Consider the following 115,343-nt stretch of genomic DNA (forward strand, 5'->3'; position numbering starts at 1 on the left):
CCAACTTCTCATCGGTGGAAGGCATTTCTTCCGTGTTCAGTAATTTTTGGGCGGGCATTAACTGTAGCACATGGGCATAGCTGTAAACCGCCAGGCGATCGGGACTAAGCTGCAGCACATCGTCCATCGTTTGGCGAAAGGTGTCTAGCGTCTGCCGGGGCAGGCCATATATTAAATCAAAGTTAATGGAATTGATGCCCTCCTCCCGCAACCATTGGGTAACCTGCCGGGTCTGTTTAAAAGGCTGAATCCGGTGAATTGCTTCCTGGACTTTTGGATTGGTATCCTGTACGCCGAGGGAACCGCGGTTGCATCCAATTTTTCTGAGTGCCTGAATCTGTTCCCTTGTACAACGACGTGGATCTATCTCCACTCCGAATTCGGTTTGGGAAGTCAAGTTAAAACGCTGCCGGATGGAGGCCCCCAAGCGAATAAGCTGATCTGCTTTCAAAAAAGTAGGCGTCCCGCCCCCAAAATGTATCTGAATAACGTTCGGGTCCGGATGCACCATTTCTGCAACCTGGTCCATCTCTTTTTCCAGGTAATCCAGGTAGAGGTCACCGCGATCCTGGTTCTTTGTGATAATTTTTGTGCAGCCACAGTACCAGCAGAGAGAGAAGCAAAAGGGAATGTGGAAATAGAGCGAAATCTGCCGAGGCTTGTTATTGCGTTCATAAAGGTAGTTCTGAAGCTCCTCTACCTCCTGCTCATCTGCTTCCTGAAATTGTACCGCCGTCGGATACGAGGTATAGCGCGGGCCCTGTACGTTGTATTTTTTGATCAGGCTTATATCCATAGTTCCGTTCATTAGAAATCCTTTTTATTGAACAGATTCAGTCCTCTCCAGGCGGGTACCGCGATCCAGAGTACCAGGCAACTCAGTGCAATTACGAACCCGAGGTAACTACCAAAGAAGCGGTTAAATACAGCGCCTGTATACCCCATTAAGGCAGAGATGTCGAATTCCAGGAGCACCCCGATACGGGCCAGATCAATGGGATTCAAGACCGACAATCCGATCATTGCTTTCTCAAGCGGATACGCACTGAAGGTGCTTACTAACAACAGGACAAGCCCGTCGTACAAGACCGCCAGAAACAGCCAGCTTACAAGTGCAAAACCGAATCCTTTCACCCGTTCATCAAAATATTTCAACCCAAACAGGAACCCTACTCCTACAAAAATGAGAGACAGGGCTATGCCCAGGCCGAAAACTGTGGCCACTGTCCCAAATCCCGTCTGTATCCAAACCCCGGTGTAGAACAGGGGCAAGCCTGCTCCGACCACGAAAGCCAGCGACAAGGGAATGGTCAAACCGCCATACAGACCAGCAAAGAGGCTCTTGCGATCCAGCGGCTGGGCCAGCAGTAGTTCTACGAACTCGCGAGACTGGTACAGGTAAAGCACCCCGTAGATAAGGCTGACCAGCGGGACGAACAATAACATTATGTTCGACAGGCTCAGCAGTGCTTTGGGGCCACCCCCTCCGAATCGAATCAATGCATCCGTCAGCACCAGATATATCAGGGCGTAACCGATCAGCCACTTGTCCCGGAATAGGTCTTTCCACTGGTAGGAAACAATCGTTAAGGCTTTCATACTGATACCTCCTGTAAAATTTTTGCCACAGCACCTTCCAGGCGCTGTTCTTCGTTGCTTTTGATGAAATCACTCTGTCTGCCGTGATATCGGACCTGCCCTTCCACCAGTAATATGAGGTGGTCAGCAAGCTCCTCGATCTCACTCATGATATGCGTCGTTAACAGAATGGTCTTCCCGCGATCCTTCTCTCGCTTAATCCACTGCTTGAACTGGTAGCTTGACCTGGGATCCAGCCCGGCCGTGGGTTCGTCCAGAATTAAGATCCGAGGGTCAAACATCAGTGCCAACAGAGCTCCTGCTTTCTGTTTGGTTCCGCCTGAAAGGACACGAAGCGGCTTCTGCATCTCTTTTTCCAGCTCGAACAATGCGATAAGCTCTTCTTCAAATACCGGTTCCTCTTCCCGCATCTGGATAATAAAGTCGATAAGCTCTCGCACCTTCATATTTTCGGGATATTGCGCCATCTGGGGCATATACCCGATGTGGCGGCGGTATTCGTACGAGCCATTCAGGTGAACACCGTTGACCTCAATGCAACCTGCATCCGGCTTTACCAGCCCGAGCAAATGTTTAATCAGTGTGGTCTTTCCCGATCCGTTGGGACCTACAATACCTGTGGCCTGTCCGGCGGGAATTTGTAGCGTCAGGTCATTTAAAACCTGCAGGCTGCCAAACTTTTTTCTCAATCCTTGTATAGTAATCATTGTATTCTCGCCATTTGTGGTTTTTTATCAATCAGCTCTTCGGGAGTCAGCACCGGCATAATGCGTTCTGCAGTATCGAGCATGCCAATGAGCAGGCTGCGCATAAGTATCAGCATTTCAGGCTGTTTTTCGATCAACACTGAAAAAAGCCGTACAGGATGATGCGGCACGTCCCCGACTCCATCTCGATCCAGATCATAGCCCATATACCGGCTCCAGTAGTTTCCGGTGAAAATGTTAAAGTTCTGACGGCTATTAGTGGATACTTCAAAACTGTTCTCGATGAAGTTGTTTTGAACAAACTGGTTATCCATCGAATTGGCCATCACCTTCAGTGCCCAGCCGTTATTGATAAAATCATTATGCTTAACTCTATTTCGGCTGGACGCTTCCATATACATTCCAACCGAATTATTTTCAAAAGTGTTGTTATATACTTTGCTTTCCCGTATCTCTTTCATCAGCAATCCATACGCTGCCGATCCCCAGTTGTGCTCAAATCGATTCCCGGTCATGGTAACATGGTCCGTATACATCACAGCAACCCCCGCACCATTATTCTTAAAGGTATTTCCAGTAAAAGTGCAGTGGTCTGAAAACATAAAGTGCTGACCGTATCGCAGGTTTTCTTCGCTCAGATTATCCGTGATGGCGATACCTTCCACAAATTCAAAGTAAATACCATCCCGGTGTCCTTTTATGGTGTTGTTGTGGATCGTGATATTCTTGCTATACCAGAGGTGGATGCCATTGCCGGACTGCGTTTCTCTTTCTCCCGAAGCGATCAGCGTATTGTTACGGATGGTCGAATCGGAGGCCTTCGAGAGATAAATGCCGAAGAAGTTATCCGTGAGGGTCAGGTTTTCAATCAGCACGCCTTTGGCTTCTTCAACTAAAATACCGGCATTGTCATCCATGAAGCTGATGCCTGCATTTTGCACTTCAAAATTACGGAGCGTCACATTATCGGCCCGTACGATCAATACAAACCCCTCTCCTTCAGCATCAACAACAGCATTTCTCTCGCCCTCAATAGTGACCGGTTTGTCGATGACAATATTACGCTCCAAATAACGTCCCTCTTGTAATCGTATGACATCATTTGAATCAGCCAGTGCCAATGCCTGCTCAAGCGTATTGACAGTACCATCAGGAGAAACCCTTATGGATTGTCCTTTTGCAGCCTGCACGGCCGTCATCATTAACACTAGAAAAAATATTTGTCTAAATCGTGTCCACATAACTTAAATTCTTTTTTTACCTGCTCTGCGGTTCTACTTTACAATCTGCTGCCAATCAGTGACTTCCCCTGGATACTCTTTAAGATGTTCCTCGGCGGCTTCAGGGGAATCAACGGCAAGCAGTGCTCCCCCCATTGGACTCTTGATAACCTGACTTTCTATAATCTTTGCATCTTCTAGATTCATCCATTCCCCTGGACTGCTGAAATCACTGACCCATAGTTTGGCTGAATGCATTTCTGATTTATGATCACTGGCATAGGCAGCCATACATTCTATGGCATCGAACTTTATGGTTTTCCCGGTTTCAGTGACCATCTGCGAAGCAAAGCGATCATCGGTAATCATCATCCGGCAGTGTGCACATTCATCGCTTCCGTAATAAATCTCAGCCGGCTTTTGGCTGCAACTACTCACCAAAATTATTAGAAGGACTACTGTTGATATGGATAGATATTTCCTCATATTATGCAACTGATTTTAACTTGTGATTCAATTTTGTCCCTGTAACTTTAGATTTCTCATTCCCATTATTCCACCACGTCCATGCCGCCAACCCCATCGATAACAGGGCGAAATAAAAGCCGATATGTGGCATGGAAGTCGTTCTCATATTCAGCAATTGTTTGGTACCGATCAGCGGGGGTTGATAACTCATCCCCGGTATTTTGATGGCAGCATTGGGGTTCAGATTATGACCGTAATCATACTCCCATAGGTAGAAATCAACCAAGCCTGTAATTGCCAGCAGTACGAATGCTCCCAGCCAAACCAGCACCCATTTTCTATTTCCAAAAACAGATATTACAATACCTGTTATTATTAACCCTGCAAACAGATACGGCATGATTGTCAACTCCTGAATGGAGTCCGGCTGGATTTCCTTCATTCCTATGTAATGATTCAGTCCGTTAATATTTTGCAAATCATGGGGGGACTTACCCTCAATGGTATCCACCCAAATATTAAGTCCGATGCCTTCCGGATATTGAGGGGCGTTCAAACTGATACTCCAGATAGGAAAAAGGTACACCCCTAATAAAATTATTGCTGCTGCTCCCATCCATATTCTGCTCTGTTTTTTCATAATCATCTCATGTTAAATCATACTTTTATTTAAAAGAAGAGGGGAACTTTCACCTTCCCCTCCACAGAAGAATTGAGGATCAAGTTATTAACCTGTACCGTAGGCTATCTCTACATCTGAATCTGCTGGTGAAACCCTGATATAGCCCTGCATTTCTTGGTGAAGAGCTGAGCAGAAGTCAGTACAGTAAAATGGTGTTACTCCTACGCGCTTGGGTTCCCAAACCATTGTCCGGGTTTCGCCCGGCATTAAGAGTAATTCGGAGGTATTAGCTCCCTTCACTGTGAACCCGTGGGGCACATCCCAGTCCTGCTCCAGGTTAGTTAGGTGGAAGTACACCTTGTCTCCAACTTTTATACCTTCGATGTTGTCCGGGGCGAAGTGGGTACGAATAGTAGTCATGTAGACATGTACCTCATTGCCGTCACGCACGACCTTCGTTTCTTCTTCACTTTTAACCGCATAGGGATTGTTGTTTTCTTCCAGTTTATAGAATTTAACCTGGTCTTTCATTACGATATCAGCGGCTATCCCCTGCGCGTAGTGCGGTTCTCCCTCGGTTGGGAAATCAAGCAGCAGCTTCATTTTATCACCGGAAATATCAATCAATTGGGCCGAGTGGAATAATTCTGGTCCCGTAGGCAAGTAACGATCTTTGGTAATCTTGTTGAGCGCAACAAGGTATTTACCCCATGGCTTCTGGCTGTCACCACCCGGAATCATAAGGTGACCGGGAGAATAGTACGTCTCGATACGGTCGAGCACTTCAAAGGTATCCAGACTCCATTTAACCACTTCAGAAGAAATAAATGCTGTTGTATAAGCATTGCCCTGGCCGTCGAATTCTGTGTGCAACGGACCAAGTCCGGGATTTTCCACTTCACCAGCCAAAATAGAATCGTATTTTAACACGGGAATACCGTCTATCTCTCCTTCGTACTCTTCATTCTCGATGGCCTGAGTCATCTTCTCGAACGAGTGGACCGGAATGACGGTTGAAAGCTTACCGCCGGCTATAATGAGTTCCCCGTCCGGAGAGACATCTACACCGTGAGGTGATTTAGGGGTCGGCAGGTAGTAAATCATGCCTTCCAGCTCGCGTGGATCAAGTACCCGCACTTCACTATTACGCTCGGTTTTGGCAATGTGATCTTCTTTGTCAATATAGTTGCGTACGTACTCACCGGGCATGATTTTACCCTTGCCCTGTGCGGCATACTCAGCAGCTTTCTTCCAGTTCACAGCAGCAATAAAGTCCTTATCATTTTTAGAAGCATTAACTTCCAACAAGGTGTTTGCCTCTTCACTGTTGTAGCTGGTAAAGAAGGACCAACCGTGGGAAGGCCCCTTACCGGCATGCGATAAATCGTAGTCGAAACCGGGTACGAGAATCTGGAAATCCAGTTTCATACTGCCATCATCCTGCATTTTAATGAATGAAAGCGTTCCCTTGAAGTTCTCTTCATAAGAATCAATTGCTACATCTTTATCACCGTCCTCTCCCATAGGCACACTAAATCGTGTTGCTGCAGAGATATATTCCGTATTCTGGGTTACAAAGGGTGAAGCGTGGTTCCCTCCGGAATTAGGTATTTCAAGTATCTCTGTCGTCTGGAAGCTCTTGAGATCAATTTTTGCTACACGGGGCGTATTATTCTCATTGATAAAAATGTAACGTCCGTCGGGAACGCCATTTGTCTGAGACAGCTCTGGGTGGTGAGCGTCACCCCAAGGCACGAAACCATAAGAGGTCTCCAGCATCGCTTTCGTCTCTTCATTATATCCGTAACCGTTGGTGGCCAATTGAGAAAAGACCGGGATGGTATAAATATGTCTCCCCGAAGGAATCCCATATACGCTCATTTGTCCACTGTATCCACCGGACATAAATCCGTAGAACTCGTCGTATTCACCGGGAGCCACATAGACCTTTTGAGCGGCCTCTTCATTAGATGCCAGGTTTTGTTGCGATGGACAGCCGTAAAGTATAAGGCTTAGAATAACCACCGCAGGCAAACCCCATAGTACTGATTTATAGATAGGTAGTTTCATAACGTATCTTGCTTTGATTAGTAGTTTATTGAGGATTATTTGGCAGTATCATTTTGCACGGAAGACAGGTACTCAACAATGGCCCGGGCTTCTTCACGCTCTAAGTTCTGATTCGGCATTGGCGATAAGAATTCCTGCAGCATCTTTTTGGCTTCAGGATGCTCTTTAACCATACCATCGGGATTCAATATCATATTCATTACATAAGTGGGGGTTCTGTCATCAAATACGTCTCCCAGTTTCGGTCCTATATACCGTTCCCCAATCTTGTGACAGGCGGAACATTTTATCTTAAAGAGTTCTTTTCCCTTTTTAACTTTTTTCATATCAATTTGGTCGACTGTTATAACCTCAGTTACCGGGCCGATACCGTGTTTCTGTTCAAAGGCAGTAAGCCCTTCTGTTCCACCTGAAGTCGAAGCCTTTTGAGCAGACTGAGTATTGCCTTGTTCAGCACCTCCGCCGCAGCCAGCCAGGATGAGCATCGTCACAAGAAGTAAGCCGACTATATTCTTTATTGTGTTTTCCATAACTATACCGGATCGTATTTAATATTTAAGAGTATTTTGTCTTATTTATATTTAGATTTGCAAACCGTATTCCATTTATCAAATTTTTTCTTCTTTTTTCTAAAAAAGGTACTTAGAGGCAGGAAACGGATAACTAAAACTAAAGTTCCTAAAAAGCACGGGGCTAGTATTGCAAGATTGCAATACTAGTTATTAAGCGTCTTGTAAATTTGCAATACCTGAATTTTCTAATCCCATTTGTATTTGCCATCAGGTGTGATACGCAGGTGTCCTTCTTTCCCCTCTTTGGCCATTTCAGCTAAACTGCGAGTTTCGAGCATACGTTTTATATCATCTCGCTTATGTAACCAAATTTCATGAAAGGGACACGGTTTTTCCATGCCACAACCCGGCAGCCCCAACACACATTCCTGGAAAAGCTCATCCCCATCGATAGCAAGCACAATATCCAGAAGGGTAATCTGTTTGCCGGGTTTAGATAAACGAACCCCGCCATTAGGACCTTTGAGCGATTCTAAAAGATCATTCGCTGTTAATTGTTGTAGAATTTTAGTCAGAAAATGAAAGGAGATATCAAGCTTGTCGCTTAATTTCCCGATGGAAATATATTCCCCATTTTGATTCGAGGCTAAATACAGGGAAGCCCGTAATCCGTATATACACGATTTTGAGAAGAGCATAGAACTTTGATTAAGTATTAAGACAACTTTATCTTAATTGTAGTTATTTACAACATAATTTCCAATTTCCCTGACTGGCTCATTTCATTCATCAGAAAACCGGTTGCATAATATTACACAGTACAACTTGACTTATCTTCCTTCCATGATTGGTTCATGATCTTCCACGACATAGCGATATTTGGAAACCATCAGCACCTGTTTGGTGTGTTGTATTCCTATGAGCAAGAAATGAGCCTCGTTTATTATTCCCTTATTGACTTAAAATTATGAGTGTTATTACAGCTTAAATCGTAAATATTGGCGAAATAGCTTTGCGACAGAAGCCATAAAAAGGCTACTCAACTGCGCCTTCAACGTTTTAAACCTAACTGAAATTCGGGCCTATATGAGTCCTGACAACCCCAACAGCTCAAAAGGTGCTGAAAAATAGGGACGCAATATGTGGGAATAAAAGTACAGCTAATATTTGGAAATAAGGGAAAGATGTATAAAATCGAGAATAGCTAATTATGTGAGCAGCCAACTGCTACTTCCCGCTTTCGCCGAAACGTAACCCTCCCTTTTAATCCAAAATCGCACTCTACATCTTGATTGCTTTTTCGTATCTTCCCCATCCAAAAGAAAATCAAATTTAAACACCTAAGAGCTTTAACTAATTTTGGATAAATCGACGGCCCTTCAGGACATTCCCAAACATTTTGATCCCGCCAGCATAGAAGATAAATGGTATGCTTTCTGGGAGGATAATGGCTTTTTTCATTCCGAACCAGACGACCGCGAGTCGTATACGGTGGTCATCCCTCCTCCCAACGTGACGGGCGTGCTCCATATGGGTCACATGCTCAATAATACCATCCAGGATGTGCTGGTGCGCCGGGCCCGTATGCTCGGCAAAAATGCCTGCTGGGTGCCCGGCACCGACCACGCTTCTATCGCCACAGAAGCCAAAGTCGTCCAGAAGTTGCGCAAAGAAGGCATTACCAAAGCGGATCTGACGCGCGAGGAATTTTTAGAACATGCTTGGGAATGGACCGATGAGCACGGCGGTATTATCCTGCAGCAGCTGCGCAAGCTGGGCGCCTCCTGCGACTGGGAGCGCACGCGCTTCACCCTCGAAGATGACCTGTATGATTCCGTCATCGACTGCTTTATTGAGCTTTATGAACGGGGCTATATCTACCGCGGCAAGCGGATGATCAACTGGGATCCCGAAGCCCAAACGGCCCTCTCGGATGAAGAGGTCATCCACCGCGAGGAGCAGTCGAAGCTCTACCATGTGCGCTATAAGATTAAAGGCAACGACCAGTTTGTGACCATCGCTACCACGCGACCGGAAACGATCTTGGCCGATACGGCCGTCTGTGTCCACCCGGACGATGAGCGGTACCAGGATTTGATCGGACAAACGGCCATCATTCCGATTGTGGAGCGTGAGGTGCCCATTATCGCGGATGAATATGTGGATAAAGAATATGGGACAGGCTGCCTGAAGATCACGCCGGCCCATGATGAGAATGACTATCAAATCGGCCAAAAGCATGATCTTGAAATCATTGACATGCTCAATGCGGACGGCACGCTTAGCCAAGCTGCCCAATTTTATGTAGGCAAAGATCGCTTTGAAGCCCGCGACCTCATCCTGAACGATCTGAAGGAGGCCGACCAGCTCGTGGATACCGAGGAGATGACGAATAAGATCGGCTACTCAGAGCGGACGGATGCCATCATCGAACCGCGTCTTTCCTTGCAGTGGTTCTGCAAGATGGATGAGCTTGCCAAGCCTGCCCAAGAGAATGTAATGAACGACAATGTGCAGTTTCATCCATCCAAATTTAAGAACGAGTACAACCACTGGATGGAAAACATCCGTGACTGGTGTATCTCACGCCAGCTATGGTGGGGACAACGCATTCCGGCCTGGTATTTTGGTGAAGGTAAAGACGAATATGTGATTGCCAAGACCGAAGACGAAGCACTAAAGAAAGCCCGGACCAAAGCGGATAATGCTTCCCTGGCTAAAGAGGACATCAAGCAGGAAGAAGATGTGCTGGATACCTGGTTCTCTTCCTGGCTCTGGCCGATCACGGTCTTCGACGGATTTAAAAATCCGGACAATGAAGAGATTAACTATTACTACCCTACCGATGATTTGGTCACCGCGCCCGAAATTATGTTCTTCTGGGTAGCCCGGATGATCATTGCAGGCTACGAATTTCGTGACGAAAAGCCGTTCAGCAATGTCTACTTTACGGGTATTGTTCGTGATGACCAGCGTCGCAAAATGTCGAAGTCGCTGGGCAACTCGCCCGACCCCATCAAGCTGATGGAAAAGTACGGTACGGATGGCGTTCGGGCCGGCATGCTGTTTTCCTCACCCGCTGGTAATGACCTGTTGTTTGAAGAGCAGCTCTGTGAACAGGGACGGAATTTCTCCAATAAAATCTGGAATGCCTTCCGCTTCCTCACCATGAATCGTAACGAGGAAACAACACTTACCGACAAACTGGAGATTGATGAAGATAACCTCGTCGACCGTTGGATGCTCTCTCGCCTGCACGAGACTATTGATGCTATCAATCAGGATATGGAAAACTTCCGTATCAACGATGCGCTGCACAAAATTTATTCCCTGATCTGGGACGATTTCTGTGACTGGTACATTGAACTCATCAAGGCAGATGAGCCCGGGGCCAACATTCCGGAAAAGCCTCTTTCCAGAGGATTTAACTTCTTTGAGGCACTGATGAAGCTGCTGCATCCGTTTATGCCGTTCATCACGGAAGAAATATGGCAGCATGTTCGTCCCCGAGAGACGGAGGAAGCTATGATTGTCGCCTCGTGGCCTGAATTTGACCAAGGATTGGTATCCAAAGACGACCAGAAGTTATTTACCAATATACAACGGATGATTTCCGCGATTCGTAACATCCGGGCAGAATTTAAGCTCAGTCCCAATGACGAAATCGAGCTGTTTATTAAGGCCAAAGATCCGGAAACGGCCGAAGCATTGCGCCAGAATGAATGGATCTTCCGCAAGCTGCAGTCTATCGACACTTTTGAAGTTGAAGCTGAGCTGACCAAGCCCGAAACTGCGGCCTCTGCCGTGGTTGATGGCACCGAAATCTTTGTTCCGCTGGAAGGATTTATTGACCTGGATAAGGAACGCGAACGCATCCAGAAAGAGATTGATCGACTGGAAGGCTTTCTCAAGTCAATTGAAGGAAAATTAAGCAACGATGGCTTCGTTAACAATGCGCCCGAGGAGGTTGTACAGCGCGAACGCGACAAAAAGGCCGATACGGAGACGAACCTCCGGAAATTAAGAACTATTTTAAAAGAATTGGATTAATGACATCCCCCGCCCCGAATTCTCGGGGCACCCCCTTCGAAGGGGATTCTTAAATCCCTCTTTAAGGAGGGTGGCTCTGCGATTAGCGGAGACGGGAAGTGTAAGAATTTGAATAGTCCGTGGATAGCGGGGATAACATCCGTGTCATCAGTGTTCTAAAGAATTTTTAAATCTATTTTATGCCACAAGAACCAAGTTTTATACACGATCTTAACGAACAGCAGCAACGAGCTGTACGACACACCGACGGTCCCCTGCTTATTGTTGCCGGGGCCGGCAGTGGCAAGACGCGTGTACTTACGTATCGCATTGCGTATCTCATCCAGCAACAAAAAGCAGATCCGAACGAGATCCTGGCGCTCACCTTTACCAATAAGGCTGCCAAGGAGATGCAAGAACGTATCCAACAGTTGATTGGTGATGAAGCCCGCCGCCTCTGGATGGGGACCTTCCACTCGGTATTCTCCAAAATTCTTCGTTTTGAAGCCGATAAAATTGGTTTCACGTCAAACTATTCGATCTATGACACCGAAGATTCCAAGAATGCCATAAAACAGCTGCTGAAGGAGAATAACTATGATCCCAAGGAAATTCGTCCTCGTACCATCCAGCGGCTGATCAGCGATGCCAAAAATGAGCTGATTCATCCGGATCATTATCAAGAAAAATTTGTGCACAGTACGCTCGATGATATTACCGCAAAGATTTATCGTCTGTATGTGGAGCGGCTAAAGCATAATAATGCCATGGACTTCGACGACCTGCTGGTCAAACCGATTGAGCTTTTTGGCGAGCATGATGATGTGCTCGAAAAGTATCAGGATCGATTTAAGTATATCCTGATTGATGAGTACCAGGATACCAACCATGCCCAGTATAAGGTCACTAACCTGCTGGCCAATAAGTATAAAAACTTGTGTGTTGTTGGAGACGATGCCCAGAGTATCTATTCCTTCCGCGGCGCTGACATCCGTAACATCCTGGATTTTAAAAATGACTACGAAGGAGCCGTTGAAATTCCATTGGAGCAAAACTATCGCTCCACCAAGGCCATCCTGAAAGCGGCTGATTCCATCATCAAAAGAAATGACAGCCAGCTCGATAAAACGCTCTGGACGGACAACGATATGGGCGATACCATCACGGTGCTCGATAACTATGACGAGCGCGATGAGGCCAACCGGGTCGCTAACTACATCAAAGAGTTAAAGGCCCGCAAGGGATACGGATACAATGATTTTGCGGTACTATACCGAACGAATTACCAAAGCCGGGTCTATGAGGAAACCTTCCGCCGCAAGGGCGTGCCCTATCAGCTGGTGGGCGGTCTCTCCTTTTATCAGCGCAAAGAGATTAAGGATATCCTGGCGTATTTAACGCTGCTTATTAACCCGGATGATGATACTAACCTGATTCGTATTATCAATGAACCTTCGCGGGGTATCGGTAACAAGTCGCTGAATGACCTGTTGGCACAGTCACGAGCCCAGAACAAGTCGCTCTGGAGAATCCTGGAGAATGTTGACCAAATCGATCTGTATAAACCGGCGGAAAACAGCGTTAAAAAGTTTGTGAGCATGATTGACGAACTAAAACGCGACCTCGATAATGGCAAACGCCTGATTGACGTCACCAAGAAACTGTTGGATAAATCCGGATATATGAAATCGCTGGTGGAAGAAAATTCTCCCAAAGCGATGAGCCGCCGGGAAAACATCCTGGAACTGCAGAATGCCATCTCCTATTTTGAGAAAAATAATAACAGCCCCTCGCTCAGCTCCTTTCTGCAGGAGATCAGCTTAATTACCGATACTGACAAGTATGATGAAGATAAACCCGCTGTTACCATGATGACCGTCCATGCGGCCAAGGGGCTCGAGTTTCCGGGAGTGTTTGTTGTCGGTTTGGAAGAAGAGCTCTTCCCCGTGGGGAGCCGTAATAACGAAGATGTTAATATCGAAGAAGAACGACGCCTCTTCTATGTGGCCATCACGCGGGCGGAAGAAGTACTATTTTTCAGTCACTGCCGAAGCCGCTACAAGTACGGCGAGGAACAACGCAAGAAACGATCTCGCTTCCTGGATGAGGTCAGCCCTGATGTGGTGCGAACAGAAACAGGGGCTTCCATTAAGCAGAGTAATAATAACTTCCAGGAGAATAAAAAAGACACTAAGACTACTAATAACAACACAACGGTAGAGTACGACTGGAAGCAGCCGCTTTATCAGAAGAAGAACCGTTCTTCGAATAATACCCAAATCCATTATGACAATCCTGATGAAGATCCTTTTCAGGTGGGGGCCAAAGTGGAACATAATATCTTCGGTCCGGGTAAAATTATTAGTCGAAGCGGCAAAGGTGAACGAACGAAGGTTGTCGTCTATTTTAATGAACGGAAACAACGGAAGACGTTAATGCTCAGGGTTGCTAAATTAAGCGTCATCGGTTAGATACATTTTTTTATTGCTTCACTAATGATTTCCAAACGTACAACTATTAAAAAACAATTTGGGGCAGCCTTAATCGGCTTGCTCTTTATGGGATGGCTAAGCCCGGCGGTCTCTTCTGCGCAACCCGTCATTACAGCTGAAGGTACGGCCATGGGTGGCAGTGGCACTGCTTATTATAATGGATTTGAGGCCACCTTTTGGAATCCCGCCAACCTGATGATTCAAGACCGGCCGGGGCAGTTCCATATCGGGGTTGGGTCAGGGGGCGGACATTACGAGCCGATCCTGGCTGGATCATCTATAAGGCATCAGGCCTCGAATTTTCTGGATGGTTATTTCCCTTACAAACGCAAGACGGTCACCATCACAGAAAAAGAGCGAGCCACCATCCTGGATACCCACTTTCAGAATCAGAAGCTGCAAGCAGAAAACCAGCAACAGTCGGAATTAATTTTAGGAGGAGCCTTATGGCAACGAAAAGACTATGCCTTTTCGATCGTAGCCAGGGCCCGTTATGCTTCCCGTGTTACGGTCGGGCGGGGATGGTATGATGATGCTTTTGTCAATCAAAATAGCCAACAGTTACGGGATTTTTCGCTCAGCCAGCAACGCAGTGAGTACTATGAGCTTGCCATTGGCTATGCCCAGGAGTTTGCTTTTATCAATGGACTACTGCCCCAGCTCAACAAACTTTATATCGGTATTTCCCCAAAAATTATTGTCGCCGGACCCTCTTTTAATGCCAGCTATGATGCCCGGTATATTCGTAACAATAGCAGTATTCGCAACCCGCTGGTCACAGCATTTTCACTACAAAGCTCCGGCTCTTTTAGCGATGCAACTGTCGAATACCTGGAATCGCGCAATCCCCGACAGGCAATAGACCAAAACTTTAGCGACCGGTATAAATTTCAGCCAACGGGTTATGGGATTGGCTTCGATTTTGGCCTCAATTATATTATCCCGCTGACGAAAGGCACCTCTGATTTGTCGGAAGAAGGTTCTTTAGCTCCTCAAAAATCGTTTCGAATTGCCTTTTCGCTGAATGATATTGGGGGCATACGATACAACGAGCAACCACTGAGTCTCACTTCCACAAAAGATACCCTGCAGGCCGGACAACCCGCTTCTGTGGATGAAATGTTTATCGGTTCTGGCGGGCAGTATCTCAGCTACCTTCATCAACGTCCTTTTCATCCGAATCCATTGCTAACGGCAGATGAAGAGTCCTCAGAAAAATATTCGGTCCTTCTTCCTACTTCGATTAATGCGGGTATCCTGCTCGACCTGTCTGGTTTTAAATTCACAGGAGATTTATCAGTGGGGCTCAATAAAACCGCTTTTACCAACACCAACCTGTCGTTAAAGGCAGGCATTGAGGTTCGGCCTGTCGAACAAATTCCGATACGCCTGGGAACTCGTCTGGCCAAAGAACAGCCTTTCCAGTTAGGCTTTGGCACCGGTATCGAGACCCGGTACTGGGACCTCATGATCAGTGCGCAAGCCCTATTTCAGGCACCACATCAACCAAATACCCTTTCCGGTGGAGCATTCGGCGGCATGCAGTTCCACTTCTGATGGCCAATCTCTGCCAAGCTGTCAATTAAATCAATAAATATTCTTACAAATTGTTATTTTGCCAGTAAGCATGACTAATTGGTAGGGACTATAAACTTGGCTCCTTATTTGCACTTTACCTTTTTCAAATACTGAAATTTTGATATAAATTATTGCTAAATGAAGGATATGTTCAAAAATATGGTCAATTTTGAGGATATTGATGATCAGTTCGATGATTTTGAGCAGGCTATACCTCTTATGTCTGAAGAAGAGGAAAAAGCACTTACTGAATCGGAGGTGCCTGAAGAGCTGCCCATCCTGCCCCTCAAAAATACCGTTTTATTTCCCGGTGTTGTCGTTCCTATTACCGTAGGCCGTGACCGCTCGCTTGAATTAGTCAAAGAAGCGTATGAATCGGATAAAACGATTGGTGTCGTAAGCCAAAAGAATGAAGAAGACGAAGATCCCAATGGCAAGGATCTTTATAAGATAGGCACCGTCGCACAAATCCTGAAGCTCATTAAAATGCCCGACGGCAGTAAGAGCATTGTCATCCAGGGTAAAACGACCTTCAAGGTCACAGAATTTACACAGAAGGACCCCTATTTTAGAGCACAGGTTGAGCCCTATCGTCAACAAATGGATCTTGATGGTGTTGAGCTGGATGCTTCTATCCGTTCCGTTAAGGAGACCGCTTCCAAGATTGTCAATCTCTCGCCTAACATTCCGTCGGAGGCGTCTATAGCAATTAACAATATCAACAGTCCTAATTTTCTGTTGAACTTTATCTCCTCTAACCTGAATGTCTCTACCTCAGACAAGCAAGAGGTACTGGAGATACGGACGTTTTCGACCCGAATGGAACGGGTGATGGAGTTTCTGAATAAGGAGCTGCAGGTCCTTAACTTGAGCGAAGAGATTCGTACAAAGGTAAAATCAGATATTGATGACCAACAGCGCGACTTTTATCTGCGTCAACAGATGAAGGCTATCCAAGAGGCTCTTGGCGAAGACGGCGAACACCAGGAAGTTGAGAAGCTTCGAAAACGAGCCAAAGAGAAAAATCTTCCCGAAGAGGCTCAGGAAACCGTCGATAAGGAAATTACCCGCTTGGATCGCACCCCAAATTCTTCGCCGAATTACGGAGTCATCCACAGTTATATCGAATGGATATTGGATCTGCCATGGGATACCTTCTCCGACGATAACCTTGATCTAAGCCATGCCCAAGAGGTACTGGATGAAGATCACTATGGGTTAGATAAAGTCAAGAAACGTATCATTGAGTACTTGGCGGTCCTGAAACTGAAGAGCGACATGAAGGCACCGATCCTCTGTTTCTATGGCCCTCCGGGAGTGGGTAAAACCTCACTGGGTAAATCAATCGCGCGAGCGTTGAACCGAAAGTTCGAACGTTTTAGCCTTGGTGGCATCCACGATGAAGCTGAAATTCGAGGCCACCGCCGCACTTATATTGGGGCGCTTCCCGGACGTATCTTGCGGTCCATGAAAAAGGCGGAGACCAGTAATCCGGTCATCATGCTGGATGAAATTGATAAGGTTGGATCTGACTATCGTGGAGACCCTACCTCTGCCCTCTTAGAGGTACTGGATCCTGAGCAAAATGATAGCTTTGCTGATAACTACCTGGAGCTGGAATATGACCTCTCCAAAGTGCTCTTTATTGCTACGGCAAACTCTCTGGATACCATTCCTGCCCCGCTTCGCGATCGAATGGAGATCATCAACATCAGCGGCTACACCCTGCAGGAGAAAACCGAGATCGCTAAGGCTCACCTGATTCCCAAGCAAATTAAGGAAAACGGCCTTACCGAAGATCAGATTAAGATTACTCACCAGGGCATCGGTAAGATTATTGAAAAGTACACGCGTGAATCGGGTGTACGTTCCCTGGAACGACAAATCGGATCTGTATGCCGTGGCGTAGCAGCTAAAATTGCCAAAGGCGAAGAAGGTCCGCACAAAGTGGGCGTCAATGAGCTGCAAGAGTATCTTGGCAAACGTAAATACTTCTCTGAAGTTGCCGAACGCACCAAAGTTCCGGGCGTTGCTACCGGACTCGCATGGACCCCCTATGGTGGAGATATCCTCTTTATTGAAGCCAGCGTCTCCAAAGGGAGTGGTAAATTGCACATCACCGGGCAGTTGGGCGATGTGATGAAAGAATCCGCAATGCTCGCGATGTCTTACCTGAAAGCACACTCTGAGGAGCTCAATATTCCGGAAGAGGCCTTTAAGTATTGGGATCTGCATATTCACGTTCCCAAAGGCGCGGTTCCCAAGGATGGTCCTTCGGCTGGTGTATCTATCTTCTCGGCCGTTTCTTCTATATTTACCCAACGTAAGGTGAAAGGAACACTGGCTATGACGGGCGAAATTACGCTGCGCGGCCTTGTCTTGCCGGTCGGCGGCATCAAAGAGAAAGTACTCGCTGCTAAACGATCTGGCATTGAGAAGGTGCTGCTGCCCAAGAAGAATGAAAAAGATGTGGCCGAAATTGAGAAGGATGTTCTTGGTGATCTCGACGTTCAATATTTAGAGCGTATGGATCCGCTGCTCGATATCGTCCTTGAAGACGAAGTCGTGGTCCCTCCCAAAGAGCGGTTTAAGGTGAGCGATGAATATAAATCCAAAAATGGTAAATCGCCCAAAAGTAGCGACTCTTCGGAAGAAACCGTAGTGATGGATTAGCATCCATACTCTATTATTATTTATTAACTTATTCGAAAGAGCCCGTACTACTCATTACGGGCTCTTTTTTGTTAAGATTATAAAAAGAAGCACAAAGTTATGGCTCCAATTAGCGTGAGTCCAACATAGTTTTGACTTTAAAACCATAATGATAGATTCAAACCTTTTATTATAGCTATCAAAGACATGGATTCTGTTGTTACGTCACTATTTTTTGAACGATCAAATCCCGATGACTTTCGGGACCAGCAAAGCTGGAACCCAAAAAATCGCCGGCTGAAATCCTGAAGCCGCGCCGCTACTACGGGCGGGACCAAATCGATGGTCCGTCTCGTTGGGTACTTGCTTCAATCGTTGAGCCGGTACGATTTGCTCCTGAACGCCCTCCGGCTCCGCACAGGATATTATGCCGGTGGGATTTGACTCCTCACCAAGGCAATATTCTTATCCCCCTTGTGGCAGATTAGTGGAAATTGGTATTTGGAGTCATCGAAGGGGGCCAGGGGGATGACGTAGCAACCCTTGATTAAAAATAAATATCCAGACAAATAAACATTTGCAAACCGATATGAGTTCTTAAATTGGATTATTATCCCGTATTCTTGCCAAATTAGTCAAAATGCGGGTCTTTTATTTTTATCAAAAGTCACCTCGATTTATCGGGGTGACTTTTTTATGTTACTATTCCCTTTAATTAAAACCAAGATACAACCATTTGGCACACCGAGGACGCGTCGTAGAATCAACAGGCAGCTGGTATGAAATTGCCTATGAAAAAAATGATCACACGGCTACTATTAAATGCCGGTTGCCCGGGCGATTCCGATTAGAAGACCACCATCTTACTAATCCCATTGCCGTAGGAGATGTCGTTCAATTTGAAATTAATGAGGATCAGTCCGGGAGTATCGAAGTCATTGAGGATAGGGAAAACTATCTCATACGCAAGTCGACCCATCACCAGGAAGGAAATCAAATTCTTGTGGCTAATATCGATCGGGCCTATGTGGTCCAATCCCTCAAGAAACCCCGGATAAAGCCCGGCTTTCTGGATCGTTTTCTTGTTACCTGCGAAGCCTACCAGGTGCCTGTCCACATTATCTTAAACAAGCTTGACCTGGCTAATGAATCGGATCAGGGAACTATAGATAAATTTAGAAACCTTTACAGTTCATTGGGGTATAAGGTATTACTGACAAGCATTAAAAATGAGGCCGCTCTTGAAAAACTCAAGCAGGATCTAAAAGACAATACGTCTGTCTTCATAGGTCCTTCAGGAGTGGGTAAAACCAGTTTGATGAATTACATTGAGCCCTCAATTAATCGAAAAGTTGGGGCTATATCCAGTTATAATGAAAAAGGAAAGCATACCACTACATTTGCGAAACTTTTACCCCTGCATTTTGGGGGATACCTTGTGGATACGCCGGGAATCCGCGAATTTGGCCTTGTTAATATTGAACCCTGGGAACTTTCGCTTTTTTTCCCGGAAATGCTCGAATACCGTCAGCAGTGTAAGTTTAATAATTGCACTCATAGCCATGAGCCCGGTTGCGGTGTTATGCAGGCCTTTGAAGAAGGTTATATCCACCCCGACCGATATGACTCTTATCTCAATATCCTGGATTCGCTTGAAAATAAGTAATTATTAATATATCACTCAAAGGTTGTAATCTAATACTCGGACTCATACTTTTATATTACTATCTACGGACATTACTCTCAACTATTCCACTGTTATGATGAAAAAGATACTGCCCTTACTTTTTGGATTGATGTTGTTCTTCGGTTCCTCACCCGCTACTGCACAATTTAGCGATATAGGAGACGCCCTGCGCGCCGGTGCTGAAGATGCTGAAACGATTATGCGCGCTTATCTAAAGCCTATTCCCTCGGGTTTAGGAGCCGATATTAATTCTGGCTGGACCAACAGAGCCAAACCACATGGCACCTTGGGGTTTGATATTCAGGTTCGGGCTGCCCTTTCCTTCATCCCAAAATCCGACCAGACTTTTGACCTCAACGACCTGGATTTACAAAAAGTGCGGCCGGCTGACCCAAATCAAACCATTGCTCCTACCGTTGGCGGTGACAGTGAAATAGGTCCCAAAGTAATTGTAGAGGAAGATGGTGAACAAGTTGCTGATTTTAACCTGCCGGAAGGATCCGGCTACTCGTTCGTGCCTGCCCCGATGGTACAAGCAGGGTTGGGGACGGTTAAGGACACCGATCTGATTGTCCGCTATATGCCAGAGGTCACTATCGATGAAACCAAATTCAATATGTATGGCTTTGGTCTGAAGCATGGTATTAACCAGTGGCTTCCCGGCGGTAATTTGCTCCCGGTAAACATCTCAATCATGGGGGGCTTTACCAAGATCGACCTCGATTCCAATTTTGATCTCAGGCCAGAGCAAGGGGCTATCCCCAATCCAGAAAACCCTGACGCTGCACAAGCTGACTTTGACGATCAGGAAGCAGACATTTCATTAAATACCTTTACGCTTAAAGCTCTGGTAGGTAAAAACCTGCCGTTTATTTCGGTCTATGGGGGCGTTGGGTACGAATCCTCAACCATGGATGTCAATGTTGAAGGTCAATATCCGGTGAGCGGCCGTTTCAATGGCATTGAAGTGTACGATGTTGTTGAGGATCCATTTACTTATAACGCTGACGGGCAGAACAAGTTCAGCCTGCTTGGTGGCGTTACCCTTAAGATGGCGGTCTTCCATATTTTCGGTGAATTTAGTCTCTCCAAATATTCTACTGCTAACGCAGGTATTGGGTTCAGTTTCCGATAATATTACTTCATGAGCTGGGAAGAACTTCAACTGTTATACTGGCTTGACCTATTCGGGGTGGCTGTTTTTGCCATTTCGGGGGTCTTGGCAGCAGGTAAAAAAAGCCTGGATTTATTGGGCGTTGTCATCATTGCCGTTGTTACAGCTGTTGGCGGCGGTACCACACGTGACCTATTATTAAATCGTCATCCGGTATTCTGGATTTCCGACCCCAGCTATCTTTCCGTTATCATCATCGCAACATTGGCGACCATCTGGTATACGCGCCATATGGAGCCTCCGCAAAAGGCCCTGCTCTTTGCCGATGCCCTTGGGCTTGCCGTCTTCACTATTACCGGGGCACAAATAACGCAGGGCATCGTATCCAGTGATGTCATCATTGTCATAATGGCTGCGATTACAGGTACTGTCGGTGGACTCATTCGTGATGTCCTGACCAATAAGATTCCCATGATTTTGCAACGGGATATTTATGCCACTGCAGCCCTGGCCGGGGCAACCGTTTATTTGCTGCTATTCCAGCTTACCAGACTCCCCTCGTCGGTAAGTATCATAACGGGCATGTTTGTCGTCATAGGCCTGCGCCTGGCGGCTATCCAGTGGGAGCTTCACCTGCCCCGCTTTAAGCTGGAAGAGTAGAATCTATACCCTCCCCGGATACAGATAGATATAAGACGACCGGCCAGAAGCATCTCCCCCTACCCTTCGTATAGATCATACGTAGTACTACGTGTAGACTATACGAGGCCTACGTAAAGATAATACGAGCACTACGTACAGCCTTTACGAGCCCTTGACACAGGGTATCTCAGGGTGCTAACACAAGGTCTGCGCGATCCTGACAAAAATGGATGGAGGCTGTTATTACGTACCAGGCACTTCCGAAATGTCTGGCACGTTTGTCATTATTTAGCTCCGAGGGAGTTATACTCCCGATCTTCGGTAGCGTTTTTTAACTCATAGAACGGGAGTGCAACTCCCTTCGAGCCCGGAAAACGGTCCAAAAGGGAACAAAGCTCACACCATCAAATGGATAGTTCCCCCCGGGATGGGCTGGCACCTCATCTCTACTGCTAATGCGCCTCTAACCAGTTATCAGCCAGTCCCATTTCCACTTCGAGCGGAACCGCCAGCTCATAGGCTGTTTCCATCAGTTCCTTCAACCTTTCAGGCACCTCATCAGCCTCCTCATCCGGAATACTGAAAATAAGTTCATCATGAACCTGCAGTAGCATCCGCGTGCCGAGTGATTCTTCTTCGATATATCGCTGGATGTCAATCATCGCTTTTTTGATGATATCAGCAGCTGTTCCCTGGATGGGCATATTAATAGCCGTTCGCTCGGCGAAGGCCCGCACATTCCAATTACCGGAATTGATTTGTGGAATATACCGGCGGCGCCCCATCAGGGTTTTAACATATCCATTTTCTTTGGCAAAGGCTTTGGTATCATTAATGTAATCCTGAATGGCCGGGAAGCGCTCGAAGTACTGATCGATCATCTCTTTCCCTTCATTATTGCTGACCCCCAACCGGTTGGCCAACCCATAGGCACTCACACCATAGGGTATGCCGAAGTTGACCTCTTTGGCTTTGCGGCGCTGGTTGCCCGTCACATCATCCAGGGAATCCAGATCAAAAATCTCTTTGGCCGTTCGTGCGTGGATATCTTCTCCACCCTTGAAGGCCTGGATCATATTTTCGTCCTCAGCCATGGATGCGATAACTCGCAGCTCTACCTGAGAGTAGTCGGCCGACAACAGCTGATGTCCTTCCTCCGCTATAAAGGCTTTGCGGATTTCCCGCCCTCGCTCAGTTCGAATAGGGATATTTTGCAGGTTGGGATTGGATGAGGAGAGCCGTCCTGTTGCAGCGACGCTCTGGTTGAAATCGGTATGGATACGCCCGGTCTCCTCATTGATAAGCTTTGGCAGTGCATCCACATAAGTAGATTTAAGTTTACTAAGCGCCCGATATTCCAGGATGAGTTCAGGCATCTCATAATCAGCAGCCAACTTTTTAAGTACTGATTCGGCCGTAGAATATTGACCCGTTTTGGTCTTTTTACCGGCAGGCAGCCCCATCTTGTCAAACATGATCTCGCCCAGCTGTTTGGGTGAATTCAGGTTAAACTCTGTTCCCGCCTTTTCATAGACCTTTTCTTGGAGAGCCCGTAAATCATCACCCAGAGTAGCTGAAAACTCTTCCAGCATAGCGCGATCTACCAGTACCCCTTCCATCTCCATCTTGGCCAGCACTTCCATCAGTGGAAATTCCAGCGTCTCAGCAATCTCCTGTAGTTCATCCTCTTCAAGTTCATCGATCAGTACTTCATAAAGCCGGAGCGTGATGTCGGCATCTTCACAGGCATATACGGTTATCTTTTCCGGGGGAATTTCATCCATAGTTTTCTTCTTACGCCCGGAACCAATCAGCTCTTCGATAGGAACGGGCTCGTATTTCAGATACTTCTGTGCCATCGTATCCATCTTCAGCTTCTGGTCAGCATCGATCAGGTAACCTGCAATCATGGTATCAAAAGCCGGTCCCTCAATCTCAAGACCTGCCCGTTGCAGCATCATGTAATCGAACTTGTAGTTGTGGGCAATCTTCAGGCTTTGCTCTTCAGCAAACAGTGGTTGAAGGGTTTTGATAGCCTTATCCTCGGCCATGCCTCCATCCACATTCACCGGTATGTAGTAGGCTTCTTCTACCATAGTCGATAAAGAGATACCAACCAATCGATTTTCCATCGGGTCCACTCCGTCAGTCTCCGTATCGAAACAGAGGGTCTCAGAGTCCTTTAGCTTTTCAACTAAAGTTGCCAGAGACTCTGCTTCATTAACCAGTTCATACGTTACAGTTTCCTCCTCATAGGACTGTAGCTCGTTCTCTTCAACCGGCTCCTCACCTTCCCCAAACAGGTCGCCCTGGTTCTTATTCGACTTTTGCGTCTTCTTTTTTGACGAACGCGTAATTTCTTCGCCCAGGTATTTCTTCGTCAATGTGCGAAATTCCATGCGCTTAAAGAACGAACCGAGTTCTTCATTTTTGGCGCCTTCCCAGTCCAGTTCTTCCCACTTTTCGGTCCCCGGCACATCGGTTTTGATGGTGACCATCTCTTTCGCATGCAGGGCCTCCTCTTCATATTTTTGTAAGCCCTCGCGGTGACGTTTGGAAGACATGTTGGGGGCATCCTCAATCGCAGCCTCCAAGGTTCCATATTTATTAATAAGTTTGGGGGCTCCTTTCTTGCCAATGCCCTTAACACCCGGTATGTTATCCGAGGTGTCGCCCAAAATGGCCAGTACATCGATTACTTTCTCCGGATAGACCCCGAAATAATCCTTTACCCCTTCCCGGTCGATGAGGTTAAACCCACCATTTTGATTATCCGGCTTATACATCATAATGTGATCGTGCACCAGCTGCATAAAATCTTTATCCGGGGTCACCATATAGACATCAACATCCTCGGCGTTGGCATCACTGGCAATGGTACCAATCAGATCATCTGCCTCAAAACGATCTTTTTCAATATTCTTTATTCCATAGCCCTTGATCATCTCCTTGATGAGTGGAATCCCTACCGTCAATTCTTCGGGCTGCGGAGGACGGTTGGCCTTATATTCTTCATCCATTTCGTGGCGGAACGTAGGTACATTCGTATCCCAGGCGACGGCAATGTGGGTGGGTTTATGTTCATCCAGCAGCTTTTCGAGCGTATTGGCAAAACCCAAAATCGGCCCCGTGGGAATCCCCTCGGAGTTTTTTAAATTACTTCGGATGAAGGCGTAGTGCGAGCGATAGGCTAACGCCATACCGTCTAACAAAAAAAGGAGGCTTTTAGACATTCTTTATCTTATTATTAACTTCTGTTTTAAATCTAATTTCGTTGCAGTAGCAATATAACTGACCATCGATTGGCCAATTACAGGAAAGGTAAAACTTTTTAGTTTTGTTTTCGAATAAGGATATTGATATCAATTAATAACCATTTTTTACATGGGTTTAAAGAACGAAGCTCAATCGGCATTTCAAAATACAAAATCGGTTTATAAGGAGTATATTTCCGGCATGACCCGGGAACGTATTGGCAAAGAATTCTACAAAGATACCGATCGGCTTAAGCAGTTATATGAGGAAGCCATTGGGGAAGAGCTTCAACAAAAAGAAAGCGAAGAGATCCCCGGACATCTTAAGTTTTTGCGTCTTTTTTCTGCTCTAACCCAGCGTTTAAATCCAACACGGCGGCTGCTATTCGGATTATCTATCATTGCTTTTTTATTCTACTACTTGTTCCAATTTCTACAGATAACCGGCTATGTGCTGTTTTATGACCTGCTGATTCCGTTTGCCTTTGGATCCATGCTGATGCTGCTGCTGGTAGAATTGTTGGAAAAATCAGATGTGAAGCGAGAAATTGACCTTGCGCGTGAAATCCAGTTAAGCCTGCTTCCCAACACCCAACAGCGCTGCCACCGCCTTGAGGTTTCCTCTTTTGCCAATACCGCCAAAGAAGTCGGTGGCGACTATGTTGATATCATAGAAACAGCCCAAGGCACCTATATCATCATTGCTGATGTTTCGGGCAAAGGGTTAACGGCTGCCCTTTATATGGTACGGATGCAGGCCCTTGTTCATCTGATCATCGAAAAGAATCAGCCCACACCCAAGGAACTTTTCCTGGAGCTCAATAATTATGTAAAATCTGATATCGCCGATAAAACGTTCGTTACGGCCTGTGCAGCCTTCTTTCCCAAGGATGAAAATCATTTTACCTTTGCGCGCGCCGGGCATAACCCGCCGATCCTGTTCAATAAAGAACGCGATGCCACTTTTAACCTCCGTTCCGATGGTTTTGCCCTTGGGATGACGTCTTCCCAAAATTTAGAACTCCACCTTCAGGAAAAGAAATTTCAGTTTCATCCGGGGGATAGCGTACTCTTTTATACCGACGGACTTACGGAGGCCCGCAATGCAATGGGCGAAGAATATGGCCAGGATCGCCTGGATGCCCTTCTCAGTATCTACGGCTCTCTCCATGCCCAAACCATTATACAGAAGGTTCAATCTTCTCTTGAGAATTTTATTGGTCAGGAAAAACCGGCCGATGATATTACTTTTACCTGCGTGCATCACGGGGGAGAATGACTCTTTTTCTTATGCATCCGATATTATTGGATGCCCGGCCCTGTTGTACATTTGAGAACTATTGGGCCTGGCATTAAATAGCGTTAAAAATAAAAATGGCACAAACGCAACAAACGCTTGTGCCATTTCGAATATAATAGGGACTTAAGATACTATCCTACCAATTGTTCGGCTTCTTTAACGATACGATCAACGGTAAGGTCATATTTTTCAAAGATTTTTTTGTATGGAGCTGAAGCGCCAAATCGATCCACACCGATAGCCACTCCTGCATCCCCGACCCACTCTTTCCAGCCAAAGGTAGCTGCCGCTTCAACAGAAACGCGTGCTGTTACTTCTTTGGGCAGTACTTTTTGCTTGTAGGCCTCATCCTGCGCTCTAAAGAGCTCCCAAGAAGGCATACTGACAACACGAGCGTCTATTCCTTGTTCACTAAGTTCACGTTTAGCTTTCATCGCAAGATGTACTTCAGAGCCTGTTCCAAGTAAAATAGCATCGGGCTGCTCTTTATCCGAGTCAGCTAATATATACGCTCCTTTTGATGTGTTGGAGGCTGCATTTTCTTCATTCCGTTCAAACGTCGGCACGCTCTGACGAGTTAATGCCAATAAGGCCGGGCCATCCGTATATTCAACAGCTGCTTTCCAGGCCCAAGCTACTTCGTTGGCATCGGCCGGACGCAGTACGAGGGCATTTGGCATGGCGCGCAGCGATGCTAAGTGCTCAATCGGTTGATGGGTAGGTCCATCGCCCCCTAATCCAATGCTATCGTGTGTAAAGACAAATATGGATGGAATATGAGACAGCGCAGCAATACGGATAGCCGGGCGACAGTAATCAGAAAAAATCAAGAAGGTTCCGCCAAAAGGAATCACCCCTTTGTGCAAAGCCATACCATTGAGAGCGGCTCCCATTGCATGCTCACGTACACCAAAGTGGATATTTCTTCCGGCATAATTACTTTCTCCAAAGATGCCCTTATCATCCATCCAGGTTTTATTACTGCCCGTAAGGTCGGCTGAACCGCCAACCAGCTGTGGAATGTGGTCTGCTAAGGTCTTTAAGACTGAGCCAGAAGATGCACGTGTGGCCAATCCTTCTTTATCGGACTCAAATTCCGGTAATAGCGAATCGAAATCCGCTGGCAACTGTCGTTCTACCGAAGACGTAAATTGAGCAGCCTCATCTTCAAATGCTTCCTGATATTCCTCAAAAAGAGTTTCCCATTTTTGATGTGCTGCTGCTCCATCGTCTTTTGCTTTCCGGAAATGGGCTAAGGCTTCTTCCGGAATGTGGAATTTCTCTTCATACTCCCATCCTAGGTTTTCCTTGGTCTTCAGGATCTCCTCTTCGCCAAGTGCGGCACCGTGAGAGGCAGAAGTGTCCTGCTTATTCGGACTTCCATATCCAATATGCGTCCTACAAATAACCAATGAGGGCTTGTCCTCAACCGACTGGGCCTCCTTAATAGCTTCTTCTACGGCTTGCTGATCGTGTCCATCAACTTTTATCGTATGCCATTGATTTGCTTTGAACCGCTGTTCTACATCTTCAGTAAAGGCTATATCGGTGCTTCCATCAATAGAAATACCATTGTCATCATACAAGTAAATAAGTTTACCCAGTTTCATATGGCCCGCCATAGAAGCAGCTTCCTGCGATATTCCTTCCATCAAATCGCCATCACTGACAATGCCATAGGTATAATGATCGGTAATGGAATAACGCTCTTTATTAAACTTAGCTGCCAGATGGGCCTCGGCCATTGCCATACCAACACCGGTGGCAAAGCCTTGTCCCAGTGGACCCGTTGTTGTTTCCACACCTGGTGTTAGATGAACTTCTGGGTGACCCGGAGTTAAACTATCAAGCTGGCGAAGGTTCTTTAATTCTTCCAGCGGAAGATCATAGCCTGTAAGATGAAGTAAGCTATATAGTAAAATAGAACCATGCCCTGCCGACAAGATAAATCGATCACGGTTATACCAATCAGGATTATCAGGATCGTGTTTCAAAAATTTTGTCCATAGAACATATGCAGCATCGGCCATTCCCATCGGCATGCCCGGATGGCCCGAGCCAGCCCGTTGAACGGCATCCATTGATAATGTTCGGATAGTGTTAGCACAAAGCTCATCAAGAGCACTTACAGTAGTAGTAGGACTCATTGGTTGTTGGTACCCAAGGGTATTTTGGAGGTTAAAATCAGATTTTGAAACAGAAAATAGCCAAAGCTAAGCTTACATAAAAGAGAAATCGAGACCTTATCCTATCCCATAAAAAAAGGCCTCCGAAATCGGAAGCCTTTTGAAAAATCTAAAATGGCATTGAGTTATGAACCACACTTCAGTTCATATTCCATTTTATGTTCAGCTGACGATTTAAACGTTCCATAAGCTGCATTCGTAAAAGCATCACATGCATCCGAGGACTGGCCTAAACCTTGGTAGGCTGTGCCTAAAGCAAAATAAGTCTTAGCTTTATCAGTACGTCCTCCATTACTTAATTCAAGTGCTTTATTCGCTGCACTAACGGCTTGTTGCCAATTTTGCTGACCGTTATAGGCCTCTGCAAGGCGAAAGTAAGCATCAGAAGAAGCATCATCATACTCCAAGGCACGATTCAGCAAAGTAATAGCTTCGCTGTAACTATTGTTCTGATTGGCTTGAGAACCGCGGTAAACCAGCTCGTCGGCGGCAGCAGATTGCGCCCGTGCTACAATCTGGTTGTTATTATTCTGTGTCCCAAGCTCGATTGCTTTATCAAAGAAGCCAAGTGCATCGTCCAGGCTTCCACTGTCCATCTTTTTGGTGATAATCCCTTTCTGATAATATGCTTTGGCATAGTTAGGATTATCTTCAATTACCTGGTCCAGGGTAGCCAGAGCCTGGTCAAAACTTTGCTGCTGGTATTGCAGTAATGATTTGGTGTAGGTAAGCTGCGTAAGGATATTCGGTACTTTATCAGCAATCTGAGAATTTCCGTACTCATCAGCTACTTCACCTGCTTCACCAAAGGCATCAATAGTAGCTTCCAGACTACTCATCGACTTTGCACTTTGGAAATTACGGTATTCTTGTTTTGCCATGCTGAAGTAGACGCCGGGTAGCTGACCTTGCGACCGTTCCACTATATCATTCCCTTCTTCACCTAATTCTTCTGCCTGAGCTATTGCCTGAGTGAACATATTGGCCGCCTGCTCAAACTCGTTAGCCTTCATCAATTCTAACGCTTGATTATAGGTTTTTATGGCCTCACGTTTATCCTGTGCCTTAACATTTGTTGTTAAGCCAACGATAAAAAGACCCACTAACAATGTTGTAAGGCTATTTTTAAAAAACTTCATGGTACGTTCGGTTTTGATTGAATGTTAAAAGCAACTAATGTAATGAATTAAACCATTTATTTAAAAGTAAAACTATTCTGTGCCCTTATTTATTGCATTGTTTATTATTTAGGGTGTTAAGCTATTAATTTCAAACAATCTGTTTGCGGTTAAATAGCCACCTATTTAAATCCATTTAAATGTATTTTGTTTCCATTAAAACAAGCTAAATATGCAACAAACTTCAATTAAAAATTTGGTCCCAGTGTATGCTGCTGATAAAACTTGCAGATAATCTCTACGGCCTCTTCAGGATCGTCCGTCAGTTGAAAAAGATTCACATCTTCTTCCGAAATTGTCCCATTGTTCACCATTGTTGTTTTAATCCAGTCTACTAAGCCACCCCAGTAGTCGCTTCCTATTAATACAATGGGGAAAGCCGTAACTTTAGTAGTCTGGATGAGTGTTAAAGCCTCAAAGAATTCATCCATGGTACCAAATCCTCCCGGGAAGACAATAAATCCCTGCGCATATTTTACAAACATAACTTTCCGGGCAAAGAAATAATTAAAATTGATCACATAATCTTCATCCACAAAAGAATTTAAGCCCTGTTCATGGGGCAGAGTAATCCCCAATCCAACCGATTTTCCCTCCCCTTCCTGGGCACCTTGATTGGCAGCCTCCATAATTCCGGGCCCGCCTCCTGTTATAACTCCAAAGCCCTGTTCTGTTATCTTTTTTGCGGTATAACGGGCCATTTCGTAATACTTATCGCCCTCAGTTGTCCGTGCCGAACCAAATATTGACACACAAGGGCCAATTTTAAAGAGCTTGTCGTACCCCTCCACAAATTCACCCATTATTTTAAAGATACTCCAGACATCACTGTCATGACTTTCATCAAAATTTTTGGGAACCGTTAATTTTTTGTTGTTCTGCTCATCCATAGTCTCTGCTATTTTGTAATTAAATCTATTGACAGGGTAAATCCCGGAGTAGCCTGGGCCATCACAGATGGTTTAATGCGTGTTTTCATACTTAGGTCCTCTGACACGTCAAAAGAGCGCATATGTGCAAATACATAAGCATCGATAACATTTAGTCCATAAGCCAGGCCTATTCCTATATATACCATGTCCCGGCGATTTCGATAAGTGTTCCGAATCGATTTAAGCTCTTGCAGATTGGCACTTTCTGGAATATAGTCTGGAGTAGGACCAAATCTCATATCGTCATCAGTTTCACTATTGAGATTATAATAAGCGGCTCGATAATCATGGTATCTTTTGGTCAGATCCATACTATACCAAGCGAGTCCGCCCAGCAGCCCATAAACGATAGGTACCTTCCATATTTGACGATTGGTTATCTGCCCCCACCCCGGAATTATCATCGACTTGTACATTACGCTTTTGGGAGAGGGAAATGAATCTGAAGATGAGTTCTCTACAGAATCTTGGTTTAACTGGAAGGAAGGGTTAAGGAAAACCACATTGTTTTTCTGATGCGCATATCCCCTCTTTTGATGTAACTGGGCATTGCTCAGCGTTTGGCTATAACTGCATATCGAACATCCCAGAAGCAACATGCCCAGGCTAAGAAAGCTCTTCAAACAACTCCAGCAGGCGGTCCAGCTCTTCATTCGAATAATATTCGATACGTATTTCGCCACCATTCTTTTTGGACTTAATATTAACTTTGGTACTTAACTTGCTTCTTAGCCGGTTTGAGATTTCTTTTAAAAAAGCACTTTGACGATCTTCGGACTTACTTTTTTGCGGCTTGTCTTTGTCTTCAGCTAACGCTTTAACAGCCTTTTCTGTTTGACGAACAGAGTATCCCTTTTTTATGATTTTCTTAAAAATTGCTTTTTGGTCATCGGGGTTCTCTACCGATATAAGAGCCCGGGCGTGTCCCATTGAAATTTGCTCATCACGAAGAGCTGCCTGGATAAAAGGCGGCAAGTTTAAAAGTCGCAGCATATTGGTCACTGTAGACCGGTTTTTACCAACCCGTTCTGCTACTTCCGCCTGCGTATAATCCGCTTCTTCAATCAATCGTTGATAGCCCAAAGCTACCTCCATGGGATTCAAATCCTCGCGCTGAATATTTTCAATAAGCGCATAGGAGATAATATCCTCATCATTGACCTCCCGGATGTAAGCAGGCAACTTTTCTATACCCGCAATCTTCGCCGCTCGCAGCCGTCGTTCTCCACTAATCAGTTCAAAACGCTTCTCACCTATGTAGCGTACTGTTATCGGCTGGATCAAGCCATGCTCCTCAATGGAATGCGATAATTCCTTCAGCCGTTCTTCTTCAAACTCTTTGCGTGGCTGATGCGGATTAGGTCGTATGTTATCTACCGGAACCTCCAATACGATGTTAACTCTCTTCTGAGGTTCAATAGGAGTCTGGGCCGTTTTCTCTTTCTTCGACGATTTAGATTTCTTTTTCCCTTCCGATTCTTCATCGTCATACTCTGGGAAAAAAGCGCCGAGACCTCGACCTAAAACCTTTTTTGATGCCATAATATTCTACTATTTCTTAACTACCTGCAAAAACAGGACTATCTTTAAAGAGATCTTTATTGCGATGAATAATTTCACGTGCCAGTGCTAAATAATTTTTAGCTCCCCGACTGGTGGAATCATAGAGCAAAGCAGGTTTTCCAAAACTGGGGGCTTCCGCCAACCGTATATTCCGCGCAATAATGGACTCGAAAACCCGATCCTCAAAATATTTTCGGACCTCATCAGCCACTTGATCAGACAGTCGGGTTCGGGTATCAAACATAGTTAATAGCACGCCTTCAATTTCTAAATCGGTATTTAAGTGCTGGCGTACAATCTTAATCGTATTTAACAATTGGCCAAGCCCTTCAAGCGCAAAATATTCGCACTGTACCGGAATAATAACCGAATCTGAAACCGTAAGAGCGTTAATGGTAAGTAAACCAAGAGAAGGAGGACAATCAATGATGACAAAATCGTACTGTTCTCGCAGATCACCAACGGCTTTCTCCAAGATGCGTTCGCGCTCTTCGCGATCAATCATCTCAATTTCGGCCCCCACCAAATTGATATGGGAAGGTATTATTTCCAAGAATGGAAGCTCTGTCTCGCGAATTGCATCAGAAGCATCAACCCCTCCTACCATAACTTCATATATGGAATTCGACACCGTCTTCGATTCAATGCCCAATCCACTGGTCGTATTGCTCTGTGGGTCAATATCGATAACAAGAGTGGTATGCTCAATCGCTGCAAGACTGGCAGCAAGATTAATGGCCGTTGTTGTCTTACCAACCCCTCCTTTTTGATTCGCTATGGAAATTACTTTGCCCATATAAAAAATCCTGTTACAACGATTACCTATCTAATGTTCCGAAAATATAATGGGATGTCTTATGGTAAACAAAAATACTTATTAACAAGTTGTTAACCAATTGTACATATACCTATTAACTTGTATAGCAATATTTTATAACCTCTCATTTAAGAGATTATTTTATATGATTAACATTTTCTTATGTCCGTACTTCATTTAGTATCCTTTTTCTTATAAAAAACCGGGTTCTCCATTTTTTAGAGACCCGGCTTTATATTGTAAAGCTAAAGATTTAAAGTGCACTGTCGATTGCTGAGTATTCCAAACCAAAAGCATCAGCAACTGGTTCATATACAATTTCGCCACCAGTAATATTAAGGCCTTTTTGCAATTCAGCATCTTCCTTCACCGCCTTTTTCCATCCCTTATTGGCAAGGTCAATGGCATAAGGTAAGGTTACATTTGTGAGTCCCAGCGTTGAGGTATAGGGAACAGCACCGGGCATGTTGGTTACGCAGTAGTGGACAACCCCATCAACCTTGTAAATAGGATTATCATGGGTAGTGGGCTTAGAAGTTTCAAAACATCCTCCCTGATCAATAGCTACGTCAACCAGTACCGCACCATCCTGCATGTCGGAAAGCATTTCTTTGGTCACCAGGTGGGGGGCCTTGGCTCCCGGCTTAAGCACCGCTCCAATTATCATATCAACATCGGGCAGCAAACTTCGAATGTTGGCCTCTGAAGAGAAAACAGTATCCACATTTTTTGACATTACATCGTCAAGGTAGCGCAGTCGAGGCATGCTGATATCCATGATCGTTACATTTGCCCCCATTCCTGCGGCTATTTTAGCAGCATTAACTCCGACAATACCACCCCCCAGTACCATAACATTGGCTGGTTTAACTCCGGGAATGCCCCCTAATAATAGCCCACGGCCACCCAGGGGTTTCTCCAGATACTTTGCTCCTTCCTGCGAGGCCATTCGCCCGGCAACCTCACTCATCGGAATCAGCAATGGAAGTGAGCCGTCTTGCTTTTCCACGGTCTCATAAGCAATGGCTGTAGCCTTAGATTCAATGACGGCCTCAGTAAGGGCCTCACTTGCTGCAAAGTGGAAATAAGTAAATATCACCTGCCCCTCTTTCATCCGGGAGTATTCAACTTCAATAGGCTCCTTGACTTTCATGATCATCTCTGACTGCTCCCAGAGCTTTTCAATATCTTCCAGAATGGTTGCACCGGCTTCTACATACTTTTCGTCCGAAAAACCACTGCCCTCGCCGGCCCCTTTTTCTACAAGCACTTGGTGCCCGTTTCGTTTCAACCTTGTGACGCCACCGGGTAACAGTGATACGCGATTTTCGTGGGTCTTAATTTCTTTAGGTACGCCTATGATCATGTATCCAAGTTTTTAGTTAGAAAGTACATCGATGAAGGGTTTGCCGTCATTTCCTGGTTAACTCCAGTGCAAACAACAAGCAGGATAAAATACAGAATACTCTCGGGTTACTCTACATGCTTGTATGGCTGCAAGGATGATAAAACAGTCTGTCAGCAAATCCTCCGGAATAAAATCCGTGACAAAGGTAGGTAATTTTTGGGAAAAAATTTAGGACTGGAAATGATAAAAGAAGTAACAATTTACGCTACAACAACGCTCTCGGTTATAGCATTGCTTATCGAGCCACTATTTATGATAATTTATTGTACTTATTCAACCCGGCAGCCGTTATGGTTATGTGTCCATACAGAAAGGGGCCACCGATAGTTTCAATATTGATAAAACCGAGTTCCTGAAGATATTCAAGGGCATTTTTAATTTCAGTACGATCTAAATGTACGTGGTCATTGACTTTCTTAACTGAAATCTTTTGGCCGGTATTTCCTTCGGAGAGATCTCCAATTTTTTGTAAAAACTGATGATACTTTTTACTGAATTTGCTACCAATCATCATATGCTAATCAGGCCATTTATATTGGCTTTTTCATTCACATATAAGACAAAAAACTATTCTCAACATAACGTTACCTCAATGTTATCAAATTATTAATTCCGGGTTTGATGCATCACATACAATGTGAGCTATTTTTCCCTTTCAACTGCTCTCGATTTCTCTTATTCTTTCGCTACCCGATAAGCCAAATATGTAGATATGATTTCAAAGGAAATCCTTAAGAAAGTCCGTAAAATTGAAATTCGCACCAAAGGAATGGTCAACAACATCTTTGGAGGTGAATATCAATCTGCGTTTAAAGGGCGCGGCATGGAATTTTCAGAAGTTCGACAGTACACTTTTGGAGATGACATTCGCCAGATTGACTGGAATGTTACCGCTCGTTCGGGCGACCCATTTATTAAGCAGTTTGAAGAAGAGCGCGAACAGACCCTGATGCTCTGTGTTGACATTTCACCCAGCGGGGTTTTCGGCAGTAAAGGCCAAAGTAAAATGGAACTGGCTATCGAAATTTGTGCTGTGCTCGCATTTAGCGCTATCAAAAATGGAGATAAAGTTGGGTTAGTTCTTTTTACGGATACCATTGAAAAAGTCATCCCCCCAAAAAAAGGACGAATTCATGTTCTCCGGCTTATTCGTGAGCTCCTCACAACCGAACCCAAGGGAAAAGGAACAGATCTCAGCGAAGCACTCTCCTATGTGAACAGACTGCTGAATCGACGAGCGATTATTGTCATGGCCAGCGACTTCCAAGATGCCTCTTACGACCGGCAACTTAAAATAACCAATCGTAAACACGACCTCGTTAATATCTTTATCAATGATCAGTTAGAAGATGAGTTGCCTAATCTGGGATTACTACCCCTTAAAGATGCCGAAACAGGCCAGGAAATTATGGTAGACACCTCCAGTTCGACTGTACGGCAGGAATATCGGAAAAGGCGTCATCAACAGAAAGAGAAACTCCGCGATAAGTTCCTCCGCATGAAAATAGATATGATTGAGCTGGAGACCAATGCCTCCTACATACGACCCCTAATCTCTTTCTTCCGTCGCCGAATGCACCGTTATTAGCTATTAGAGCGTAGCGTTATCGGTATAGGTGAGAACCGGATTTTCCTGTTCCTGCTCGTTCTCCTTTTCATTTAGTTGTTCATCCAGTGTATCCCGAACCTGCTCGAAATCAGCCATCAGACTGTCGGGAATGGACTCTGAGGAAGGTAAGTCCATTGTCAAGGGATTGATAGCCTTTCGGTTCCGGCTTACCTCGTAATGTAAATGGGGGCCCGTTGATCGGCCGGTCGTTCCCACATACCCAATCACTTGTCCCTGTTCTACATGCGCGCCCGGATGTACCCCGTCAGCAAACGCCCGCATGTGCATGTAAGTTGTTTCATAGGTCTTATTATGCTTTATTTCCACCATATTTCCAGCGCCGCCATAATATCCGGCCCGTTGTACCACGCCCTGTCCTGTTGACAAGATAGGCGTGCCAGAGGGCGCCGCATAATCAACACCGTTATGTGGGCGGCGGCGGTTAAGGGTTGGATGCATCCTGTTTTTTGAGAAAGGAGAACTAATGCGGTGATCATATTCAAACGGAGCTTTCAACAGGGCCCGTTGAACACTTTCCCCTTCTTCAGTATAGTAACCCTCAAAATCTCCTTTGGAAAAATAGTACGCCCGGAACATTTTGCCCCTGTGCTTAATTTGTGCAGCCAACAGATCTCCTACCCCAAAAAACTGGTCATCTACATATCGTTCTTCGTACAACGTTTTAAAAGTATCTCCGCTGCGGATGCTAAAAAAGTCTATCTGCCAGGCAAAGACCGTCGATAATTTATGAGCTAACATCGGACTCCCCCCATTGTGGCTGATCGTTTGATACAGAGAATTTTCAATCTCACCAGTTGTCACGGCTGTTTGGGTAAAGAGGGGGCGTGCCGCCTTATAGATCTCTAAAGAATCCTGCTGCCAGTCGAAAACAACATATTCCATACTATTTGGTTGCCACACTAAATGAGCTAGAGCGGCACTGCTATCACTTCCCCCCTTCGAATAGGTGTAGTACGGCTGACCCGGTTTCATCTTCTTGGGATCTATAATATTTTTGGCTTCCTCACTGATCGAATAAATCTCTTGTGGACTAAAATCCAGGTTATCCAGGATAAGGTACAAACTCTCATTCCGCTGGATGGTATACTCATCCACCTCAAATTTATCTACTTCTAACCCAAAAGCATCCAGCGAATCTAACGGTTCGGTGGCCGTCGTGTCTTTGGATACCGGAGTTGGCTTGGCTGTAAGAGATTGTGATTTCTGTTGGCTGGAATTGTGGGTGCAGGAAATCAGAGCACAGAGGGCAAATGCTCCCAATAGTAATGTCCTTGGCATACCTTTATTTTGGATTCGGAGTTATCAGCCTGTAAACATACTATTTTCCTGACCTTAATGCACATACAATTTTCATTTTTTGACTCCAATCTGACTTTATTTTTTCCGAAAGGAGAGATTTTTTCTATTTTGAGCGCCGACATTGTGAGATCTTCTACAATATTTTTTTTGTGGCTCTGTTTTAAGTACTAATTAACGACTAACGGTGGCAGTGATCCGATCAAATTTTTCCTACATTATTTTGGGACTGGTGCTCTCAATATTCCCGATCACCAGTCAGGCTCAAACCATCAATGAGTATTCTACTGTTGACTCGCTTCGGGTGGGCGATACGTTCGACTTTTCGATCACTCTTAATAGAGACCGGGAATATGATGATATCATATTTCCGGACAGCAGTGACCTGCCCTCAAATTTTGAAGTGCGGTCCCAATCCCAATTCAAGGTTACTTCTTTCAAAGACAGCGTTCATTATAAACTTCAGTTTTTTGCTACGGCCGATACCGTTCTCCCCAAACTGCCGGTATCATTAGTGCAGGGGCAGGATACCACAACCTTATACACCAACTTGGTGCCTGTTGGATTCCAAAGCGTATTGGCGAGCCAAGATGAAAGCTTGCGTCCCCTGAAACCTATTTTTGACTTTGCTGCTGCATGGTGGCCCTATATTTTAGCATTCCTTCTTCTTTGTATAGCAGGCTACTTTCTGTACACCTATTTTACCAAACCAGCTCCGCCCAAGGCCAAAGAGCCCGAACCTTTTGTCCCTACGCCTTTTGTAGATCCACTTCAAAATTTACAGCAACACATTGCTCATCTGGAACAGATGAAACCGAGTACACACGAGGAGTTCAAAGAATTCTATATCGAGTTGGGAGATGCCATCCGGCAGTATTTTGAAGACCTCCACCATATTCCTGCCCTGGAATCAACCAGCAGCGAAATTTTGCAGAACCTAAAAAATCAGTCTATTGACAAGCAATTGGTTGACGATACCCGGGCAGTCTTACAGGAAGCCGATATGGTAAAATTTGCCAAATTTACGCCTACTACCGAACAAGCAGGCAGAGCCCTGGAAAAAGCACATAACTTTTTGGAACAAGCCAGAAATATTGATGCTCCCCGGGTTGAACAGCTCCGCAGAGAGCACCAGTCCAATATGGAAACCTTACGCGAACGCCATGAACAACAAAATGCAGAAGAGGTTACCGCATGAGTTGGGCAAATCCGCAATGGCTTTGGCTATTGCTGCTTTTAATTCCCCTGGCCGGCTATCACCTTTGGAATCACTGGCAGTCCAGGCATCCAAACTTAACTTTCTCGGATACATCACATGCCGTAAACCTGTCTGGAAACTGGAAAAGGTACGGCATCCATCTGGGGCCGCTCTTGCAGTGGATCGCCTTCGCCCTGGTTGTTTGTGCTATGGCTCGTCCGCAGTATCAAAACACCACCGTAGAGCGTAATGCCGAAGGTATCGACATCGTGATAACGCTGGATATTTCGACGTCGATGAAAGCCGAGGATTTGAAACCCAATCGATTGGAGGCTGCCAAGACCGTTGCTGCAGACTTTATTGATGACCGCATATCCGACCGAATTGGCTTAGTACTTTTCGCCCGCAAAAGTTTTACGGCGGTCCCCCCTACCCTCGACTATGAACTCCTGAACCGTTTGTTGGGCGAAGTGGAAATGGGCGTTGTTGAAGATGGTACTGCTATTGGGATGGGCATTGCAACCGCTGTAAACCGACTTAAAGAAAGTGAGGCCGAAAGTAAGGTCATTATCCTGCTTACCGATGGGCAAAATAATTCCGGCGAAATTGATCCTGTTACGGCAGCTGATTTAGCGGTCTCGCACGACATTAAGATCTATACAATCGGCGCTGGAACTCGCGGAACGGCCCCCTACCCGGTTCAGGACCCCATCTTTGGCAACCGCTACCAAAATGTTGAAGTTAATATTGATGAAGAAATGCTTACTGAGATAGCCAATATGACCGGCGGAAATTATTTCAGGGCAATCGACACCGAACAGCTCAAAGAGATTTATAATCAAATTAATGAGCTGGAAACAACAGAAATTGAAGAAGTTATTTACACTGACTATCAAGATCTCTATCCCCGATTTCTGCTGCCGGGTATTCTGCTGTTAATTTTAGGTATTATCTCTGATCGTTTTGTTTTTCGTAATGCGATGGAATAACTACGCTTGATGCGAGATGCCAGTTTTCAGGATAACAGGATAAAAGATGCAGGATTATTGTATGTGCCAGACACTTCCAAAGTGCCTGGCACATTGGTTCGTGCAACCCTCTACTCGCACCAAGATTGGACACATAATCTTAGCTTTAACTGGCTTCATGAGGCTTCTGAAGTTTTATAAAGCTTTCTGTATGATGGGCTACCGAATTATTGGCGCAGCAATTAATTCCGCGCGAGAAACAGGACTTTATGGTCAAAGTTCACGCTTATCCTTCAAAACCCCCTCCAAAAAGAACGAAAAAATCCTTATCTTTGGTGTTTGAATTTATTGATTCAATAATCGAGATCTCATCTTAGTATTTTCTATGGCGCTACAGTCTGTGTTAAAAACATTTTCCGGCCAAATTCCCTGGCAAGACCTGAATGACCATATTGGCGAGCATAATAAAGTTCTACTCGATCATTTTATTGGCTCGACCCCCGCACTGTTAGCAGCAAAACTGGCCGAAAAGTACAATAAGCTGGTCATCATTCATCCGGAGGCCGAAGCCGCCCAATTTATGAAGGATGATCTTGAAGCACTGGATGTAGCACATGCAAGCTACTTTCCGGCAACAGGTCAAAAACCCTATGACGACCAGCAAATTACAGACAGCTCTATTGTCGTTCAGCGTTCGGAAGTACTGGAAAATATCAAACACTATGAACAAGCCGTATTAGTCAGTTCTGCTGCAGCTCTTTTCGATAAACTTGTTGCCCCGGAAGTATTTACGGATGCCTCAATTACTATCAACAATGGGGATTCTGTCAATTTTGAAAAACTTCGGAAAGAATTAGTCGACCAGGAATATGAGCCGGTCAAGTTTGTAAACCAACCGGGAGAGTTTGCCCACCGTGGGGGCATCCTGGATGTGTTTCCTTATACTGGCGAGTATCCCATCCGGCTGGAATTCTTCGGAGATGAAGTAGATTCCATCCGTGAGTTTGACCCTGACTCACAGCGTTCCATTGCCTTTCTCGAGACCGTCCGCTTTGTGCCCGATGCCTCCAACTTAAATCAAGGCGAAAAACGAGGGCTTCTCTCCTATTTTGACGAAGATACCCTCATACTTATCGCTAATCAGTCGCTGGTACAGGCAGAACTCGAGGATCGCTATGAGCAGGCTATCGATCGTTTTGAACAGATTGAAGATGAAGATATATTGCCGCCTGAAGATTTATATGTCGGCCCTAATCAGTTTACACAATCCATACAGAAATGCGCACAGTTACACCTTGGCGGGTTTTCTAAAGAACAAAAGGCCGACTGGACCTACCGACTGGAGGCCAGCCCTCAACCCGATTTTAATGGCAACATTAAGCTACTTCGTGAAGATATTGAAAGCCTGAGCAAGCAAGGCTATGACACCTACATTTTATGCGATAATGAAGGCCAGCGCGACCGATTTGAAGAACTCCTGGGGGAACCATCCAAAAACTTACGGTACCACTTATCGGTAGAAACTATCCATCAAGGCTTTCTGCTGAATGAAAAGGGATTGGCTGTTTATACAGACCATCAAATTTTCAATCGCTATCACCGACCGAAAGTCCGCAGAAAACGTCATACCAACAGTATCTCCTTCAAGGAACTACGCGATCTTAATATTGGAGATTATGTTGTACATGTTGACTATGGCATCGGTAAGTTTGCAGGCTTCAAGACTATTGAGGTTCGGGATGTAGAACAGGAATCAGTTGTGCTTCGCTATAAAGAAGATTCTGTACTTTACGTCAATGTCTCCAGCCTGCATAAAATCCAGAAATACTCTGGAAAAGAAGGTACGCAGCCCCGTATCGATAAATTAGGTTCGGGGCGGTGGGCCCGCAAAAAGGCCGAGACCAAGACAAAAGTTAAGGATATCGCCCGTGACCTTATTAAGCTGTATGCCAAACGTAAATCTCAGGATGCCTTTGATTTTGCTGCCGACAATTCCTGGCAAACAGAAATGGAAGCCCGCTTTGAGTTTGAAGAAACACCCGATCAGCGCAAGGCCATCAAAGCCGTCAAACAAGATATGCAGAGTGATACTCCGATGGATCGCCTTATCTGTGGAGATGTTGGTTTTGGTAAGACAGAGGTAGCTGTACGCGCCGCATTTAAGGCCGTTATGGATCATAAGCAAGTAGCCGTTCTGGTGCCTACGACCATTTTAGCCGACCAGCACTATAAGACCTTCAAAAAACGGATGAAGGATTTCCCCGTTTCTATTGATGTCATCTCCCGCTTCCGCAGCCGCAAAGAACAGAAAGAAACACTGCAACGCCTCGAAGAAGGAAAGGTGGATATCATTGTCGGGACTCACAGGTTGACATCCAAGGATGTTAAGTTTGATGACCTCGGTTTGCTGGTTGTGGATGAAGAGCAACGATTTGGGGTTTCCGCGAAAGAAAAACTTAAAAAGTACCGTGCTACCGTTGATGTACTCACGCTTACCGCCACGCCCATCCCGCGTACACTGCAATTTTCGTTAATGGGCGCCCGCGATCTGAGTATCATCCATACTCCACCACCCAATCGCCAGCCCGTTGAGACCGAGATTCACAGCTTCAATGAGGATCTTATTCGTGATGCCATCACGCAAGAAATATCTCGTGGGGGACAAGTGTTCTTTATCCATAACCGGGTTAAAAATATTGAGGCTGTGGCTAATATGGTCCGTAAGCTGGTTCCCAATATTAGAATCCGGCATGCACACGGGCAGATGAGCTCCAAAAAGTTGGAGACCATTATTGAAGACTTCTATGATCACAAATTTGATGTGCTGCTCTCGACTAATATCGTTGAAAACGGCATCGATATATCCAATGCCAACACCATGATTATTAACCGGGCCGATCGATTTGGGCTGGCAGAACTCCATCAGTTGCGGGGACGCGTAGGCCGCTCCAATCGCAAAGCCTTCTGTTATTTAATTACTCCGGATATAAAATCCCTTACCGATGAAGCACGCAAACGACTGTTAGCACTTGAAGAATTCTCTGATTTAGGATCCGGATTTAACATCGCAATGCGCGACCTCGATATACGTGGTGCCGGTGACATCCTGGGAGCCGAACAAAGTGGCTTTATCAATGACCTTGGCTTTGACTTATATCAAAAAATTCTAAATGACGCCGTTAAAGAGCTGAAAGAGAATGAATTCAGTGATGTATTCGACGATGTAGAGGTACAACCAGACTTGCCCGAAACGCAGGTTGAGTTTGATCTTCCAGCGTTGCTCCCGAGCAATTATGTAGCGGATAATGTGGAACGATTAAACTTATATCGCAAACTGTCTGGGGCTGATGAACTGGAAGAAATAAAAGACTGGAAAGAAGAAGTCCAGGATCGCTTTGGTCCCGTGCCCAATGCCACTCAAAACATTATTACATCTACCGTCATCAAGCTCTTCGCTTCGCGCCTGTTTATGACCAAAGCACGTATCCGGTCAAACCGGATGTGGTTATCCTGCCCCAAACATGATTCTGAGCTGGGGGAAGAGTTCTATGGTAACCGGTTCCAAAAATTGCTTAAAACACTTCAGGAAGAAGCGGAAGATCGGTTTAAAGTGATCCAAAAAGATGACCGGGTACGGTTTGTAATCCATGATATTTCCGACCTGCAGGCAGCCGCATCATTCCTGAAAGAACTTTCATCCGTATATAATCGAGAGGTCAGTTTTGCTTGATCGATATATTCAGCTGCTTAAAAATGGACAAATTGTTGCATTCCCTACGGAGACGGTCTATGGATTGGGAGCTGATGCATGGAACCCCACCGCCATCCAAAAGGTGTTCGACCAGAAAGGGCGGCCCTCAGATAATCCACTGATTGTGCATGTTTCTTCAGTAGCTATGGTAGAAGATTTTGCTCAGCACATCCCTGACGATGCCCGAACTTTGATGCAAGCTTTCTGGCCGGGTCCGCTGACCCTCATCTTTAAAAAGAAGACCGAGGTTCTGGATCTTGTTACTGCCGGACTGGATACGGTAGCTGTTCGCTGGCCCAGTCATCCGCTTTCACAGGATCTTATTGCCAATGTGGGGCCATTAGTAGCCCCAAGTGCGAATTCCTCCGGCCGGCCCAGCCCTACACATCCAGATCACATCCGGGAAGATTTTGGCGATGACTTCCCTATTATTGATGCCGGGAGAACAGCCATTGGCCTGGAATCTACGGTACTGGATGTTTCTCAGAAACCCTATCAAATTTATCGTCCCGGGGCCATCTCAGCCAAAGACATTGAGCAACGGATCGACAAGGAAGTGCTACTCAAAAGCGATCAGAGCGAAAGTACTGCAGCCAAAAGTCCGGGTACCAAGTACAGCCATTATGCACCGGATGCCACCGTGCAATGGCTGAACGCTAATGAGGATCCCGACCAATCCAAGACCCTCTACTTGCTACATACGAATGTGGAATATCAGCCTTCCAAAAATATTATCCACTTCAAAGGCGACTTCAAAAAAATGGGCCGAGAGCTCTATGACCGGTTTCGCCAGGCCGACCATCAAGGCTATGACAACATTGTTGTTGAACCCTTCTCAAACTCGATTTTAAAAGCTACCCCCTTTACAGAAGCTCTTAAAAACAGGATTAGCAAAGCGGTAAGTTAGATCATTTTTTATGCAACTACACTTTGCAGTAATTAGAGCGCATGCCTGCGTTATCTGGCCATAGGGCAGTAAATAAGGATTTTGCAGGAGCCGTAGGTTCATTTCTTAAAAAATCGCCCAAATATATTTCAAAAAAAATAAATATAGAGTAGTCATTGCCCTCTTTTTTCGTGTATAACCATCTACAATAAGAACATAATTGTGTATGGGTTCCCGGGAACAAGAACAAATTACGGTGTGGGCACGAAGGATAAAAGCGTCTGACGAAGGTGCTTTTTCTGAGCTATTTCACCATCTGTATGCGCGGTTGGTAAAATTTGCGTGGCGCTACACAAAGTCAAAGGCACTGGCTAAAGATATTGTTCAGGAGTCTTTTGTGAAGCTATGGAAAAAGCGACAAGCTATCGATCCTGATCAGTCATTATTGGCGTATGTGTTCCAGATTGTACGAAACAGCGCATTGAATTATCTCCGGGATCATCCTACCGAAAGCATTGCACTGGATGATCTGTCCCCGGGATCCCTGAGCTCAAGCGATCATATACCAGAAGTGATATCATCCGACGATGAGACCGGCAAACAGATGATCAAGCTGATTAATCAACTGCCCAATCGCCAGCGTGAAGCCATACGGTTAAGCCGGTTTGAAGGATTAGACCACGAAGAAATTGCTTATGTGATGGATATTTCTTCCCGAACAGTAAATAATCATATTGTGAAAGCAATTAAAACGCTTAAAAAAGAATGGAGCCAGCATAAGCAGAATCAAAGTAGCAACATTTATTATGACTGACCCCCAAAAATACCTCCATCCTGATCAGCCGGACAAAAAAATAGATGCTCTTCTGAATGAGGCCGCACGTGTGGATAGGAAACACAGTGTAACGGTTTCCAATTCCGAAACAACCGCTGCTTTTCAGCAAGTCAGTGAACGAACAGGCCTTGCTTCGAAACCATCCAAAACCAAGACGCCTCTGTGGAACTGGAAGTTTGCCGCAGCAGCGGTCATACTGCTTGGGGCTATAGGCATCGGTTACCTTTCGATTCCTAATCATATAGCGGTGCCTCATGGAGAGACTAAAACCATTACGTTATCTGATCAGACCACCATTACACTAAACAGCGGTTCCACTTTAAGCTATCCAAAATGGTTCAATATCTGGGAGCGGACGGTTGCACTCAATGGAGAAGCTTTTTTTGAAGTTACCACTACAGGAATGCCCTTTCAAGTGGAAGCCGGACGAGGCCTGATTACAGTGATGGGTACTAAGTTCAATGTCCGTTCTTGGCCCGATGATAAAAATGCCACCTCGGTTTTTCTAGAAGAAGGACGGGTTTCTTTCTCATCAGCGGATCGGGAATCAAAAGAGGTTGTACTTGAGCCCGGTCAGTTTAGTCAGCTTACTCCCAAGAGTGAACGTCCATCACCACCTACAGCCGCTGATCCTTCAAAAGCTACGGTCTGGATGCAACAGGGATTGGCTTTTGAAAATCAGCCTCTGTCAGACATTTTTAATGAGTTGAGCCGAAGGTTTAATATCAAAATAAAAGCAGAGTCCGAAAGCTTACTCCAAGAAAAACTGACGCTTTACCTCTCAAAGGTTAAAAATGCCGAACAGACCCTGGGTGATATTTGTCGTGTCAAAGGACTAACTTATTCGAAGTCTGGCGATACCTTTGTGGTTTCTGAATCATTCTAACCCTTTTTTATGCGGACCGTAATTATATATTTTGGGGTAATCATTGCGCTTTCTCTTGGAATAGCCCTCCCTTTATCGGCGCAACAGACTGAGAATAATTCAAAATCCGAAACCCATACTTTTATCTACCGGGGTGAGCCTATTGCTTACGCGCTGCAGCAGCTTGTTCAGCAAACGGATCTCGACCTTATTTACGATCCGGCCATCCTTCCGGACCATGCAGTATTTGTAACAGCAAAACAGAAGTCCCCGGAAGACATCCTTCGGCTTATTCTTAAAGATAGCGGCCTGGACTTTATCCAGCTTTCTTCAGGCACCTATGTGCTAACCACAGCCCCGGGCGATCGCAATCTCAAAGGAAATTTGACCGGCAAAGTAACCGACAGACGCACAGGCGAGCCCCTGGTTGGCGCCAATGTGATGCTTGCAGACGCCAGCGGTGGAACAGCAACCAGCCCAACAGGTGTCTTTAAGATACCACAGCTTGAAAAAGGATATCACGAGGTCACCATCAATTATGTGGGCTATAGACCGGTTAAAGATACGGTCTGGATTCCAGCCAACTCCACTACATCACTCAACTTTTCAATGACTGCTGAGCCGGTTCTAGTTGAGCCCATCGTGGTCAAGGGCATTCAAAAACGTATTCCGGCCTCACGCTCATTTACATCTGAGCTCTCGGCAACCCAAATTAGCCGTCGACAGTCACTGGGTGCTGCCGATGCTCTCAAAAGTATGGATGCTATTTCAGGAATCGATTTTAGTCTTCCCCTCGCCGACTTCAGCATTCAGGGCGGCGGCAGCGGTGACCATCAACTCCGACTTGATGGGGTTCCTATTTACAATCCGGTGAGCATGGGACGCATGATTGGCGCCTTTAGCCCATGGTCGATTAAAAAAATTGAGATTAATAAAGCAGGCTTTTCTGCTCCGGTCGGAAGCCAGCTGGCCGGCATCGTCAATATTGTACAGGATGTGAGCCATGCGCCCGGCAGCCAGTTTTTACTACAGGCAAATTCCACCGATATCAATGGCCGTTTTGATCATCATCTTGATTTCGATGATGGCCCTTCCATCAATCTGATGCTTGCCGCTCGCACCAATATCTGGCAATTATATCAGGAACCAAACCTAAAGCAGATGTTTCAAAACTGGGATCGGCTTGACCCGCTGCTTACACTTCATCTTTTCCAGAGAGATTCCTCTAATACTATTTTCAAAGCACGAGATCATTCCTACGACATCACCTATTACGATTTACATGCTGCTGCACAAATTGAGCATACCCCCTTTCATCAGACCCGTATTTCCGCCTATCATGGAAAAAATAGACTCAAGACTAATTTATTCTCAAAGAATGTAGCTCTGACTACTCAGCCTACCGACCTTTACTACTCCATTGACGACTACGACTGGAGCAATAGTATGGTTAAAGTTGAACATCAATGGTTAGTCAACGCCCGCCTCGATGCTAACCTAAGTGGATATATTACAAGCCACTCTTTCGATCACCATTACTTTCTTACCAATAATCAGCGGGCGAACATTTTTCCCTTCACCTATACTTCCACCGCTCGGCAAGAGCTACAGGAATTTGCGGCACAAGCCATGGAAACCGGGGACCGTAATGCTATGGTCCAGTCATCAGCAAAAATGAGCCTTAACTACAGTGCCACCAAAGACTACACGCTCAGCGGCGGTCTTAGTGTCACTCATCTTGACTACCGATTTAGCCTTTCTGATCAGTATTACAACCAGGCCCGTTCAGATGCCGACAGTTTTCTGATTGCGGGGTATATTCAAAATGATTTCCTGCTGAGCCCAAAAACCAGCCTCTCGGCGGGCAGCCGCCTGACCTTTATTCCCAGCCGTGATTTGGTTTTTGCCGAACCCCGGCTCTCATTCAAATACGAAGAGCCCAACACCTCAATAGGATATCTCTCCGCTAAATTATCGGGCGGTATTTACCGCCAATTTATTAACCAGTTCGATGTGTCCAATGTTGGTCCTTCTTCACTGGTGCCCTCCCTTCGGTTCTGGGTACCGGTAGACTATACTACCGATGTGCCCAAGGCGTATCACCTTGCCCTTGATGGACTTTGGGAGCCCTCCCAAAACTGGAAGTTTCAAATTGAATCCTATTACAAGTGGATTCCTTCTCGCCTTACCCTCAATTACCATAAACTTTCTGCCTTTCCTATGCTCAACAGGACATCCGCATTTTCGAAACAGCAGGAGTTTATAAACACTACCCGGGGATATGCTTATGGGGCGGGCTTATCGATCCAGCGGACTATTCCTTCACTAAATATGGAGCTTAAAGGAAGTTATCAATCCAGTATCGCCCGTCAAATATATCCCTCCCGCTTTGGAAAAGGCTATCAGCCTCTGCCCTCCAGCCAACCGCACCAGCTTGATGCTTCAGTTAACTGGAAAGTTGTTACCAATTTAACATTCCTATTGCAGTGGCAGGGAGTCTGGGGGCGCAGTTGGGGCTTTCGGAAAGCATATTACGATTATTTATCCATTCGTGAAGCACGTACCTACGACGCATACTCCTTCAATGATCCCGGTAATGATACCCTCCCCCGTTATTCCCAACTCAATACAAGCCTTAGTTATCGATTTAGTATTGGAGCATCAAACCTCCAACTGCGAATGGACGTTTTTAACTTGCTCGACAACCAAAACGTCATCAATCGCTGGCTCTCGCCTTATAAAGATGAAACCGGAGATATCTCATATGAACTGAGAGAACGAACAATGCCGGGCCTGCGGCCCTCACTAAGTATCAAGCTGAGTTATTAAATAGTGTATGAAAAAATAAGCAGTAGCTTTGTCCCTCTTCAATCTTTTTTAAAAAATCTGATTTAAAAGTAGTCATTCCTTCCCTGAGCTGTGTAATACCCTGTTAACTATTTACCAACCAAAATTAATCTACATTTATGCTAAACGTTATACCAAAATCATTGAAATTGTGCTTAGCACTGGTATTAGGTGTCACTTTATTCACTGCCTGTGATGACGATAATGGATCCGGGCCAGACAATGATATGAATATATCCGAGACCTTGGAGCTTGAAGATAATCTCTCTTCAGCCTACGGTCTCATTGATGACCAAGGATTAGCCGATACCCTCTCTTCAGACGGCCCCATAACGGTATTCATCCCAACAGACACCGCATTGGATGAGGAAGACCTGGGCGATATGAGCGATGAAGAGATCCAAACGCTGCTCAAATATCATATTGTTTGGGAAAATCTAACCTTTGATAACCTGAAGGATACCGAATCCGTAGAATCTTTCAACGGCGATTCTTTATACTTCAGTGCCGACAGCGATACCGTAACTATTAACGAAGATCAGACCATTATTACAGATGAGGGTATTGAAGCAACCAATGGTATAATTTTCAAAGTTGATACTGTGTTAACGGCTCCCGAATAAACATCGGGTTCCCCTCATAATAATAGAGTCCGCCTATCCCTGAATGGGGCGGACTCTTTTTTTGTTTTTATGGGAACCAATCAATGAATTTGCTATCAAAACTATTGTATTAATGATAACACAATTCATATTTTCTGTTTCTGAGATAAGTTATTATTACCTTTGCCTAAATCATGAAACTTGAAAATTTCCCGATATATATTTTAGGCAAAAAATAGTTCCTAATACTAATCCCATTTAATATTTAATTATGCAATCTCTTATTTCCAAATATTCATTCCTCCCCCTACTCCTACTGTTTTGCCCTTTTGTGTTAACCTCTTGCCTGGATAGCAGTACTAACAGTGGTCAGCAGCGGCAAAACATCCTTGAAACCGCCAAAGAGGTTACGCAGGGACAAGGTGGTGACCAAGTATTAACGACCTTTGTTGGTTTACTGGAAGATGCCGACCTCGATTCTACGGTCGCCAACAATGGCCCCCTAACGGTTATTGCCCCTACCAATGATGCCTTTTCCAATTTGCCTGAAGGGCTTCTTGACTCATTGGAAACCCCTGATTTAGTCAATATCTTGCGGTACCATGTGGTCGAAGAAATTGTCAATTACACCCAAATTAGTGGCGAAGAAGAGATTCAAAGCATGCTGGGAGAAAACCTGTTCTTTGAAAGGGTCCAAGGAGCTACTCAAGACAGTTTATTTATTAATAACAGCTACTTTCTTGGTGGCCTCCAAGCGACGAACGGACTCATTTTCGTAGTTGACGAGGTGCTCTTCCCCGATACCTATCTCAACGCTGCAGGATTGATTGCCAAGCGCCCCCAGCTCAATTCCCTGGAAAGTGCCATTGAAGGAGCTAACCTGACAACTACGCTTAGCGATACTACTGCGGCCTATACCGTCTTTGCTCCCACTAATGAAGCTCTTGAAAATACGGACCTGTCTGGTGATGAAATCCAATATCATGTACTCCCTGAAAAAGTCTTTTCTAATGGACTAAGTTCCGGAACGTATACAACCTTGAGCGGTGAGGATATTACCGTAGAAGTGAGTGGAGGTACCATTACTCTTAACGGTGAAGCAACTATTACCGAAGCAAATATCGAAGGTACCAATGGCGTGGTTCACATTATTGATATGGCCCTCTCCCCTCCTTCTGAGTAAGATCTGATATAGCGTTTTTATACACAAAAAGCCTGTCCTTTTCGGACAGGCTTTTTGTTTTACAAGACTTTTGCAAAACCTGACTTGTCATCTTGAATTTAGTTCAGGATCTCCTTTCTAAGGCTCTCAAAAATATCTGAGATTCTGAAACGAGTTCAGAATGACAAGATGTGATAGTTTTTTTCTATCAATGTTGCTAAAGAACCTGGAATGTTTGGTCAGGATTGAGCTCCAGCACTGACTTTGTCATAAGATCAACAAGAGCTTCAAGGTCGCTTAATGAAGTGGTCTCCACCGGCGAATGCATATACCGAAGCGGCAGTGAAATAAGAGCACTGGGTATGCCTGTTTTCTGATAATAAATGCTATCCGTATCGGTCCCTGTTCGAATACTGGTCGCTTCATGCTGGATAGCAATATCGTGCTGGTCGCTAACCTCTTCCAGGTATTCCACAATTTTAGGGTGATTAGCGCCCCCATGCTGCAGGGATGGACCTTCGCCCAGCTTTACCCGACCATGCTGTTTTTGATTAATGCCCGGCGTATCGGTGGCATGCGTCACATCGGTCACCAGTGCTAAATCAGGTTCTATGCGATAACTCATCATCCGGGCTCCGTAGCCCCCAATCTCTTCTTGTACCGAATTCAAGGCCACCACATTTACATTGAGCTTATCACGGCGCTCGTTCAACCGACGTAGTACCTGGGCAATCATAAATCCTCCGATGCGGTTATCCAATGCTCTTCCGGACAGGATATCATCCGACAGGTAGTCAAATTCATCGGCATAGGTTATCGGATCTCCCACCTGCACCATCTTAAGTGCTTCCTCACGGCTACTGGCTCCTATATCCACATATATATCTTTCCAGGCCGGCTGCTTGCCTTTTCCGTTACGCTTATCCTGCAAGTGTATAGCCGTATTCCCGGTTACTCCTGCAACGACTCCATCTCTCGTATGAATATTCACTCGTTTGGCCTTTGCTATCGTAGAATCACTGCCCCCGAGCTTGTTGACAAAAATAAATCCATTCTCCGTGATGTGTTGCACAATCATGCCAATTTCATCGCAATGCGCCTCCAACATTACCGTGACAACATCAAAGCTGGTGTTAAGTCGTGCGCAAGCAGATCCATATGCATCGACTTCAACATCGTCGGCGAAATCGGTTACATAATCTTTCCATACTTTTTGTCCCTGCGATTCAAAACCCGTTGGACTTGGGGTAATAAGTAATTCTTCTAAAAACTTTTTCTCGTTAGATTCCATCATATTTTCGGTCTCATCTGTTGGAGTTAAGCGGTTGAATATAAGCATTCAACAAGCATCCGTTAAGTGAAATTTCAACCTTTTTGGCAGGTAGTCTAATATTTCAACGATAGCATTATGCAAATTTTGAAATTACTTAATTTTATCTAACTTCATTTTCTAATGATTTATTCATGTGGATAGATGCTAATATTAATTTTGAGATCATAAAAGATTACGATCTTAGTAACAGGACAATCAGATGAGTAAAAAATTCAGAGAACAGATCGATCAGGGATACACTTTTGAAGGCGATTCCATCCCACTCGGTGGGGCTATGCTGAATGGAGAATGCCAAACCAACTGTTTCATTAAACTACCCCTGATGACCTTAAACCGTCATGGCTTAATCAGCGGAGCCACTGGAACCGGAAAATCCAAAACATTGCAGATTATTGCAGAACAACTTTCAAAAAATGGCGTGCCTGTTCTGTTGATGGATGTTAAGGGTGATCTTTCGGGCATTGCCAAGGCTTCGCCCGGCCATCCCAAAATTGATGAAAGGCATAAGCAAATTGGAATGGATTTCACCCCACATGGAAGTCCGGTAGAATTTTTAAGTATCTCTGAAGAACCGGGCGTTCGTCTCAGGGCCACTGCCACTGAATTTGGCCCCATCCTGCTTGCAAAAATATTGGGACTTAATGACTTACAGCGAGGTGTTCTTGCCGTGGTCTTCAAATACTGCGATGATAACCAGATTCCGCTTGTGGATCTTGACGACCTTAAAGATGTACTTCAATACCTCTCGGATGAAGGTAAGGAAGAAGTAGAAGACGAATACGGTCGTATCTCTACCGCCTCAGTCGGGGCGATCATCCGTCGGCTTGTAGAACTTGAACAGCAGGGCAGTGAACAGTTTTTTGGCGAACCTTCTTTTAACGTAAAAGACCTGTTGCGCAAAACAGAAGCGGGAGAAGGTATGATCAATATTTTGCGGGTAACCGACATCCAGGCTAAACCGAAGCTTTTCTCGACCTTTATGCTGCAGATGTTAGCTGAAATTTATGATAAAATGCCCGAAGAAGGCGACCTCCCGAAACCCAAATTCGTGATGTTTATCGACGAAGCGCACCTGCTTTTTGAGGAAGCCTCCGATGTGTTGCTGGACCAGATTAAAGCCACCATAAAACTGATCCGGTCTAAAGGAATCGGGATATTTTTCGTAACTCAAAATCCCACGGATATACCGGAAGAAGTACTGTCTCAACTGGGGCTCAAAGTTCAGCATGCCTTGCGGGCCTTTACGGCTAAAGATCGCAAAGCCATTCGGATGGTAGCCCAGAACTATCCCCTCACAGAATACTACGACATTGAACAAGAAATTACTGATTTGGGGATTGGTGAAGCCCTGGTTACGGTACTTAATGAAGATGGCCGCCCTACTCCGTTGGCACGTACCTTGCTGCGGGCGCCGGAATCGAGAATGGACATCCTTAGTGAACAAGAAATTTCGGAGATCATCAGTCGCTCTGCTCTTATTCCGCAATATCAGGAAGCTATTGACAAAAAAAGTGCCGAAGAAATCCTGCAATCCAAAATATCAACGGCTCAATCGGATGAAAAACAGCAGGAGCTACAGACTGCGAACCAGAAAGCCAAAGAAGAAACGGATGGCGCCGGTTTTTCATGGTTAGACACCTTCAAAGATGCCATGGATTCGACCGCCGGTCGCCAGGTGAGTCGAACGATAGCGCGCGAGGTAACCCGCGGACTGATGGGCATTCTGGGCGGCAAAAAATAAATCGCTAAGAACAATTTCTGATTTTCACCCTAAACTATGATCAAACCTTCCTACCAACAGAATCTTTTTCCCCATTGGGCCACCATCCCGATTCGTTTTCGGGATCTTGATCCCCTAAACCATGTAAACAATGCGCTATTTAGCACCTATTACGAGGAAGCCCGAATTAAGTTTATCCAGAAAATCCCGGAATTTTCGAAACAGGTGCAACAGGGATTTAGTTTTGTTCTGGCCAATATTCAAATTAATTTCATCAGGCCGGCCGAATACCCTGGAAACTTACTCATTGGATCCGGCATTAAATCTACAGGTAATACCAGCATTTCCAGCTTTCAGGCAATTTATACAGCATCTGACCATACGTTGATTTCAGTAGCCGAAGCCCATGGCGTCTGGTTTGACCTGGGGAAACAACAGCCCAGCCGTCTGCCTGAGATAGCCCGCCGGGACGAGTTTCTACTTCCCGGTTCTCTTTTTGAATCGTAATTATTAGCAACAACGTTCTACCTTAGCAGTTTATGGATAAAAGCACGCAATATAAAATTTTCAATGATCCCATCCATGGATTTATTACCGTCCCAAAAGGCGTTATCCTGGATCTGATTGACCATCCATATGTGCAGCGATTGCGGCGTATCAAACAAATGGGGCTTGGGTACCTGGTTTTTCCGGCGGCTGAACATTCCCGGTTTTCTCACGCCCTGGGCGCCATGGAACTAGCCCAACGCACGCTCAATAACCTCCGGGAAAAGGATACCACCATCAGTCCCGCGGAATATGAAGGCACACTGATTGCTGTCTTACTTCATGATATCGGTCATGGCCCCTTTTCTCATACCCTTGAATTCAGCCTGATTGAAGATTTCCACCACGAGATGATGACGCTGGCTATAATGCGTCAGCTTAATCAGAAAATGAACGGCGCCCTGGATACCGCCATCAAAATTTTTACTGATCAATATCCTAAGAAGCCCTTTTTAAATCAGCTGATATCTTCTCAACTCGATATCGACCGCTTAGATTACCTAAAACGGGATAGTGTCTTTACCTCTGTTTATGAGGGATCCGTCGGCATTGAACGTATCCTAAAGACGATGCGCGTCTACAAAGGAAATATCGTCATCGAAAAGAAAGGCATCTATTCTATCGAAAATTACATCCTGGCCCGGCGTCTGATGTACATGCAGGTTTACCTGCATAAAACCGTTTTAAGTGCCGACAAACTGCTCCACAAGATCTTCCATCGGGTACGGGTGCTTATCGAGGATGGCTATAACCTGTATCAGGCTTCTCCGGCCCTGCAATTTTTTATGGAAAACAATCCCAGTGCCAAACGAGGGGTCAGTACAGAGGTTATGCAGAAATACCTTCAATTAGATGACAATGATGTGTACCAAAGCATTAAGTATTGGCAGCACACGGATGATCTTATCCTCTCTGATCTCTGCAGGAGGTTTCAATCCCGGTCGTTGTTTCGTACTACTTTTTTGGATGGCCAACCCACCAAAGAGCTTCAGGAAAAGGTTAGCATCAAAACGCAGAAAGTTCTCAAGGAACGAGGACTGCCCCACGATGAGACGACAGCTCAGTATTATTATTCGTTTGATGAGAGCTACAGCGAAGCCTACCGTTATGAAAATGAAGGTATCTGGATTTTAGAAGAGAAAGACAAAGCCGTGGAGTTCTCCAAAGCGGCAGATACGCAAAATATTATTGCCTTAACGCAGCCTGTAGTAAAGCCGTATGTGGTTCACCTTAAAACTATTGATGTAAAAGAATAAGTGTACCTGCTTATCTATTTCTTAACGCGTTCATAAACAACAAAACTAAATTCTGGATGCCGGTCTCTCTTGATCTCTTTCCAAACGGAACTGATTTGATCGCGATATTCAGGGAAATAGGTATCCCCATCATGTGATTTATGAATCTCGGTCACAAACAGTTTATCCACCTGGGGCAAAAGTTGTTTATAAATCTCAGCTCCTCCGATGACAAAAGCTATCTCTTCGCCTTCAACGTGGTCCAAAGCCTTATCTATAGACGAAAAAGTAGGTACATGGTCGTAATCCCTGGATCGACTGAGAACAACATTTTCGCGCCCCGGCAGTGGTTTCTCATTGATCTCTTCAAAAACCACACGCCCCATAATAATCGGATGTCCCGTGGTTATTTTCTTAAAGTATTTAAGATCCTCCGAATAATGCCAGGGCAACTCACCATCCTTTCCAATCACCAAATTAGGATCATGTGCCACAATTGCGGCTAATGTCATACTGCTACCTCAAATTTTATAGAGGGATCCGGATCGTATCCTTTTAGGGTGAAATCATCAAACTCAAGCTCATCAATAGGTTTATCCGCAATAGATAGCTGGGGAAGTTCTTTAGGCTCTCGATTCAACTGTTCTTTAAGTCCTTCAACATGATTTTCGTAAATATGAGCATCAACAATGGTATGGGCGAAGGTGCCGTAGTCGAGCCCTACCTCGTTGGCGATGGCCATCGTTAAAGCCGAATAGCAGGCCAGATTAAAGGGAATGCCCAAGGCGATATCGCCGGATCGCTGCGTGAGATGACAGTTTAGCTTACCATCGGAGACATTAAAAATATACATCAGATGACAGGGCGGCAGTGCCATTTGCTCAAGCAGACCCGGATGCCAGGCGCTGACTACAATACGGCGGCTGTTGGGATTTTCTTTCAGCATGTCGATGGCTCTCTGCACCTGGTCAAATTCTTTTTTAATCCAAACCGTCTTACAGATATGCGAGGCATCGCCTTCAAACCGAATCTCTTCTTCCTCGTGATAGGGAAACCGGCGCCACAGTACGGGGTAAATCGGTCCCACATGACCATCTTCATCCGCCCATGCATCCCAGATATGGCAATCATTCTCGTCTCGCAACCAGCGGATATGGTCCTCCCCTCTCAGATACCAAAGCAGTTCCAAAATGACAGACCGAAAGTATACCTTTTTGGTTGTCAACAAGGGGAATCCTTCTGATAAATCTACTTTATAAAATTCAGAAAAATTAGAAATGGTATCGGTTCCGGTACGGTTCTCTTTCCTTACCCCATTCTCTAATACGTTTTTAACCAGGTCAAGATATTGCTTCATGAGATTCTGCCCTTTTATACAATTTATGAATTACAGTACGATGCCTTCAAGTAAGGCAATTGCGATGGAAAAATAAATGATAATTCCGGTAACATCACTTAAAGTGGATACAAATGGAGCCGATGTTACAGCCGGATCCAGCCCCATTTTTGAAAGAATAAACGGAAGCATGGAGCCACTCAGGTTGCCCCAAAGTACAACCCCTATTAAGCTTAGGCCGACGACTGCAGCACTCAGCACCAGCTCCTGGGTAAAAGCATCGCTCACCAGATAGCCCCAGCCCAAAATTACTATAAAACCGATCCCCGCCATAATCAGGCCCAGCATAAGCCCGGATAACAGTTCACGTCCCAATACCTTCATCCACTCGTTCATATCAATATCATCGGTAGAGAGGGCGCGGATAATAAGAGTAGCCGCCTGCGTGCCCGAGTTACCCCCGCTGGAAATAATCATGGGGATAAACAACGACAAAAATACCGCATTGGCTATTACACTCTCATAGGCGCCCATTGCTGTTGTCGTAAAAAGCTGTCCTACAAAGAGAAAAGCCAGCCATCCAATACGTTTTTTAACCATCTCAAAGACGGTTGTCTGCGAGTAATAGTCATCCAGTACATCCATACCAGCCATCAGCTGCATATCCTCGGTGGTTTCTTCTTCTGCAACATCGATGACGTCGTCCACCGTAACAATGCCGACCAAAATTCCATCCGAATCGACCACCGGCATAGCCACACGGTCGTACTTACTGAGCATCTTCACCGCATCTTCTTGGTCATCGAAAGCGCTGAGAGCCTCAAAACTTTCGTCCATTAAAGATGAAATGGGAGCTTCAGGGTCAGCCAGAATAAGCTGGTTAAGCCGGAGATCATCAATCAGGTGTTCTTGGTCATCGACCACATAAATGACGTTCACTGTTTCCGCACTGTGACCAAATTTGCGGATGTGGTTCATCGCTTTTTGGATAGTCCAGCCCTGGCGGACCTTCACATACCGAGGCGTCATCAACCGCCCTACACTTTCATCCGGGTAGCCCAAAAGCTTTTGCACCTGTCGGCGATCTTCGGTATCCATGGAGTTCATGACTCGCTGGGTGAGGCGGCCGGGCAGTTCCTCCATCAGCGTTACCCGCTCATCGGGCTCCAGGTTAGACATAACCTCACTGAGCTGCTGAACGGTAAACAGATCGAGCAGTTCCATCCCCTTTCCGGAGCTGAGATATGTAAATACATCGGCGGCTTTCTGCTTCTTAAGAAGCCTGAAAATTACAATAGCCACTTCATTTTCGAGTTCTTCCAAAAGCTCAGCCACATCCACGGCAGGAACATCGTTGAGAATATCCTTCAACGCCACCCAATCCTTGGCCTCAATCAATTCATCAAACTCGGGTTTTAAAAGGTCAACGATCATGAAGAATGTTACTCATTTGAAATTATCGTTGGCTGGATATGCGCCTAAGAATCGCACTAATTACACAAAAAAACAAGCTCTCTTTCCAGAAGTAATGGTAATTTTAAATTCAAAACCCCTTCCTTAGATCTATGGCTATGCTAATGAGGGCCTGAATGAATATAACGTCTTTGTTGCGTTTGTGATTTCACTTTTCGACTTTTAGCTTACTTCTGAACAAAATAGGAGTTACTACTTTGAAGATTGTTATTATTGGAGCTGGCGAGATTGGATATGATTTGGCCAGTGTTTTGTCACAGGAAAAGCACGACGTTATTGTTCTTGACAGGGACAAGCAAGCACTTGAACGGGTGGTAGCTAACCTGGATGTACTCTGTTTCGAAGGCAACGCCACGTCGGCTAAAGATCTGGTCGATGCCGGGGTTAAAGATGCGGATATTCTTATTGCCGTAACCAGTATTGACGAAGTAAATATGATTGCATCGATGATGAGCAATCGTCTGGGAGCCGAGATGGTCATTGCTCGTGTGCGCAGTGATGAGCTCTCACGGCCTAATGCTCCGCTTAAGTCAACCGACCTTGGCATTGATGTTCTCATCCATCCCGAGCGTAGTGCGGCCCTTGAGATCGTACGCCTGATTAAGCGTGCGTCTGCCAGTGACCTTGTCAACCTTGCAGATGGACGGATGCAGATGATTGGTCTCCGTATTGGCAAAGATTCGCCCTTGGTGGGCAAAACACTTGTAGAATACGCCGAGGATTTTTCCGACATCACATTCCGGGTGGTTGCTATTTCGCGCAAAGGTCTGACTATTATCCCCAGCGGTTCGGTCCGTATCCAGGCCTATGACCAGCTCTTCCTCATGGCCAAGACGGAAACCATACCAGCTGTTATTAAAACAACGGGCAAGCCGGATGTTGAAATCAATCGTATCATGATTGCCGGCGGCACTCCCATTGGAGCCATGATTGCCCGTATTTTGTGCCAAGAAGAGAAAAAATGGAATATTAAGCTTATTGAACCGGATCAAGATACGGCCATAGAGCTTGCCGAAGAACTCAAGGATGTACTTGTTCTTAATGGCAATCCTACCAATCCCGATTTATTGGCTACCGAGGGGATCACCGATACTGATGCCTTTATTTCAGTAACAGACGATGAAGAATCGAATATTATTTCATGCCTGATGGCCAAGCATCTCGAAGTACAGAAGACGGTGGCGCTGGTCTCGAAGTCGGATTATATCCCTCTCAGCCAAACCATTGGTCTCGATGCAGCCGTCAATAAGAAATCAGCAGCTTCTAATGAAATTCATCGCCACGTCCGAGGTGGACGTGTGATATCCGTGACGGCCCTTCAGGGAATCAAAGCAGAAGTAATAGAACTTCAGGCCGCTCCAAAATCTAAAGTTGTTAAAAAGCCTATTCAAAAAATTCGATTCCCAGACGGCTGTGTGGTCGGAGGGATATTAAGTAATGGTTCAACCGATATTGCCACGGGGCAGTCCCAGATTAAACCTAACGATCGTGTCATCATTTTCTGCCTGCCGGAAGCTGTAGATAAAGTAACTTCACTGTTCAACTAATGCAGAATACATCCATAAAAAGCTTTAAACGCCCTCAAATTGATTTTCTGACGGTATTGGGAATTCTGGGAGCATTCGTCTTTTTCCTGGGCTTTGCCTTACTCATTCCTATGGGCATTGCTTTTATCTATGACGAAGCAGTGTGGCATACCTTTTTGTACTCAGCGTCAATCGCTTTTGTGGTAGGTGGCGCACTCTATTACCTCTTTAAGCCTGAAGAAGAAGTACGTATTCGGGAAGGGTTTTTGGTTGTCAGCCTTACCTGGCTTTTTCTTTCCCTTGTGGGAGCCCTTCCATTTGTCATTTCAGGTATCCTGCCCAGCTATACGGATGCTGTTTTTGAAACCATGAGCGGACTGACTACCACCGGGGCAACCATCTTTGGGGGCGAGACCAGCTCGGGTTTTATGAACCCCCAAATTGAGTCCCTGCCCAACAGTATGCTCTTTTGGCGTTCTCTGGCTCACTGGCTGGGTGGTATGGGGATTATCGTGTTAACGCTGGCTATTCTTCCACTTTTAGGCGTTGGGGGTATGCAGCTTTTCCAGGCCGAATCACCGGGACCTACCACCGACAAGCTTACTCCCCGTGTTCAAGAGACAGCCAAACTTCTCTGGGGCGTCTATGTAGCGTTTACAGGTGTCGAATTCTTGCTGCTCTGGCTACACCCCTCCATGGATTGGTTCGAGGCTATAAACCATGCTTTTGCTACTCTGGCTACCGGTGGATTTTCTACAAGGAATGCCAGTATACAAGCCTTTGATTCGGTCTACATCGATAGCGTGATTACGTTATTCATGTTCCTGGCTGGCATTAACTTTGCCATGCATTTTCGGCTCCTCAAGGGCGATAAGGAATCATTTTTTAATAATCGGGAAACACGGTTCTACGCCCTTATAACCGGTATTAGCATTGTCGTTATTAGTGCTTCACTCTGGATATTCGATGAATACTCCTTTGGTAACGCAATTCGCTACGGGGCTTTTCAGGTGGTCTCCATTATAACCACCACAGGATTTGGCACCGATAACTATGAACTTTGGTATTCGTTTGGAGGATTTTTTCTTTTTCTGCTCTTTTTTACAGGAGGCTGTGCTGGCTCTACCGGCGGTGGACCTAAAATGATTCGGTGGATGATTATCATCCGAAACTCATTCCGGGAATTCAAACAGATTGTTCATCCCAAAGCAGTACTGCCCATCCGAATTGGGAATAAGACGATCGATTACCAGATACAGCGAACGGTCCTGAGCTTTTTCGTGCTCTATCTCGTTGTTTTTGGAGTTGGTGCCCTGGTTATGGCGACTATGGGGTTTGATCTCGAATCTTCTATCGGGGCCAGCATCGCCTGCCTCGGCAACATTGGCCCGGGATGGGGAGCGTTTGGCCCTACCGACAACTTTGCCCAAATTCCCTATATTGGAAAATGGGTCCTTATCTTTCTGATGATGGTTGGCCGGCTTGAAATTTTTACGGTACTTCTCCTTTTCACTCCTACCTTCTGGAAGCAGTAGAAATAGTTGAATTATTGATTTGTTGAATGAATGACTGAGTGATTGATAATTTAACCATTCAATAATTCTACAATTCAACCATTTCAAAACCGTATCCACTCACGATCTTCAAGGCGCTCAATCAGTGCGGGCAAAAAGGTAAGGGCTGCGACCAACGTCATACCAATTCCAATCACAGCCATTTGTCCCAGTGACTGCAGCCCCGGATGGTTGGTAAACAGCAAACCTGAGAAGCCCAGCATTGTTGTTAGCGAACCAATGGTAACATGCTGGCCTGTACTCGACAGTACATCCCACATACTACGCTCTCCTTCCTCACGATAGCGATGCGCCAGATGCACACCATTGTCTTCACCAATCCCAAGTATGGCCGGCAAGACGACCAGGTTATAAAAATTAAACATCATACCTGTCAGCATCATGATTCCAAATAACCACAGTAAGCCTACCAGAAGCGGAAGCATAGCAATAATGGCCCAACGCAGAGAACGGAACGAAATAAGCATCAACAGAAATACTACCAAAAATGTAGCTCCTACCATATAAGGACTTTCCGTACGCATTAAATCCAGCATCTCTGCAGCAATAATAGAGGTACTGGCAGCATAGAATGTTTCACCGCTGTCGAGCTGTATTTCGCCAATATCATTTTTAAAGGCGATTGATTTCTCCCCGTCAGATAATCCCACGCTGGGATATACAATCACAAAATTACCTATTTCTCCCTGCTTGGTCACGAACTGGCTTTTGAAATAGTCCGGTATTTGATCAATAGCAAGCTGGGTTTTGGTCTGGGCTGCTCGTCTTAGCTTATCCAACTGGGAGTCGTCCTGTCCCTTAATAAATGGATCATTCAATAACTCCCGGATGCGAGAAATTTCTTTAAGTTTTTCGTTAGCGCCCGCTTCGGTAGGTGGAAATCGTTCCGGCAAGGCCTCAACATCCAGGATAGTCGGACTTGTGGTATCCGTTTTCATCTTATACCGGATTTTTTCGAGGATCTGAATCACCTGCTCTTGGTTGTCAGCCAGAATATAGGCCGGGTTTCGCTTATCTGAATGAGAGACCTGACCGGCAAATTTATTAAAGGATCGATATTCTGGAAACTCTGGTTCTAACTCCCCAAAATCATACTGGAAATCCAGCTTTTGGTAATTCATCCCTACAAAAACAGCAATCAACAAGCCGACGACTACTACCGAACGCGCCATCGGGAATCGGTTGAACGTTGAAGCCCCCTGATCGTGGGTGCTGCGATTGGTATTTAACAGAATCCAGTTTCGGCGCTCTGAGATAACCAACAACGAAGGCAAGACGAAAAGCATACAGCTTAAAGCCAAAATAATACCTGAACCTGCAATAAAGCCGAACTCTGAAAACCCTCTGAATTTTGCAATAATCAGCACAAAGAGCGAAAAGGCCGTCGTCAATCCACTTACGACAATGGCAGAACCGGTATTATCATAAGTCTCATAAAGCGCTTCTAAGATTGGTTTGCCTTTAGAACGGAACTCTATATAGCGCGCATAGTAATGGAGCCCGTAGTCAATACCCATCCCGAACAGGATAACAAAAAGCACGGAGGTCATGGTATTTAGCGTACCTAAGACAAAATAAGTTACGCCAAACGTCCACGATAGACTAATTAACAAAGGCAGCCCTATCACCAATACGGGTACCGGCATGCGGATAAGGTGCTCCCAAAAACGGTGCTCTTTTTCCTGTTCATTGCCCTTTCGATAATTGATGTACTTTTTGATAAAGAAATAAAGCATCACCAAAATGATGACACTGGATATACCGGAGGCAAAACTGCTAAAAACGTCGTTCATAATCGAATCGATCTCAGCCAGGTGACGCTTTAACCGGCCGCCGTATCGCACTTCCATTGCGCTATTGTATGACTGAGGATTGGCAGCTACCAGCAGCGAATCATAGGATGAAAACATACTCCGCAGATAGTCAAGGTCACTCTTAGAGCCGGTAGGATAGAGCTTGAAGACCATGACGGTGCTGTCAGCATTCACGGGGTATTCCGATGGAATCAAATCCTCATAGGTCTGTTCAAAATCGGCTAACTCCTTGTTATTTCCGGTTTCTTCCTCTTCTTCACTTCCGAAATCTACTAAAAAAGGATTGGCATCTTCTTTAGCTGACTGTATTTCATCCTGCAAATACGTCTTAATATCCCCCAGTTCACCGGGGGTAGCAAAGTAAAGAGCATTATCTCGCAGAAACGTTGTTTCTTTGTGGAATTCGGCCCGCTCAAAAAATGGCCGGCTGCCCTGCTCATCATACAGCTCCAGACTTTTGTCGATTAAGTCTTCGGCAAACCGTTTGTTGTCCTCAAAGCTGGGCGACTTGATAGCCACCTCCATAGCCGTTTCGCCTCCTACCGTTTGTTGTAGCTCTTCCAAGGCTTTGACATGGGGATTTTTCTTCGGCAAAAGATTTGCTAAATCTGTATCAATTTTAAGCTGTACAGCAAAGCTCCCCAGTATGACTGCTGCCAACACCGTAATACCGACTACCCAGAACGGATGGTTATAATTGAATTTAACAAGAGGCCGAAAAAAACGTAGAATTTTCTCCATTAACTGTGGGTCAAGATATTTTTTGAATAGCCGTGAAGTTAACCATTTTAGCAGAACTTATTTAGTCACTATTTTGATGATCTCTCGGGCTTTAACATAATATCATCATAATCCGCTTTGACCCACGACCCTGTGCTATCTCCGTCGCTAAGAATTAAGATTGCAAGAGGAGTTTTAGGTGGGGGATCTCCAAAAAGTCGTTTATAATCTTCCACAATATTTCTTTGAAACGTCATCCATTCTCCTTTCTTCTCTGGCCCTGATTCTATGACAACAATTTTTTGGTTGCCAAAAAATTTAGAAAGCTCCGTGCCCTTTTCAAGCGTACTACTCCAGGTATATCGTATGGTTTTAGGCACCTTTTTGAACAAGGCCACCCTGCCCATATCAAAAGCTACATAAATACTTGCTACCGAATCATTGCGGTCATCATCATCTTCACTGGCATTCATTGGCAATTTATGAGCCCGAACTTTCCACGATAAAATCGGAGTTTCATAAATATCGATACCATAGATATTATCCTTATCCTCATTGACTAATGGCAGGCTAATATGTTTAGCCGCTTTCCCTTCGAATCGCAAGAAGTTGTTACGACCACGATTTTTGACCTTGTACAAATAATCTTGTAGAAAGCTTTCACTGTGGTTGACCAGCTTTTTGTTGCCGTCACGGTCATACCATTTATGAGGGTAGTTATGCTTTGTATCATTTTCAAAGTTTTCCAATAAGACTGCATTATTATCCAAATGCACCGGTTGCTGTGCCCTGGCATGCAGCGGTAAACAACCCACTAAAAATGCCATAACAAAGCAACGTAACGTCTTCTCTTCCAAATGACTATCAAATAAATTCATTTAATCGATTGATTTATATGATGCTTTAAATTGTATTCTTAACGCTGTAGATACTGTCTGTGAGATATTATAATACACCTTTTGCTGTCATAACGTTTACTGGTCCTCTTTATTTGCATTCTTTTGAGATTTCTTGACCAAGAAGCACTTATAAAAATGAAAAATAAGTACTTTTTACTACCTAAATGGATTGAAAAAGTATAAATTTGTGTTAGTTATTCATCAACAAAATATACCGACTAAACATCAGTTATAAATTTTTCGCGTGTAAAAGCAATGCAAAAGTATAAACATATCATTTATACGGTATTGTTGATCAATATCGTATTGGTAAGTACGCACGAAGGCGAGTTTTGGCCTTTTAGTATTTTTCCCATGTTCTCACAAGCCGGCATTCCCTGGTCACGGGGAGTTGTTGAAAATGTGCAAGATACCACACGCGCAGACTTGTGGGACAGCAAGCCCATTACTGCTATTGACAACCGTATTTTACCCTTGGAAAAGCATGGTATCCACTCCATCGATTATGCCAATTATATTTCCAAAACCAAAGACTGGAACACCAAAAAAATTAATGGCTTGCGATCTACTTTTGGCATCGATAACCATCCCGGCCAAATGTGGATGGCGACTCGCGTTGTAGGTTCTATAAACGAACAAGATTCTGTAGTTATCCAAGCGATACCGATGTTTTTATTTACGGCAGATAGTACTTATAAAAATCCCAGGCTCTTTTCGGAATAAATACTTCATCAACATGGACCGTCTATTTCATAATCTATTCAACTTTGAGGCTCCGGAATCTGCAGGCACAAAAATACAGCTCCGGGCATTCGAATTATTTACCGTTGTTTATACCCTCATATACACTTGGGAGTGGGCTTTCTATGTTCCCCGGCTCAGCAATGTGGTCCTTCCACTCGGCCTGGCAAATTATATTAACGTTGAATTCTTTTTCGGCGAATGGGCAACCGTCAATGCTATTATAATTACGCTTTGCTGTATCATTCCTTTTCTTTTCAAGCGATTGCGATGGCTCTATGCCCTGGCCTTTATTTTATTTCACCTCCAGTATGTTGTTCGGTTTTCGCAAGGCGAAATTCCCCATAGTGCCAACTTAGTGGGATTTAGCCTTATGGGGCTCGCTCTTGCGGGACTCTTTATCAGGGACATTAAAAAATCGCTCCCCTTTGCCTTTGGGTTTACTCTTTTTTATATCGGTCTGGGATATACTTCTGCCGGCATTTCAAAATTGGTAGCCACCGGTGTTACCTGGGTCGATGGCCATCACCTTTGGCTGTGGATTGGAGAAAAAGGCATTGATATCCTATCCTTAACTGGTTCATTTGAACTAAACTGGCTTCAAGAATTAGCGTTGAGCAGTCGTTTTATTGCCACTCTTATTCTCACTTTTGGTTTAGTAACTGAACTATCCGGTTTACTCATTTGGTGGAAACGATGGCGCCCTTATATCACTGTTTTTCTCATTGGAATGCATATAGGCATAGACCTAACCATGAATATCTTTTTTAAGACATTCACCATCCAACTTATCATAATGGGTTTCCCCTGGAATAAACTGATGAACAAGCTCAGGAACTCTGTCTACTTTTCTCGGTTGAAACCGTTGAAACATATTCTCCTATATTGATTCCGGCTTCTTCACCTTTACTACCCGGTTATGGGTTAAAAATACTTATGAGCTTGCCAAATATTTCATTAATATTAGTGCTCTTTTTAAGAATTTTATCTACCAGTTCTTTCTATGTCAGATTCTTTGCAGACCAACCAAAATAATGATCAGCCTAAAGTTAGCTGTCTAACGGTTACCGCTAATCGAAAGCACCTGATGAAGCGAGCCATTCAATGCTTCCAAAATCAGACCTATCCCAATAAGGAATTGGTTATTATTGATGATGGCGAACAGGATCTGGATGATCTGCTAAGCCCCCTCCCCTCGAACCAAGTGAAATATGTGAAGTTAGAAAACACCCCTGATAATACGCTTGGGAAACTGCGCAATCGATCGCTGGAAGAAGCTAATGGTGATTTTTTAGTACAGTGGGATGACGATGACTGGTACCATCCGGAGCGTATCTCAATTCAAGCTCAAACCCTGCTGGATGGCTATGATGCCTGCTGCCTTTCAGGGGCTCTTATGCATCTGGATGAAGAACCCTATATGCAGCACCCCTATGTAGGCTATCTACCGGATGGTATTCCCGGAAGTATTATGCACCGATCGGATGACAATATCCGCTACCCACATACGCGTCGGGCCGAAGATACCGTCTATTTAAAGGAATGGATGGCCCAACGCTATCTTCAGCTCCCCAACCATTATTCCCACCTGTTTATTCGGTGTTATCATGGTTCTAACACTTGGGAAAAAGACCATTTCCTTCGAAGAGTTCGAAACAACCCTAAAGATGCCGTGCTCTATGTCTGGCACAAAATTGTAAAGGGAAAGCTTTTTGAACATCCACGGTTTGACTTAACTGAAAAGCAAAAAAAGGCCTTCACGATGTACCTTGATGATTCCCGACAGTTAGATTTATTCGCCTCTTCAAACTAATATACCGTGGATACAAAACGAGCTTTTATAGTCGGATGTCCCCGGTCGGGTACGACCCTGTTACAGAGCATGATCGCCAGTCATCCCCGGGTTATCTCCTTTCCTGAGACCCATTTTTTCTCTTCTACCCTACCCATAAATACTTTCTTGCGAAGACTTAAACTCCATGGCAAGAGAAGTCGAAAAATAGTAGACCAGTTTCTCAGACAAAATGGTTACAGCAACCTGCACCCTTTTGAAAAGGTCTCACCTTATAAGCTTTTTAGCTGTAAGGAATGGTGCCAACTGTTGCTTAAAGTAATTGACCAGATGACCGTACATGATGCCAAAGGGCTCGGAGGAGATGAACCCATAATCGGGCTTGAAAAAACGCCCCGCCACGTGCACTATATTTCATCTATTGAGCAAACAGATACATCCAACAAATTTATCCATATTTTGCGCAATGGCAGCGATGTTGTGGCCAGCTTACATCTTGCTACCAAACAGTATCCTGAACACTGGGGCGGGGAGCGCTCCATAAAAAAATGTATCAGCTGGTGGAATAAAAGCATCGAACAATCGCTGCAATACCAACATCAATCGAATCACTTTTTTGTTGTCTATGAGCAGCTCATTGCCAGTCCCGAACGGGTGTTGGAAGCTCTCTGTTGCTTCCTGAAGCTTGATTACAAACAATCAATGACGCAAAATTTTCACCAGGTTGCCGGCTCGCTGACCCAGAAAGAGGAGGCCTGGAAAGATCAAAATACTCGCCAGTCTTTGGATAAAAGTAATAAACTTACCGAGCATTTTGATGCCTCAACTGTTGCTTATATCCGAGCTGAAACCAAAGAGATAAACCTTAAACAGTTCTTCCATTAACACTTATTTTTACTATTCCTCTTCAAAGGACTCAGCTTGTTCCAACTCATCCGAGTCAACGGACTTTGGGTTAACTGGGAGCTGGTTCTGAGTAAAGGATGATACGAGAAATGAAATGGCTCCGATTAGCTTCTTCAGCATTAAGTTAGCCGTTAAAACCCCTACCAGCTGTGTTTCGGGTACGTTAAGCGCTACCGACATTTCAATGGCCACGCTTACGTACAGTACATCCCGGCTCGGCAGAAATGGAATCCGCGTGGACATGATTTGTACCGCCATCAGGCTAAACCATACCGCCCAGGGTACGGTTGGCTCCGCAATTTTGTACTGAATGATCTGTATCAGGTTGGTCAGGATGAGCCGTCCGGTATAGATCCCCGCTATTTTAGAGGCATCCTTAAGGCTGATACTCAGAATATAATTTCGGAACTGGTAAATGAGTATCCCTACAACAACAATTCCTATAAAAATCCACAGGTACGTTAACCTGTTTTCTATCTGTGGGATATAATCCTCAGGATTAATATACCCCTGGGTCAGAAAAAAGATCAGTAGCACAACAGAGATAAAAGTGGAAGAAATAGACGACAGGATATTGTTATCCTTAATAAACTTCATCGCCTCTACTGTTGGAACTTTTAGCTTATCCCGGGCCCAATAGAACAAATAAAACTCCCCCGAATAGCCCAGCACATCAGTGTTGAGTACTTTTTTCTGGACAAAAACCAAAAAGGCACGGAAACCCCGAAAATTCCATTTAACTCCATAAATGAAAATCTCAGCTACGGGAAGAGAAAAGTAAATCAGAAAAAACAGACCATAGAAAAGCGGGTTCAGCGGTAGCGAATCTACTACATTTGCCAGACCGATATCATATAGTTTATACGCCAGATAGCCAATTATTCCGGCTTGTAAAAGGTAACGTAATCCTTTTTTTAGATACGTTTTCCAATTTTTTTCTTCCGACTTCTGGCTCATTATGTTATCTGTTCCTTTCTGCTAAACTTAAGATTGGAAAATCGTTTGTAGAGATGGTTCAAAGATAAGGTTCTACTGGACTTTTTTGCTTATACTAATTCGAGCGCTGTTCCCAGCGGATGCCTATTTGAAATCCGAACCGATTATCAGCATAGAGATTACCAACATCATAAGCCAACGAGCTGTTTAAGCTAAGGCCATAATCGGGGGCAATATTATAATTCACCTTAAGGTATGAAGAGAATTCATCAGTACGGAGATCATCCAAGGGGATGTAGTCTGGCCCTTCTCCCTGGTCAACAGAAGTCCCATAGTTTCTGGAATAGGTAAAAAACGCTTTATAGGTCAATCGATCCAGTGGCTTACCTTTAATTCCGATATGGTGAGCAACAATAATATTATTTGAAATGGGGTAATGGCCTCCATCAAACCCACTAACCGGTCTATTGATGATGAGGGGATTCCCCAACACCTTGCCTTGATAGGCCCACCCCGAACGATATACTCCATTGTTATAATAGTTTGTCCGACCATAGGGATCATCAATCCAGGCATTTTGTCGCTTGGTATTCATATGCTCCCAAAGGATCTTTGTTACAAATCCATTGGAATTATCGAGTTCGATAGCGGTCCCCCACATGCCATCCCACGGGCTTCGAAACCTTAGGGCAACCTTATCCTCCAGGTAGAACAATCGATATACTTTAAAACGAAAATGCTCGAAGTTAATACCCAGCTTACCCTCATAAGCAGCAACTGAGTTACCGACCGTATTAGTAATCTCATTATCCGGAACATTATCGCTATCTTCTGAAGCCGACTGACCTAAGACTACCTTTAAATAATCTGAAAAAGAAGACGGTAACTGATAGGGTGATTGCTCTCCGACCCCCGGATGGGTACCGCCCCAGACCGCATTATGTGCAGCACCAACGGTAAAATCAAACCGATCGTGCTGATACCTCACGTACAGATATTTTTGATGAAGGTTGGGATTATCAATATAACGTTTCTCCGTAAACCAGCCGTGCGAAACCATTCCTCTGGCTAACAGCTGACCATTAGTACCGGGAAGCAGGACAAAACCATCAGTACCAAGTTGCACTTTCGGAACGGGCACAGTATTTCTACTCACCAGTAGCGATCCCATCGACAAATCATGTTCATTGAGTCCCATTGGATCATAAAATCGGCCTGCCGTCAGGCGTATCCCGTGGTATTGCAACTGTCCATATAATTGGGAAAAAACAATAGTATTATCCCCTGAAAGCCTTGCATGGGCATCAATACCACCACTAAACTGTACGGAACGGGTAGAATCGTGCCGAGTAAAAGTACCAAAGAAATGGTTGGTAAAGTTAGTGGAGGAAGGATCTATAATTCCATTAGCATTCGAATAGAACCAGAAAGGCAAGCTTCCTGCATCGGCGGCATAAACCGAAGATTCTAAACCATATTGTATTTGCTGATATTGAGCCTTCGCTTCGTAAAAAACCAGCGTTAATAAAATAAGCGTGCCAAGTCTAACTACACGGCAACACAGATTTCGTATCCCTGGAATCATTACCCGTTTTCTACTAACCGATTTTTATTCTCTACGAGTTGACCAAACTTCTCTTTTTTCAAAGCATTCCATGTGCGTTCTGAAAACTCATAAAACGGCTGCTTTTGATGATACCATCCAAAATGGAGGCAATAAGGCGTTGTTTTCAGATAATCTCCTTTACCCGGTATGAGTGACAACGCTTTGATCAGAAATCTACGCATCCATTTGGTTTTTAAGCCCCGGAGGTTATATACAAACTTGTCGGAGTAATATTTACAAACCACGTACTCAAAATCATTATCGTGCGAAGTCAGGTCTCCAATATAATCCAGTTGTGGGCTGGTATGTCCCTGCAGCCACGGATATACCGGAAGGTCAAGTTTTGACATTGCCATGGCCATACTCCATTCGCAGGACTCTTCGCTGCGTCCCTGCTCCAGTGTACGACTCCGAAAATGTGTTTCATCCTTCCGGCTCAGCATCTTTTGAGCCAGATCGCATACCCTTTTTGTCAAATTATAATCCTGGGCATAAATAATACCGGTCTGGACCCGACTGAGATAGGTTAACCCAAAATGGTTTAATGTGCGCTGCCTGCGACGTAAAACAATATCCGCCAGAATGCCGATATTTTTAGGCCCTCCAAAGAAATTATCGGAAACCTGAGTACCCGTAATCGTAAACGGATAAGGCTCAAATGATTGCCAAAGCGAATCAGGATCTTTGCACCAGACAATATCACTATCCAGAAAAATATTCTTCTCAAAGAACATATAATCCTGGATGTTATGCTTAAATCCTACAATAGATGCGCGCTCGGATGCCATCACGTGGATGACATCAAATATCTCACTGAGATCATGCTCCTCAAGTACCTTTTTGTGCTTCTCCTCACACACCAAGGCTACGGGTCGTTCCTCATCATATCGTCTCAGTGACACCACAGAAGCGACGGCATGCTTTAAATACTTGAGATGCCCATAAGTGGTATAAACGTATCCCTCGGGGGCTAATTTATTGTTTTGAATAGATCGCAGCATATAATAAATCTAAGTAAATTTGATGCCAATATACGGCTATTCTCTGCTAATTATAAATCTATTATCGTGCTGCACGTTTACGGAGTGTCTCAATGAGTGAATCGTATCCTTTCTGTCGAATGATTTTCTGGAATTGCCGATGATATGAATCCGCTGTGGAAACATCATCAATTATCATATCCGTAACCACCCATTGTTCACTACCTGTTCTATACTCCATTATATATCCGACCGGTGTACGAACATCTTCCAGTTGTGCCAGCGTTTCAACCTCGGCCGTGTTTCCATCAACGGTAATATCTTCATACTTCACCTCCGCCCGGTAAATGTCAAGTTTATTAAGGGACTGATCACGAATAATTGTTGAAAAAAGATCGACAAACTCCTCCTGTTCTTCTTGGGACAGGCTATCATAAGTGTCTGCCAATGCATGCCGAGCCATGGCACTGTAGTCGATAACCCCGTTAATAATATCTTTCAGCTTATCTCTTTGCTCTTGATCATATTCGGTGCCTTTTGGCCCCATGAGTTCTTTTATCTCAGCATCCCGTTCTTCTAAAAGTTGCTTCACGGAGGCCTCATTATTCTGGGCTTGTGCCGTCTGAGCCATAGATACAATGCTGAAAAATGCGATTAATAATGTATAAGAAAAATACTTTAATCGTATCATACTATTCTTCATCTTTAAAAATTTGAATTATCGGTAAACCCGATTTACGATACAACTGCGTCATATTTTTATTGAAGTCGAATATTTCTCGCTTCATTTGTACACGCAGTTCAAGCTCTTTTTTTAACGCATCAATGAGATCTTTGGTATCACCTATACCAAAATCGTAATCTAATTGTTCCTGCCGAAGCCACTTCTTACTAACTACATGTGCTTCATCAGTATTCTCGACTTTTACTTTCGATAATGAGGCATTTTTATAAGCTTCATTAATTTCCAGTACGATACCATCAACGGCCGCTTCTTTCAAATATTCTGCCTGTCGTTTCTGAAGTTTTCGTTTTTCTACATCCGTCCTGATACTCAGAAAGTCCAGATTTTGGCGGATGGCCAGCCCAAATGATCCACTGGCATAGTTCGAATTATTGATAATAAAGGGATTACTCTGTCGGGGTCGGTTTGGCGTATTTGCATAACTACCCGTAAACCCAAGCACCAAAGCTGGCAATCCCCTGCTCTTTTCAGCTTCTATCCCATGGTCAGCAGCTTTAATGCCCGCTTCAACTGCTTTAATCTCGGATCGCCGTTCGATGGCATTCATCTTATAAAAATCGATTTCTTTGAGCCCTTGGGGAACCGGATCCAAAAACCGTGTTTCTGGCAGATAGACTGTTCCTTTCTCCGCTTTTAAAACATAAGCCCAAATGCGATGGGTCATTTGTGCACTCTTTCTTACTTCTGCTGCACGTGTAGCAAATTCTGATTTAAAAATTTTGAACTTAAAAAGATCAGACTCATCAAAGTCTTCCGCTCCTTCTTTCTGTTTCTCTTCAAGCTGACCTTCGATCTTTTCGATCTTTCCAGCCGCCTCATCTAACAACCGTAAAATTTCTTTGGTCAATAGATGGCTTTGGTACAATTCAATTAATCGTACCCTAAGGTCGGCCTCCTGCTTCTGAAATTGTTCCCTGGCGGCTACTGCCGAAGCCTCAGCCGCTTTTACTGCGTTTCGTAATGCACCCCATGTAAATAACGGTTGTACGCCCTGTAACTCAGCACGAGTAAAGACGGCCCAATTTTCCCAGTCATTTTCCAGGTTGGGGTCCAGATAATATTCGTTTTCTGACAAATCACCTCGCTGGCTAACCACTCCCGGTACTACACCATGCTGTGTACTTATCTCCAGCCTGGGCAGGTAGCGTTGAGAGTTAACCTGGGATACTTGATTCTCCGCCAGATTTATTTTTTGACGCTCATACTTTAACTGTCCGGCATGCTCGATTCCTCTCTCTATAAATTGCTGAAGCGAAACCCGAACTGTATCCTGTGCAGCTGCTTGATGAACGACACAGAAAAAGCTTAAAAGGAATACAAACGTTAATTTTTTCATAATGACTTTTTTAGGCCTATAATTGCATTAACTAACGCAGGTTTCTCTCATTTATTTAAAAAAATAGCCCCTTCCATACTTAGGAAGAGGCTATTAACTGAAAGCGGAGAGAGAGGGATTCGAACCCCCGGAGACCATAAGGCCTCAACGGTTTTCAAGACCGCCGCATTCGACCGCTCTGCCATCTCTCCAATAATATCTACGCATTCTCAAGTGCTTGTGCACCAGAAATAATCTCAGAAATCTCGGTAGTAATAGCGCTTTGACGAGCTCTATTGTACTCAAGCTCCAGATCATCCTGCAGTTCATTTGCATTTTCAGTTGCGTTATCCATCGCCGTCATTCGAGCACCTTGCTCTGCAGCATTCGACTCAAGGATAGCCTTCCACAACTGCAAATTCAAGTGAGAAGGTAATAATTTTTCAAGAATTTCATCAACGCCCGGTTCGTAAATATATTCCTTTTGAGAAGTTTGTTCATCCTCCTCCACTAATGATTCCGGATCAATGGGAAGTACTGTCTCAACAATACGTTCCTGGGCAATTACGGACTTAAACTCGTTATAAGCCAATTTAACTTCATCATATATCCCAGTGTTAAATTGCTTAATAACTCGTTTCATCATTTCAGAAGCATTTGAGAATTCAACTTCATCAAAGAAGTTGGGATACTCGGCAGCAATATTGTAGTTACGCTTGCCAAAATGCTTAATCGTTTTGCGTCCTACACATACCAAAGAGAGCGTGCCTTCTTTTTTATGTGTGGCATAGTTCTCTTCAACCGCTTGTTCAACGACTTTGAAAAGATTATTGTTAAATGCCCCGCAAAGTCCACGATCAGAGCCGATGACAATAAGCAATACGTTATCAACCGATTCCGGTTTACGGAGCAGTTCATGCTCCTCGGAAGCATTATTGACCAATCGGGCCGCTACCTCTTTCATTTTGGACGCATATGGACGCGTCTCAATAATACGGTTTTGAGCCTTTCGCAACTTAGCAGCGGCAACCATCTTCATGGCTTTCGTAATCTGCTTGGTATTCTTTATAGACTCAATCCGATTTCGTATGTCGCGAAGATTCGCCATAATTTAGGACTCGTCAGAAGCTGTAATTTGATCGATTACGGTTGTGGCTGTTTCCATTAATTTTTCGCCAAAATCATCACCCAGCTTTCCAGATTCTGCCAGGGCCTTCATTTGATCAGCATATTTAACGTTGACCGTTTCAAGGTAATTCTCCTCGAACTCCCGGATCTGATTGACTTTAAGTTCTTCTAACAGGCCTTCACTGTTAATCTTAAGCAAGGCAATTTGCTCCTGAACGGAAAGCGGTTGATAGATATCCTGCTTAAGCAGTTCTACCGTACGCTCACCTCGCTTAAGCTGACGCTGTGTTGAGGGGTCTAAGTCAGACCCAAACTTTGCAAAAGCCTCAAGTTCTCGGTACTGCGCAAGATCAAGCTTCATCGTACCCGCCAGCTTCTTCATGGACTTAACCTGAGCGGAACCACCTACACGAGATACTGAAGTACCAACATCAATAGCCGGTCGAACACCGGAGTTAAACAGGTCCGTATCAAGGAAAATCTGTCCGTCTGTAATCGAAATTACGTTTGTTGGAATATAAGCCGAAACGTCGCCAGCTTGTGTTTCAATAATCGGCAATGCCGTAAGCGAGCCGCCCCCTTTCATCAAAGGTTGCAACTGTTCGGGCACATTATTCATCTGCTGGGCGATATCATCATCATCAATAATTTTTGCGGCACGCTCTAAAAGACGGCTGTGCAAATAGAAAACATCTCCGGGGTAGGCTTCACGTCCGGGGGGGCGCTTCAACAGCAGAGAAAGCTCTCGGTAAGCAACGGCCTGCTTAGAAAGATCATCATAAATCACGAGTGCATGCCGGCCGGTATCACGGAAATACTCACCGATAGCAGCTCCCGCAAATGGCGCAATGAAACGCATCGGTGCACTGGAACTGGCCGGAGCAGAAACAATAGTAGAATAATCAATGGCGTCGTTTTCTTCCAACGCCTTGGCGATACCAGCTACCGTTGAACCTTTTTGCCCTACTGCTACATAAATACAGTGAACAGGTTTGTCAGTGTCCTGAGTTTCTCGCTGGTTAATAATAGTATCAACGGCAACAGATGTTTTACCGGTTTGGCGGTCACCAATAATAAGCTCTCGCTGTCCACGTCCAATGGGAATCAATGAGTCAATGGCCTTAATACCGGTCTGTACAGGTTCCGTTACCGGCTCTCGGTAGATAACTCCCGGTGCTTTACGTTCCAGTGGAATCCGGATAGTGTCACCAGATATGGGTCCTTTACCATCAATAGGATTTCCCAGCGGATCGATAACACGTCCCAGCAGCCCGTCGCCTACATTAATAGAAGCAATATCTTTAGTTCGGCGGACCGTATCTCCTTCTTCTACCGCACTGGTAGAACCAAACAAAACGATACCGACATTATCTTCCTCAAGGTTTAGCACCATGCCCTGAACAGAGCTCCCATCCTTATCTTTCGAATCGGGAAGGTCTACAAGTTCACCGGCCTGCACTTTTGACAAGCCATAAACACGAGCGATACCGTCACCTACTTCAAGAACGGTGCCTACATCATAGACATCCGCTTCGCTATCGAAGCCTGACAGTTGCTTACGTAATATTGCTGAAACTTCGTCTGGTCTTACTTGACTCATTGGTATTGATATATTTTAAGACGTATTTAATTTCTTATTCAACAGCAGTTGTTAGCAGAGATTCTTCGAGTTGCTCCAACTGATGTTTAACCGTACCATCAATTACGGTATCATCGATACGAACCGCCATCCCACCTTTCAGGGATTCGTCCACGCTAATATTCATATCGACTTTTTTCTGTGTTTTTTCTTCCAACTTTTGATGTAATAATTGCTGATGCTCCTCACTTAAGCCTTCCGCAACAAATACATTAACGGTTATGATACCGACATGCTTTTTATACTGTTGGATAAAAGCTTCCACAATTTGATCCAATAAATTGACGCGATCTTTTTTGGCCAACAGCTTAACAAAAAGCTTAGTAGCCTCTTGAAGATCTTCAAAAAACAGCTGCTCTAACACAGCTGTTTTATCATCATATTTTATGATTGGACTCTTCAGGAAGGTAACCAACTCTTTTGAGCCTTCCAGCGTATTCTGGATAAATTCAATATCCTCAAGTATCTCGGCCAGCTCATTTCTTTCCTGAGCAAGTTCTAAAAGAGCCTTTGCATACCGTCTCGCCGCCTTGGTTCTAAGCATCTACTTTAGTTTTTAGAGATATCTTTGATAAAGTTATCTACCAATTTGCTATTTTTCTGCTCATCCAATTCAGCATCGATAATCATTGAGGCCGACTGCACCGCTAACCGTGCCACTTCATCACGAAGTTCTGTAAGGGCACGCTTTTTCTCTTGCTCAATGGTTTCTTTTGCCTGAGCAATCATATCGGAAGCTTCCTCCTTAGACTTTTCAAGTCGTTCGGCCCGAATAAGTTCGGCTTCTTCGATAGCCTCCTTGCGGATTTTTTGAGCCTTCTGCTCTGCCTCACGGAGTGCCTTTTCATTATCTTTGGATATTTTCTCAGCACGACTAAGTGCTTTCTCTGCCGATTCAAGAGAATCCTTAATGCGGCTTTCCCGCTCCTGTAGAGCATCCATAATAAGCGGGACAGCGTACTTACCCATAATCAGAAGAAAAACGACCATGGTGATAAGTACCCAAATCGCAAAACCGCCGTTAAATGAGAGGAGTCCTCCCCCACCTGCTGCTAGTAATAGCATCATCATTCCGTGATTGTAAAGTTATTATTTACACACCGAGTGCGAGAAGAATACAAACAATAGCACCGATAAGAGCGACACCCTCAATAAGAGCAGCGGTCAAAATCATGGCACCACGAATATCACCAGAAGCTTCAGGTTGACGAGCGATACTTTCAGTAGCACTTTTACCTATCATACCAATTCCGATACCGGCACCAACTGCTACAATTCCTGCTCCGATTCCTGCTGCTAATAAACCCATAGTAAATTTACCTGTTGTGTTTAGTTGTTATTTGGATTAGTAAGTATGAGTAAAGTTCAGTTTCTATGCATGCGCTTCTATTCCTTCTTCATGCGCACCATGCTCTTCGGCTGCCATCCCAATAAATACAGCCGAAAGCAGTGTAAAAATATAAGCTTGCAACACACCGACAAATGCTTTTAAGATATATAGTACCGCAGTTAGAGGCACAGAGAACAAACTCACCCCTACCCCAGCGACAGTACCAAAAATGTCGGCAAAAATAAATATCAGTCCTAAGATACAAATAATCATCACCTTACCCGAAAGCATATTCGCAAACAAACGAACAGCCAATGCAAAAGGCTTGGTGAAGAGACCTATAATTTCAATAGGAGTCAAAATTATACGCATGAGGGGCGGAACGCCGGGAAACCAAAATACATGCTCCCAGTGGTCTTTCGACCCATTCCATTGCGTTATAACAAATGTAATAAAAGCCAAGATCGCTGTCACCGTAATATCGGCCGTTGCCGTCGCTCCCCAAGGCAACAGACCAAACAAATTCATAAAGGTAATCGAAACAAAGACAGCAAACAGATAGGGAACAAACTTCTTATACTTATCGTCAGAAATATTTTGTTTGGCAATTTCATCCTGAACAAATACAAAGATAATCTCAAACAGATTCTGAAACCAACCTTTGGGCTCAGTCTCACGACCCTCGCCCCGCTTATAGCGCCGCGCCATTGCTATGGTAAGTAGCAGCGTTAACAAAACACCGAACCACACATACATTAGGTGAGAGGTAATAGACATATCGAGAGCAACCTCCCCTCCACCAGCTGGTACCAAGGCATGATTCTCTTCGACAAAATCACCGGATTCTACAGCAGCATGCGTACTCCAGTAAAAAGACCATTCACCGTCAACCAACAAAATTCGCGGCAGGGGTAAATCAGCACCCGGCAACGCCAGGGAATGATGATCAACCACCTTTCCCATTACATCAATAGGAGAACCAGACTCATCTTCGCCGGCTTGTTCAGCATTTACAATAGGAGCGACTAATAAGAAAATAAGTAAAGTGACGAAAACGCGCCGAAAGGCCTGTAGCATTTACCTTTTAATTGTCAGTTTGTAGTATTTTGTTGATTGACATAACCTCAATTACAGAATGGAGAATATAAGAAATTATAAAACTAACTGTAAAGTAAATTTGATGAAATTTTGTTACCTCCAAAATTACAATCAGAGCGATTATAACCAATAAAAAACGAATAGATAAACCCGTTAAGAACTGCCGGTAAAATTTTTTATGAGATTGCTCCCGGTATTTGTGCACGACCCAAAAGTTTGAAAAGACGAAGACGAAACTTAATCCATAAGCAACCATAATTGCCCCCCATTGGGCGGACGCCCATATATAAGAAAGTACCAGTACTATAACTAAGCCCCAGAAACAATAGTTTACAAATTGATATAGTACAGTCTTAAAATACTGGTGGTGGAAAGCCAAAAAGTTTCAGTCTTTATTAAGCCGTTCGTTTAGTTTAAATATCAATAAAAATATATTAACAATACCAACCAAACAACCGGTGAGTATTAACCATGGATAAAGCCCGAAATACTGATCCAACCAGTAGCCTATTAAAATAGGAACCAGCAAAGCGGCTGCTATCTCCACTCCTAATGATAAATACTCAACATAATCTGAAATATTTTTACGTTGGCTCAACTCTTTTTAGTACTAAGCTTTTTTAGATTGATCCTTTTTTGGTGTCTGCTTGGCTTTCTTTTTGCCCGAAAACCCATTGGTTTTAGCCTTACTGCTTGCAGTTGAAGATGACTTATCTTCGGTCATACGGAACTCGCCATTAATCTGTGCACCTTCTTCAACCAACAGCGTTTCGGTATAAATATCACCTTCTACCAAGGCAGATTCGCGCAAAATAAGTTTTTTTGAAACTTTTATTTGCCCATCAACCTTGCCGGCAATGTCGGCACCAGAGGCTTTAATATTCCCCTTTACCTTTCCGCTTGAAGCCACAATCACTTTTCCTTCTGCATTGGCTTCACCATTAATAACACCGGCAATGCGTATATCGTTTTTTGTTTTAATAGTACCTTCTAAAGTAGTGCCTTCACTAATCATATTGACTGAGGGTAAGTTTTTATCCGAATTGTTAGAACTCATAGAGGTATTACTATTCTTTTCTTTTTTATTGTTATTGTTGTTGAACATAGAACTGTTTTAGGATTTTATAAGATATGAGTTGGGGTTTTGTGGAATGCCGTTTTTCCAGATTTCCAAATGCAAATGGGGACCGGAACTTAAAATGCCGGTATCTCCAGCGATCCCTAATACCTCTCCCTTTTGCACAACATCACCGACTGACTTTGAGAGGCTTTGAGCGTGTTTATATACTGTAATTATACCATCACTGTGTTGAACAAACAATACCCATCCGTAATTAAGGGTCCAGCTCAGGTTTATAACTGCTCCATCAGCTATAGCTGTAAATGGAGTTCCTTGTTTTGTTGCAATATCAATGCCGAAGTGCCCCTTCTGTGGATTGTACCCCCTGGTAAAGGTCCCTTTTATTGGGTAGCCCACCGGAAAGTCGGGCACATCTTTAAATATATCGGAAAGAACGATTTTGTTCTTCAAAAATATACTATCGGATGTACTTCTTACCGAAGAAAAAGATTTTAGTTCCGACTTTTTTTGCACTGCCGGAGACGTCGTTGTCCCTTTAGAAGAATCAATGGTAAAAACGGTATCTGCGCCCGTTGAGATCACTCTTTTCATTTGAGCAAGCTGAGCATCCCGGGCGTGAAGAGAATCTTGCAGAGACTGTACCCTCTTTGATATTTCTATGGCCTGTGCCTGCAGTTCTCTTTCTGCATGTGAAGAGAATAACTCTCCCACAGGACTAAACTTTAGCAATAAAAATATAATAACGGCTACCGTCACCAATGATCCATAAAAAAGATACCATAAGTGGGCGGGCTTAAACCGATGATTACTGGAAGGATCGGGTTCCTTTTCGTCAAAGATAACGAAGGTAAGTTCCCGATCCTGCTTACTAAAAAGTTGTTTCAAGAAATTAAACATAGTGTCCTACCACTTGTCTATGCTTCTGGTGTTGGTCCACGGTAATTAAAAGGAATATCGAACTGGTCATCGTTATCAATAGAGCCATGTTCATCCTCATAACGTTTTACATTTTCAGATAATGCATTGAGCAGTCGCTTGGCATGATCTGGCGTCAACACCATCCGCTTTACAACCTTAGCCTTTGGACGGCCCGGCATAACCGAAATAAAATCTAAAATAAATTCTGATGCAGAGTGCGAAATCATGACTAAATTGGAATATGTTCCGTCTGCCTCTTCTTCGGGAAGCTCAATTTCCATCTGTCCCTGGTTCATGTTTTTTGTTTGGTCTTCCATAATATCTTGTATTATCTGTTAAAATTGATGCCTGTTATTCTTCTGAATCAATGAAACCCTGTTCGGCCATCCATTCATCATTAAAAATCTTTGACACATATCGGGTACCACTATCCGGTAAAATGACAACCATCAGATCATCCTTGCCGAAATCATTATTCCGTGCATATTCCAATGCGCCATAAACGGCAGCCCCGCAGGATCCCCCGACAAATAACCCTTCTTTCTTAGCTAAGTCTCGTGTCGTCAACAGGGCATTCTTGTCATTAACCTGGATGACAGCATCGACCAAATTAAAGTCCATATTTGAGGGAATGATATCTTCTCCAATACCTTCAGTCAGATAAGGCTTAATCTCTTCCTTGTCGAATTCTCCAGTCTCAAAATATTTCTTATAAACGGAGCCTACACTGTCAACACCAATGGTCTTGATGGCTTCATTTTGTTCTTTCAAAAATTTGGACGTTCCCGATATGGTTCCGCCCGTTCCCATACCAGCCACATAATGGGTTACATTGCCTTCGGTTTGTTCCCATATTTCAGGACCGGTACTCTCGTAGTGGGCCTGCGTATTACTCGGGTTGTCATATTGATTGGGATAATAGGAATTGGGAATTTCCTCGCTCAACCTTTTAGCTACGGAATAATAGCTACGGGGGTCGTCCGGCTCTACATCGGTTGGGCATACTTTTACCTCGGCTCCTAACGCCCGAAGCAGGTCAATCTTTGATTTGCTCTGTTTATCGGTGGTGGTAAAAATGCAGTTATAGCCTTTTATAGATGCCGCCAGTGCCAGCCCCATACCGGTATTTCCTGACGTTCCTTCAATAATCGTTCCCCCAGGCTCAATCAATCCCTGCTCTTCCGCATCCTCAATCATTTTTAAACCAATGCGGTCTTTGACGCTCTGGCCGGGATTAAAATATTCTACTTTTACAAGAATTGTTCCTTCAATATCATCGGCTAATTCGTTGAGCCGTACTAAAGGGGTATTGCCGATAGTTTCCAAAATAGAATTGTAATACATCAGATAGGTCGAATCGTTCTTAAGTTTGAAAATTTATATCAATGACCGTTAATATAGGGATTTTGCATTAGCCCACCGAATTACAAGCTTAGATTACCGTTCAACAGGCTGATGTTTTTTGTCAATGATAAAAAATAGAAATGTTTCTTTATTCCAATCTTCAAGGCTGTTATCTTTTGGCTTAATTAAAAAATACTTAGCACCCAACCATGTTTGTAGAGCAAAAAAAACCAAAAGATTTTGACTGTGGCTATAATTTAGACCGAATGATCGCCTCTCTCCCCCGAATTGAGGATGAAGAAGAGCGGGTTGAGTATGCAGAACGTGCTGTAGGACTCATCAAGCAGAGCCATCCCAACTGGGTTGATGAAGAAGGAAATAGCGAAGAAGCCTGGAAACATTTTTTTAACCTGGCTGAATACGATCCAACAGAATACGGTATCTACAATCCATACGAAGAGGAAGAAGAGTAACAGACGGGGCTCACATTTTCAAATCAAGCTTGTCCTTGCTCAAGTATTATAAGACAGGTGGGCGTTAATACATCTAATGTGCAGCCGCTATTGAGGCATTCTCGACGGCAGCTCCATATTCGCTTTTGAGAAGGCTAAAGATAAGTTTATCACAGAATGTATCTTGCTTTAGAACGTGCTTGCGCAACTGCCCCTCTTTCATAAAGCCTACCTTCTTAACTTGCTTAATCCTATCCTTGTTAAAATCAAAAGCCGTAGTGGTGACTTTGTGCATCCCGAGCTCATTGAAACAATAGTTTAGCGTCTCCTTGATTGCTTCAAACTCATAGCCCCGGCCGATATACTCCCGAGCCCCGATCGTACAATTTACACAGCATCGGTTGTTATAATTGTCAATTGAATAAAGATCAACAATCCCAATTAGCTTATCGTTGTTTTCAAGATGGATTTCCAATAGATCTGCCCTCCTGTTCTCCTTGCTGATTACCGATTTTATGCGTTTCAGAAACGTTTCAAATGTTTCAGGTTGGAAAGGATAATCCGAATCATAATAAGACAACTTCGGATCATTATTCCACTTGTAGTGAACCGATACATTTTGGAGGTTGAATTCTTTCAGAATAACCATAAGCCCGAATTTTGATAAATAGCAATCATATTGCTGATCCATCTCTTTATTGTATTTTTCATAACTTGACCAAAATATGCAAATGAATTTCTTCTAATATTCATTATTAGAATGGTCAACCCACCTTTTTAAAAAAATTCATTATGGAAAATCCAATTTTCAATTTATATTGAAAGTTCTGAAAGTTACCTGCTATTGATACCGTTGTTATGGACTTAACCTCATTATCAAAAAACCCGGAACTCCCTTTGGATCTCGATAAGAACACCATAGGGCGGCTTACACAATTTATAGAAGCCTTGTTTCAACAAGAGGATAACTCCTTCGCTACGTTTACCTTCCCCATCGATTGCCACGATCCACTGGCCGTTTTACAAAAGGGCTGGAATAGTAACACCTTTCAGTATTATTGGGAAAAACCTTCCGAAAGCTTTGCCATTGCTGCGGGCGGAGCACTTCACAAAATATCAGCCGAAGGTGCTGATCGATTTGAAGTTGTCAATAAGCAGCGTCAAACTTTTATAGATACCACCTCCACCTTTTCAGCGTCAACACATGCTTATTCCGGAATTATCTTTGTAGGTGGATTTTCATTTTTCGACCATTTATCCGATCCTGCCTGGCATTCTTTTGAAGCGGGAACCCTTACCGTTCCTGAATGGCTTATCCTCCAAGATGATAAGTATGCCTTAACAACGCTCTCTTTTTCACTTGATCATTATTCTTCGGACGAAGATCTATTAAAAGCGGTTCTTCAACGGTTGCAGGATGTTAAGCAAAAAATTTCGGGGACTTTTTCCCAGACTGTTATGGATGCTCCTCAGTCATCTCCCCAACAATCTACCATTTTTCGCAATGGCTACCAGGACTGGGTTAATGCTGTAAACCACGCTAAAAAGGAAATACAACAAAAGTCATTCAAGAAGATTGTCCTTGCACGCCAAACTACGGTCCCCCGGAATTCGGCGGCACCCCCTACAGAAATGTTAAACCGGCTACGACAACAATACCAAAATTGCAGCTGTTTTCTGGTACATCCGGGGCGTGGCCATAGCTTCTTAGGTGCTACACCGGAACAGTTGGCTTCTTTTCAACATGAACTTTTGCTTACGGAGGCACTGGCCGGAAGTATTAAACGAGGCAAGACTGTTACGGAAGATGCTACTTTGGCTAATGATTTATCTATCAGTCCTAAAAACAGAAACGAACACCAGTTTGTCGTTGCAGACATTGAAGACCGATTAGCTCCTTTTACACAAACGATCCACCATAAAAAGAGCCCAGAGATCAAAAAGCTTTCGAACGTTCAACATTTGTACACGCCTATACGCGCCAGACTCTCTGAAGAAACCGACATACTGCCGGTCTTGGCACAACTGCACCCCACTCCAGCCGTTGGGGGCTATCCCTGGAAGAAAGCAGCCCCATATATCCGGCAGTTAGAAAACTTTGAGCGCGGTTGGTATGCCGGACCCGTAGGGTGGCTGAATGCCAAAGGAAGCGGTGAATTTTCAGTCGCTATCCGTAGTGGTTTGATCGGCCCCCGCAAGGCGCATTTTTTTGCGGGATGCGGTATCGTTTCTGATTCAGATCCGGAGAAGGAATGGCAAGAAACCAATCTTAAGCTAACTCCAATGATTTCTGCCCTGCAATATGACTGATCTCGACGATCGGGATACCCCCTTTTATTGGACAACCCTTTTTGTTCGCACTTTAGTTGATCATGGTGTACAACATGTGGTTATTTCTCCGGGTTCTCGTTCAACCCCATTAACTTTGGCCGCAGCTGCCCATCCAGCCTTAAAAAAGCATATTATCCTGGATGAACGATCGGCAGCCTTTACGGCCTTGGGCATTGGCAAAGCAACAGGCACACCGCCCGTATTAGTTTGTACATCCGGTACCGCCCTGGCCAATTATTATCCAGCTGTCATTGAAGCACGGCAGTCGGGCATCCCCCTGATTTTGGCTACAGCCGACCGTCCGCCGCACCTCAGAGCAACTGGGGCAAACCAAGCTATTGATCAGCTTAAAATATTTGGGGATTACCCGGTGTTTTTTCATGAAGTAGGCGAACCCCGATCGGCTCAAATTGATAGAAACAGGCTACAGATGCTTGCCCGGCAGACTATTAGCATGGCGCAAGATAAACGGGGGCCGGTGCATCTCAACTTCCCTTTTCGAAAGCCACTCGAACCTAATCCTGCATTTGTGACTAAAATTGAGGAAGAAAATCGAGCAGATTCCCCTTCCTCGCAATATGATTCATCCAGGGCCGTTTTTCCGATTACCGATGCTATAAAACGTGTTATTGCAAAGTCTAAGCGGCCACTTATAATTGTCGGACCAACGGCCGCCAATGACGATACGTCTACAGTAGCTGCCCTGGCGGAGAAACTCCACTGCCCTATTCTTACCGAATCGACCGTCGACAGCAAATATACTATTGAAGGCTTTGCGGGCTTTCTGCGAAATAAAAAAGTCGCTAAGCAACATCAGCCGGACCTCATCCTCCGGTTTGGTTTTCAACCAACGGCTAAGGCATTGGAGGTAGCCCTAAAGGAATGGAACTGCACGAACCACTATCATTTTGCCAGCACCGATGACTGGCAAGATGCTACTTTTTCCGGAAGTCGCCATCTGCCCTGGCTTGGTAAGAAACTTCTACTTGAGGAAGTTTCAGCATCAACAGATACTGCATGGCTTAATCATTGGCAACAAACAGAAGCAGCATTTGACAATCATTTTGAGCAGTCTATCGGTCAATCGAAGACGATAACCGATGGACATATTTACACCGAAATATTGCCTCAATGTAATGAGGATAAGTTTATAGCCGTCTCTAATTCATTTCCGGCCCGCGACATCCAACTCTTTGGACCAAAAGCTACCCAGTATGATTTATTTCTGAACCGGGGAGCCAGCGGTATTGACGGCGTTACCTCCACCGCTATGGGCATCAGCCTGGCCACCCAACAACCGGGCGTTCTTTTTACCGGAGATCTCGCCTTTCTTCATGACAGTAATGCCCTGCTCAGCCAGAAGATTATTGACCAACATTTAACGATCATTGTCATCAACAATTCGGGGGGCTCCATCTTTCGGATGTTGCCTATTGAGCAGCACGATAACTATTTTAAAGAGTATTTTGAGACTCCTCAATCAGTCGACATTCAACAACTGGTTGCTGCTCACGATATTCCTTTTCATCGAATAACAACGCTTGCTAAATTACAAAACTTTGATCTTAACAAATGGCAAGCCGATCATTCGGGCTTGTCAGTCATTGAATGCCAAACGGACGCCGATGCTTCCATGAAGTTGCGCAAGAACATCTGGGATTTTCAATAATGGAGTTAGTCGAAGTCAACAATACCAATTATGCGGTGTATGTACATCAGCAAGATGAAAACCTGCCCTGGCTGTTGATGCTGCACGGCTTTATGGGCGATCATCGGGTCTTTGAGCACCTCGTTGAGGAGCTCTTTGAATCTTGTAATCCGGTAACGATTGACCTGCTGGGTCACGGAAAATCATCAAAACCAACTGATCCCAAACGCTATAATGAGCATAAACAGATTAATGATATCTACCGGTTAGTTCATACGCTCAACATCTTTCCGCTCTTTTTATATGGTTACAGCATGGGGGGACGATTAGCTTTGAAAACAGCTTTCTCCACACCGGAACTATTTAAAGGCCTCATTTTGGAAAGTACGACGAATGGAATTACCGATGAGCAGCAACGAAAGGAACGACGCCATACCGATGAACAGCGAGCGAAGCAAGTAGAATCAAATTATGAAGATTTTCTATCAAAATGGGAAGAAGCAGCGCTGTTTCAGTCGCCCCTGCCTGCTGATGAAATCCTCCTGTCTAACTATCATAACATACACCTGGATCAAGATCCACAAGCAATGGCTGCTTCGTTAAGGGGCTTTGGCACGGGATCAATGACACCCGAGACCAAGTATTCCTCTGGTTTCGATGGTCCAACGCTCCTAATGGCGGGCTCCGGAGACGAGAAATATAGGAAAATCAATGATCGACTGACGTATTTTTTTTCTGACGTTCATCTTTGCTTTATTGAAGCAGGACATCGTATCCATCTGGATAATCCCTCAGCATTATCAAACGAAATTAACCATCATATTGATCAAAATTCATTTTTATGAACTGGAAAACGGTTAAAGAATACAACGACATTACCTTTAAGAAATCGAATGGCGTAGCGCGTATTGCCATTAACCGGCCGGAAATCCGCAACGCCTTTCGTCCCCAAACGCTGTTTGAACTCCAGGAAGCCTTTCTGAATGTGCGGGAAGATCAACAGATCGGCGTGGTGCTGCTGACCGGCGAAGGACCCTCGCCCAAAGACGGCGGCTGGGCGTTCTGCTCGGGCGGTGATCAAAACGTGCGCGGCAAGGCCGGCTATAAGGATGAAGCCGGTACGCCGCGGCTTAATGTGCTTGATCTGCAGCGCATGATCCGCTTTATGGGGAAGGTGGTCATTGCCGTAGTGCCGGGCTGGGCGGTCGGCGGCGGACACAGTCTCCACGTAGTCTGTGACCTCACCATTGCCAGTGAAGAACATGCCATCTTTAAACAAACGGATGCGGATGTCGCCAGCTTTGACGGTGGTTTTGGCTCAGCCCTGCTGGCACGGCAAGTCGGCCAGAAAAAAGCCCGAGAAATCTTCTTCCTCGGCCGAAATTATTCTGCCCAGGAAGCTTTTGAGATGGGCATGGTCAACAAAGTGGTGCCTCACGATGAGCTGAAAGAAACGGCTTACCAGTGGGCCCAGGAGATCCTGGAGAAAAGTCCGACGGCCATTCGCATGATCAAATACGCCTTTAATTTAGTAGATGACGGCATGGTGGGCCAACAGGTCTTTTCCGGCGAAGCTACGCGCCTGGCGTATATGACCGACGAAGCCACCGAAGGACGCGATGCCTTCCTGGAAAAACGAAAGCCCGACTGGGAAAAATTCCCCTGGATTGGATAGATAAAACAAAACCCTGAAAGGGTTCAGAACCCTTGCAGGGTTGAGTAGTCAACGACCTTTAGTTGTCCTTTAAATTTATACTCATATATTCTGAATTAAAAAGGGTCTGGTTTATCACCCCCATTTACTTTAACCAGCATAAGCGCTACTCCAGTTTTATCACTATTTTGATTATCTGTAGCCTCTACCTTTAGTTCAATATCCTCAGTTCCGGTCATTGAAATAGAACTTCCCGTCCCAATATTAGACCAGTTGGAGCTACCTATAGGCTTTTCATACCAAACGTATGAATATGAGCCACTACCTCGTGAAGAGCTGGCCGTATATGTCTCCGTTTCTCCTGCATCAATAATGACTGGTCCTGAAATAGAGGTATATAATGGGGCAGGCTCACCCACACCCCATTCAGCAAAGGTATCCTGAATATCATATTTATTTTCTCCATTAAATGCGGCCTCATCGGCAGCTATCATGGCATCGCGGAAACCCAAGAAATTAGGATCACCCGTGACCCGATAAAGTGCATCGTACACCAGAAAATCAACGTCACTGGCACTAATGGTATTGCGCAAATCCCATAGTATGGCTGAGAAGAATTCTCCACCATCATGAGAATCAACATTAGGATAGTCTTGTCTATTTTGATAGTCTAAATATGAATCTATTTCTGGATTAGCCATATCTCGTTGAGCAAGAGGAGGAAATGCATAGTCCCCAATTATTGAACGCACCGTAAAACTTCCAGCCCAATAATCCGGTGCCCCTTCACTGATGGCACCTTCCTCACTAAATTCAGAACGAATACCACTTTCAATATCGAAAATAACAGCATGTCCATACTCATGATAAATAACCTTGTCTTCCTTGGCGAAATCTTCGGTTCCCAAAGGTGCATATGCGTCGTTGAAATAAAGATTTTGATTACTTCTGTTGAACCAGGCATTCGGGTCTAAATATCCATCATCATTAATATCCTGGATGGGCGTATGAGCGTGTGCCCTGATCTGGGTAAAGCCCAAGCTGCCATCATCAATATTCTCAATGAAGTTGTGCCTAAAATTATCAATGTGAAAATAAAGGTTAGCTTCATCAAAATGGGTACTGCCTGTGCCATATTTAAAGGAATGAATACTGGATTGTGCCTCTGCAGAGGCATCATTTACTATATGTGCATAGGTTCCTTGCAATCGCTCGTTGCCCGTTAATCGGTAAAATAATCCTTGACCGACTGATGATAATCCCGGATGAGTCGAATAAACGTCCCCTACGCCAGTTATATTAGTAAGTTGGTTCAATCTATAAAGAACCTGACCAGAATGTGCATCTACTATATAAAAATAATTAATGGCTGGTTGCTCCGAAAAAAGAGTCAGCTTCCAGGCCAAATAAAATTGATCATCTTCTGGATAAACAATCAATTCAGAGGTTGTTTCTAATGCCGTTGAATTTTCGATGTTAAAATCTTCCTCTGCGGTTCTAATAGCCTGTGATTTTGTAACAGATGGACTTGTAGATACCTCAATATCCGGATAGTAAGTTCCGTTGACCATATCCACACGACCATCTTGACGCAGATGCACCTTAAATTCAGCTTCATATACTGGGATATTCTCCACTGTTTGCTGAAAGGTAACATGCCGAACTCCTCGATGTCGTCGCATTTTTTTGTATTCCAATTTATCGATATTCGACATTCCAAATAATACTCCATACCGGCTTATAAAAGAACGAGCCGCCTGCTTGGCATCCCCGGAATAGGTCTCCTGGGTTACCCCGGAAAATATAGATGCGGCCCGGCCTGTATCTTTATCCCAACGGATCTGCCAGTCTGATCCGTTTTGCGTTGTAAATTGCTGCCATACGGCTTTTCGGATAGAATCAGCCACAATAGGTGGGGTACCAGGCGATATTTGGGCAACTTTCTCAGATCTGGATGAAGAAAGCTGGTCGCTGTTCAGGTCGCTAACCGTTGAATCGCAGGAGACCAGCAGGAACAATAAGAGTGTATATAGTGAAATGATTCGCTTCATAGTATTACCTCCAATGATTTTTTGTTATATTGGAGATGTAGTATATAACCTCGGCTTTCGAGGCAACATACATACACCATGCCTCTACAGAATTGCTCTTCTATTCTTACCGGAAATGGAGCAACTGTAGGGGCTTTCTTTTGATTTATGTTATAGGTTATGCTTCATGGGAAACATATTCTTTAAGCTTAATTTTCGTTAGGAATGAACCAGTCAGCACCATTGAATCTTTCATTGGAATAAATAGGTATTAATTCTTTTTCACTCGAATTGAACACTTGTAGGGATTCTTCTCTATTTGGATTTTGATAGTTAAATACATGCAACAATATTCTTTCTTCATTTCGAATTAGTGCTAACGGGCGAAAACCTGTTTCTTTATCAGCATTGAAAGAAATTAACTGTGGTTGCTTATCAGCCAAATTTAGTTTATATAAATTATTTTCAGACCAATAAATCAATTTTTGTCCTATAGCAGACCAAAGCTGCCGGCCCGCACTTCCTGTAGTAGTTACTCTGATAATATTTTCATGCTCAAACTCTGTTAAATAAATATCTGTACCTCCTTCTTTCAAGTATTCCCGGTTTGAAACAAAAGCAATCTGCTGACCGTCAGGGCTCCAAGTGGGATGGGTATCACTGGCTGGATGATCAGTAATGGCATAAGTCTGATCTGGATCATAATCTTCCCCAGCTACTTCCACTACCATAATTTCATAATCACTACCCCCAAGTTCGCAGTTGGTGCACACTTGGTAAGCAATTTTTGTACCATCCGGGCTCCAGGCCGGGGCCGAGCCAATCAAGGCTCTAACAGATTCGCTCTGTCGTTTCTTAAGAGGACGCATATTGTTGCCATCGGCATCCATTACATACAGATAAGGACCCAGAGTAGTAGCACCGGTATAATTTTCAAACACAATTTGTGTACCGTCAGGGCTCCAAGATGGGTTACCAGCCCCGCCCTCAGGTCCAAAATTAGTAAGCTTCCGCAGGTCCGGGCCATTGGCATTCATTGTAAAAATTTGGGAGGTGCCCCCATCATCTTTGGCGGAAAAGACAAGCTTACCGGGGATGTCCGGGTAATTCTCATTACTTTTAAACAATGAACAAGAGGTCAAAGCCAACAATAAAATTACTAATTTCTTCATCATCTCCAGTTTAATAGTATTTTTGTGTTAATCTCTCTTGCCTAACTTTTGCCACTGAGATAACCCTGAAGAATTAGCCTTTAAAGCTTGCAAAAAAAAAACTGGAAACGCAAGTCTGACTGGGAAGAATTCCCCTGGGTTGGATAGATAAAACAAAACCCTGAAAGGGTCTAGGTTGAGTAACTAACTATCTGGAGCTGTTGGCTTTTTAGACCGACTTCGAGGCGGGCATTGCCTCATCTTTGTACTGCAGTTCATAGAGCTTCCGATAGATGCCTTCGTCTTTTTGGAGCAGCTCTCCGTGGGTGCCCCGTTCACGAATCTCGCCCTTATGCATGACCAGGATTTGATCGGCCTCATGGATGGTCGACAGCCGGTGCGCAATCACGATTGACGTTCGGTCTTCCATCAGCTTATCACAGACTCTATTCACAATTTCTTCGGTCTCGGAGTCCACGCTGGAGGTCGCCTCGTCCAGTACCAGGATATTGGGATCATACACCATGGCCCGGATGAAGCAGATCAGCTGACGCTGTCCCATGGAGAGGGAATCCCCGCGCTCTCGCAGCTTGTAGTTAAACCCACCGGGTAACTTGTTGATAAAACGGTCGGCCTCCACCTGACGCGCGGTCTCAATGACTTTATCCTCGGAAATATCCGGGTTGCCCAGCGTAATATTCTCCATGATGGTGCCCGAAAAGAGCGCATTATCCTGCAGGACGAGTGCAAAATTAGATCGCAGTTCCTGCAGCGTCAAATCCTTAATATCGACCCCATCTAAGGAAATTTTACCCTTGTTGATATCATAGAACCGCATCAACAGGTTAATAATGGTCGATTTACCGGCCCCCGTAGCTCCCACAATAGCCACCGTTTCTCCGGATTCTGCTTCGAAGGAGACATCTTTCAAAACCGTTTCTTCTTCATTATAACCGAACCATACATCTTCGAACTGTATACGTCCCTGTGGATTTTCCACATGCTTTGGGTTTTCCGGGTCGGCGACCTCATTGTTGGTATCCAGCACATCAAAAATACGTTCTGACGAAGCCAGAGCCGACTGGAGGGTATTGAATTTTTCGGACAGTCCACGGATAGGCCGGAAGAAATCGCGAACATACTGAACAAAAGCCAGCAGTATACCGAAGGTTACCTGATCCATAAGAGCACGCCCCCCACCATACCAGATAACCAGGGCCATAGCCAGGCTGGCAATAATTTCTATGGCCGGCCAGAAGATGGCAAAGTAGAAAATAGTATCCAGGTAGGCTCCTTTGTAACTGCTGTTGATGTTTTGGAACTTTTGTCGCTGCCGGTCTTCCTTGTTAAACAGCTGTACGATAGCCATCCCGCTAATATGCTCCTGCACAAACGAATTGAGGCGGGATATCTGATCACGGACGTTCAGAAAGGAGACGCGCACCTTGGCCTTGAACAGGAAGGTGGCATAAAACAGCAGGGGCAGCACCGAAACGGCTACCAACGTAAGCTCCCAGCTCATGCTAAACATGAAGTAGAGGATGAAAATAATCCGGAACATGTCTCCGATAATATTAACCACTCCATCACTCAGCAGGTCGCTAAGCGCTTCGATATCACTGGTATTTCGTGTTATCAGGCGTCCCAGTGGATTCTTATCAAAAAACTGGACGTGCAGAGACTGTATTTTTTTGAATACAGCTGTACGCAAATTGTAGAGCGTCCCCTGGCCAAACCAGCGGGTTAGGTAGGTATTGACTACCAGCAAAAAGAATTCACCAACTAAGGCCCCGATCAGCAGTAGAACAATCCACAAAAGACCTTCAAAATCGTTGTTGCGGATATATTCGTCAACTGCGACCTGGGTAAGTTTAGGCCGGATGGTACCAAGGAAAGAGGCACTGAGCGTAAGTACAATGCCCAGTACGACATACCAACGGTACGGTTTGATAAATTGATAAAGCCGCCGAAGCAGGTGCGAATCGACGGCTTTTTCATTTTGAGTATTACTCACGCTCTGTTATGGTTTAGAATCGGTCAAAATCGTCGAAAGGAGTACGGGGCGTTATTTGCTTAGGCTTTCGCTCGTTGCTGTTATCTCCTCCGCCATTATCATTATTATTGTTATTGGATCTTCGGGATCGACTGCTTCCGCTCTTACGGCTGCTACTACTCCTGCTTCGACGGCTCTTTTGGCTGGGAGAGTTTTTCCGTTTTCTCATACGGCGCTTCTTCTTCCCTTTACTGCGTTTCGTACGCTTCGACCGCTTCTTCTTACTCCTTTTGTTATCATCCTTCTTATTACCTTGGTTAATCTCTTTTATATAAACCTTCGGCTGGATGATACCTTTTTCATGGGCCGGATCTGTAAAGATAGGTCGTAATTCAGTTGCAACCCAAGTTGGGAAGAAATCATCGCGCGCTTCACGTAACAATACGTATTCATTCGTATAACGAGCAGAAAAATGCGTGATAACCAACAGTTTGGTCTTGGCCTCATTGGCAACACGCGCTGCATCTTTGGCAGTAGAATGTCCGGTTTCTTCAGCCTTATCAGAAAGGCTATCACTGAAGGTGGCCTCATGGATTAACACATTGGTGTTTTTAGCCAACTTCACGGAATTGGGGCAATATTTTGTGTCGGTGATGTAGGCAAAACTATCTCCTGGTCGCGGATGTCCTACGATATCAGCCGACTTAACAACCGTGCCGTCCTCCAGTTCCACATCTTTTCCGGCTTTAAGATCTTTGTACTGCCAGTCTTCGCTGATTCCTTGTTCCTGGGCTTTTTCAGCATCCACTTTACCGGGACGATCTTTCTCCTGGAGGCGATATCCGATACAGAATTTTGAGTGATTCAGGGGGCGTGCTTCTATGTAATACTCTTCTTCATCCACAACCCGCTCTTCTTCAAAATCTTCGGAGAGTTCAACAAATTCAATCTCATAGTTCAAATCAATATTGGAAAACTCAAAGTTCCATTCTATAAACTCACTCAATCCTTCCGGACCAACCAGCGTTATTTTTCGATCCCGCCGCTGTAACTGTAGCGTTGAAAGCAGCCCGATTAAACCTGAATAGTGGTCTGTGTCGAAGTGTGAAATAAAAATGTGATCAATTTGAGAACGTTTTAACCCGCCTTGAAGCATTCGCATTTGGGCATTTTCTCCACAATCGAATAAGAAAACGCTTCCATCTCTCCACACGGCTACTGATGATAGATGACGTGTTGCTGTGGGTGTTGCTGAGGCAACCCCTAAAGGTACGATAATCATAATTTGTCTCCTGTGTTTTCGAATCGTGTTGCGATCAAACAACCGATCTTATTAGTTATATATTATTATTTGATTTTTAGATTTCCGCCAACTCTTCTTCTATGAGTTGTTTATTATACATGACCGAATAGCGGCCGTTTTGTTCCAATAACTCATTATGAGTTCCCTCTTCTACAACCGATCCGTCTTCGAGGTAAAATATAATATCCGCATCTTTTATGGTGGATATTCGATGACTGATCATTAGGGTTGTCCTTCCTTGTAACTCCTGTCGGAGATGTTGTAGAATAGATTCTTCTGTTTTAGTATCGACCGCACTCAATGAGTCGTCTAATATAATAATTTTAGGATCGCGAATCAGGGCCCGGGCGATGGCCGTTCGTTGCTTTTGCCCGCCGGAAAGTGTAATGCCCCGCTCGCCTAAAATAGTCTCAAATTTCTTTTCAAAGTCTAAAATATTATCTCTAACCTGTGCCTTTTCCGCGGCTTCTTCAATTTCCTGCTGATTAGCTTCATCTGTTCCCAAAGCAATGTTTTCTCCAATCGTATCGGAAAACAAAAATGTATCTTGAGGTACAAGACCTATATTCTGTCTTAATAATTCCAAGGGAATTGATTTAATATTCGTTCCATCTATCAATATTTCTCCCTCTGTTACATCAAAAAGCCGCGGAATGAGTTCTACAAGTGTTGTTTTGCCACTACCGGTGCGCCCGACAATAGCCGCATTCTGCCCGGCCTCAATTTTTAAACTTATATCCTTCAGGGCATATTCCCCGGCATCTGGATATTTATAAGATACATTATTGAACTCAATAGTTCCTTTAATATTATCGATGGAATGATCGGTCTCTGATTTATCAGCTATCTTTATCTCTTCTGTTAATATTTCGTCAATACGGCTCCAGGAAGCCATAGACTGTTGAAACCGATTAACGGTATACCCCAGCGAAGCTACCGGCCAGGTCAAATAGGCCACATAAATAATGTACTCCATAATATTTCCCACCGTCAGTGTGCCTTCAATAACCAGCTGCCCGGCCTTCCAGACAACGATAACAATGGAAAGTCCAATAAGTAAATTAAGGGTGGGATGAAAAAGAGATTCGACCAAGTCTAACCGCAGTTTCTTCTTGCGATAGATTTCACTTTCCCGGTTAAAACGTTGCTGCTCATATCCTTCGCGGTTATAGGCTTTGATAAGCCTGATGCTCGAAAAAGATTCCTTGGCCCGGCCGGCAATGGTTGAATATTGCTCCTGGATAATCCGTGAATAATCGTTGATGTATCCGCTTACCCAATAAGCAAATGCCGAAAGAAACGGCAGTGGAAGAAGTGCCCAGAGCGTCAATTCCGGACTAACAATAATCATCATCGTGATGATAAAACCCGCTCGTGTAAGCGTATTGATCGTGTACATATAGGCGGGGCCAAAATACTCACGCACCTTGGAAACATCTTCAGTAGCCCGCACATAAACCTCACCGGATTCATAGCTGCTGTAAAATCGCTGTGGAAGCTTGAGCAGCTTATCGAAGATATCGTTGCGCAGGTCGAATTCTATTTTACGAGACGCTACAATAAGCGTCTGCCGTGTAGCAAAGAGCAAGACCCCCGATAGGATCACGGCCCCAACCAAAAGCAGGGCGTTTTTCGCCAACAGCCAGCTTACCTCACTACTAAAAAGTACATTTATAATATTACCAAGACTTTCCACAGACCTTTGGGCACTAATCTGCTCAACCTGATCGACGGTACGCCGCAGGTAAACTGGGATCCACACCAAAAAGAAGTTGGATGCTGTCAAAAACAGCGAACCCAATATGATGGTCCCTTTATACTTTTTAAAATAGCTATTTAACTTTCGCAGCGAACCCAATGGTCTCGTCTTTATTGCTTAGCAGAATTTATACAGTCGTAACGTTGCTATATTTATTGATCCAATATTCAGCCAGATTATAACCTGACAAATAGGCGTTTTCGAGTGATCGTCCTCCAAAGTAGTCTCCTATTAACGCAAGCGGAGCGTCAATCATTTCCAACTCCATAAAATATTCGTCAATGGGGTTTCGCACCTGAAAGAAATTCCAGCGGTGCAATTTTGTTGCTCCCGGCTGAAATACCCATGGACCAAGAATATCAGAGGCTTGTTCCAGCAACTTCCTGGTTACCTCTTCATCGCTTGTTTTGGCATGTTCATTGAAAAAACGATCGGTAGAGTGAAAAACCAAGCCTGTTTTATCGGTTATCCCTCTCTTGGATGATTCATTTCCAATCCACTTGATTGCTTGCTCTTCACACTTGATGCCCTTCCAGTCCGGGGACTCGCGATCATATGTTGCCGCCAGGGAAATGGTATCGTCATAAAATACTTCATCAATGACGCGGATAATCTTTCGGGCTGCGGTCTCATCCTGCGCCGTCTGCAAAACTCCATAAGCCTCCGGGGCCGGGGCTGCGATAATAACGGCATCACATTCAAACACATTTACATCCGTAAGATTGATCATCCAGGATCGTTTTTTTCCGCGATCGGGTCCAATATAGGTGAGACCACCTGCTGTTTCCTGGGACTTTATATCCACCCAGCGGCTCAGGTAATCGGCAATGGATTGTATGCCGCCGGTTACAGCATATTTGGTGAGCGGAGACGCATTGGGGTCTTCCTTAAGCATCTCCTCTCCATCAAATAATTGAAAATCTTCAGCCCATTCAATGATTTCTTCTTTCTCACCAAGCTCCTTAATAAACTCCTGGAAAGTATTTGTCTGGGCTGTTAAATGCGAGGCCCCGTAATCCAGCGTCACTCCATCCAGCTCTGTCGATGCCAGCTTACCTCCCAATGAGTGATTGCGCTCGATAATCGTAACATCATGACCCGCTTTAGCCAGCCGAGTACCTGCAATTAATCCTGAAAAACTTGCCCCAATAATTCCTATAACCATTTCTGCTGTGGTGATATATTGAATCGTTAACTATTTGCTGCTAAAATCCGAAATTTTCTACCAAAATTCTAAGATCAATTCTATTTTTTACGATTCCTAATGTTTCGTTAAAAAGAAAGCCTTCTTCAACCACCCTTCAACTTGTTATTGTTGACAAAATCCTCAGGTAACAAGTCACTTTAGCCAATTCTAAGAGCTAATTAAAGATCTGCAGGCGGGGTGATACGGCCCCCTTATCCAGTAAGGCCGGCCAGTAGGCTACAACCTCACTTGCTTTGGGACGCCCGCCGGCATATCCCGTTACGCCGCTGGGCCCTGTCAGTATGAGCGGTACAATTTCTTTACCGAATCGATTCAACGTTTCTTTATCCTTTCCTGCTACCGATACCCGCATCTGTATTTCGTCGTACTCTTCTTCAGGCATCTTGCCTGCCATAGGCTGTTCGTTGCATCCGTTAATTCCGACGTATTCAACTCGAAAACGATCGAAGGTTAAACCAAGTGCTTTCGCTCTTTTTTTAAGGATTTCGCCTCCCTTTTGTGCCTTTTCCAAAGCATCGGGCCAGGAATAAACCAAACTTGAAGTCAACTTATAACCGTCATTATAGCTTGCTGATATTTTATAACTATCGGTGGGTGGATGACCTTTAATACCGGACAGACGAACCCTGTTTTCTCCTTCTTGCTCAATATTAATCGAGGTAAAATCGGCAATAACATCAGGGGTTAGGTACCGCGCTGGATCCTGTATTTCGTACACCAGCTGTTCCTTTACCGTCATCTCGTTGACCAGCCCACCGGTACCCTCATGTTTGGTAACCACGAAAGAGCCATCCGGGGAAGCTTCGATAATAGGAAATCCAATATCCACCAAATCATCCACATTCTGCCAGTCAGTAAAATTTCCACCGGATACCTGGGCGCCACACTCAATAGCATGTCCTGCTACAATACCGGCCGCCATTTTATCGAAGTCATCGAAAGCCCATCCAAATTCGTGGGCCATAGGTGCCAGGATCAGGCCTGCATCGATTACCCGACCGGTGATAATAATATCGGCTCCCTTCTCAAGAGCTTCTACGATAGGCGGACATCCGAAATATACATTGGCGCTGGTTAATTTATCCTGGACCGTAGTTATGGGGTTGCCCGTATCAATATTTTTCAAAAGGTGGCCCTCTTCAACCAGACGATCAATGTCGTTGATGATGTTATCACCATCAACGACTGCTACTTTAATATCTTTATGCCCTTGGTTTTCAATGGCCTGCAAGATTTTATTTTTGCAAGCAATTGGATTCATTCCCCCTGCATTAGAAATAATTTTGATGCCATCACGAGCTACATCAGGAAGGACTTCGGTCACTACATCCACAAAATCGCGGGCGTAACCGTAATCAGGATTCCGTCTTTTTTGTTTTTGCATTATGGACATGGTCACTTCGGCCAGGTAGTCCATCACCAGGTAATCAATAGGTCCACGACGTACTTGCTCGATTGGAGCTGTCGGTAAGTCTCCCCAAAACCCCTGACCAGATGCTATTCGGATCGTGTTGTTCACATCATCTTTTTTGATTTGGAATAATTTCTAAGATAAGGAGATCAGTTACACTAACAAAAATTAGAAAAGCTTGCCCAATGCGGATAGAAAAATTGTACCCCCTGGCCTTCATATAACAAGAGCCCCGACATCTCATTATATCGGGGCTCCATCAGGTGTCTCTCTTATATTAATGCTCAGAGTAGGTCTCTCTATTATATGGATACTCAATTCTTCATCAACTCATTGTCTCTGGCATCAATTTATATACCAGACCTCTTAATATCACCGCATAAGTATGTAGAGTATGAGAGTAATTGAGCGGAAGAGAGGCAAAGCATGTAGTCAAATACTACATACGATAATCTTGAGCTACGAATCGGGATGAATCAGTCGCCGAGAGATACCTTTGGAGACGGCTTCAGAGCGAGTATTGACCTGTAATTTGCGATAAATATTTCGGATATGATACCGCACGCCATCAACGGAAAGATATACGACCTCACCAATAGCGGCATAGGATTTCCCTTTGGCCAGCTCCTCTAAAATTTCCAACTCACGCTCTTTAAGCTGCTCAACATCTTCTTCTTCAGTTGGCTGATGAAATGTTGTAATAACTTTACGGGCGATATTCGGAGTCATGGGCGAGCCCCCGGCTTCGGCATCCCGGATAGCCTGCTTCAAATCTTCGGGAGAAACTTTCTTCATCAGGTAGCCCACCGCGCCGGCGCAGAGCGCGTCGAACACATTTTTGTCATCATCAAAGACCGTGGCCATAATGACCGGCAAGTCGGGGTGCTCTTTTTGCAAATACTTGACACCTTCGATACCCGACATGCCCGGGAGCTCAATATCCATGAGTACGATATTGGCTTTGGCTATGACCTCAGAATCAAAGGCTTCCTCGCACGATTCAAAAGAATCCAGCACTACGAAGTCGGGCTCAAAGTCTAAAATAGTAGACCAGCCCTCCCGCATATAGCGGTTATCTTCGACGATAACAATCTTGATAAGTTCATTTACTGTATTTTGCATAGATATTAATATACAAAACTCAAGGTGGCTTACCACTACATGACTATGTAGTCTTGCTATATAGCGTTCATAACAACATATACCTGCCTGTAACCAGTCCCCCCCTCGCTCTGGATGACCTTCCCTACCTCTTCCAATCTCGGGGCCAGAGGGGAAAAACTATTTATCCTTTTTTTATTTCTATTCAAAGGGACAAGACCCGCCGGAAGAATTTCTGTCTGACGAGGGGAGCTGCCTACAAACCGTCATCAGCGGCAGTGAAGGCTGTCAGCCCCAAGGAGTTAAATTCTTCTTGGCTTTTTACGAGCCTTTTGTAGCCTGTCTAACCATCGGCGGACCAAGACAAAAGGCGAAAAGGAACCTATTACTCTATTTCTAACTAATGCCATACTCTTATTACTATTTTTCAGTGATGAAAAAAGTAATCAAAAAAATTACCATCCTCATGGAATTCTGGCGGGCCACTGCGTGACATTCCACGAGGCAGGAGTTAGTCTCTTTTCCAAGCCTCAATTATAAACAGGTTAAGATGTCACTCCGAGCGCAGCGAGGAGTCTCAAGTGATAACACGGCTTATTTTCTGAACTGCTTCCACTCATCGGATGAGTGAAAATGTCCCACCCAGAAGATAAGATTCTATTACTCATCCGATGAGTAAATCCTGTCTGATGCCTTGCAAGACGAAGCAAGCTAAATAATTTTCCGAGACACCAATGGAAGCCGATGCCTCCCCTAACAGAGAATTCGGAACAGGATGACAAAGCCTGGCCCGATCATTTTCGGGGATGGGGCTGTTTTGCAAAGGTCATTATAAATCGAGCGTCATTTCCCACCTTGTGCCCAAGGAAGCATTGCTTTGAAGCTCTATTTCAGCACCAATTTTCTGAGCACGGTGACGGATATTTTTCACGCCGTGCCCGTCCTTATGTACTTTGCTATCTTTCATGCCGACGCCGTTATCGGCTACAATCAGCGTCAGGGCGCCTTCCTCCATACCAAACCGGATATCCACATGGGTAGCCTCCGAATGCCGCGCCGCATTGACCACCATCTCTTTAAAAATGAGCCACAAGTGCTGGCGCAGTTCCAGGTCCAGTGAACGGTTGATATCCGTATCGATATCCAACTCATAATTGATACCTTTGCTTTCCAGCAGGTCGGATGCAAACCGGCGACATTTGGAAAGCAGGTCCACCCAGTCGTCTTTTTCAGGATCAATGGACCAGATGATATCCGTAATCTTTTCTTTGGCTTCCCCGGCACTTTCGGAAATAAGTCCCACAAAACGATCCGCTTGCTCCTGTTCGGGAACCTGGCGGATGGCCTGTGCAAAATAGGTGATCGAACTCAGGGTCGCACTCACTTCATCATGCAGGTCGCTGGCAATACGGTTGCGAATGCGCTGCTCGCGCAGAATGCGGTTAATCCGGATGCGGTGGATGCTATACAAAACGCCGCCAATGAACAACAGATACAACGCATACGCCCACCACGTACGATACCACGGCGGAAAGACCCTGAACGAAAAGGTATCGGCTTTGCTGAGGGTACCGTACACATCCCGGGCGCGGACGTGAAAGGTATAGTTGCCTTCCGGAATATTGGTATAATCTTTCTGCACCTCGGAGGTCCAGTTGCTCCACCCTTCTTCAAATCCTTCGAGCCACACCTGGTAGCGTGTTTCGGAGGGCGCTTTGTACTGCGCCGCCGCATACTGGAACCGCAGCTCGTTATCCTCATATTCCAGCTCGTAGCCCTTGTTTTTGAGATCAGCATTAATCAACGAATCGCCGCGCACAAATACGCCACGGACATGCGTTTTGAACGGCTCCGGGGGATTCCCCTGCAGGTAGGGATCTTTGGAGGGGGCATACTGGATAATCCCTTCCCCGGTAGCCATCCAGACCAAGCCACTTTCATGGGCATAGATGCGATTCACCTGGTTGGCATCGATGCGTTTAAGGGCTCCTTCGACAAAACGGTACCCCTCTTTCTTGTTGAGCAACACCTGGTGCTCGAGGTCTGATCGCACCCAGATATTGCCCTTGGGATCCTCTTCCATGAGGAATACCTGGCGCTCGGGATCCGCCATCTCTTCCCCGAACCGCTGGTCGCGAACCAGCGAATCGCCAGCCGTATCATGGCGGAACAAGCCTGCCGAACTGCCAATTATAGCTTCCCCGGAAATATTGAACACCCGCAAGCTTCGATTGTCCTGATCATGCGGAACCTCATAATGATGCAGGTGGTTTTCAAAATTCTTCAACGAATCAAAAAGAGTGCCGTCAATTCGGAAAACGCCGCTTTGGATGGTACCAATCCAAACATCACCATTCTCCTCTTCAACCAAAGATGATATTTCGTACCCAAACTCTTCATCAGAAAAGACTGGTTTATGGCTTGCGTCAAAGACCTGAAATCGGCTCCGGCCTAATACTAAATAGTATTTTTCATTATACTGATATCCATGTACATACTGTACACTCGAACTCTCAAATAGCTTTACAGCTTTCCCTTTACTAATCTGATACAATTTATTATCACAATTGACCAGCAGTTTATCTCCGTATTGCGTAATGCTGTTACACCGTATAGATTGATCAAAGAGAGGTTCAAATTGTGTATTTGGGCTGCCACTCCCTTTTTCCTGCTTAATATTTAAACGAAAAAAACCTTCGTTGGTAGCCGCATATAGATCATCACTGAGAACAGCTACATCAATTACCGTGCCCGGCAAACCACTCCGTTCATCAAGATAGGAAATGGGGTTCATGGGTTCTATTACACTCAGGCCGTTCCCCAGGGCCGCCCAAACATTGTTGGCCTGATCCAAGAAAAGAGAGTGCACCTGATCGCTGTGCAGTCCGCTCTGGCTATCTATTGTTCGGAGCAGTTGCCCAGCTCGATCAACCTGGACAATCCCCCCATTTAGCGTTCCAAAAAGGTAGGTATCATCGGGCAACTGGAGACCGGTATAGACCTTATTGCTCACCAGAAAGTCATCCACCGGCGATTTCAAAGGAATTAAATGGGTGCCATCAAAAACTGACAAGCCCTCAGTGCGATCTGCAACCAGCCAGCGATCATCGCCATAGGGTAGTATGGCGTTGACATCGCGGTCGATGAATTGACTGCTATTGGGCACAAATTCCAAGCTGCTATCTTCTACGGTATATAGCCCTTCCCCAATATCAGATAGTATTATTTCGTCTCTTACTTTAAAACTTCTGCGAATTAAATTTTCGGGTTGATAAATGTTAATACTATCATTTTTCAGCCGAAATAATGCCTCTCGTTGCCTAAAATAAACAGCTTTATCTAAAGAGAAAGTGTTCCAAATGTTTGACAACTTGGGACTAGAATCCGGAATATTAGGTGCCAAAGAATGGTATTTTAAGGCAATAGAAGTATCAGCAGGCGGGTTTTCCAAATAACCCAATGAGCCAATCCCAGCAACATATATCGTAGTGTTACTGCCTTTTGTAATGGACAAGGCTCTTTTATTTTCGACTTGGATCGCTTGCCACCGCACCCCGTCATATTCCAGCACCTCCCCTACATTAGCAATATAGATAAGCCCACTGGTATCTTGGGCGATGTCCCAATTTTGAATATAGCTGTCATATTCCTGATCGGAAAAACTCTGTATAGGCGGATAGGAATAGGTCTGAATGTTCTCACTTTGGCCAAACATAGCATAACTATGAAGCAATAATAAAAATACTCCTATCCCTATTTTTTGTACATCCACCTTCTTTCTTTTAGGTATTTTTTACAACTACTAATCAATCTTCAGTTAATAGTCCTCATCATCTTCAGGATCAACAAGCTCAACATCTTCATCTTTGCCCTCAAAGCCCCACTCTTCATTCAACGCACAAATAATCAGATGGTAGCTATAGATATCATGCTCGGACTCGCTCTGGATGGTACTGGCCGAAAGCACCTGGATGTGGTTGCGGAAAATGGTTTCTATATCTTTGCTCTTGGGCGTCTTAAAATCCAGTCGCACATGGCCCAAATCTTTTTCAGGGATAACCGCCCCTCCGTGAGACTTCAGTTCTTTAAACGGCTTCTGGCTGCCTTCTTTTTTTACCAGCCGATATTTTACTTCAAAACCAAGATCATTTTTAATTGTTCGTTCTGACATACTGAATCCTATACTTATTAATTAAGTTAGAAATGCTAATTTTATAAAAGCCAACTGGCATACATTTAAGCATTTTTTAAATAATAATCCAATTTCTAACCAACTTAATTTCATACACTTACCGTAGAAAATGCACCTCAAGATAGCAAGCAAACAAATAGGCATTCCTTTCAGGAACTATTATATTTCACCTCGTTAATAATATAAATTTGAGCATGCTATAATATGTCTGATGCCATTATTATCGGTTCGGGTCCCAACGGACTGGCGGCAGCTATCTGCCTGGCCCAACAGGGAGTTTCAGTTACAGTGTATGAAAAAGCAGAAACTGTAGGGGGCGGCACGCGTACCCAGGAGTTAACGCTGCCCGGCTTCCGGCATGATGTCTGCTCAGCTATTCATCCCCTGGCCAAAGCCTCACCTTTTTTGCAGAGCCTGCCGTTAGAAGACTATGGACTGGAATGGATACAGCCGGATATTCCCGTCGCACATCCGTTAAAAGGTCAGCAGGGCGGTGCACTGTTTCACTCGCTGGATGAAACGGTAGCCCGTCTGGGAAGAGACGGAAATACCTATCGAAAACTGGTGGAACCTTTTATTGATTCCTGGGAAGAACTGCTGCCTGATATCCTGGCCCCCTTTTCACCCATTCCCTCGAACCCTATTTTGATGGCCCGCTTTGGTTTTCGGGGACTTCGATCTGCCCGTGGACTGGCTAAACGCTTTGAAACGCCCCGGGCCCGGGCCCTTTTTGCGGGACTTGCCGGCCATGGCATCCTTCCCTTTAACAAAACCGCAACTGCCGCTATTGGAATGGTCCTGGGGATTGCTGCTCACACGGTGGGATGGCCATACCCAAAGGGAGGATCTCATAGCATCACCCAAGCGATGGCAGCCTATCTTGAGTCATTGGGCGGAACCATAAAGACGAATGTCGAGATCACTTCGCTGGATGACTTTCCTGAAGAGCAGGTGATTCTTTTTAATACCACACCCCGGCAGATCCTGGATATCGCCGGACCTTCGCTTCCCTCTTCCTATGCCCAGAAACTCCAAAAGTTTAAATACGGATGCGGCGTCTTCAAACTGGATTTAGCCCTCAGTAGCCCCATCCCATGGGAAGATGACTTATGCCGCCAAGCAGGCACCGTTCACTTAGGTGGTACTTTTGAAGAAATTGCTCTATCAGAAAAAGATGCAGCCAACGGCAACCATTCAGAGAAACCCTACGTGCTGGTAGCACAACAAAGCCTGTTTGATGAACAACGCGCCCCCGATGGCAAACACACCTGCTGGACCTACTGCCATGTGCCTAATGGCTCCACCCAGGATATGACCGAACCAATCCTCAACCAAATCGAACGCTTTGCACCGGGCTTCCGGGATTGTATTATCGGTCAGCATGCGATGAATACCCAAGCCATCCAAGCCTACAATCCCAATTATATCGGAGGTGATATCAATGGAGGCATGCAGGATATCACACAGCTTTTCACACGTCCCGCAGGACTTTTTGATCCCTACCACATTCCCAAAACCAGGTATTATATTTGTTCATCCTCGACCCCTCCCGGCGGTGGCGTGCACGGCATGTGCGGTTTTCACGCGGCCGAATCTGCTTTGCGACAGGAGTTTTAGGCAGTGGGCGGTTTGTGGGGGGGGGGCAGCAGGTGGCAGGACTTGATTTTGTATCCTTACTTAAAATCTAAAATAACATTCATTATGAGAGAAGGATTTAAAGACCTAAAGGTTTATAAATTAGCTTATCAGTGTGCTAATGAGATTTTCGAAATAACAAAGAATTTTCCCAAAGCAGAGAGATATGCTCTAACGGATCAAATTCGCAGATCTTCCAGAAGTATTTGTGCAAATATTGCTGAAGGATATCGAAAACGAATTTATCCAAATCATTTTAGGTCTAAAATTTCTGATGCAGATGCTGAATGCTCAGAGACCCTTGTCTGGCTGGACTTTTCTAAAGATTGTAGATATATACCTAAAGAGAAACATGAAGAGCTGTTAAATAGATATCAACAAATTGGTAAAATGCTGGGAATAATGATTCAAAATCCAAAGAAATTTTTACCAAAAGGTCACTAAACCATTAGTAAGGCGAGAATCATATTCTGCCACCTGCCGACCGCTCACTGCCAACCACCTACTGCTCAACATATCCTTCTTCTGCCTCTCCCCTCCGCAACCTATTCGCCCATTTATGCGCTAAGCGGGTCGTGCGCGGCAGTTTATATTTTGTCAACGTTTTCATGGCAATCTTATAGGTATCGTCAAAAGAGACCTTGTGTCCCGGGGATATATAAACGGGATTAACGTTCGTCCGGCTACGCAGAGTGAGGCCGACCTGCTCATCTCCATCCATAAGAGCAACAGAAGCCCCTTTTTTAGCCGCAAGCTCATCGTGAGATCCGGTTAATATGTTTTTGGCACAGCCCATGGTAGGCCAGTCTATCTCGATTCCAAAATGCGTGGCAATGCCCATACGGCGGGGATGCGCCAATCCATGGCCATCCATAATAAGCACATCTGGTTTTAACTGGAGCTGCTGCCAAGCCTTCCAAAGCACCGGTAATTCCCGGAACGCCAGCAGGCCCGGGATGTAGGGAAAAGGCGTTTCCTCGGACACCAGCGAATGCGCCACCGGCTGGAGGTCCGGCAAGCGAAGTACAATGATGGCTGCATGCATCATATCCGAACCGCGATTAAAAGAGATATCCGCGCCGGCCACATATTCGGGATCACCATCAAATGGTTCCAGCGAAATCTTTTGCCGCAATTGCTGTTGGACCTTCTTTGCTTCGACAGGTTTTATGGTCTTATAATACTCAAGTGGATTCATTGGAAATTCTGTGATTCAATTCGGATTATCCGGTACGATTTTCTTATATAGGACTTTTAATACTGCGCCCTCCGATCGCTAATTTTGTGATCAGACGGTTGTGGCACCCATCGGACGGCAAAACCAGCCGCCTGATGGATCTTCTATATAGCTTCTTAAAATATAAAAGTGAAACCAAATACGATGGATCATACCAAATTTCGCGAACATGCCCATAAGCTGGTCGACTGGATGGCAGATTATTTAGATCAGGCTGAAGATTATCCGGTTACGCCCGATGTTGAACCCGGTGATATTCTACAGCAACTGCCCGATTCTGCTCCCGAGCAGTCCGAAGATTTTGAAACTATATTTGATGATTTTCAAGATATCATTATGCCCGGCATGACCCACTGGGAAAGTCCCAATTTTATGGGCTATTTCCCGGCCAATAAAAGTTGTCCTTCAGTGCTGGCCGAGATGCTCACCGCCACGCTGGGTGCACAGTGCATGAGCTGGCTAACCTCCCCGGCGGCCACCGAACTGGAAGAGCAAGTTATGGAATGGCTGCGAAAACTTCTGGACCTGCCGGCATCGTTTACCGGGGTTATCCAAAGCACGGCTTCTACCTCTACCCTCTGCGCCCTGCTGATGGCCCGTGAGCAGGCTTCCGACTTCCGCATCAATGATGAAGGCTTTCAGGGAGATGAACATATGCGGATTTACTGCTCATCAGAAACGCACTCTTCCATCGAAAAGGATGTCAAAATTGCCGGCTTTGGCAAGCATAATCTTCGCAAAATACCGGTGGATAAAACTTTTGGGTTGAAGCCCCAAGCCCTGGAGGAAGCCATCCGGGAAGATCTCGAAAATGGCCTCCAGCCCACAGCTGTTATCGCTACTATTGGTACCACGGGCTCCACGGCCATCGATCCCCTTGAGACGATAGGCGACATCTGTGCCCGCTACGATGTGTTCTTACATGTGGATGCAGCCTTTGCGGGCACGGCCCTATTGGTGCCCGAGATGCGATGGATTGCCAACGGCATGGAACAGGCCGACTCCTTCGTCTTCAATCCCCATAAATGGATGTTCACCAATTTTGACTGCTCCGCTTTCTACGTGCAAGATGAAGAATTGCTGATTCGTACCTTTGCCATCCTTCCGGAGTACCTGAAAACGCCAGAAGACCAGCGCGTCAAAAATTATCGGGACTGGGGCATTCCGCTGGGACGTCGATTCCGTGCACTTAAACTGTGGTTTGTGATGCGCAGCTTTGGGGCCGAAGGGCTTCGAAAAAAAATCCGCCAACATATCGAACTGGCCCAAGGTCTGACAACCCAAATACAGGAGCATCCGGATTTTGAACTTTTGGCTCCGGTACCCCTTAACACGATCTGCTTTCGTTTCCATCCCGCTCACATTTCCGATGAAGCCAAGCTCGACGAGATCAATGAACAGCTGCTTACCCGTATCCAACAGAGCGGAAAACTATTTCTGACTCACACCAAGCTCAACGATCGATATACCATTCGAATCGTCATTGGTAATACGAACGTAGAAAAACGCCATGTTGATAATGCCTGGTCACTTATTCAATCATTTTCATCGAAACTTATTGGAGGATAAATGACTTACATTATGTAAATGACTTCAAGATGAACAAATGATATAAATTATGGAATTATCGAATGTAAATGCACTCATCACCGGCGGAAGTTCAGGCATTGGCAAAGCAACGGCCAAGTCGATTATTGACGCTGGCGGGCAAGCGGTTATTGCCGCCCGAAGCAAAGATACACTGGAAGAAGTGGCCTCAGAGATTGGTGCCACGGCCCTCCCCTGCGATGTAACCAGTGAAAGCGAGGTCATCAGTCTGGTTGACCAGACAATCCAGGAACTCGACGATTACAACGTGCTCATCAATAATGCGGGCTACGGCGAGTTTTCGAGGCTGGTTAATTTATCCGCCACTGACTTCGAACGGCAGCTAAAAACCAACACCATTGGTGCCATGATGGTGGCCCGGGAGTCTGCCAAGCATTTTATTAAGAACGATTACGGCAACATTATCAACGTTTCTTCTACAGCTGGCAAAAAAGGTTTTGAAGGCGGCACCGCTTATGTAGCCAGTAAATTTGCCCTGGGAGGGATGACGGAGTGCTGGCGGTCGGAACTGCGTCCCCACAACATTCGGGTGATGCAAATAAACCCCAGCGAGGTGCAAACAAAATTTTCCAAAAATGCCGGGCAGGGATCGCGCCCCTTTAACGAAACCAAACTTGTGGCCGGGGATATTGCCGAAACGATTTGTAGTATGCTCTCACTTCCCGACCGTGGATTTATCCCGGAAACCAGTGTCTGGGCTACCAACCCGAGGTAATGATAGGCTTTAAAGACTTGTCAAAGCTTGTTCTATAGTTGAACATAACTTAAGGTAAGGGTATAAAAGGGGAAATAAGTGAACTCTCTTTATACCCTTATTCCCCTATTCCCAACTGGTATGAGTTTGAAAATCAGACCAGTCTTACGTACCAGTTTTAGCTACTCTTGCCCAATCCTGCGTTATTCCTGTTCGGGGTAACACTCTTTACACGGGCACATATCGCGCAGGGTTTGCCACTGATACATGCCGTTGTTATGCCCATCATTCCAAAAGATTTTAATGGCGTGGTTCCCAATCTGTTGGATGTTTTTAACTTCAAATTTTTGGGGCGGATCCACAAAGAAAAGCCCCCTGTCAAAGGTATTCATCTGTCCGTGCCCGCCCCGGCAAACCACACATGGACAATTTTTGCGAAGTCCAAACAGCGCATATTCCGAATGATGTCCGTCGGACCAATCGATTGTTAACACTCCATCACTATTAGAAACCTCAATACCCGTCGGGCGCAAATCCTGATCCATAAATCTGTTAATATTTATTTTGATCTCATATATTATTCAACAGTTGGCTTTGCAAAACCGGGCTTGTCATCCTGAATTCAGTTCAGGATCTTTCTTAAAAGGCTACCAGAGACATATGAGATTCTGAAACAAAGCCTGCCCCGACCTATTCGGGGTTCAGAATGACAAGATTGTGTGGTTTTGCAAATCGTCCTCAACAATAACGATGTATTCAAAATACAAAAAATGTAGCCATGTATCTGTTAATTATCCTGTTTTTAGTGGTTTTTGCCCTGGCCTTTTGGCCTGGTTACAAACGTATGTTACGATTACAGCATTTAAGCCGACAGAGGGTCATCTATGGATTTTTAGCAGCTATGATAATCCTGACATTGATGACCATAGCTCATCGGCTGGGATATTTCCCTCAGGATATTGCTGCTCGTTTTACAATGGGGTTGTATATGATTGTAGCAGGCTTTTTCTTTGGTTTTTCAATTAAACAGTTTATCCTGAAGCGTAAAGCCGGGGCCATAGAATATGCCTATCGATCGTTTTGGACCGAAGCTATTCCCAACCTGATTAGCATTTTACTCTTTGCGTTTGGATTGTATCGTATAGAACTGTTGACGATGGGACCTTTTACCGGCATTGGTATCACATCGGGCTTATCGCTCATTGCTTTTGGTTTCCTGGGATTGACGATACGGATTGTGCCCGAATTTCGACGCAAGGGGGTTTTGGTATTGGATCAGTTTGTGCCCTGGAAAGAAATCATTGCCTATCGCTGGCATCGCGAGGATGCGCTCCAAATTGATTATTTAAATGCCAATGAAGAACTCACTGACTTTATAACAGCTATTCCCGCAGAAGATCATCTCATCATCGAGCGACTGCTGGCAAAAAGGATCAAAGAGCACGAAGAAGAACGCAAAGAAATACTTGAAAAGAGGGGTTAATCGAAAAGTAGCTAGTAGTTACTCGTTATTGCAAAAATACCGTCTTTACCCATATCGTATGCTATATTTTTAGAACCCTGATAACTATTAACAAATAACCAAAAACTACATCAGCCGTTCATGCTGAACCATCATACATTCATTCTTGATGTATGGAAATCCTGCTTCTTCGGCCAATGTCTCCGCTTCTTCGGATGAAACATCAAGTTGTGTCCATATAACCGGCTTTTGATCAGTCCTTGACGACCAGTCAATAATTTGTTGCACCATTTCTGCGGTATACCTGGAATCTCTGAAGATATCAACGATATCCACAGGGTATTTATCAGGTATATCAGCCACAGAGGGATAACATTGCTCCCCCAGCACTTCTTCGTAATTGGGATTAACCGGAATTATCCGGTAACCATTTTCCTTCAAATAACTTGCAATATGATAACTGGCTCGGTATTTATTCGCTGAACATCCAATAATGGCAATACAGCGTGCGTTGGAAAAAATATCTGAAAGGTTCGGTACTTCCATATCCTAAATTCAATTAAATACAAATGTTGGGATAAACGCTTAACTCTACTTGGTCTCAAAAAATATATGCTTCCATTATTGCATTCTTCTCTAGGTTACAACATATAATTAACTTGAGCAATTCCTCTATTTACTCAGGGCTGTAATGGGCGTAAGTTCTACTTTCCTGAATTCGACTTCAGCGCCCTCTGCCTGTAAAGCGATATGGCCACTGCTGGCGGTTGCTTCCCGTCCATGGTTAACCAAATCACCATTTACCCAAACTTTTACGGTACCATCCAGACACTCTATGGTCATCGTATTCCATTGCCCGAGGGGCTTTTCCGATCCATCCGTCAAATTTAAAATACGACGCTTCTTGCCTTCAGTAATGCCCCATTCCTCCCGGGGTCCTCGTCGCTCTTCCATATTCGGTACGTTGATATCTTCCACAATGCACCAGAAATCACCGGCATTTTTGTGCATCATCTGCACCTCAATTGACTTTGGAAACATATCATACAAAGCCCGCGGCGTCGAGGCATGCACCAACACTCCACAGTTACCCGGTTCACCGGGAAAACGGTATTCTACTTCCAGCCGATAATCCTGGTATTCTTCATCCGTAATCAGATGACCACCGGGTTCTCCCAAACTGACGAGATAATCATCTCGCACAATAAAAGGACTCTGTAACGTTGAATCTTCATCCATAGCGGGAATATCCATATGCCAACCCTCCAAATTTATACCATTAAAAAGAGGTTGAGGATGAGATTGTGACTGTGATAAACAAGGGAAAATACCAATGCAAAACAGATACGTAATAAGGCTTAGTGTATTCCTGATCATACTTTATCAAACTGACTTGTTATTATCTTTTATCTTTTCCCCTTATTGGTGGTTGGTATTTCTCCAACTTCTATTTTCTATTATAGTAAAATCAACCTATTGTGCCAATTCCAAATATTGAAAATTTACTGGTTTGGCTTATTTTGGATTTCATGTTTGCCAGCAATAATAATATCAAATTTGTTGTTAAAGATTCTGGGTACGGTCGGTATCAACTATTGCCAATGTTAACCAAAAAATAAAATACTAACGTTGATGGCTATCCAAATAAATATCCTGTAGGCAGATGGTATCGAGCATTAAATCCTTTTTAAATCGTCATAAAAGGTATGCTCCCGTCATATTTTTCATCGGGGGGTTTACCTGGGACAGCCTCACTCTTGGTCGCATTGATGGATGGTACAGTAATACGGTACTGTTTACTTACCTTGGGTGCCTGACGGTCTGCCTCTATATTTTTAATTTAGCGGATGACAATTATTGGGAAGACACCTTCCTGAAAGAGTATGAGGATTACGCTCCCCTGGCAATCCAATTCTTCCTGGGCGGCCTCTCCAGTGCGTATGTTATTTTCTTTTTCCAGAGTGTGAGCCTCACCAAAACAGCCGTCTTTTTCCTTATCCTGGTCGCCCTCCTTATTTCCAATGAGTTTCTGAAACACCGGATCTCCAACAAATACCTACAGTTTGGAGCCTATTTTTTTGTAACCTTTACCTTCTTCACTTTCTTTGTGCCTATTGTCGCAGGAATGATGAATACCACCATTTTTATTATATCCGGACTACTGGGGCTGGGCTGTACGATGATCCTTATTTTCTATCTCTACTTCAAAAGTCCCTCCACGCGCGCCGAGATAACAGGCTGGAAAATCAGTATTCTCATTATTGGCATTTACCTGTTTATCAACGGCTGTTATTACTTCAACCTGATTCCCCCGGTCCCCATGTCCCTGGAAACCGGCACCGTAGCTTATCATGTGGAAAAGTCTGACAGTACGTTCAACGTTACCTATGAAAAGCCGCATGGGTTCAGCCGTTTATGGAAACCTCATGATCATACCTTTAACTACAGCCGTGGAGATTCGATTTTCATCTACACCTCCATCTTTGCACCCACCGATTTGCAAAAGTCGATTAACCACACCTGGCAGTGGTACGATTCCTCCTCTGGAAGCTGGCAGACCAGTGATGTGATAGCATATGAAATTGTAGGCGGACGACGCGGCGGTTACCGTGGATTTACCTATAAAACCAATGCCACGCCCGGAAAATGGCGGGTAAATGTGACCACTTCAGAAGGATTAGTATTAGGTGAATTAAACTTTAAGATTGTGGCAGACAGTAGCTTTGACCGGTCGCAACTTATCACCAAGCAATTTAATTGAGGATTAGGGTCTCAATTCTCCTTAAAAACTGTTATATTCCTCTACATTTTAAGAACAAGAAAAACCGATAGTATTTTGTCAAAAGTAAAAGACGGTGACACCGTAAAAGTTCATTACACTGGAAAATTAACTGATGATGGAACTGTTTTTGACAGTTCTCAAGAACGTGAACCGATTGAGTTCACGCTGGGTGAAGGACAATTGATCCCCGGCTTTGAAAAAGCAGTAATTGGCTTGGAAGAAGGCGACAGCACAACGGTAGAAATCGATTCTGAAGATGCCTATGGAGAACGTCGCGAAGATCTCGAGCTTGAAGTAGCTAAAGACGATCTGCCTGACAATGTAGATCCACAGGTAGGCATGCAGCTTCAAATGCAACAGCAAGAAAACGGACGTGCTATTCCCGTTCAAATTACCGCTGTTGAAGATGATTTTGTACAGCTCGATGCCAACCATCCGTTGGCCGGCAAAGACTTAACCTTCGACATTGAGCTGATTGAGCTCAAAGGCTAAGCTTCTTTAAATTGTTTTTATGAAGGCCCGTTTCTAATAAGAAGCGGGCCTTTTTTATATTACATTATCTTGACCAGATGTAATGTAAAAAAGGGGAAACGCCTCCGCCACTCCAATCACATGACTATCTTATGAATGAGCTTGTTAAGAGTCGATTTTCACAATCGAATTCTTAAGATATCTTTTTCAGTAAATATGACTTTGGAAATAGACTCTTCTGTCTTAAAAGACTAACTTTGCTATCTCTTCCGCACGACCGTCAGCCCATCTCGCACGGGTAGCAGCACCTGCTCCACGCTCTCATCCTTGGCTATCTGTTTATTAAGCTGATCAATAGCTTTGGCTTTGTCTGATTCAGGGTTTACCGCCTCCCCGCCCCAAAGCACATTATCCACAGCCAGGATACCTCCTTTTTTCAGACGAGGCAGCAATAGTTCATAATAGTTGGGATAGTTTATCTTATCGGCATCCAGGAAAATAAGATCAAAGGTGCCGGAAATGTCCGGGATCGTCTCCAGGGCTTTGCCCATCACCAGGTTAATTTTGGAACCATGCTCACTTTTTTCAAAAAACGTGCGTGCTATAGACTCGTACCGCTTGTTATATTCGCAGGTAAACAGCACCCCCTCTTTGGGAAGCGCCTCTGCCATTGTCAGGGCCGAATAGCCCGTAAAGGTCCCCACTTCCAGCACACGACGCGCATTCGATATCTTTACCAGGAAGGCCAGCAATCGTCCCACCAGACGACCACTCAGCATATCGATGTGTTCCAGATCTTCATCGGAGGCTTTTATCAGTTCCCGGATAAGCTCTGAATCATCCGTAGTGTGGGCCGCAGCATATGCTTCAATATCATTCACAATCATCAAAAAAGTTTGGTTCGTATTTGATACCTTAAGATATTCAGCTGACGAATCTTCAACAAATTTAATACTCTTGGCTTTTATTCCTGCGGACGAATCGCCCTGGTTTATAAAATGCTTCAGGATATATACCTGGCTTCTTTTTAAACGACGATTCAGCAATGTTTGGTTAATACAGGATTATCATCCGGAACGGACTTCTCGGACAATCTATTACCTAAACCACCACTCTTGGTGGGATGGACTTATCCCTTTCCTGCTCAACGAGTTTCGATTCCACCAACAGGCTCGTGCTATGATGGAAGACAAACAGATGCAAAGGTATCCGTTCTTCCGAAAGATCGGCGCCTTTTCTATCAGTCGGGAAGATCCTAAAAGTAGTATTCGTTCATTGCGGTATGCCGTAAAATCATTGCTGCGCCCAAGTGCCAGCCTGTATATCTACCCGGAGGGGAAAATTACACCGCCGGGATCCAATCTAATATTTAAAAATGGACTCAGCTGGTTAGGCAAACAAGTTTCTGACATCGATA

The 115,343-nt window shown here is 44.7% G+C and carries 97 protein-coding genes, 1 tRNA gene and 1 pseudogene (2 of these 99 only partly in view); 41 read left to right on the forward strand and 58 right to left on the reverse strand.

From position 1 onward, the window contains the following. From hemN to J6I44_RS10630, 9 genes are all read right to left on the reverse strand, one after another. Positions 1–808: the 5' portion of an oxygen-independent coproporphyrinogen III oxidase gene (gene hemN, locus J6I44_RS10590; protein ID WP_265766079.1), read on the reverse strand. The gene continues 572 nt to the left of window position 1, outside the view; only the first 808 of its 1,380 coding nucleotides appear in the window; the start codon lies at positions 806–808; the stop codon falls past the left edge of the window. Beyond that, complete coding sequence (locus J6I44_RS10595) at positions 808–1,500, reverse strand: hypothetical protein (protein ID WP_265766080.1); 693 nt, start codon at positions 1,498–1,500, stop codon at positions 808–810. Before J6I44_RS10595 ends, hemN begins: the two co-directional genes overlap by 1 nt. 95 nt (positions 1,501–1,595) lie before the next feature. Further along, positions 1,596–2,306: an ABC transporter ATP-binding protein gene (locus J6I44_RS10600; protein ID WP_265766082.1), complete on the reverse strand. Its 711-nt coding sequence runs from the start codon at positions 2,304–2,306 to the stop codon at positions 1,596–1,598. Continuing rightward, complete coding sequence (locus J6I44_RS10605; RefSeq protein WP_265766083.1) at positions 2,303–3,547, reverse strand: nitrous oxide reductase family maturation protein NosD; 1,245 nt, start codon at positions 3,545–3,547, stop codon at positions 2,303–2,305. Before J6I44_RS10605 ends, J6I44_RS10600 begins: the two co-directional genes overlap by 4 nt. 33 nt (positions 3,548–3,580) lie before the next feature. Further along, positions 3,581–3,964: a nitrous oxide reductase accessory protein NosL gene (locus J6I44_RS10610; RefSeq protein ID WP_265766084.1), complete on the reverse strand. Its 384-nt coding sequence runs from the start codon at positions 3,962–3,964 to the stop codon at positions 3,581–3,583. A gap of 49 nt (positions 3,965–4,013) precedes the next feature. Next, positions 4,014–4,634, reverse strand: coding sequence for a hypothetical protein (locus tag J6I44_RS10615; RefSeq protein ID WP_265766085.1), 621 nt, complete (start codon positions 4,632–4,634; stop codon positions 4,014–4,016). Positions 4,635–4,721: 87 nt separating this feature from the next. Beyond that, positions 4,722–6,686: a Sec-dependent nitrous-oxide reductase gene (gene nosZ, locus J6I44_RS10620; RefSeq protein WP_265766086.1), complete on the reverse strand. Its 1,965-nt coding sequence runs from the start codon at positions 6,684–6,686 to the stop codon at positions 4,722–4,724. Positions 6,687–6,721: 35 nt separating this feature from the next. Next, complete coding sequence (locus tag J6I44_RS10625) at positions 6,722–7,216, reverse strand: c-type cytochrome (RefSeq protein WP_265766087.1); 495 nt, start codon at positions 7,214–7,216, stop codon at positions 6,722–6,724. 227 nt (positions 7,217–7,443) lie between these two features. After that, positions 7,444–7,896, reverse strand: a complete 453-nt coding sequence (locus J6I44_RS10630; RefSeq protein WP_265766088.1) for an RrF2 family transcriptional regulator — start codon at positions 7,894–7,896, stop codon at positions 7,444–7,446. 283 nt (positions 7,897–8,179) lie between these two features. On the opposite strand from J6I44_RS10630, the pseudogene J6I44_RS20865 reads away from it, so the two are divergent. The 8 genes and pseudogenes from J6I44_RS20865 to J6I44_RS10665 form a co-directional block, all read left to right on the forward strand. Then, positions 8,180–8,329, forward strand: a pseudogene (locus J6I44_RS20865) (GNAT family N-acetyltransferase); the annotation flags it as partial. 228 nt (positions 8,330–8,557) lie between these two features. After that, positions 8,558–11,248: a valine--tRNA ligase gene (locus tag J6I44_RS10635; protein WP_265766089.1), complete on the forward strand. Its 2,691-nt coding sequence runs from the start codon at positions 8,558–8,560 to the stop codon at positions 11,246–11,248. Positions 11,249–11,427: 179 nt separating this feature from the next. Then, positions 11,428–13,698 carry an ATP-dependent helicase gene (locus tag J6I44_RS10640; protein ID WP_265766090.1) on the forward strand — a complete coding sequence of 757 codons (2,271 nt, stop codon included), beginning with the start codon at positions 11,428–11,430 and terminating at the stop codon, positions 13,696–13,698. 24 nt (positions 13,699–13,722) lie between these two features. Further along, complete coding sequence (locus tag J6I44_RS10645) at positions 13,723–15,276, forward strand: DUF5723 family protein (protein WP_265766091.1); 1,554 nt, start codon at positions 13,723–13,725, stop codon at positions 15,274–15,276. A 159-nt stretch (positions 15,277–15,435) separates the two neighbouring features. Continuing rightward, complete coding sequence (gene lon, locus J6I44_RS10650; RefSeq protein ID WP_434084232.1) at positions 15,436–17,970, forward strand: endopeptidase La; 2,535 nt, start codon at positions 15,436–15,438, stop codon at positions 17,968–17,970. 715 nt (positions 17,971–18,685) lie between these two features. Further along, positions 18,686–19,615, forward strand: coding sequence for a ribosome small subunit-dependent GTPase A (gene rsgA, locus J6I44_RS10655; RefSeq protein WP_265766093.1), 930 nt, complete (start codon positions 18,686–18,688; stop codon positions 19,613–19,615). A 94-nt stretch (positions 19,616–19,709) separates the two neighbouring features. Next, entirely contained in the window at positions 19,710–20,771 is a 1,062-nt protein-coding gene (locus J6I44_RS10660; protein WP_265766094.1) for a DUF6588 family protein, read from the forward strand. A gap of 9 nt (positions 20,772–20,780) precedes the next feature. Continuing rightward, the gene (locus J6I44_RS10665; protein ID WP_265766095.1) at positions 20,781–21,410 is read left to right on the forward strand and encodes a trimeric intracellular cation channel family protein; all 630 of its coding nucleotides are present in this window, start codon (positions 20,781–20,783) and stop codon (positions 21,408–21,410) included. Between the two features lie 434 nt (positions 21,411–21,844). Here J6I44_RS10665 and polA read toward each other — a convergent pair whose 3' ends face one another. Then, complete coding sequence (polA, locus tag J6I44_RS10670) at positions 21,845–24,625, reverse strand: DNA polymerase I (protein WP_265766096.1); 2,781 nt, start codon at positions 24,623–24,625, stop codon at positions 21,845–21,847. Positions 24,626–24,776: 151 nt separating this feature from the next. On the opposite strand from polA, the gene J6I44_RS10675 reads away from it, so the two are divergent. After that, the gene (locus J6I44_RS10675) at positions 24,777–25,925 is read left to right on the forward strand and encodes a PP2C family protein-serine/threonine phosphatase (RefSeq protein ID WP_265766098.1); all 1,149 of its coding nucleotides are present in this window, start codon (positions 24,777–24,779) and stop codon (positions 25,923–25,925) included. Between the two features lie 152 nt (positions 25,926–26,077). On the opposite strand, the gene tkt is transcribed toward J6I44_RS10675, so the two are convergent. From tkt to J6I44_RS10715, 8 genes are all read right to left on the reverse strand, one after another. Next, positions 26,078–28,093 carry a transketolase gene (gene tkt / locus J6I44_RS10680; protein ID WP_265766100.1) on the reverse strand — a complete coding sequence of 672 codons (2,016 nt, stop codon included), beginning with the start codon at positions 28,091–28,093 and terminating at the stop codon, positions 26,078–26,080. A gap of 164 nt (positions 28,094–28,257) precedes the next feature. Next, positions 28,258–29,271, reverse strand: coding sequence for a tetratricopeptide repeat protein (locus tag J6I44_RS10685; RefSeq protein ID WP_265766101.1), 1,014 nt, complete (start codon positions 29,269–29,271; stop codon positions 28,258–28,260). A gap of 227 nt (positions 29,272–29,498) precedes the next feature. Beyond that, complete coding sequence (locus J6I44_RS10690; RefSeq protein ID WP_265766102.1) at positions 29,499–30,200, reverse strand: LOG family protein; 702 nt, start codon at positions 30,198–30,200, stop codon at positions 29,499–29,501. A gap of 8 nt (positions 30,201–30,208) precedes the next feature. Continuing rightward, positions 30,209–30,895 (reverse strand): DUF5683 domain-containing protein, encoded by a 687-nt coding sequence (locus J6I44_RS10695; protein ID WP_265766103.1) that lies wholly within the window; start codon positions 30,893–30,895, stop codon positions 30,209–30,211. Continuing rightward, entirely contained in the window at positions 30,849–31,784 is a 936-nt protein-coding gene (locus J6I44_RS10700) for a ParB/RepB/Spo0J family partition protein (RefSeq protein ID WP_265766104.1), read from the reverse strand. The genes J6I44_RS10695 and J6I44_RS10700 overlap by 47 nt, the downstream gene beginning before the upstream one ends. A gap of 16 nt (positions 31,785–31,800) precedes the next feature. Next, positions 31,801–32,601 (reverse strand): ParA family protein, encoded by an 801-nt coding sequence (locus J6I44_RS10705; RefSeq protein WP_265766105.1) that lies wholly within the window; start codon positions 32,599–32,601, stop codon positions 31,801–31,803. A gap of 274 nt (positions 32,602–32,875) precedes the next feature. Continuing rightward, on the reverse strand, positions 32,876–33,988 hold the full coding sequence (gene ald, locus J6I44_RS10710) for an alanine dehydrogenase (protein ID WP_265766106.1): 1,113 nt from the start codon (positions 33,986–33,988) through the stop codon (positions 32,876–32,878). A gap of 292 nt (positions 33,989–34,280) precedes the next feature. Beyond that, a complete protein-coding gene (locus tag J6I44_RS10715) occupies positions 34,281–34,544 on the reverse strand; it encodes a hypothetical protein (protein WP_265766107.1) in 264 nt (87 codons plus the stop codon). A 198-nt stretch (positions 34,545–34,742) separates the two neighbouring features. On the opposite strand from J6I44_RS10715, the gene J6I44_RS10720 reads away from it, so the two are divergent. Beyond that, on the forward strand, positions 34,743–35,618 hold the full coding sequence (locus tag J6I44_RS10720) for a DUF58 domain-containing protein (protein WP_265766108.1): 876 nt from the start codon (positions 34,743–34,745) through the stop codon (positions 35,616–35,618). 3 nt (positions 35,619–35,621) lie between these two features. Here J6I44_RS10720 and J6I44_RS10725 read toward each other — a convergent pair whose 3' ends face one another. Then, a complete protein-coding gene (locus tag J6I44_RS10725; RefSeq protein ID WP_265766109.1) occupies positions 35,622–36,938 on the reverse strand; it encodes a M23 family metallopeptidase in 1,317 nt (438 codons plus the stop codon). A 211-nt stretch (positions 36,939–37,149) separates the two neighbouring features. Here J6I44_RS10725 and J6I44_RS10730 point away from each other — a divergent pair, with 211 nt between their 5' ends. From J6I44_RS10730 to J6I44_RS10770, 9 genes are all read left to right on the forward strand, one after another. Beyond that, on the forward strand, positions 37,150–38,154 hold the full coding sequence (locus J6I44_RS10730; protein ID WP_265766110.1) for a hypothetical protein: 1,005 nt from the start codon (positions 37,150–37,152) through the stop codon (positions 38,152–38,154). Further along, entirely contained in the window at positions 38,151–39,143 is a 993-nt protein-coding gene (locus J6I44_RS10735) for a vWA domain-containing protein (RefSeq protein ID WP_265766111.1), read from the forward strand. The genes J6I44_RS10730 and J6I44_RS10735 overlap by 4 nt, the downstream gene beginning before the upstream one ends. A 364-nt stretch (positions 39,144–39,507) precedes the next feature. Then, the gene (mfd, locus tag J6I44_RS10740; protein ID WP_265766112.1) at positions 39,508–42,852 is read left to right on the forward strand and encodes a transcription-repair coupling factor; all 3,345 of its coding nucleotides are present in this window, start codon (positions 39,508–39,510) and stop codon (positions 42,850–42,852) included. Then, positions 42,845–43,780: an L-threonylcarbamoyladenylate synthase gene (locus J6I44_RS10745; RefSeq protein ID WP_265766113.1), complete on the forward strand. Its 936-nt coding sequence runs from the start codon at positions 42,845–42,847 to the stop codon at positions 43,778–43,780. Before mfd ends, J6I44_RS10745 begins: the two co-directional genes overlap by 8 nt. A 205-nt stretch (positions 43,781–43,985) precedes the next feature. Next, positions 43,986–44,573, forward strand: a complete 588-nt coding sequence (locus tag J6I44_RS10750) for an RNA polymerase sigma factor (RefSeq protein WP_265766114.1) — start codon at positions 43,986–43,988, stop codon at positions 44,571–44,573. Next, positions 44,566–45,480: a FecR family protein gene (locus J6I44_RS10755; protein WP_265766115.1), complete on the forward strand. Its 915-nt coding sequence runs from the start codon at positions 44,566–44,568 to the stop codon at positions 45,478–45,480. The genes J6I44_RS10750 and J6I44_RS10755 overlap by 8 nt, the downstream gene beginning before the upstream one ends. 9 nt (positions 45,481–45,489) lie before the next feature. Further along, on the forward strand, positions 45,490–48,288 hold the full coding sequence (locus tag J6I44_RS10760; RefSeq protein ID WP_265766116.1) for a TonB-dependent receptor: 2,799 nt from the start codon (positions 45,490–45,492) through the stop codon (positions 48,286–48,288). A gap of 137 nt (positions 48,289–48,425) precedes the next feature. Beyond that, complete coding sequence (locus tag J6I44_RS10765; protein ID WP_265766118.1) at positions 48,426–48,929, forward strand: fasciclin domain-containing protein; 504 nt, start codon at positions 48,426–48,428, stop codon at positions 48,927–48,929. Positions 48,930–49,239: 310 nt separating this feature from the next. Beyond that, positions 49,240–50,091 (forward strand): fasciclin domain-containing protein, encoded by an 852-nt coding sequence (locus J6I44_RS10770; protein ID WP_265766119.1) that lies wholly within the window; start codon positions 49,240–49,242, stop codon positions 50,089–50,091. 196 nt (positions 50,092–50,287) lie between these two features. Here the strand turns inward: J6I44_RS10770 and J6I44_RS10775 are convergent, their stop codons facing one another. Next, positions 50,288–51,409, reverse strand: a complete 1,122-nt coding sequence (locus J6I44_RS10775) for a M42 family metallopeptidase (RefSeq protein WP_265766121.1) — start codon at positions 51,407–51,409, stop codon at positions 50,288–50,290. Between the two features lie 193 nt (positions 51,410–51,602). Here J6I44_RS10775 and J6I44_RS10780 point away from each other — a divergent pair, with 193 nt between their 5' ends. From J6I44_RS10780 to J6I44_RS10790, 3 genes are read left to right on the forward strand one after another with little or no spacing between them, the layout of a single operon-like run. Further along, positions 51,603–53,144, forward strand: coding sequence for a helicase HerA-like domain-containing protein (locus J6I44_RS10780; protein ID WP_265766122.1), 1,542 nt, complete (start codon positions 51,603–51,605; stop codon positions 53,142–53,144). 36 nt (positions 53,145–53,180) lie between these two features. Next, positions 53,181–53,630: an acyl-CoA thioesterase gene (locus J6I44_RS10785; protein ID WP_265766124.1), complete on the forward strand. Its 450-nt coding sequence runs from the start codon at positions 53,181–53,183 to the stop codon at positions 53,628–53,630. A gap of 32 nt (positions 53,631–53,662) precedes the next feature. Then, positions 53,663–54,925, forward strand: a complete 1,263-nt coding sequence (locus J6I44_RS10790; RefSeq protein WP_265766125.1) for an HD domain-containing protein — start codon at positions 53,663–53,665, stop codon at positions 54,923–54,925. Positions 54,926–54,939: 14 nt separating this feature from the next. On the opposite strand, the gene J6I44_RS10795 is transcribed toward J6I44_RS10790, so the two are convergent. Genes J6I44_RS10795 through mgtE form a run of 3 tightly spaced genes read right to left on the reverse strand, consistent with a single transcriptional unit; the run spans position 54,940 to position 57,674 of the window. After that, positions 54,940–55,416, reverse strand: a complete 477-nt coding sequence (locus tag J6I44_RS10795) for a dihydrofolate reductase (RefSeq protein ID WP_265766126.1) — start codon at positions 55,414–55,416, stop codon at positions 54,940–54,942. Beyond that, positions 55,413–56,261, reverse strand: a complete 849-nt coding sequence (locus J6I44_RS10800; protein WP_265766127.1) for a thymidylate synthase — start codon at positions 56,259–56,261, stop codon at positions 55,413–55,415. The genes J6I44_RS10795 and J6I44_RS10800 overlap by 4 nt, the downstream gene beginning before the upstream one ends. A 30-nt stretch (positions 56,262–56,291) precedes the next feature. After that, positions 56,292–57,674: a magnesium transporter gene (mgtE, locus tag J6I44_RS10805; protein ID WP_265766128.1), complete on the reverse strand. Its 1,383-nt coding sequence runs from the start codon at positions 57,672–57,674 to the stop codon at positions 56,292–56,294. Between the two features lie 236 nt (positions 57,675–57,910). Between mgtE and trkA the strand changes: the two genes are divergently transcribed. Next, complete coding sequence (trkA, locus tag J6I44_RS10810) at positions 57,911–59,260, forward strand: Trk system potassium transporter TrkA (RefSeq protein WP_265766129.1); 1,350 nt, start codon at positions 57,911–57,913, stop codon at positions 59,258–59,260. Then, on the forward strand, positions 59,260–60,774 hold the full coding sequence (locus J6I44_RS10815) for a TrkH family potassium uptake protein (RefSeq protein ID WP_265766130.1): 1,515 nt from the start codon (positions 59,260–59,262) through the stop codon (positions 60,772–60,774). Before trkA ends, J6I44_RS10815 begins: the two co-directional genes overlap by 1 nt. Positions 60,775–60,857: 83 nt before the next feature. Here J6I44_RS10815 and J6I44_RS10820 read toward each other — a convergent pair whose 3' ends face one another. Together J6I44_RS10820 and J6I44_RS10825 are read right to left on the reverse strand one after the other, a co-directional pair. Beyond that, the gene (locus tag J6I44_RS10820) at positions 60,858–63,368 is read right to left on the reverse strand and encodes an efflux RND transporter permease subunit (RefSeq protein WP_265766131.1); all 2,511 of its coding nucleotides are present in this window, start codon (positions 63,366–63,368) and stop codon (positions 60,858–60,860) included. 68 nt (positions 63,369–63,436) lie between these two features. After that, positions 63,437–64,225: a DUF3047 domain-containing protein gene (locus J6I44_RS10825; RefSeq protein WP_265766132.1), complete on the reverse strand. Its 789-nt coding sequence runs from the start codon at positions 64,223–64,225 to the stop codon at positions 63,437–63,439. Positions 64,226–64,501: 276 nt separating this feature from the next. On the opposite strand from J6I44_RS10825, the gene J6I44_RS10830 reads away from it, so the two are divergent. The 4 genes from J6I44_RS10830 to J6I44_RS10845 all read left to right on the forward strand — a co-directional run bounded on the left by J6I44_RS10830 (position 64,502) and on the right by J6I44_RS10845 (position 67,664). Beyond that, complete coding sequence (locus tag J6I44_RS10830) at positions 64,502–64,969, forward strand: hypothetical protein (RefSeq protein ID WP_265766133.1); 468 nt, start codon at positions 64,502–64,504, stop codon at positions 64,967–64,969. Between the two features lie 13 nt (positions 64,970–64,982). Beyond that, positions 64,983–65,876, forward strand: a complete 894-nt coding sequence (locus J6I44_RS10835; RefSeq protein WP_265766134.1) for a hypothetical protein — start codon at positions 64,983–64,985, stop codon at positions 65,874–65,876. A 114-nt stretch (positions 65,877–65,990) separates the two neighbouring features. Beyond that, the gene (locus J6I44_RS10840) at positions 65,991–66,800 is read left to right on the forward strand and encodes a glycosyltransferase family 2 protein (protein ID WP_265766135.1); all 810 of its coding nucleotides are present in this window, start codon (positions 65,991–65,993) and stop codon (positions 66,798–66,800) included. A gap of 6 nt (positions 66,801–66,806) precedes the next feature. Then, a complete protein-coding gene (locus J6I44_RS10845; protein ID WP_265766136.1) occupies positions 66,807–67,664 on the forward strand; it encodes a sulfotransferase family protein in 858 nt (285 codons plus the stop codon). A 12-nt stretch (positions 67,665–67,676) separates the two neighbouring features. On the opposite strand, the gene J6I44_RS10850 is transcribed toward J6I44_RS10845, so the two are convergent. The 17 genes from J6I44_RS10850 to J6I44_RS10930 all read right to left on the reverse strand — a co-directional run bounded on the left by J6I44_RS10850 (position 67,677) and on the right by J6I44_RS10930 (position 81,805). After that, complete coding sequence (locus J6I44_RS10850) at positions 67,677–68,642, reverse strand: hypothetical protein (RefSeq protein ID WP_265766137.1); 966 nt, start codon at positions 68,640–68,642, stop codon at positions 67,677–67,679. A gap of 94 nt (positions 68,643–68,736) precedes the next feature. Then, entirely contained in the window at positions 68,737–70,206 is a 1,470-nt protein-coding gene (locus tag J6I44_RS10855; RefSeq protein WP_265766138.1) for a capsule assembly Wzi family protein, read from the reverse strand. Continuing rightward, on the reverse strand, positions 70,206–71,228 hold the full coding sequence (locus J6I44_RS10860; protein WP_265766139.1) for a hypothetical protein: 1,023 nt from the start codon (positions 71,226–71,228) through the stop codon (positions 70,206–70,208). Before J6I44_RS10860 ends, J6I44_RS10855 begins: the two co-directional genes overlap by 1 nt. A gap of 61 nt (positions 71,229–71,289) precedes the next feature. Then, positions 71,290–71,898, reverse strand: coding sequence for an MlaC/ttg2D family ABC transporter substrate-binding protein (locus tag J6I44_RS10865; protein WP_265766141.1), 609 nt, complete (start codon positions 71,896–71,898; stop codon positions 71,290–71,292). A 1-nt stretch (position 71,899) separates the two neighbouring features. Continuing rightward, positions 71,900–73,288: a TolC family protein gene (locus J6I44_RS10870; RefSeq protein WP_265766142.1), complete on the reverse strand. Its 1,389-nt coding sequence runs from the start codon at positions 73,286–73,288 to the stop codon at positions 71,900–71,902. 104 nt (positions 73,289–73,392) lie between these two features. Continuing rightward, positions 73,393–73,479, reverse strand: a tRNA-Ser gene (locus tag J6I44_RS10875). Positions 73,480–73,487: 8 nt separating this feature from the next. Next, positions 73,488–74,375 (reverse strand): ATP synthase F1 subunit gamma, encoded by an 888-nt coding sequence (gene atpG / locus J6I44_RS10880; protein WP_265766143.1) that lies wholly within the window; start codon positions 74,373–74,375, stop codon positions 73,488–73,490. 3 nt (positions 74,376–74,378) lie between these two features. Continuing rightward, positions 74,379–75,995, reverse strand: coding sequence for a F0F1 ATP synthase subunit alpha (gene atpA / locus J6I44_RS10885; protein WP_265766144.1), 1,617 nt, complete (start codon positions 75,993–75,995; stop codon positions 74,379–74,381). Between the two features lie 34 nt (positions 75,996–76,029). Further along, positions 76,030–76,578: an ATP synthase F1 subunit delta gene (gene atpH / locus J6I44_RS10890; RefSeq protein ID WP_265766145.1), complete on the reverse strand. Its 549-nt coding sequence runs from the start codon at positions 76,576–76,578 to the stop codon at positions 76,030–76,032. Between the two features lie 5 nt (positions 76,579–76,583). Further along, a complete protein-coding gene (gene atpF / locus J6I44_RS10895; protein WP_265766146.1) occupies positions 76,584–77,105 on the reverse strand; it encodes a F0F1 ATP synthase subunit B in 522 nt (173 codons plus the stop codon). A gap of 22 nt (positions 77,106–77,127) precedes the next feature. Continuing rightward, positions 77,128–77,343: an ATP synthase F0 subunit C gene (atpE, locus tag J6I44_RS10900; protein ID WP_142713136.1), complete on the reverse strand. Its 216-nt coding sequence runs from the start codon at positions 77,341–77,343 to the stop codon at positions 77,128–77,130. 63 nt (positions 77,344–77,406) lie between these two features. Further along, positions 77,407–78,441: a F0F1 ATP synthase subunit A gene (atpB, locus tag J6I44_RS10905; RefSeq protein ID WP_265766147.1), complete on the reverse strand. Its 1,035-nt coding sequence runs from the start codon at positions 78,439–78,441 to the stop codon at positions 77,407–77,409. Positions 78,442–78,847: 406 nt separating this feature from the next. After that, positions 78,848–79,060 carry an AtpZ/AtpI family protein gene (locus J6I44_RS10910; RefSeq protein WP_265766148.1) on the reverse strand — a complete coding sequence of 71 codons (213 nt, stop codon included), beginning with the start codon at positions 79,058–79,060 and terminating at the stop codon, positions 78,848–78,850. 12 nt (positions 79,061–79,072) lie between these two features. Next, the gene (locus J6I44_RS10915; protein WP_265766150.1) at positions 79,073–79,567 is read right to left on the reverse strand and encodes a bactofilin family protein; all 495 of its coding nucleotides are present in this window, start codon (positions 79,565–79,567) and stop codon (positions 79,073–79,075) included. Between the two features lie 9 nt (positions 79,568–79,576). Further along, positions 79,577–80,440 carry a murein hydrolase activator EnvC family protein gene (locus J6I44_RS10920; protein WP_265766151.1) on the reverse strand — a complete coding sequence of 288 codons (864 nt, stop codon included), beginning with the start codon at positions 80,438–80,440 and terminating at the stop codon, positions 79,577–79,579. Positions 80,441–80,457: 17 nt separating this feature from the next. Then, positions 80,458–80,778, reverse strand: coding sequence for a DUF3467 domain-containing protein (locus J6I44_RS10925; RefSeq protein ID WP_265766152.1), 321 nt, complete (start codon positions 80,776–80,778; stop codon positions 80,458–80,460). A 34-nt stretch (positions 80,779–80,812) separates the two neighbouring features. Continuing rightward, on the reverse strand, positions 80,813–81,805 hold the full coding sequence (locus J6I44_RS10930) for a PLP-dependent cysteine synthase family protein (protein ID WP_265766154.1): 993 nt from the start codon (positions 81,803–81,805) through the stop codon (positions 80,813–80,815). A gap of 209 nt (positions 81,806–82,014) precedes the next feature. On the opposite strand from J6I44_RS10930, the gene J6I44_RS10935 reads away from it, so the two are divergent. Continuing rightward, positions 82,015–82,278, forward strand: coding sequence for a DUF4290 domain-containing protein (locus J6I44_RS10935; protein ID WP_265766155.1), 264 nt, complete (start codon positions 82,015–82,017; stop codon positions 82,276–82,278). A gap of 73 nt (positions 82,279–82,351) precedes the next feature. Here J6I44_RS10935 and J6I44_RS10940 read toward each other — a convergent pair whose 3' ends face one another. After that, a complete protein-coding gene (locus tag J6I44_RS10940; protein ID WP_265766156.1) occupies positions 82,352–82,948 on the reverse strand; it encodes a GNAT family N-acetyltransferase in 597 nt (198 codons plus the stop codon). 167 nt (positions 82,949–83,115) lie between these two features. On the opposite strand from J6I44_RS10940, the gene J6I44_RS10945 reads away from it, so the two are divergent. From J6I44_RS10945 to J6I44_RS10960, 4 genes are read left to right on the forward strand one after another with little or no spacing between them, the layout of a single operon-like run. After that, the gene (locus J6I44_RS10945) at positions 83,116–84,567 is read left to right on the forward strand and encodes an isochorismate synthase (RefSeq protein ID WP_265766157.1); all 1,452 of its coding nucleotides are present in this window, start codon (positions 83,116–83,118) and stop codon (positions 84,565–84,567) included. Then, positions 84,560–86,257, forward strand: coding sequence for a 2-succinyl-5-enolpyruvyl-6-hydroxy-3-cyclohexene-1-carboxylic-acid synthase (gene menD / locus J6I44_RS10950; protein ID WP_265766158.1), 1,698 nt, complete (start codon positions 84,560–84,562; stop codon positions 86,255–86,257). Before J6I44_RS10945 ends, menD begins: the two co-directional genes overlap by 8 nt. After that, positions 86,257–87,081, forward strand: a complete 825-nt coding sequence (locus J6I44_RS10955) for an alpha/beta fold hydrolase (RefSeq protein WP_265766160.1) — start codon at positions 86,257–86,259, stop codon at positions 87,079–87,081. Before menD ends, J6I44_RS10955 begins: the two co-directional genes overlap by 1 nt. Further along, positions 87,078–87,911, forward strand: a complete 834-nt coding sequence (locus J6I44_RS10960) for a 1,4-dihydroxy-2-naphthoyl-CoA synthase (RefSeq protein WP_265766161.1) — start codon at positions 87,078–87,080, stop codon at positions 87,909–87,911. The genes J6I44_RS10955 and J6I44_RS10960 overlap by 4 nt, the downstream gene beginning before the upstream one ends. 95 nt (positions 87,912–88,006) lie before the next feature. Here J6I44_RS10960 and J6I44_RS10965 read toward each other — a convergent pair whose 3' ends face one another. The 10 genes from J6I44_RS10965 to J6I44_RS11010 form a co-directional block, all read right to left on the reverse strand. After that, positions 88,007–89,941 carry a M36 family metallopeptidase gene (locus tag J6I44_RS10965; protein WP_265766162.1) on the reverse strand — a complete coding sequence of 645 codons (1,935 nt, stop codon included), beginning with the start codon at positions 89,939–89,941 and terminating at the stop codon, positions 88,007–88,009. A 188-nt stretch (positions 89,942–90,129) separates the two neighbouring features. Beyond that, positions 90,130–91,095 carry a TolB family protein gene (locus tag J6I44_RS10970; protein WP_265766163.1) on the reverse strand — a complete coding sequence of 322 codons (966 nt, stop codon included), beginning with the start codon at positions 91,093–91,095 and terminating at the stop codon, positions 90,130–90,132. 205 nt (positions 91,096–91,300) lie between these two features. Then, entirely contained in the window at positions 91,301–93,085 is a 1,785-nt protein-coding gene (locus J6I44_RS10975; protein ID WP_265766164.1) for an ABC transporter ATP-binding protein, read from the reverse strand. A 13-nt stretch (positions 93,086–93,098) separates the two neighbouring features. After that, entirely contained in the window at positions 93,099–94,346 is a 1,248-nt protein-coding gene (rnz, locus tag J6I44_RS10980) for a ribonuclease Z (protein ID WP_265766165.1), read from the reverse strand. A gap of 76 nt (positions 94,347–94,422) precedes the next feature. Next, positions 94,423–96,225, reverse strand: coding sequence for an ABC transporter ATP-binding protein (locus tag J6I44_RS10985; protein ID WP_265766166.1), 1,803 nt, complete (start codon positions 96,223–96,225; stop codon positions 94,423–94,425). Positions 96,226–96,253: 28 nt separating this feature from the next. After that, on the reverse strand, positions 96,254–97,291 hold the full coding sequence (locus tag J6I44_RS10990; RefSeq protein ID WP_265766167.1) for an NAD(P)/FAD-dependent oxidoreductase: 1,038 nt from the start codon (positions 97,289–97,291) through the stop codon (positions 96,254–96,256). A 196-nt stretch (positions 97,292–97,487) separates the two neighbouring features. Then, entirely contained in the window at positions 97,488–98,852 is a 1,365-nt protein-coding gene (locus tag J6I44_RS10995) for an acyclic terpene utilization AtuA family protein (RefSeq protein WP_265766168.1), read from the reverse strand. A 351-nt stretch (positions 98,853–99,203) separates the two neighbouring features. After that, positions 99,204–99,866 carry a response regulator transcription factor gene (locus J6I44_RS11000; protein ID WP_265766169.1) on the reverse strand — a complete coding sequence of 221 codons (663 nt, stop codon included), beginning with the start codon at positions 99,864–99,866 and terminating at the stop codon, positions 99,204–99,206. An 808-nt stretch (positions 99,867–100,674) separates the two neighbouring features. Further along, positions 100,675–103,617, reverse strand: a complete 2,943-nt coding sequence (locus tag J6I44_RS20870) for a sensor histidine kinase (protein WP_265766170.1) — start codon at positions 103,615–103,617, stop codon at positions 100,675–100,677. Positions 103,618–103,662: 45 nt separating this feature from the next. Continuing rightward, on the reverse strand, positions 103,663–104,016 hold the full coding sequence (locus tag J6I44_RS11010; RefSeq protein WP_265766171.1) for a hypothetical protein: 354 nt from the start codon (positions 104,014–104,016) through the stop codon (positions 103,663–103,665). 225 nt (positions 104,017–104,241) lie between these two features. Between J6I44_RS11010 and J6I44_RS11015 the strand changes: the two genes are divergently transcribed. Together J6I44_RS11015 and J6I44_RS11020 are read left to right on the forward strand one after the other, a co-directional pair. Next, a complete protein-coding gene (locus J6I44_RS11015; protein ID WP_265766172.1) occupies positions 104,242–105,654 on the forward strand; it encodes a phytoene desaturase family protein in 1,413 nt (470 codons plus the stop codon). An 84-nt stretch (positions 105,655–105,738) separates the two neighbouring features. Further along, positions 105,739–106,116 (forward strand): four helix bundle protein, encoded by a 378-nt coding sequence (locus tag J6I44_RS11020; RefSeq protein WP_265766173.1) that lies wholly within the window; start codon positions 105,739–105,741, stop codon positions 106,114–106,116. 58 nt (positions 106,117–106,174) lie between these two features. On the opposite strand, the gene nfi is transcribed toward J6I44_RS11020, so the two are convergent. Next, the gene (nfi, locus tag J6I44_RS11025) at positions 106,175–106,870 is read right to left on the reverse strand and encodes a deoxyribonuclease V (protein WP_265766174.1); all 696 of its coding nucleotides are present in this window, start codon (positions 106,868–106,870) and stop codon (positions 106,175–106,177) included. A gap of 183 nt (positions 106,871–107,053) precedes the next feature. Here nfi and J6I44_RS11030 point away from each other — a divergent pair, with 183 nt between their 5' ends. Together J6I44_RS11030 and J6I44_RS11035 are read left to right on the forward strand one after the other, a co-directional pair. Further along, positions 107,054–108,478 (forward strand): pyridoxal phosphate-dependent decarboxylase family protein, encoded by a 1,425-nt coding sequence (locus J6I44_RS11030; protein ID WP_265766175.1) that lies wholly within the window; start codon positions 107,054–107,056, stop codon positions 108,476–108,478. Positions 108,479–108,527: 49 nt separating this feature from the next. After that, positions 108,528–109,232, forward strand: a complete 705-nt coding sequence (locus tag J6I44_RS11035; RefSeq protein WP_265766176.1) for an SDR family oxidoreductase — start codon at positions 108,528–108,530, stop codon at positions 109,230–109,232. Between the two features lie 182 nt (positions 109,233–109,414). On the opposite strand, the gene J6I44_RS11040 is transcribed toward J6I44_RS11035, so the two are convergent. Then, the gene (locus J6I44_RS11040) at positions 109,415–109,756 is read right to left on the reverse strand and encodes a gamma-butyrobetaine hydroxylase-like domain-containing protein (RefSeq protein ID WP_265766177.1); all 342 of its coding nucleotides are present in this window, start codon (positions 109,754–109,756) and stop codon (positions 109,415–109,417) included. Positions 109,757–109,989: 233 nt separating this feature from the next. On the opposite strand from J6I44_RS11040, the gene J6I44_RS11045 reads away from it, so the two are divergent. Next, positions 109,990–110,694, forward strand: coding sequence for a DUF5673 domain-containing protein (locus J6I44_RS11045; protein WP_265766178.1), 705 nt, complete (start codon positions 109,990–109,992; stop codon positions 110,692–110,694). 105 nt (positions 110,695–110,799) lie between these two features. On the opposite strand, the gene J6I44_RS11050 is transcribed toward J6I44_RS11045, so the two are convergent. Continuing rightward, a complete protein-coding gene (locus J6I44_RS11050; RefSeq protein ID WP_265766179.1) occupies positions 110,800–111,219 on the reverse strand; it encodes a CoA-binding protein in 420 nt (139 codons plus the stop codon). 126 nt (positions 111,220–111,345) lie between these two features. Then, complete coding sequence (locus J6I44_RS11055) at positions 111,346–112,050, reverse strand: 3-keto-disaccharide hydrolase (RefSeq protein WP_265766181.1); 705 nt, start codon at positions 112,048–112,050, stop codon at positions 111,346–111,348. A 286-nt stretch (positions 112,051–112,336) separates the two neighbouring features. Here J6I44_RS11055 and J6I44_RS11060 point away from each other — a divergent pair, with 286 nt between their 5' ends. Continuing rightward, positions 112,337–113,434: a DUF2914 domain-containing protein gene (locus J6I44_RS11060; protein WP_265766182.1), complete on the forward strand. Its 1,098-nt coding sequence runs from the start codon at positions 112,337–112,339 to the stop codon at positions 113,432–113,434. A 75-nt stretch (positions 113,435–113,509) separates the two neighbouring features. After that, positions 113,510–113,947 (forward strand): FKBP-type peptidyl-prolyl cis-trans isomerase, encoded by a 438-nt coding sequence (locus tag J6I44_RS11065; RefSeq protein WP_286670520.1) that lies wholly within the window; start codon positions 113,510–113,512, stop codon positions 113,945–113,947. A 239-nt stretch (positions 113,948–114,186) separates the two neighbouring features. Here the strand turns inward: J6I44_RS11065 and J6I44_RS11070 are convergent, their stop codons facing one another. Continuing rightward, positions 114,187–114,813 (reverse strand): O-methyltransferase, encoded by a 627-nt coding sequence (locus tag J6I44_RS11070; RefSeq protein WP_265766184.1) that lies wholly within the window; start codon positions 114,811–114,813, stop codon positions 114,187–114,189. A gap of 70 nt (positions 114,814–114,883) precedes the next feature. Here J6I44_RS11070 and J6I44_RS11075 point away from each other — a divergent pair, with 70 nt between their 5' ends. After that, positions 114,884–115,343, forward strand: partial view of a lysophospholipid acyltransferase family protein gene (locus J6I44_RS11075; protein WP_265766185.1) — the 5' portion only. It continues 203 nt past the right edge of the window; only the first 460 of its 663 coding nucleotides appear in the window; it begins with the start codon at positions 114,884–114,886; its stop codon lies beyond the right edge, outside the window.

The organism is Fodinibius salsisoli (assembly GCF_026229185.1).
In the GTDB taxonomy this organism is placed as follows: domain Bacteria; phylum Bacteroidota; class Rhodothermia; order Balneolales; family Balneolaceae; genus Fodinibius; species Fodinibius salsisoli.

Coding starts and splice junctions, on each gene's coding strand:
- nosZ (WP_265766086.1), bottom strand. CDS start 6,686: ATGAAACTACCTATCTATAAATCAGTACTATGGGGTTTGCCTGCGGTG.
- J6I44_RS10705 (WP_265766105.1), bottom strand. CDS start 32,601: ATGGGCAAAGTAATTTCCATAGCGAATCAAAAAGGAGGGGTTGGTAAG.
- lon (WP_434084232.1), top strand. CDS start 15,436: ATGAAGGATATGTTCAAAAATATGGTCAATTTTGAGGATATTGATGAT.
- J6I44_RS10775 (WP_265766121.1), bottom strand. CDS start 51,409: ATGCTTATATTCAACCGCTTAACTCCAACAGATGAGACCGAAAATATG.
- J6I44_RS10925 (WP_265766152.1), bottom strand. CDS start 80,778: ATGGAAGACCAAACAAAAAACATGAACCAGGGACAGATGGAAATTGAG.
- J6I44_RS10965 (WP_265766162.1), bottom strand. CDS start 89,941: ATGAAGCGAATCATTTCACTATATACACTCTTATTGTTCCTGCTGGTC.
- J6I44_RS10990 (WP_265766167.1), bottom strand. CDS start 97,291: ATGGTTATAGGAATTATTGGGGCAAGTTTTTCAGGATTAATTGCAGGT.
- J6I44_RS11050 (WP_265766179.1), bottom strand. CDS start 111,219: ATGGAAGTACCGAACCTTTCAGATATTTTTTCCAACGCACGCTGTATT.
- J6I44_RS10675 (WP_265766098.1), top strand. CDS start 24,777: ATGGGTTTAAAGAACGAAGCTCAATCGGCATTTCAAAATACAAAATCG.
- J6I44_RS10660 (WP_265766094.1), top strand. CDS start 19,710: ATGATGAAAAAGATACTGCCCTTACTTTTTGGATTGATGTTGTTCTTC.
- rnz (WP_265766165.1), bottom strand. CDS start 94,346: ATGATTATCGTACCTTTAGGGGTTGCCTCAGCAACACCCACAGCAACA.
- atpB (WP_265766147.1), bottom strand. CDS start 78,441: ATGCTACAGGCCTTTCGGCGCGTTTTCGTCACTTTACTTATTTTCTTA.
- J6I44_RS10930 (WP_265766154.1), bottom strand. CDS start 81,805: ATGTATTACAATTCTATTTTGGAAACTATCGGCAATACCCCTTTAGTA.
- J6I44_RS10790 (WP_265766125.1), top strand. CDS start 53,663: ATGGATAAAAGCACGCAATATAAAATTTTCAATGATCCCATCCATGGA.
- J6I44_RS11010 (WP_265766171.1), bottom strand. CDS start 104,016: ATGTCAGAACGAACAATTAAAAATGATCTTGGTTTTGAAGTAAAATAT.
- J6I44_RS11030 (WP_265766175.1), top strand. CDS start 107,054: ATGGATCATACCAAATTTCGCGAACATGCCCATAAGCTGGTCGACTGG.
- J6I44_RS11015 (WP_265766172.1), top strand. CDS start 104,242: ATGTCTGATGCCATTATTATCGGTTCGGGTCCCAACGGACTGGCGGCA.
- J6I44_RS10605 (WP_265766083.1), bottom strand. CDS start 3,547: ATGTGGACACGATTTAGACAAATATTTTTTCTAGTGTTAATGATGACG.
- J6I44_RS10940 (WP_265766156.1), bottom strand. CDS start 82,948: ATGGATCAGCAATATGATTGCTATTTATCAAAATTCGGGCTTATGGTT.
- J6I44_RS11000 (WP_265766169.1), bottom strand. CDS start 99,866: ATGCAAAATACAGTAAATGAACTTATCAAGATTGTTATCGTCGAAGAT.
- atpF (WP_265766146.1), bottom strand. CDS start 77,105: ATGATGATGCTATTACTAGCAGCAGGTGGGGGAGGACTCCTCTCATTT.
- J6I44_RS10695 (WP_265766103.1), bottom strand. CDS start 30,895: ATGAAGAGCTGGACCGCCTGCTGGAGTTGTTTGAAGAGCTTTCTTAGC.
- nfi (WP_265766174.1), bottom strand. CDS start 106,870: ATGAATCCACTTGAGTATTATAAGACCATAAAACCTGTCGAAGCAAAG.
- J6I44_RS10825 (WP_265766132.1), bottom strand. CDS start 64,225: ATGAATTTATTTGATAGTCATTTGGAAGAGAAGACGTTACGTTGCTTT.
- J6I44_RS10600 (WP_265766082.1), bottom strand. CDS start 2,306: ATGATTACTATACAAGGATTGAGAAAAAAGTTTGGCAGCCTGCAGGTT.
- ald (WP_265766106.1), bottom strand. CDS start 33,988: ATGATCATAGGCGTACCTAAAGAAATTAAGACCCACGAAAATCGCGTA.
- J6I44_RS10765 (WP_265766118.1), top strand. CDS start 48,426: ATGCTAAACGTTATACCAAAATCATTGAAATTGTGCTTAGCACTGGTA.
- J6I44_RS10865 (WP_265766141.1), bottom strand. CDS start 71,898: ATGATACGATTAAAGTATTTTTCTTATACATTATTAATCGCATTTTTC.
- J6I44_RS10800 (WP_265766127.1), bottom strand. CDS start 56,261: ATGAAGCAATATCTTGACCTGGTTAAAAACGTATTAGAGAATGGGGTA.
- J6I44_RS11060 (WP_265766182.1), top strand. CDS start 112,337: ATGGTATCGAGCATTAAATCCTTTTTAAATCGTCATAAAAGGTATGCT.
- J6I44_RS11045 (WP_265766178.1), top strand. CDS start 109,990: ATGTATCTGTTAATTATCCTGTTTTTAGTGGTTTTTGCCCTGGCCTTT.
- atpG (WP_265766143.1), bottom strand. CDS start 74,375: ATGGCGAATCTTCGCGACATACGAAATCGGATTGAGTCTATAAAGAAT.
- J6I44_RS10815 (WP_265766130.1), top strand. CDS start 59,260: ATGCAGAATACATCCATAAAAAGCTTTAAACGCCCTCAAATTGATTTT.
- J6I44_RS10715 (WP_265766107.1), bottom strand. CDS start 34,544: ATGATGATTGGTAGCAAATTCAGTAAAAAGTATCATCAGTTTTTACAA.
- J6I44_RS10630 (WP_265766088.1), bottom strand. CDS start 7,896: ATGCTCTTCTCAAAATCGTGTATATACGGATTACGGGCTTCCCTGTAT.
- J6I44_RS10685 (WP_265766101.1), bottom strand. CDS start 29,271: ATGAAGTTTTTTAAAAATAGCCTTACAACATTGTTAGTGGGTCTTTTT.
- J6I44_RS10915 (WP_265766150.1), bottom strand. CDS start 79,567: ATGTTCAACAACAATAACAATAAAAAAGAAAAGAATAGTAATACCTCT.
- J6I44_RS11035 (WP_265766176.1), top strand. CDS start 108,528: ATGGAATTATCGAATGTAAATGCACTCATCACCGGCGGAAGTTCAGGC.
- mfd (WP_265766112.1), top strand. CDS start 39,508: ATGGCGCTACAGTCTGTGTTAAAAACATTTTCCGGCCAAATTCCCTGG.
- J6I44_RS10645 (WP_265766091.1), top strand. CDS start 13,723: ATGATTTCCAAACGTACAACTATTAAAAAACAATTTGGGGCAGCCTTA.
- J6I44_RS10750 (WP_265766114.1), top strand. CDS start 43,986: ATGGGTTCCCGGGAACAAGAACAAATTACGGTGTGGGCACGAAGGATA.
- J6I44_RS10860 (WP_265766139.1), bottom strand. CDS start 71,228: ATGCTGCGATCTATTCAAAACAATAAATTAGCCCCCGAGGGATACGTT.
- J6I44_RS11070 (WP_265766184.1), bottom strand. CDS start 114,813: ATGATTGTGAATGATATTGAAGCATATGCTGCGGCCCACACTACGGAT.
- atpH (WP_265766145.1), bottom strand. CDS start 76,578: ATGCTTAGAACCAAGGCGGCGAGACGGTATGCAAAGGCTCTTTTAGAA.
- tkt (WP_265766100.1), bottom strand. CDS start 28,093: ATGAGTCCTACTACTACTGTAAGTGCTCTTGATGAGCTTTGTGCTAAC.
- J6I44_RS10755 (WP_265766115.1), top strand. CDS start 44,566: ATGACTGACCCCCAAAAATACCTCCATCCTGATCAGCCGGACAAAAAA.
- J6I44_RS10870 (WP_265766142.1), bottom strand. CDS start 73,288: ATGAAAAAATTAACGTTTGTATTCCTTTTAAGCTTTTTCTGTGTCGTT.
- J6I44_RS10625 (WP_265766087.1), bottom strand. CDS start 7,216: ATGGAAAACACAATAAAGAATATAGTCGGCTTACTTCTTGTGACGATG.
- J6I44_RS10785 (WP_265766124.1), top strand. CDS start 53,181: ATGATCAAACCTTCCTACCAACAGAATCTTTTTCCCCATTGGGCCACC.
- J6I44_RS10700 (WP_265766104.1), bottom strand. CDS start 31,784: ATGGCATCAAAAAAGGTTTTAGGTCGAGGTCTCGGCGCTTTTTTCCCA.
- J6I44_RS10955 (WP_265766160.1), top strand. CDS start 86,257: ATGGAGTTAGTCGAAGTCAACAATACCAATTATGCGGTGTATGTACAT.
- J6I44_RS11055 (WP_265766181.1), bottom strand. CDS start 112,050: ATGATCAGGAATACACTAAGCCTTATTACGTATCTGTTTTGCATTGGT.
- polA (WP_265766096.1), bottom strand. CDS start 24,625: ATGTCTAAAAGCCTCCTTTTTTTGTTAGACGGTATGGCGTTAGCCTAT.
- J6I44_RS10640 (WP_265766090.1), top strand. CDS start 11,428: ATGCCACAAGAACCAAGTTTTATACACGATCTTAACGAACAGCAGCAA.
- J6I44_RS10830 (WP_265766133.1), top strand. CDS start 64,502: ATGCAAAAGTATAAACATATCATTTATACGGTATTGTTGATCAATATC.
- mgtE (WP_265766128.1), bottom strand. CDS start 57,674: ATGATCGTTGACCTTTTAAAACCCGAGTTTGATGAATTGATTGAGGCC.
- J6I44_RS10850 (WP_265766137.1), bottom strand. CDS start 68,642: ATGAGCCAGAAGTCGGAAGAAAAAAATTGGAAAACGTATCTAAAAAAA.
- J6I44_RS10935 (WP_265766155.1), top strand. CDS start 82,015: ATGTTTGTAGAGCAAAAAAAACCAAAAGATTTTGACTGTGGCTATAAT.
- menD (WP_265766158.1), top strand. CDS start 84,560: ATGACTGATCTCGACGATCGGGATACCCCCTTTTATTGGACAACCCTT.
- atpA (WP_265766144.1), bottom strand. CDS start 75,995: ATGAGTCAAGTAAGACCAGACGAAGTTTCAGCAATATTACGTAAGCAA.
- J6I44_RS11040 (WP_265766177.1), bottom strand. CDS start 109,756: ATGGATCAGGATTTGCGCCCGACGGGTATTGAGGTTTCTAATAGTGAT.
- J6I44_RS10795 (WP_265766126.1), bottom strand. CDS start 55,416: ATGACATTAGCCGCAATTGTGGCACATGATCCTAATTTGGTGATTGGA.
- J6I44_RS10725 (WP_265766109.1), bottom strand. CDS start 36,938: ATGCCAAGGACATTACTATTGGGAGCATTTGCCCTCTGTGCTCTGATT.
- J6I44_RS10945 (WP_265766157.1), top strand. CDS start 83,116: ATGGACTTAACCTCATTATCAAAAAACCCGGAACTCCCTTTGGATCTC.
- J6I44_RS10820 (WP_265766131.1), bottom strand. CDS start 63,368: ATGGAGAAAATTCTACGTTTTTTTCGGCCTCTTGTTAAATTCAATTAT.
- J6I44_RS10960 (WP_265766161.1), top strand. CDS start 87,078: ATGAACTGGAAAACGGTTAAAGAATACAACGACATTACCTTTAAGAAA.
- atpE (WP_142713136.1), bottom strand. CDS start 77,343: ATGGGTTTATTAGCAGCAGGAATCGGAGCAGGAATTGTAGCAGTTGGT.
- J6I44_RS10735 (WP_265766111.1), top strand. CDS start 38,151: ATGAGTTGGGCAAATCCGCAATGGCTTTGGCTATTGCTGCTTTTAATT.
- J6I44_RS11020 (WP_265766173.1), top strand. CDS start 105,739: ATGAGAGAAGGATTTAAAGACCTAAAGGTTTATAAATTAGCTTATCAG.
- J6I44_RS10690 (WP_265766102.1), bottom strand. CDS start 30,200: ATGGATGAGCAGAACAACAAAAAATTAACGGTTCCCAAAAATTTTGAT.
- J6I44_RS10840 (WP_265766135.1), top strand. CDS start 65,991: ATGTCAGATTCTTTGCAGACCAACCAAAATAATGATCAGCCTAAAGTT.
- J6I44_RS10970 (WP_265766163.1), bottom strand. CDS start 91,095: ATGATGAAGAAATTAGTAATTTTATTGTTGGCTTTGACCTCTTGTTCA.
- J6I44_RS10615 (WP_265766085.1), bottom strand. CDS start 4,634: ATGAAAAAACAGAGCAGAATATGGATGGGAGCAGCAGCAATAATTTTA.
- J6I44_RS10920 (WP_265766151.1), bottom strand. CDS start 80,440: ATGTTTAATTTCTTGAAACAACTTTTTAGTAAGCAGGATCGGGAACTT.
- J6I44_RS10665 (WP_265766095.1), top strand. CDS start 20,781: ATGAGCTGGGAAGAACTTCAACTGTTATACTGGCTTGACCTATTCGGG.
- J6I44_RS10780 (WP_265766122.1), top strand. CDS start 51,603: ATGAGTAAAAAATTCAGAGAACAGATCGATCAGGGATACACTTTTGAA.
- J6I44_RS10760 (WP_265766116.1), top strand. CDS start 45,490: ATGCGGACCGTAATTATATATTTTGGGGTAATCATTGCGCTTTCTCTT.
- J6I44_RS10720 (WP_265766108.1), top strand. CDS start 34,743: ATGATTTCAAAGGAAATCCTTAAGAAAGTCCGTAAAATTGAAATTCGC.
- J6I44_RS10855 (WP_265766138.1), bottom strand. CDS start 70,206: ATGATTCCAGGGATACGAAATCTGTGTTGCCGTGTAGTTAGACTTGGC.
- J6I44_RS10835 (WP_265766134.1), top strand. CDS start 64,983: ATGGACCGTCTATTTCATAATCTATTCAACTTTGAGGCTCCGGAATCT.